The sequence below is a fragment of the Ferrimonas futtsuensis DSM 18154 genome (genome assembly GCF_000422645.1).
In the GTDB taxonomy this organism is placed as follows: Bacteria; Pseudomonadota; Gammaproteobacteria; order Enterobacterales; family Shewanellaceae; genus Ferrimonas; species Ferrimonas futtsuensis.
In genome coordinates this window covers 1-109,235 of record NZ_AUGL01000018.1, presented here as the reverse complement: position 1 = coordinate 109,235, position 109,235 = coordinate 1, and the positions used below count along the sequence as shown (strand labels likewise).

Here is a 109,235-nt window from a genome sequence, read left to right as displayed (position 1 = left end):
CGCAATGGCGGTGAGGGAGGGATTCGAACCCTCGATACCGATCAAGGTATACGCCCTTAGCAGGGGCGCGCCTTCAGCCACTCGGCCACCTCACCTAATCAACCTGTTTTCCGGCAGGTCGCCGGTCACCTGGAGAGCTCGCTCTGCCGTGGTGCGGGGCGTATATTACGTTGTCGCAGAAATATGTCAAACGCTTTTTGGCAGGCGCGATGACAACTGCACTGTTTTTATCCAGTCCAGCCAAGAATCCGGCAACAAGGCCTGAAAGTGATTGTTTTACTATCAACAGGCGTACCGGAGAGCGCCCTTCAAACGGAATTCAGGCATAAAAAAACCGACGCTGTTGCGCCGGTCTTTTTTAGAAGTTTCCACCTTGCGGAGTGCCGTCTTTCTCGGCTTGAATCCGCATGTAGATCTCCTCGCGATGCACAGAAACCTCTTTGGGAGCGTTCACACCAATACGTACCTGGTTGCCCTTTACTCCCAAAACAGTAACGGTTACTTCGTCACCAATCATTAAGGTTTCGCCTACGCGGCGAGTCAAAATCAGCATTCTTTCGCTCCTCTCTCTTCAAGTCCACCGCCTTCGACGGTGGAATCTTGCAGCGCTATTATAAAGTTAGCCTAGATTAATTCTACCCACTTTGGCAGATATTCTCAGTCTTCACCCAGCCCAAACGAACTGTGGAGGCTTCGGACGGCAAGCTCAAGATACTTCTCATCAATGGCAACGGAGATCTTTATCTCCGAGGTCGCAATCAAATGAATCTTAATCCCTTCTCGACCCAAGACTTCGAACATCCGCTTGGCCACCGAGGTATGGTGGGTCATGGAGGCCCCCACTACGGAAACTTTGCAGATGTCGTTAGTTTCTATCAATTCCCTGGCACCGAACCGCGCCATCAGGGGCTCAATCACGGATCGCGCCAGCGGAAGGTCATCCCGAGGTACGGTAAAGGTCAGGTCGACGCGGCCTTCTCCAGCGCCCGCCTGAACTATCATATCCACGGCAATTTTGGCATCAGCCAAGGGGGAGAACAGGGCGGCAGCCACGCCGGCCTCATCCGCCAGACCGGTCAGGGTCAAGCTGGCCTCTTCGCGACTGTATGCGATACCGGTAACGCAGTTGCCTGAGTGGCAACGGCCATCGTAATCGATCAGAGTTCCTTCTCCTTCCTTGAAACTGGACAGCACCCTGAGTGGCACCCGGTGCCGGCCTGCAAATTCAACAGAGCGCATTTGCAATACCTTAGCACCCAGACTGGCAAGCTCCAACATCTCCTCAAAGGTGATGTGGCTCATTTTGCGCGCCTTAGGTTCTATCCTAGGATCAGTAGTATAAACCCCTTCTACGTCGGTGAAAATCTGACATTCGTCAGCACCCACGGCGGCGGCCAGTGCCACGGCGGTGGTATCAGAGCCTCCACGGCCTAATGTGGTCACCTCGCCGTCAGGGCTCACCCCCTGAAATCCAGCCACAATCGGCACCTGTCCAGCGTCGAGACAACGCTGCAGACGCTGGCGCTCGACGGACTGAATTTCGGCGCGACCATGGTGGCCGTCAGTATGAATTCCTACCTGGAACCCCAACAGGGAGACAGCCTGCACTCCCCGCTTATGTAAAGCCATGGCCATCAGGGCGATGGAGATCTGCTCACCGGTGCTGACCAGCATATCCAGCTCTCGCTGGTCAGGCTGAGCCGACACCAGAGAAGCCAATTCCAGCAGACGGTTGGTCTCGCCAGCCATGGCTGACAACACCACTACCGTCTTGTGGCCTTCGCGTACGGTACGGGCAATACCGTCGGCGACCGCCTCGATGCGGTCAAAAGACCCCACCGAGGTGCCACCATACTTTTGTACGAACAGGGACACTGATTAGAGCCGCTGCGCCAGCCAGTCGTTTACGCTTGCCAGGGCAGCAGGCAGAGCGGCAACGTCGGTTCCACCGGCCTGAGCCATGTCAGGGCGCCCCCCTCCCTTACCGCCAACTTGCTGGGCGACCATGTTCACCAGCTCGCCGGATTTCACCTGGCCGGTGAGATCCTTGGTTACACCGGCAATCAGGCTGACCTTATCATCCTTGGCGGTAGCCAGGACCACAATGCCGCTGCCCAGCTTGTTCTTCAGCTGGTCCAGAGTGTCGCGCAGGGATTTGGGCTCAGCCCCTTCCAGGTTGGCGACAATCACCTTGGTACCGTTAATTTCTATGGCGTTATCGGCCAGAGAGGCACCGGCCTGAGCGGTCAGCTTGGCATTGAGGCGCTCGACCTCCTTCTCCAGCCAGCGGCTGCGCTCCACCAGGGTACGAACCCGCTCGCCCAGGTTGGTGGTGTCACTCTTGACCATGGTCGCCAGACCTTCCAACTGCTCGCCCAACTGGTGCATGGCATCAATGGCCACCTGACCGGTCAGTGCTTCGATTCGACGCACGCCGGCGGCGATACCACCTTCGGAGATGATCTTGAAGAAACCGATGTCACCGGTGCGGTTTACGTGAGTACCGCCACACAGTTCGGTGGAGAACTCACCCATGTTCACAACACGCACTTCGTCGTCGTACTTCTCGCCAAACAGGGCCATGGCACCGGCAGACTTGGCATCGTCGATGTTCATCAGACGGGTGGCCACATCGTTGTTGGCACGAATTTCATCGTTCACCATCTTCTCAACGGTGCGAAGAACCTTGATGTTGACCCCTTCGAAGTGGCTGAAGTCAAATCGCAGCCCTTCTGCATTCACCAGAGACCCCTTCTGAGTCACGTGTTCACCCAGCACCTTGCGCAGTGCCGCGTGCAGCAGGTGGGTGGCGGTGTGGTTCAGCTTGATCGCCTGGCGACGATGGCTGTCGATGGAAGCCGTCAGTTCTTCACCCACGTGAATTTCACCACCAGACACATAACCCACATGAACAATGGCGTTGCCTGCCTTACGGGTATCCTTGACGGTGAAGGCACCGTCGCTCATCAGCAGTTCACCTGAGTCACCCACCTGGCCGCCGCTTTCGGCATAGAAAGGCGTGGTATCCAGAATCACCTGCCCCTCTTCCCCTTCCAGCAGCTGATCTACAGACTCACCCTCTTTGTAGATGGCCACAACCTTGGCCGCCTGCTCGTTGAGGGTATAGCCACTGAACTCGGTGTCGCTGTCGATGCGAAGCACCTCGTTGTAATCCATGCCAAACTTGCTGGCCTGCTGGGCACGCTTACGCTGCTCGGCCATGGCGGCATCAAAGCCCTGCTGATCGATCGTCATGTCGCGCTCACGGGCGATGTCGGCGGTCAGGTCGGCAGGGAAGCCGTAGGTGTCATAGAGTTCAAATACCTTGGTGCCAGGGATGGTGTCCCCTTCCAGGTTCTCCAGCACATCTTCAAGCAGTGCCAGACCGCGATCCACGGTGCGCAGGAACTGCTCCTCTTCAGTTTTCAGTACCTTGGAGATGACCGGCATCTGGGTGTTGAGCTCGTCGTAGGCCGCTCCCATCAGTTCGGCCAGCTTGGGCGCCAGACGGTGGAAGAAGGGCTGTCGAGCCCCCAGCTTGTGTCCATGGCGCACGGCACGACGGATGATGCGGCGCAGCACATAGCCACGGCCTTCGTTGGAGGGCATCACACCATCGGCGATCAGGAAGGCACAGGAGCGGATGTGATCGGCGATCACCTTGAGGGAGTTGTTCTCCAGATCGTCAATGGACAGCAACTGAGCCGCCTGCTTGATCAGAGCCTGGAACAGGTCAATCTCGTAGTTGGAGTGCACGCCCTGCATGATGGCTGCGATACGCTCCAGACCCATGCCGGTATCCACAGAGGGCTTGGGCAGAGGTTCCATGGTACCGTCGGCCTGACGGTTGTACTGCATGAATACGATGTTCCAGATCTCGATGAAACGATCACCATCCTCTTCGGGTGTGCCGGGGCGGCCACCCCAGATGTGGTCGCCGTGATCGTAGAAGATCTCGGTGCAGGGGCCGCATGGGCCGGTATCGCCCATCTGCCAGAAGTTGTCAGAGGCGTACGCTGCGCCCTTGTTGTCGCCGATGCGGATGATGGACTCGGCGGGAACACCGATCTCGTTCAGCCAGATGTCGTAGGCTTCATCATCAGACTCATAGATGGTGACGCACAGCTTCTCCTTGGGCAGCTTCAGCTCTTTGGTGAGGAAGCTCCAGGCGAAGTTGATGGCATCACGCTTGAAGTAGTCACCAAAGCTGAAGTTACCCAGCATCTCGAAGAAGGTGTGGTGACGGGCGGTGTAACCCACGTTTTCCAGGTCGTTATGCTTACCACCGGCACGCACACAACGCTGGGAGGTGGTGGCGCGGGAGTAGTTGCGCTGCTCTGCGCCAAGGAATACGTCCTTGAACTGGTTCATCCCCGCATTGGTAAACAGCAGAGTGGGATCGTTGTGAGGAACCAGAGAGCTGGACTCCACCACTTCGTGGTTCTGGGTGCGGAAATATTCCAGGAAAGCTTCCCGAATTTCAGCAGTGGTCATACGCATGCGGTCATCCTGAAAAGAGTTGTATCTGGGTTGAGGCAGCGCACGGTCCATCTGCTCGGCAGCGCTGCCTGTTCAAACGGCTGATTATATCCGTAACAGGGCCGGGCAAACCAGCGATATGGGGGAATTTAGGGAAAATTACTCGCTTCGGGAAAGCTCGTCGAAGGCGTACTGTATCTGGTCGCGGTCAAAGCCACGTCCGCTGAGGAAGCGCCACGCCTTCTGACGGGCGGTGTAGTCGGCCATCTGCTGGCCGGTGAAGCGTCGTTGTGCCAGCGCCAGACAGCTCTGCCACCAATCCAACTGCTCCTGCTCCAGGGCCTTGGCAATCAGGGAGGAGCAAAGGCCACGCTGACGCAGCTCCTGGCGTACCTTGGCGGGCCCCTGACCACGGAGGGCACGGCTGCGGGCGTAGGAGAGGGCGAAGCGCTCCTCATCCAGATAACCCCACTCCTCCAACTGGAGAAACAGTGCTTCACTGCCAGAAAGATCAAAGCCGCGCTGACGCAGTTTTTGCATCAACTCGGCTTTGGCGTGATCCCGGCGGCTCAGCAGATTCAGAGCCGCCTGTTTGAGGTCGGCCTGGCTCAGGCCTCCTCACCCTCTTTAGCGGGGTCAAACTCATCGGCTTGAGGCTCAGCCTTCACCAGCAGCATGGCGCGCAGCTGGGTTTCGATCTCTTCGGAGATGGCCACGTTCTCTTTGAGGAAACGGATGCAGTTCGCCTTGCCCTGACCGATCTTCTCGCCCTTATAGCTGTACCAGGCACCGGACTTCTCCACCAGCTTGTGCTTCACACCCAGGTCGATGAGTTCGCCCTCTTTGGAGGAGCCTTCACCATAGAGGATCTGGAACTCAGCCTGTTTGAACGGAGGCGCCACCTTGTTCTTCACCACCTTAACCCGGGTTTCGTTACCCACCACTTCGTCACCATCTTTGATGGCGCCGGTACGGCGGATATCCAGGCGCACGGAGGCGTAGAACTTCAGGGCGTTACCACCTGTGGTGGTTTCAGGGTTACCGAACATCACACCAATCTTCATCCGGATCTGGTTGATGAAGATGCACAGGGTGTTGGAGCGCTTGATGTTGGCGGTCAGTTTACGCAGGGCCTGGGACATCAGGCGCGCCTGCAGGCCAACGTGGGAATCGCCCATCTCACCTTCGATCTCCGCCTTGGGCGTCAACGCGGCCACGGAGTCAACGATCACCACGTCCACGGCACCGGAGCGCACCAGCATGTCACAGATCTCCAGGGCCTGCTCACCGGTATCGGGCTGGGACACCAGCAGCTCCTGCACGTTCACACCCAGCTTCTCGGCGTAGATGGGGTCCAGGGCGTGTTCGGCATCCACGAAGGCACAGGTTTTGCCCATCTTCTGAGCTTCGGCGATCACCTGCAGAGTCAGGGTGGTCTTACCGGAAGATTCGGGACCGTAGATCTCAACAACACGGCCGGCCGGCAGACCGCCAATGCCCAGGGCGACATCCAGGCCCAGAGAGCCGGTGGAGATGGCCTCAATGTCCATGGCAGTGGCATCACCCAGGCGCATGATAGAGCCTTTACCAAACTGCTTTTCAATCTGTCCCAGGGCAGCGGCCAATGCCCGCTGTTTGTTGTTGTCCATTGCTAGCTCCACTCTAAAATTGGATGAGGCGTTATCATTCACTGGGGTCAGTATACTGTATAGTCATACAGTATCAACCCCTGTTTACTGTATGGAGGCGTTTTTCGATCCGGGGTATGATAACGGCTTTGTCGATTTTGCCCAGCAGGAAACTCGTGAGCCCCCAGTCCGACGCCCTAGCGCATCACACGCCGATGATGCAGCAGTACCTGACTCTCAAAGCCCAGCATCAGGATGTGATCCTGTTCTATCGCATGGGCGATTTCTATGAACTCTTCTATGACGATGCCAAGCGCACTGCGGCCCTGCTGGACATCACCCTGACCGCCCGTGGCAAGAGCGGCGGCGATCCCATTCCCATGGCCGGCGTGCCCTACCATGCGGTCGAGGGGTACCTGGCAAGGCTGGTGCAAATGGGTGAGTCGGTGGCCATCTGTGAACAGGTGGGCGATCCAGCTACCAGCAAGGGACCGGTGGAACGCAAAGTAGTGCGCATCGTCACCCCAGGCACCGTCACCGACGAAGCGCTGCTGACCGACCGTCGCGATAACCTGGTGGCCGCCCTGTATGAACACCAGGGCCGCTTCGGGTTTGCCACCCTGGATCTCACCTCAGGTCGATTCTTCCTCAACGAACTGAACGACGAGGAGAGCCTGGCCGCCGAGCTGCAGCGGGTGGCGCCGGTGGAACTGCTCTACTGCGAGTCGCTGATGGCGATGCATCTGGTGGAGGAGCTTAAGGGACTGCGCCGCCGACCCGAATGGGAGTTCGATCTGGCGACGGCCCGCAAACAGCTGACCGAGCAGTTTGGCACCCGGGATCTGGCCGGATTTGGGGTGGAAGAGGCCAACCTGGGTTTGTGCGCCGCAGGCTGTCTGCTCCAGTACGTCAAGGACACCCAGCGCACCGCCCTGCCCCACATTCGCAGCATTGGTCGCCACCTCAGTGATGAGGGCATCGTGCTGGATGCCGCCACCAGGCGCAACCTGGAGCTGACCCGCAACCTGGGTGGAGGCCATGACAACACCCTGGCCTCAGTTCTGGATGCCAGTGCCACCGCCATGGGTTCCCGCCAGTTGCAGCGTTGGATTCACCAACCCCTGACCTGCCGCAACACCCTGAATCAGCGCCTGGACGCGGTGGCAGAGTTGCTGGCGCTGGGACTGAGTCCGGATCTGACGGACCTGCTCAAGGAGATTGGCGACATCGAGCGGGTGCTGGCGCGGCTGGCCCTGCGCAGCGCCCGGCCCCGGGACTTCACCCGCCTGCGTCAGGCGATGAGAGTCCTGCCGGAGCTGAGAGACACCCTGGGTCAGTGCCAGTCAGGCCGGCTGAGCAATCTGACTGAACAATTGGGGGAGTTTCCCGAAGAGCTGGCCCTGCTGGAGCGGGCCATTATCGATAATCCACCGGTACTGATCCGCGACGGTGGCGTGATCGCCCCGGGCTACAACAGCGATCTGGACTACTGGCGGGACCTGTCCCGGGGGGCCACCGATTATCTGGCCGAACTGGAAGCCCGGGAGAAAGAGGTCACCGGCATCGCCACCCTCAAGGTGGGGTACAACAAGGTACACGGCTACTTCATCGAAGTCTCCAAGGCGCAGTCGACCCTGGTGCCGGCCAGCTACATCCGCCGTCAGACCCTGAAAAACGCCGAGCGCTTCATCATCCCGGAGCTCAAGGAGCATGAGGACAAGGTGCTCACCAGTCAGGGCAAAGCCCTGGCCCTGGAGAAGCAGTTGTATGAGGAACTGTTCGATCTGCTGATGCCCAAGCTGGCCGAGCTGCAGATGTTCGGTTTCGCCTGCGCCGAGCTGGACGTTCTGCAAACCTTCGCCGATCGGGCCGAGTCTCTGGGGTACTGCCGCCCCACCCTGAGCGACAGCGTGGGCATAGAGATCCGCGGTGGCCGTCACCCCGTGGTGGAGCAGGTGATGAAGGAGCCCTTTATCGCCAACCCGGTCTCCCTCAGCCCCTATCGCCGGATGCTGGTGCTGACCGGCCCCAACATGGGCGGTAAATCGACCTACATGAGGCAGACGGCCCTGATTGCCCTGATGGCGCACATCGGCTGCTTCGTGCCGGCAGACAGCGCCGAGATCGGCCGACTGGACCGGATCTTTACCCGCATCGGCGCCTCGGACGATCTGGCCTCCGGCCGCTCCACCTTCATGGTGGAGATGACGGAAACCGCCAACATTCTCAACAACGCCAGTGAGCGCAGCCTGGTGCTGATGGATGAGATCGGCCGCGGCACCTCCACCTATGATGGCCTGTCCCTGGCCTGGGCGGCGGCGGAGTTCCTGACCCGCAAGAGCCAGTCCCTGACCCTGTTCGCCACCCACTACTTCGAGCTGACCCAGCTGCCGGAACAACATCAGGAGGCGGTCAATGTTCACCTGGATGCGGTGGAGCATGGGGACACCATCGCCTTTATGCACGCGGTGCAGGAGGGCCCGGCCAGCCGCAGCTATGGTCTGCAGGTGGCCGCCCTGGCAGGGGTACCGCAAGGGGTGATCCGCCAAGCCAAACAGAAGCTGGCGCAGCTCGAGCAGTTGGGGCAGGCCCAGGCCGAACCGCAACTGTCCCTGGCGATCAGCCCAGCTGAGCCGGAGCCCCACCCTGCCCTGGAGATGCTGGAGCAGAGCGATCTGGATAACCTCAGCCCCCGCCAGGCCCAGGATCTGCTTTACCGTCTCAAGGCGATGCTGTAGCTGGCTCCAGAGACAAAAAAAACGCGGCCCGGTGGCCGCGTTTTTCGTTGCGCTAACAAATGGCAGAATCAGGGACGGAACAACGCCTCACTGGACAGCCCCTGGGCTCCCAACAGATCCTTGAGGCGACGCAGGGCTTCAACCTGAATCTGACGGACCCGCTCCCGGGTCAGACCTATCTCCCGCCCGACATCTTCCAGAGTGGAGGGCTCATAACCCAGCAGACCGAATCGGCGAGCCAGTACTTCGCGTTGCTTGGAGTTCAGCTCATCCAGCCAACGGACTACCGAGTCCTGAATGTCGTCTTCCTGCACCTTGGATTCGGGACCGGAGCTGTCGTCGTCTGCAATGATATCCAGCAGGGCCTTGTCGGAGTCACCGCCGATGGGCGTGTCCACTGAGCTGATCTTCTCATTCAGCTTCAGCATCTTGCTCACATCCTCAACCGGTTTGTCCAGCTTGGCGGCAATCTCATCTGCGGTAGGCTCGTGATCCAGGCTGTGGGCCAGCTCACGGGCGGTGCGCAGGTAGACATTGAGCTCCTTGACCACATGAATGGGCAGACGGATGGTGCGGGTCTGATTCATGATGGCACGCTCGATGGTCTGTCGAATCCACCAGGTCGCGTAGGTGGAGAACCGGAACCCCCGCTCGGGGTCGAACTTCTCCACGGCGCGGATCAATCCCAGGTTGCCCTCTTCAATCAGGTCGAGCAGGGCCAATCCCCGGTTGTTGTACCGACGGGCGATCTTCACCACCAGGCGCAGATTACTTTCAATCATCCTGTTGCGGGATTTGGCACAATCACGCTGGGCACGGCGAGCGTAATAGACCTCCTCCTCGGCGGTGAGCAAGGGTGAGAATCCGATCTCACTCAGGTACAACTGAGTGGCATCGAGATTTTTCTGCAGATCATCCTGAACCAGTTGATCTACGGCGGACTCTTTTGCTGCCTTTCGCTTACCTGACGTTGCTCGGTTGGAATCAGTCCCCAAAACTGCTTCTTCCCTGTTCAGATCCACGGCAGCACTGCTGTATTGCTTGATATTTCGACTCATTGGCCAGTCTCCCAATTTGTCCCAAACCACTGATGATTACTTCACGGTAAAGCCTCCATATACCTTGACGTCCCTTCAAGAAAGGTTACTGCTTCGGCAGATAACGCTCCGGATCCACCGACTTACCCCGGTAACGGATCTCGAAGTGCAACATCACCCGATCGCTGTCTGTACTTCCCATTTCGGCGATCTGCTGACCTGCTTTTACTGCCTGTTTCTCTTTTACGAGTATTTTTCTGTTATGGGCATAGGCACTGAGAAAATCGTCACTGTGTTTAATGATGATCAACTTGCCGTATCCCCTGAGAGCACTTCCGGCGTACACCACCCGGCCCTCGGCTGAAGCTACAACAGGCGCCCCCTCCCTGGAAGCGATGTTTAACCCCTTCTGCCCTTGAGCGGAGTCGGAGTAGCGGGCCACCACCTTTCCTGAGGCTGGCCAGCGCCACTTGGACACTTTCTTCGGCAACGAAGAGTTTAATGACCTGTTAATATTTTGTGGGCTTCTTGTTGAAGCATACTCCTGAGAATTTTTGGGATCAACAGATTTAGTGTTTTCTTTTTGTTTCGGCGATCTGACAGAGCTTGATGTGGATCGACTGGAATTCGCAGGGGTTTTCGCTGTTTTTTTGCTGCTGGAGGTGGTTGGTGCTGATTTTTTGACCGATCGCAAATCAAGCCACTGTCCCACACGGATTGTGTAGGGTGATGGCAGCTTGTTAATACGGGCCAGGTCTTTGTAGTCGTTACCGGACGCCCAGGCAATGGAGTAGAGGGTATCCCCAGGCCTCACCTGGTATCTGGACTGGCTGACACTGCCACGGGCCTTGTCCTTATAGGTTTTGCCTGTGTATAAACTTTCCACAGGCGCAGGCTTATGAGCCTGAAAACTGCACCCGGCCAGTGCGAGGATCAGTAACAAAAAGAAAGATCTGCTTACAAAACGAGCAGCATGGCGCACAGCAATCCTCCCAAAATCAACCAGCCCAGCCAGGCATGAGCCTTGGGCAGACGACCGGTCTCTTTGGCCACCCAGGCCACCAATAGATAACGACTGGCCCGACTCACCGTCGCCGCCAGCAGGAACAGAGGCCATGAAACACCACTGGCCCCAGCCGCCAACGTGGCCAGCTTATACGGCAAGGGGGTTAGCCCCGACGCCGCCAATATCCAGGCTCCCCACTGACCATAGAGTTCCAGGATCTCAGTCAGTTCCACCTCATAGTGCCAGCGCTGCACCAGGGGCATCACCAATGCCTCCATGCCATAACGCGCCGCCAGGTAGCCAAACAGACCCCCGATCACGGACCAGAAGACCGTCAGCCCGGCCAGAGAGAGCCACTGCCCGGGAGCCAAGCGGCACAGGGGCGCCAGAGCCAGTTCAGCCGGAACAGGCAGAATCAGCCCCTCCAGAAAGGCAAACGCCGCCAGGGTTCGGCGGCGTAGCCCGTGATAGTTACTCGGTGTCACCGGCCACCAAGGGCACGAAACGCACCTCCTCCAACACCTCGCTCAGGTAGCGGTCTCCCTGGCGGGTGATCAGATGCAGAACCTGAACCTGTTCCCCAATGGGGATCACCATGCGGCCCCCATCGGCCATCTGCTGCAGCAGCGCCTGAGGCAGCTCCCGGGCGGCGGCGGTCACTATGATTCCGGCAAAGGGTGCCCGAGCCGGCCACCCCTGCCATCCATCGCCGTACTTGAAGGCGACGTTGTGCAGATCCATCTTCTTCAGCCGCTGCCTGGCCTTGATCTGCAGCCCCTTGATTCGCTCCACCGAACACAGCTCCGGCACCAACTGGGCCAGAATCGCCGACTGGTAGCCCGAACCGGTCCCGATCTCCAGCACCGGTCCATCGGGCATCCCATGAAGCAACGCCTGGGTCATGCGCGCCACAATATAGGGCTGGGAAATGGTCTGCCCCTGGCCTATGGGCAATGCGGTGTTCTCCCAGGCCTTCTGTGTCAGCGCCCCCTCCACAAAGGAGGTTCTGGGGGTATTGGCGATGGCCGCCAATACCCGCTCATCGCCGATGCCCGCCTGCCGCAGCAGGTCGGCCAGCCGCTGACCATATACCTGAGCCTGACCTATCATGACAACCCGCCCATCCAGCTCTTGAGCCCATTCAGTTGATCGTGGGCAGTGAGATCCACCGTCAGTGGGGTGATGGAGATGTAACCGTTTGCCACCGCATGGAAATCGGTTCCTGGGCCGGCATCCTGCTGTTGACCCGGGGGGCCCAGCCAGTAGATGTCGCGACCCGCGGGATCCTGGGTACGAATCATCCCTTCGGCTTTATGGCGGGCACCCAGTCGGGTCACCTGCACCCCCTGGATCGCTTCTTCTGGAAGGTCTGGCACATTGATGTTGAGGATCTGGTTTGAGGGCAGCGGATTCTGTTTCAGGTGCTTGACCAGCTTCAAGGTAAACTGGGCGGCGGTCTCATAGTGGCGCAGTTCCCGGCCCACCAGGGAGACAGCGATGGTCGGCAGCCCCAGATGACGCCCCTCCATGGCCGCAGCCACGGTGCCGGAATAGAGGGTGTCATCCCCCAGATTGGCGCCCGCATTGATGCCGGACACCACCAGGTCGGGCTCTCCCTCCATCAGTTCGCGGATCGCCAGGTGGACACAGTCTGTGGGGGTGCCATTCACCGCCAGATAGCCGTTCTCTATGGATTGCACCCGCAGAGGATTGGTCAGGGTCAGAGAGTTGCTGGCCCCGGAACAGTTACGATCGGGCGCCACGGTCATCACGTCGGCCAGGGAGGACAGCGCCTCCGACAGGGCGCGGATCCCCGGGGCATGCACCCCATCATCATTGCTTACCAGAATCTTCATAGTGGGCTATTTTTATCCATTAACCGTTTGATTTTCAAGATTGTGTGCCTCGTCATACCGGAGCAGCTCACGCAATACTGCCGTGGCATAGGCACCGGCAGGCAGCTGGAAGCTGAGCACCAGGGTCTCCCCCTCCAGTTGCCAGCTCATCTGCTCGGGGCGCAGAAGCAGGGGACGACGTTCCTGATCCATCCGCGCATCCTTGAGGCCCTGAACCAGCTCGGGCCAGCGAGCCATCACCCCCTGCTCAAACTGATCAGCCTCATCGTCACCACTGTGGTAATCGCCGGCCATCGGGGCCGACAGGCGCAGTTCTCCCCGGGCCACGCGTCCCGGGATCTCGGCGTCGGCGGGCTCAGACTTAAAGAAGCTGCCTCCGGTGGGCATCATCAGAGTATCTCCGGCCAGAGGGGCCAGGCCATGCTGCTGCAAACGCTCGGACACCACGTGGTTGAACAGGAAACTGCGGGCAGCAGACAGGTAGATGCTGCGCTTGTTCCTGTCTTTGATGCGCTTGCCAGCAAACATCTCTGCGGCACGCTCCACATTACGACCGCCATGGCCGAAGCGCTGCTCACCAAAGTAATTGGGTACGCCCTGGGCCTTGATCTGCTCCAGGCGCGACTGCAGATCGGTGCCCGGCTGCAGCTGACGCAGGGTCAGGGTAAAGCGATTGCCGGTAAGAGCGCCGGTGCGCAACTTCTTGCCATGACGCAAGGCCTGCAGCACCTCGAGGTCTTCACCGTTGAGGGCACTCCAGTCCGGGGTCTCCTTACCCGGAATTCGGACACTGAACCACTGGGTGGTCACCCCATACTTGTCCTTGAGTCCCGCCCAGGAGACATCCATCCGCTTTACTCCGGCGAAACTGGCCAACTTCTGGGCCAGTTGATGGGTGGTCATCAATCGCTTGCGGATCTGCAGCAGATGGTGCTCACCCTGTCCGTCGGCCTCGAAAGGCAACTCCTCTTCGACGATGAAGTCTTCGGGCAGGGTGCGCAGGATGGCGTAGCCGTCAGGCTCGCCATGGAGATAGTGCCACTGGGGCAGGGTGTATTCAGTCACGGGTAAGTACCACTACTGCTTCTGTGGCGATCCCCTCGGCACGGCCGGTAAAACCCAGCTTCTCCGTGGTGGTCGCCTTGACGTTAACTTGATCCAGCGCCGATTCCAGATCGGCACTGATGTTGGCGCGCATCCGCTGGATGTGAGGCGCCATTTTGGGAGCCTGGGCGATGACGGTCACGTCCAGGTTGCCCAGTGTGTATCCCCGCTCCTTCACCAAAGCATAGCAATGGCGCAGCAGCACCCGGCTGTCTGCACCCTTGAACCGGGGATCGGTGTCGGGAAAATGGTGGCCGATGTCGCCCAGAGCCAGGGCGCCCAGCAGGGCGTCGCTGATGGCGTGCAGGATCACATCCCCATCGGAGTGGGCCAGCAGCCCCTGATGATAGGGCACCTTCACCCCGGCCAGGGTCACCGGGCCTTCACCGCCAAACTTATGAACATCGAAACCGTGGCCAATACGAATCATCTTTACTCCTTAATCAGCAACCTGGCGATACGGAGGTCGTCAGGATGGGTGACTTTGATGTTGGCAGGGCTGCCCTCCACCAGGGTGGGGTGCCATCCCAGGCGCTCCATGGCGGAGGCCTCATCGGTAATATTGGCGCCCTGCTCCAGCCCCTGAGCCAGGGCATCGCGCAGGGCCTTGAGTGGAAACAGCTGCGGGGTCAGGGCATGCCACAACCCACTGCGCTCCACCGTGTGGTCAATGGCACCATCGCCATTGGCCCGCTTCATGGTATCCCGTACCGGGGCCGCCAGGATGCCCCCCTGCTCTCCAGAGAGCTGGATCAACCGGTCGATGTCCTCATGACTCAAGCAGGGACGGGCCGCATCGTGCACCATCACCCAGGCGTTGTCATCGTCGATATGGTTCAGGGCACTGAGCACCGAATCGGCCCGTTCCTGCCCCCCGGGAACCCGGGTCAGTCTGGGATCGGCGGATTCCGGCAACTCATCGAAGAAGCCATCCTCACGGCCCAGTGCCACCACCACCCGGGTGATTCCGGGGTGGCTGAGCAGTCTGCCCAGGGTGTGGGACAGTATGGGACGGCCATCGAGTGGCAGATACTGCTTAGGAATGTCGGCGCCCATGCGCTTGCCAACGCCGGCCGCTGGCACCACGGCGTAGAGGGGGGATTGCTTGGATAACATTTCGGCTCCGGATGGGCGGGGTTACTGGTGGGCAGAATCGGCGGAGGGGCGTTTGATCACCCGGAAGAACTGCTCATTGGGACCCACCATGCCCAGTTCATTCCTGGCACGCTCCTCGATGGATTCCAGTCCGTCGCGCAGATCGGTGATCTCCTGACGCAGCATCTGATTGCGCTGTTCCAGCTTAAGGTTGTTGGCCTGCTGTTCGGCAATCTGCGCCTCTAGCCGCCGCACTTCGGCGTAGCCATTCTCTCCGTTCCAGAGACGGTACTGAAGCCCCATCAGGGACAACGTCAAGACAATAAGCAGCAGTCGCATCGTATCCACCCGCACGTTGATGTCAGAGATCTTGACCCAAGGCGACTGAAAAGGAAAGCCACCAGGCACAAAAAAAGCCGCCCTAAGGCGGCTTTTCAGTATGGTTTTCAACGCTTCAAGGCATTAGCCCTGGCCGTTGATCTCTTTCAGGCCACGGTAAGGTACGTTACCGCCCAGAGCCTCTTCGATGCGCAGCAGCTGGTTGTACTTGGCGACACGGTCGGAGCGGCACAGGGAGCCGGTCTTGATCTGGCCAGCGGCGGTGCCCACCGCCAGGTCGGCGATGGTGGCATCTTCGGTCTCACCGGAGCGGTGGGAGATCACCGCGGTGAAGCCCGCGTCCTTGGCCATCTTGATGGCGTCCAGAGTCTCGGACAGGGAACCGATCTGGTTGAACTTGATCAGGATGGAGTTGCCGATGCTGTTGTCGATACCACGCTTGAGGATCTTGGTGTTGGTTACGAACAGGTCGTCACCCACCAGCTGGATCTTGTCACCCAGGATCTTGGTCTGGTAAGCCCAGCCATCCCAGTCAGACTCGTCCAGGCCATCTTCGATGGAAACGATGGGGTACTGTTCGGTCAGGTTGGCCAGGTAGTCGGAGAAACCGTTGGAGTCGAAGCTCTTGTTTTCGCCACTCAGGACGTACTGACCGTCTTTGTAGAACTCGGACGCAGCGCAGTCCAGCGCCAGGGTCACGTCGGTGCCCAGCTTGTAGCCAGCCGCTTCAACCGCTTCCTTGATCACCGCCAGGGCATCGGCGTTAGACGCCAGGTTAGGGGCAAAACCACCTTCGTCACCTACGGCGGTGTTCAGACCCTTGGCCTTCAGTACCTTCTTCAGGTTGTGGAAGATCTCGGCACCCATACGCAGGGCTTCACGGAAGTTTGGCGCGCCAACAGGCTGTACCATGAACTCCTGGATGTCCACGTTGTTGTCCGCGTGCTCACCACCGTTGAGGATGTTCATCATAGGCAGTGGCATGGAGTACTGGCCAGGGGTACCGTTCAGCTCAGCGATGTGGGCGTACAGAGGCAGACCCTTGGCAGCAGCGGCGGCCTTGGCCGCAGCCAGAGAGACAGCCAGGATGGCGTTGGCGCCCAGCTTGTCTTTGTTCTCGGTGCCGTCCAGGTCGATCATCACCTTGTCCAGACCACGCTGGTCGGTGGCGTCGAAACCTGCCAGGGCAGGAGCGATAGCGTCGTTAACGTTGGCAACGGCTTTCAGCACGCCCTTACCCAGGTAGCGGGACTTGTCACCATCACGCAGTTCCAGGGCTTCGCGGGTACCGGTGGAGGCACCGGAGGGAGCACAGGCCATGCCGATAAACCCGCCTTCCAGATGCACTTCGGCTTCTACAGTGGGGTTACCGCGGGAGTCCATGACTTCGCGGCCGACAATCTTAACGATCTTTGCCATTTCAAAGTTTCCTATTACAGAGTTTCAAAGTTAAAGGACGGGCGCCACTGGGGCACCCGCCCGGGATTCTCGCTCTAGTTTAGTTCCCTTTTCTGGAACTCGTCTGCTGCCTTCACAAAACCGGCAAACAGGGGGTGACCGTCACGGGGAGTAGAGGTGAACTCTGGGTGGAACTGGCCGGCCACAAACCATGGGTGACCCGGGATCTCGATGATCTCAACCAGCTTCTTGTCGGTGGACAGACCGGTGAAGGCCAGACCCGCCTCTTCCAGGCGCTTGACGTAGTTGTTGTTCACTTCGTAACGGTGACGATGGCGCTCTACGCAGGTGGCGCCGCCGTACATCTGGGCTACTTTGGAGCCCTCTTTCAGGTGGCACAGCTGACCACCGAGGCGCATGGTGCCGCCGAGGTCGGAGCCTTCGCTGCGCTCCTCTACATTACCCTCTTCATCGACCCATTCGGTGATCAGACCGACAACAGGGTGATCGGTGGTGGAGTTGAATTCGCTGGAGTGTGCGCCTTCCAGGCCGGCTACATTGCGGGCAAACTCGATCAGCGCCACCTGCATTCCCAGGCAGATGCCCAGGTAGGGAACCTTGTTTTCACGAGCATAGCGGGCGGCCATGATCTTGCCTTCCACACCGCGCTCACCGAAGCCACCGGGAACCAGGATGCCGTCCAGCCCTTCCAGGACAGAGGTGCCTTTGGCTTCCACATCCTGAGAGTCGACGTATTTGATGGTCACGGAGACGCGGTTCTTCAGGCCGCCGTGCTTCAGGGCCTCGTTGACGGACTTGTAGGCGTCCGGCAGTTCAACGTATTTGCCCACCATGCCGATGGTCACTTCACCGGTTGGGTTGGCCTCTTCATAGATCACCCGCTCCCACTCGGACAGGTCCGCTTCAGGGCAGCTCAGGCCGAAGCGCTTGGCGCACAGCTCGTCCAGCCCCTGGGATTTCAGCAGAGCCGGGATCTTGTAGATGCTGTCCACATCCTTCAGGCTGATAACCGCCTTCTCTTCTACGTTACAGAACAGGGCAATCTTACGGCGCTCATTGGCGGGCACCACCCGATCGGAACGACAGATGAGGATGTCGGGCTGAATACCGATGGAGAGCAGCTCCTTCACGGAGTGCTGGGTCGGCTTGGTTTTCACTTCGCCGGCGGCGGACAGGTAGGGCACCAGAGTCAGGTGCATGAACATGGCACGGTCACGGCCCAGTTCTACCGCCAGCTGACGCAGGGCTTCCAGGAACGGCAGGGACTCGATGTCACCCACGGTACCGCCCACTTCGACGATGGCCACATCATGACCTTCGGCACCGGAGATCACCCGCTCTTTGATGGCGTTGGTGATGTGGGGGATCACCTGAATGGTGGCCCCCAGGTAGTCACCACGACGCTCTTTGCGCAGAACGTCGGCGTAGATGCGACCGGAGGTGAAGTTGTTGCGCTTGCTCATCTTGGTACGGATGAAGCGCTCATAGTGGCCCAGGTCCAGGTCGGTTTCGGCACCGTCGTCGGTCACGAACACCTCACCGTGCTGGGTGGGGCTCATGGTGCCGGGATCCACGTTGATGTAGGGATCCAGTTTCATGATGGTAACGTTAAGACCGCGAGCTTCCAGAATGGCGGCAAGAGACGCTGCTGCAATGCCTTTACCCAACGAGGAAACCACCCCGCCCGTCACGAAGATATAATTTGTAGTCATGCTGAACCTGAGATAAGAATGATACGACTTAGTGGGAGTTCACTATAGGACGGGATGACAGTATACCAGAGGCCCTTGAGCAGGACAATCTGAGATGCGTTGAATCCTTGTCAAAAATACAAACCTTTAGTGGTTAATTTTACACCGCCCAAGAGGACAACAGGGGCGCTATTCCCGCCCCTTGACCTGCTGCCAGTAGCCCTCCAGCTCGTCCAGGCTGTGGGCATCGAGATCTCGGCCTGATTCGCCAGCCAGACTCTCCACCCCGCGAAACCGTCGCTCGAACTTGTCGTTGGCCCGGCGCAGGGCCTGTTCCGGATTCACCTTGAGATGACGGGCCAGGTTGGTCACCGCAAACAGCAGGTCCCCCACCTCTTCGGTGAGTTTCTCCTGATCCACCACCACCTGGTGGGCTTCCTCCAGCACCTCTTCCACCTCTTCGTGGACCTTCTCCACCACGGGTCCCAGGCTGTCCCAATCGAAACCGACGGTGGCCACCCGCTTCTGGATCTTCACCGAGCGGGTCAGGGCAGGCATCCCCCTGGGGATGTCATCCAGCAGGGAGTGCTCCCCTTTGTCCGCCCGCTCGGCGGACTTGGTGGCTTCCCAGTTGGCCTTGAGATCTGCCTCGAGGATCCGGGCATCGGTGAATACATGGGGGTGACGCCGCTCCAGTTTGTCGCTGATGCGGCGGGCCACCTCCTCGAAATCAAACCACTGCTTCTCCTTGCCCATCTGGGCATAGAACACCACCTGGAACAGCAGATCGCCCAGCTCTCCGGGCAGCCCCTCCCAGTCGCCGCGCTCGATGGCGTCGGCCACCTCGTAGGCCTCCTCCAGGGTGTGGGGCACGATACTGGCAAAATCCTGTTTGAGATCCCAAGGGCAGCCACCTTTGGGATCACGGAGCCTGGCCATGATGGCCAGCAGTCTGTCTATCTGGCTCACAGTCGGCCTACCTCCACCACGCCGGGGATCTGGCTCAGGCGCGACACCAATCGACTCAACGACTCCATGTTATACAGTTCCAGCTTGAGCTCGATGATGGCGGTGTGTTTCATGTTGTCCGAGCGGCTGCGCATCTCGGTGACATTGGATTTCTCGTTGGTGAGCAGAGTCGTCACATCCCGCAGCAGGCCGTTTCGGTCATTGGCCACCACCCGGATGCTGACGCTGTAGCCCCCTGATGCGCTTTCGCCCCAGACCACGTCCACACCCCGCTCCGGACTGCGCTCCAGCATATCCTTGAGCTGCTCACACTCCTCCCGGTGCACGGAGACACCGCGCCCCTGGGTGATGTAGCCGTAGATGGGATCCCCGGGCAGGGGCTGGCAGCACTTGGCCATGTGAGTCATCAGGTTACCCACGCCATTGACCTCGATCTGACCGCTGCGACGGCTGGGACGGGAGGGTGCACGGTTGACCAGCTCGGCCACCGCGTCCTCCTCGTTTTCCATGGCCCGCTTGTGACGGCTCTGGATGTGGTTGATCACCTGGTTGAGACGGATGTCGCCGCCGCCGATGGCGGCCAGCAGATCGTCCAGGCTGTGCATGTTGAAGCGCTCGACGGCGGAACCGGCCTCCTCCAGCTTGAGGCCGTGACGGCCCAGCTCGGTCTCCAGGATCTCCCGGCCCGCCAGGGTGTTCTTCTCCTTGTCTTCCTGCTTGAAGAAGTGGGCAATCTTAGCCCGGGCCCGGCTGGTCTTGATGTACCCCAGGTTGGGGTTGAGCCAGTCACGCTTGGGGTTAGGCTGCTTGGCGGTGATGATCTCCACCCGCTGGCCGGTCTCCACCTCAGTGGTGAAGGGCACGATGCGGCCGTCGATCTTGGCGCCGATGCAGCGATGTCCCACCACGGAGTGGATGTAGTAGGCAAAATCCAGCACGGTGCTGCCGGCGGGCATGTCCACCACATCCCCCCTTGGGGTAAAGACGTAGACCCGGTCCTCGAACACCTGACTGCGCACCTCATCGATGAGGTTGCCGCTCTCCACCACGTCCTCCTGCCACTGGAGGATCTTCCTCAGCCAGTTGATCTTCTCCTCGAAGCCGGTGGATTTGCCGGACTGGGGGCCCTCTTTGTATTTCCAGTGGGCGGCCACACCCAGCTCGGCATCCTGATGCATCTGCTCGGTGCGAATTTGAATCTCCACACTCTTGCCCGCCGGCCCCAGCACCACGGTGTGAATCGACTGGTAGCCATTGGGCTTGGGGGTCGCCACATAGTCATCAAATTCGTTGGGCAGGTGGCGCCACTTGGTGTGCACCACGCCCAGGGCGGCGTAACAGTCCTGCAGCCGCTCGGCGATGATGCGCACGGCGCGCACATCGAACAATTCGGAAAACGCCAGATTCTTCTTCTGCATCTTCTTCCAGATGCTGAAGATATGCTTGGGGCGACCATAGACTTCGGCGCGAATGTCGTCTCTGTCCAGATTCTGCTGCAGGTCGGAGACGAACTCCTGGATGTAGCTTTCCCGGTCGATGCGCTTCTCGTCCAGCAGTTTGGCAATGTCCTTGTAGGTGTCCGGATGCAGGTAGCGGAAGGAGAGATCCTCCAGCTCCCATTTGAGCTGGCCGATACCCAGACGATTGGCCAGGGGCGCATAGATGTCGCGCACCTCGCGGGCCAGCACCACCCGAGTCTCCTCGTCGGCATTTTTCACCTCGCGGAGCATGACCACTCCCTCCGCCAGCTTGATCACCACGGCACGGACATCCTCCACCATGGCCAACAACATGCGACGCAGGTTGTCGATCTGGCCCTCTGAGGCGTGCACGCCACTGCCGGTCTGCAGGGTGCGGATGGCGTCCATCACCTGGACACTCTTGATCAAGGGCAGCAACTTAGCGTCGTACTTCTCCTCGATCTGCTCCAGAGTCAGCAGCCCCTCGTCCAGGCAGGTGAACAGGAGACTGGCCTCAAGGGTGGCGATGTCCATATTCAGCGGCAGCAGGATCTCCACCATCTCTCTGGCACGGATCAGGCATGCCTCCAGCACCGGGCGCTCCTCCACGGTCAGCTCCTGACAATATCGGAAACAGGCCTCCAGCCTCTGGCGCGATTCCGCGCTGAGCTCGAGCTGCATCAGCCACTGGCTAAGATCGACCTGCTGTTCCCCGAAATGGATCTGACGAACCGATACCATGGTGTTGTGTCATCCTATGTTGAGCGTGATTCCTTCGCCGCGCGCCTGCAGCATCCTATTGTTCAGAGCCCACTTTTTTCGAAAAGTGCCATGGACTCCAGATGTTGAGTATGGGGGAACATATCCACCAGTCCAACCCTCTTTAGGCGATATCCTTTCTCAGTGAGCAATTTTGCGTCACGGGCCAAACTGGCGGGATTGCAGGAGACATAGAGCACCCGCCTGGGCGACCAGGTGTCCAGGTGGGTCAGAGCCCCCCCAGCCCCGGCACGAGCGGGATCCAGCAACAGCAGGTCCACCGGTTTGAGCCAGCGAGGATCGCCTTCACCGTCGTTCAGATCCGCCTGACAGAATTTGAGGTTACCCAGCTGAAGTTCCCGGGCGCGTTCATTGCCCCGAGCCACCATGGCATCCACCCCCTCCACCGCCAGCACCGACTGGCAACGGCGAGCCAAGGGGAAGCTGAAGTTGCCAATGCCGGCAAACAGTTCCAGCACGGTGTCGTCCGCATCCGGGGCCAGCCAATCGAGCGCCTGGGCCACCATCGCCCGGTTCACCTGGTCATTGACCTGAATGAAGTCACCGGGCAGATAGGCCAGGGGGGCGCTGATGTCACCCAACTCAATGGCGAAGGGTGCAAGAGGCTTGCCATCCAGGCGCCTTACCCGCTCCCCTTCATCCAGCAGAACCACCAGATCATGCTCAGCGGCAAAGCCACTCAAGGCGGCACAATCCCCCTGATTAAGGGGCTTGAGCACCCTCAGACAGAACAGGTTACCACTGGCTGTGCGGGTCAGCTCCAGATGGCCCAACTGACGCTTTCCCTTGAGGGCGTTCAGCAAACCGTGGATCTGGGGCAGCAGTTCGGCGAAAGGCTGCACCAGTATGGGGCAGCGGCGCACCGACTCGATCTCATTGCTGCCCTCCCGGCGAAACCCCATCTGCAAGTCGCCCTTCTCCACCTTCAGCGCCAAGCGGGCGCGGCGGCGGTAGTGCCAGCCCGGCCCCAGCAGGGGCTCGGCCACCTGGTCAGGCTCACAGCCCCCCAGGCGGGACAACATGTCCAGCAGTGCCTGCTGCTTATAGGCGCGCTGCTGCTGTTGGGACAGGTGCTGAACCTGACAGCCGCCACAACGACCGAAGTGCTCACACTGCGGCTGGATGCGCAGCGGGCTCTCTCCCATGCGCTTGAGCAGCCTGGCCTGGGCAAAACGCTTCTTCTGCTCAGTCAGCTGCACCTCTCCGCGCTCACCGGGCAACAGGCCGGGAATGAACACCACCTTGCCCTCATGATCGGCCACCCCCTGGCCCTTATGATCCAGGCGCAGGACATCCAGGATGATTTTTTTCGACAACTTCTTTAATTTATTGGACTTAGGGGTAAAAAACTGTGCCATGAAAAGGTCCGTTGATTACAATAGGGGGATCCACCTAGGCGTGGTTACGGCCGGGATCGCTTGCAGCGCCCGGTTTACCAGGGCGCAGAGCAGATCACCTGAGCCAAAACAGATAAGGGGAGCATTGTCCCACAGATGAATGGGGTCACCAAATACAGTCTCAGAGCCTGGGTACTGGTGCTGGCGTTGGCGTTGGCGCCAACCATACTGATCGGCATTCTGCTGGGCAGCTTCTTTACCCTGACCCGCTTTTCTGAGCTGGACCAGTCGCTGATCAACCGGGGAGAGAACATTGTCAGTCCCCTGGCGATGGCGGCCAGCTATGGCCTGAGTACCAGCAACCGGGACTACAGCCAGCGCCTCATCGACATGATTCACAAGCAGAACTCCCTGTTCATCCAGCTGATCGCCATCTTTGACAACGAAAACCAGGTGTTTGCCACCAGCCAGTACCGGCAGAATTTCGACCTGATCAAGCTGCCCCTGAACCGGGATCTGAAACAGGGTATGGACGTGGAGCACATCGGCGACCACGTGATCATGCGCGCCCCCATCTTCACCCTGCCCACCCCCAACATCGACACCAACTTTACCCCGCGGACCCAGCTGGGTTACGTGGTGCTGCAGATCAACAAGCATGAAGCCCTGGTGAGCCAGTACCGCGGGGCGGGCTGGGCCTTCATCATCGTACTCATCGGCGTCCAGCTGAATCTGCTGTTTACCTTCCGGCTGATGAAAAACGTCACCCGCCCCATCACCGACATGGTGGCGGCGGTGGCCAAAATTCGCGAGGGCAAGCTGGATACCCGGCTCCAGGGAGAGCTGATCGGCGAATTGGACCAGCTCAAGCGGGGCATCAATGCCATGGCCTCCTCGCTGGCGGAGTACCACAATGAGATGCAGCAGAACATCGACCAGGCCACCTCGGACCTGAGGGAGACCCTGGAGCAGATTGAGATTCAGAACGTCGAACTGGACATCGCCAAGAAGCGGGCCCTGGAGGCCAGCCGGGTGAAGTCGGAGTTTATGGCCAACATGAGCCACGAACTGCGTACCCCGCTCAACGGGGTGATCGGGTTTACCCGGCAGCTGCTGAAAACCCCGCTCCACGACAACCAGCGCGATTACCTGAAAACCATTGAGCGCAGCGCCAGCAACCTGCTCTCCATCATCAACGACATCCTCGACTTCTCCAAGCTGGAGGCGGGTCGCATGGTGCTGGAGAAGATGCCCTTTGCCCTGAGGGACGCCGTGGATGAGACCATGCAGCTGCTCTCCACCGCCGCCGCGGAAAAGGGGCTGGAACTGGTCATTGAGATCGATGACCACCTGCCCGACAGCCTCAATGGTGACGTGATGCGCCTGCAGCAGATCCTCACCAACCTGGTCAACAACGCAGTGAAGTTCACCGACAAGGGCAGCGTGCGCCTGCAACTGGATGCCGCCAAGGAGACCGCCGAACGGGTGCTGATCCGCGGCGAGGTCTCCGACACCGGCATCGGCATCTCCAAGGAGCAGCAATCGCTGCTGTTCCAGGCCTTCGGCCAGGCGGACAGTTCCATCAGTCGCCGCTTCGGCGGAACCGGCCTGGGGCTGGTGATCACCAAACGCCTGGTCAACCATATGGACGGACAGATTGGCTTTACCAGCAGCGAGGGTCAGGGCTCCACCTTCTGGTTCACCCTGAGCATTGAGAAGAGCCCCTTCACCATCTCCGACCCCCTCAACCTGGATCAGGTCCGTGGACAGAGTGCCCTGGTGTTCGAACCCCGACTGCTCACCCGCAACAACCTGGTGCAACAGCTGGAAAACTGGCAGATGGACACCACCGCCTGTGGCTCCAGCGCCCCGCTGCAGAACTACCTCGAGGGGCGTCACTTCAGCCATGCCCTGATTGCCTGGCGCAAGCTTCAGCCCAGCGAGTCGATGATGGCGACCCTGGGCACCATACGCCAGCACTGTGACAACCTGGTGCTGCTGCTGGACAGCGACAGCAGCGAAGTGGTTCATCAGGTCGAAGAGCTGGGCATCGACCATTGCCTGACCCTGCCCATGAGCGAGCGGCGACTGTTTGCCAGCCTCACCAATGGCGAGCCTCAGCATCTGCCCGCCGCCGAACCGCCTCAATTGCCTCCAAGAGAGAAGCGCCAGCTGAAAACCCTGGCGGTGGATGACAACCGGGCCAACCTCAAGCTGATCGATACCCTGCTGCAGGAGTTGGTTACCCGGGTCGACACCCTCTCCTCCGGCACCGAGGCGATTCGCCGGGCCGCCGAGGAGGAGTACGACCTTATCTTTATGGACATCCAGATGCCGGACATCGACGGCATCCAGGCCACCCGGGAGATCCGCCGCGCTTCCTTGAACACCCGTACCCCCATTATCGCGGTGACCGCTCACCTGCTGGGTGAAGAGCGGGAAGAGGTGCTGGCCAGTGGCATGGACGACATTCTCACCAAGCCCATCGACGAGAGCGGCCTGGAGGAGATGATCATTCGCTGGACCGCGCCGGTCACCGCCGAGGCCAGTCAGGTCGTGGACTGGGAGCTGGCTCTGACCCAGTCCGGCGGCAACGATGACCTGGCGCGGGAGATGTTGATGATGCTGGCCCAGAGCATTCCGGAAACCCGGGAGCAGATCGAGCACGCTCTGCACCTGGGGGACCGTCACACCCTGCAGCAGACGGTACACAAACTGCACGGGGCCACCTGCTATTCTGGAGTACCGGCGCTGCAATCCCTGTGCGCCAATTTGGAAGGGCAACTCAAACAGGGACAGGGCACTCTGGACCTGGAACCGGAAATTCTCGAGTTACTCGACGAGCTAAACAAGGTAGAATCCGCTGCCGAGACCATACTGGCAGCCTAAACGGAATCGATAGATGAGCAAGACACCCGGCTTCTTCAGCCGCATCAAAGCGCTGAGCGCAGATCAAAAACGCCTGTTTGCCACCGCCCTGGCGGAACGTATGCTGCCCAATTTTCAGCTGTTCTGTGCCGCCACCGAGAGCGAGGGGGCCGATCAGCTTCAGGTCTCCCTGGACCTGCTGTGGGAGAGCTGCTTCACCCAGAGGCTGAAGCTGGCCATGGAACAACAGATCGAGAAACTGGAAGCGATCACCCCGGACCCGGAGCAGCACGACATGTATGGGGTCTACCCCGCCATGGACGCCGTGGTCGCCGTATCCACCATCTTCATTGCCATGCAGCAGAAGGTGGAAGAGGATCTGATCAACGTCTCCAAGCTCTCCAGCTCGACGGTCACCAACTACATCGAGGTGACCGAAATGCCTGAACTGGAAGGGCGTGCCCTGGATGATTTCATCTTCAATCACGAGATGATGCAGGAAGAAAAGTCGATTCAGGGCCAGCTGCTGGACTGGGTGGAGTCCGAGCCTGCCTCAGAGGAGATCAAGGAGATGCGCAAAGAGATTCGCTCCAGCGCCACCTCCAACATCGGCATCAGCCTGTAAGCTTTGTCCGGGGGCCCTGTCAGGCCCCCTGCTCCAGGGCCGCCTCCGTCCGCTCAATCAGGTCATCCACCTCAAACTTCGCCAGCTCCTCATTCACACGCTGACAAATCGTCAGCACCCGGTCGCGATCCAGCCGCTCCAGAGACTCAGACCAGTTGAGTTGCGCCAGAATAGGCAGCATGGAGTCCAGCACCCGCTCCATCGGCATCTGCATCATCTCATCCCGGAAGCTGTAGTTGTTGGAAAAGAGGGAAAATCCCCGCTCCAGACAGGTCACCAGATTCAGGCAGTGATGAATCGCCTCATCATTCGCTCGCAACTCACCCCGCTCCCTGGCGCAGACCAGAAAATCGCAATTGAGCTGATACCAGCTGTCCAGCAAGCGGCGGGTGGTGGCAATTCTCTGATGGGACGCATGTTTCCAGACGCACGGCATGGCCGCCAAAAACTGGATGCCTCCCGGGTCCATGGAGAGCCGGGCCCGATAGACCCAGATAAGCTGCATCGCCACAAAGCGCTCGGCAAAGCTGCCCGGCTCCAGGGCGATCTCCTGGGAGGCCTTCACCCCCCATTTGCCAATAATGCGGTTGAACAGAGCGACCGCAATATCTTCACGGCTGGAGAAGTAGTTATACAGGGTATTGACCGGACAGTTCGCCTGGCGGGCCAGTTCCAGCAGACTGAGGGAAAACAGTCCGTGATCCACAATGGCCTGTTCGGCGGAATTAAGAATGGTATTAATCCTTTTACGTTTTAATTCAGCGCGGTTCATTTTGGCTCCGGATCACAAAAAGTCTGGGGAAAGTATTCATAAAAAGTCGGGTTGTTTCTGTTAACCAAAGCACAGCAAAATGAGCAATGAAGGGTTCTGAGATTCCAGTCACGAAGAAAAACAAGTTTATGAAATAATTCCCCAGAACCAGAGCCACAGCCATCACAGAAGCCGAGTGTGTCGCCCCCTATTCTGTTCTCCAACGACGGCATTGCCGCCCACACCACCCAATGGAGAACTTATGAAACGCTTACTGTCCCTGGCCGCCCTGTCCCTGTTCGCCCTCAGCGCCAATGCCGCTGACTACAGCGAAGGCAAGCATTATATCGACCTGAAAGACAACGGTTTTTCTGCAAATAATCAGGTGGTAAAGGTCTATTCCACCAACTGTCCCTTCTGCTACAAATATGAGAAGGCGGTGATGCCGAAATATATTGAAAATTTGCCAGAAGGGGTCAGCTACGATGCCTACCACATCTCCACCAAACCTCCGTTTGGCAAAGAGAAAGCCACAGTAGTTGCCGTGGCAAAAACCCTGGGAGAAAAACAGTACAAAAAGGTCAAGATGGCTTATTACCAGCATCTTCACGATGACAAAGTAAAATTTAAATCCTCCGAAGAAGCGATTCAGTTCGGATTAACCGCTGGCAACATCGACCAAGCCACATTCGACCAAGCAAAGAACTCCACCAAAGTCACGGAGCTGATGACCAAGTGGGACCAGGGGATCAAGGTCGCCAAGGTGAAGGGGATTCCCGCCATTGTGGTCAATGGCCGCTACCTGATCAACACCCAGTCGATCACCAGCATGACGATGCTGGATGAGCTGACCGCCGAACTGCTGACCAAGTAGGGGAAAGGCTCATGTCTGTATCACAACTGCAGCAAGGCTGGTGCAGCCTTAAATCGGCCCCGATGAACACCCTGGAGCAGTGGCAGCAGCAACGCTGGATCTGGCTGCTGATGAGCGGCGCCGCCCTGTTTCTCATCCTCTCCGCCATGGGCTACTTCCAGTGGTTCCTGGAGATGGACCCCTGCGAAATCTGCGTCTACATCCGCTTCAGCCAGATGTGCATCCTGCTTGCCGGGCTGATCATGGCGATAAAGCCGGACAGCACCCCACTGAAGCTGGTGGGGATGGCCCTGGCCTGGTATGCGGTGCTGCAGGGGATGGCCTGGTCCATTGACCTGGCCAGCCTGCATGACTCCTCCCACGCCCTGGACTCTGTAATGGCCGAGGGCGGCGACCTGTTTGCCGCCGGCGGCGGTGGCGGTGCCTGCTCCACCGAACCCAAGTTCCCTTTGGGGCTGCCCATGCATATCTGGTTCCCCTATGAGTTCCAGCCCTCAGGCATCTGCGGTGAAGATGACTGGAGCCTGCTGGGACTGAATATGGCCCAGTACTGCATCATCGCCTACTCCCTGTTTATTGCCGCCCTGGCCCCTTTAACCGGCGCCTGGCTCAAGACCCTCACCAAACGCTAACCAACCCCGGCTCCAAGGAGCCTCCTGGAGATAAAAACTATGAAGACACGCGTAAGCGCGCTGGCCTTGGCCCTGCTCACCTCAATTCCGGCCCAGGCCGCCATGCTGGCAGTCGAAACCGGTGTGATGGACTGGGGCAGCAAGGCGGAAAATCACTTCGGTGACGGCAAGAGCGAGAACGAATTCATCACCCTCAAGGGCGCCACCGGCAACGCCTTCGGTGATGTCTACGGCCACGTCAAACTGGAGGATTTCACCGACTCGGAGATGATCGGCTCGGAGATCAACCTGGTGGGCCAGATAAACATCGGTGACAGCGACTGGAACTGGTATGGACAGGTGTTCAACAAACAAAAGCCCGTCTGGTCCGAAACCAACACCACCCTGGGCCTCAGCCATGACAAAACCTGGGACAACGGCCTCTACACCCAGGTGGCCCTGGCCGGACATATTGTTACCTCCGACTACGCCCACTTCAGAAAGGCCAACGGCGAACCCTTCGACGCCAACGGCTTCAACGGCGGCTACCTGTGGCTGTGTGCCACTCAGGATCTGGAATTGGCTGGCCACCACTTCAGCCTGGGCTGGTGGCAGGAGCACTTCTTCGGCCGCGGCGACGACTACCTGATGGTCTCCGGCGACGGCGAAGACCATGGCTTCAACGGTCAGCTGACCCTGAGGTACCACATTGGCGCCGGCCTGTCCGCCTCTCTGCAGTACCGCTACGCCGAAAACAACCTGGGCAAGAAGGGCTACCACGATGGTCTGTTCTACGCCCTGCAATACAACTTCTGATAAAAACCATACTGGAGATACGATGATGAAAAAGACTCTGCTTGCCACCTCCCTGACCTTGGGCCTGCTGGGCCTGAGCCACTCCGCCCTGGCCGGCGGCGACGACTGGGCTGATAAGTACCTGACCTCGGTGGCCACCCAGGGCCAGATAGGCATCGTCAAGGTGAACCCCTATGATTTCGCCCCCCTGACCGCGGTGATCGATCTGAACGGGTTCCACATCAGTGACGTCAAGGTGCGCATCGAACCCAAGAAGGGCGGCAGCGTGATTGAGTACCCGGTCTCCGACACCGCGGTGACCACTCACAACGGCATCCCGGTGTTTGGCCTCTACCCTGACTACAACAACACGGTTTCGGTGGAGTACAACAAAGACGGCAAAAAGATCAAGGAGCAGTACAAGATCAAGACTGCCCCGGTCAAACAGCTGCTGTTTGACGGTCAGGTCCGCTCCTTCCCTGAAGTGGATGTGGTCAAGGTGGATAAGAAGTTCAACGACCGCCTCTACCTGGTGAACCACCTGGGCGCCGATGAGAACACCCAGGGCTGGGACAACTACCCCATCGTCTTTGTGACCGATACCTCAGGAGAGGTGCGCTGGTTCATGGACTGGGACAAGGTGTATGACCAGGACACCACCAAGGGGATCGCCATGGGCTTCCACCTGTCGGACAACGGTGAACTCTACTGGGGTCAGGACCACTACTACGCCCGTTATGACATGCTGGGCCGCAAGGTCTTCAAGCGGGAGATGCCCCGCGGCTTCACCGGCTTCTCCCACGCCATGCTGGAGATGCCCAACGGCCACTACCTGTTGCGGGTCGCCAAGGACAACTATCTTCGCGAGGATGGCAAACGGGTGAAGACGGTGCGTGACCACGTCATCGAGGTGGACCAGACCGGCAATGTGGTGCAGGTCTGGGATTTCAACAAGATCTTCGACAACATGCGTGACGACCTGCTTATCGGCCTGGACTCCGGCGCCGTCTGCCTGAACGTGGATGAGAGCCACGCCGGCGAAACCATGGACATTGAGCCCGACGCCCCCTTCGGCGACCTGCCCGGTGTGGCCGCAGGGCGCAACTGGGCTCACATCAACTCCGTCGATTACGACCCCAGTGATGACTCCATCATCGTCTCCATGCGTCACCAGGGCACCGCCAAAGTGAGCCGCGACGGCGACGTAAAGTGGATCCTGGCCGCCAACAAGGGCTGGGGCACGCTGTCCGACAAGGTGCTGACTCCGGTGGATGCCAAGGGCAAACCCCTGGACTGCAACATGAACACCGGCACCTGTGAAGGCACGGACTTCGACTGGCCCTGGACCCAGCACACCTCCTGGCTCACCAGCCGCGGTACCCTGGTCTCCTTCGACAATGGCGACGGCCGCCACTTCGAACAGCCCGCCATGCCCACCATGAAGTACAGCCGCGGCGTGGAGTACAAGATTGACGAAGCCAAGATGACGGTGCAGCAAACCTTCGAGTACGGCAAAGAGCGCGGCTACGAGTGGTACTCCCCCATCACCTCCAACATCGAGTGGCGCGACGACAAGGAGAGCTTCTTCATGTACTCCGCCTCCGCTGGCCTGTTCACCGGCCAACCGGGCAAACACTTCATCAACGAGGTAACCGAAAACGGCAAGGTGAAGGTGGAGCTGACGGTGAACTCGATGGCCAAGACCGAACCCAGCTACCGCGCTTTGATCGTCGACCCCAAGCAGCTGTTCTAACCTCTCCTGACCACAAATCCAAGCCCCGCCATGCGGGGCTTTTTCAGTTTGGTCCTGAACCTCAATAATTCACACACTTTTTATGTGGTTAAATTTTGACCGGCGTCATATCAATGTCAGCCATAAAAGTATCAACATAGCCAGGAGCATAGGTGATATACGGCCCAGCTCATGCGCTATTACGTATATTGCAATACAAGGATGACATCATGATCAAGAAAGACGGGTTCAGCGCCGCCAGAAGGACGCTGCTCAAAGGCTCTCTGGTAGGCACCGCTGCCACCGGGATTTCCGGTGGCTTTGCCCTCTCTCCACTGCTCGACCTCATGGCAAGCGAACTGCCCAAGGTAGACCTGCGCACCAACACAGGCACCTGGGTCCCCACCACCTGCCAGGGCTGCACCTCCTGGTGTGCCAAGCAGGTCTACATCATGGACGGCCGCGCCATCAAGGTGCGCGGTAACCCCTACTCCAAGATCCACGATACCGCCGGTTGTCCCCGTCAGCACCTGGGCCTGCAGATGATCTATGACCCGGATCGCCTCAAGACCCCGATGATGCGTACCAACCCCAACAAGGGCCGTCATGAGGATCCCAAGTTTGTCCCCATCAGCTGGGATAAGGCGATGGAGATGCTGGCCGATCGCATCCTGGCCTTGCGTGCTCGGGACGAGAGCCACAAATACGCGCTGCTGCGCGGTCGCTACTCCCTGGCCCGTGATCTGCTGTATGACAAAATGACCAAGATCATCGGCTCGCCCAACAACATCTCCCACAGTGCCCTCTGTGCCGAGGCCCACAAGGCGGGGCCCTTCTTCCTGGATGGCAACTGGGGCTACAACCAGTACGACGTGAAGAACACCAAATACATCCTCTCCTTCGGCGCCGACCCCATCGCCTCCAACCGCCAGGTCAGCTTCTACTCCAGCGAATGGGGCAACACCCTGGATCGCGCCAAGGTGGTGGTGGTTGACCCACGCCTGTCCGCCTCCGCCGCCAAGGCCCACAAATGGATCCCCATCGAAACCGGTCAAGATTCCGCCCTGGCCCTGGCCATCGCCCACGAAGCCCTGGTGACCGGCGTCTGGCATAAGCCGTTTGTGGGTGACTTCAACGATGGCAAAAACCACTTCGTTGCCGGCAAGGAGGTGGAGGAGTCCCTGTTTGAGGAGAAACACAGTCATGGTCTGGTGAAGTGGTGGAACCTGGCGCTGAAGGAGTACAGCGCCGAGTGGGGCGAGAAGGTCACCGGCGTGAAAGCGGACGACATCCGCACCATGGCCAGAGAGATGGGCGCCGCCGCGCCTGCGGTACAGGTCTGGACCGCCCGGGGCTCAGTGATGCAGACCCGGGGCACCTATACCTCCATGGCCTGTCATGCCCTCAATGGCCTGTTCGGTGCCATCGACAACGAAGGTGGCGTACTCCCCTACAACAAGGCCCCAATGAACAAGGCCTTCCCCGACGCGGCAGACTACCTGGACGCCGTCGCCAAGAAGGGTAAGAAGCACGAGAAGATCGATCAACGTGGCCGCCTGGAGTTCCCGGCGCTGAAGAAAGGCAAATCCGGCAAAGGCGTCGTCACCAACAACGCCGCCGACGGCATCCTCAACGCCGACCCCTATGAGATCGAGGTGATGCTGGCTTACTTCAACAACTTCACCTTCGCCGCCCCCGAAACCGAGCGCTGGGAGAAGGCCCTGAGCCGCCTGCCCTACCTGGCTCACGTGACCACCAACATCTCCGAGTTCAGCTGGTTTGCCGACCTGCTGCTGCCTGCCAGCCACCACATGTTCGAGAAGTGGGGGGTGCTGAAAGCGGCCGGCAACGGCGTCAGCCACGTCTCTTTGCAGGTGCCCAGCATCAAGCGGATGTACGACACCCGCCAGGATGAGACCGAGGTGCCCTACCTGCTGGCCAAGAAACTGGCGGACAAGGGCTTCGACAATCCCTGGCGCTACATCAATGAACAGATCGTGGACCCGGAAACCGGCAAGCCGGCCAAGGACGCCGAGGAGTTTGCCGAGATCGCCGTTAAGCATGTGACCGCACCGCTGTGGCACAAAGACGCCTCCAAGTATGGTGAGAAACTCTCCGGCTGGGATGAGTTTGTGAAGCGCGGTGTGTGGAACTCCCACCCCTATGAGTACCGCAAACGCTGGGGCAAGTTTAAGACCGACACCCACAAGTTCGAGTTCTACAGCGTCACCCTGGAGCATGCCCTGGCCGAACACGCCAAGCGTCACCATGTCTCCATCGACGATGTGGTCAAGGCCTGCGAGTACACCGGCTTCGGCGAGAAAGCCTTCGTGCCTCACTACCAGGAACCGGTTCGCGACGGCGACGCCAAAGCGTTCCCCCTGCTGCTGGTGGACCACAAGTCCCGCCTCAGCCACGAGGGCCGCTCCCAGAATGCCCCCTGGTTCTACGAGTTTGGTGATCTGACTCCGGGGGATGAAGCCCATAAGGACGTGGCCAAAATCAACCCCGTGGACGCCAACGCCCTGGGCATCAAAGACGGTGACGAGATTCGCATCATCAGCACCGTCGGCGAGCTGACCTGCACCGCCAAGCTGTGGGAGGGGGTTCGTCCCGGCAGTGTTGCCAAGGCGTTCGGTCAAGGCCACTGGGCCTACGGCCGGTATGCCGCCAAGGAGTTCGGCAAGACCCCACGCGGTGGCAGCAACAACGCCATCATTCCGGCCCGCTACGACAGATTCAGCGGCGCCTCGGCCTTCTATGGCCACACCCGTATCCGTATTGAGAAAGCGTGAGGTAACGACAGATGAAATTTGGAATGGTTATCGACCTGCAGAAATGCGTGGGTTGCGGCGGCTGTGACCTCGCCTGCAAGACGGAAAACAACACCCCTGAAGGCATTCGATGGTCCCACCACATCAGTAAAACCGAGGGGAAATTCCCCGACGTGACCTACAGCTACACCCCCACTCTGTGCAACCACTGTGAAAATGCTGCCTGTGTCGAGGTGTGCCCGGAAGACGCGATGTACAAGGCGGACAATGGCCTCACTCTGCATAATGTCGACAAATGCATCGGCTGCCGCCGCTGTGAACGCGCCTGTCCCTATGGCGTCATCGGCTTCAATAAGGAGACGCCCCATCGAAGCTGGCAAGATGATCATCCGCTGGTGGCCGGCGGCACCGTCTCTCCCAAGGAGGTGCTGGTCGCCGTCGGCGCCAAGCGTTCTCCCCACGAGAACCCGGAGCGCGGCGACACCTACCCGGTGACCCGCCCGGTGAAAACAGTGGAGAAGTGCACCGGCTGTGATCACCGCCTGGCGCAGGGACTGAACCCCGCCTGCGTGGACGCCTGTCCGGCCGGTGCCAGGGTGGTGGGCGATCTGAGCGATCCCTACAGCGAGGTCTCCCGCCTGCTGAAGATGCATAAATCGATGCAGCTGCAGCCGGAAGCCGGCACCAAGCCCAGGGTGTACTACATCCGCAGCTTCGGCGTGCGTCAGATCTAGATAGGCGACAGGGCGGCGGGGCAACCCGCCGCTCCTTTTGCATCGCCCCCTGGCCAAGAGTCAGCCACTGTGACTCGCTTTCGGACTAACTCTCCGCCAATCCCATCAAGGTAAATGCAGCCAGAGGATTCCCGGGGATTTGACCCGAGGCCCCAACCAAACCACTGCAACTCCTCCTCGGAGAGAATGGCGACCACGGCGGTCACCTCCCAGCGGAGTGAGTGTGTGCCGTTCCCCGGCCAGAACCCCTACAGTCCAGGGGCTGAATACAACATCGGCTTGACCCCGGACAGGGTCAGGTTAAGGGAAGAAAGCTCATCATTACGCCCCTTGGGAAAGAGAGTCCGGTTTGTCTTTGGGCAACCAGAGTGAGATCAGGGTGGTCAGGGCCAGGAAGGCCGAGGAGACCCACAGACAGGCCGCCAGCCCCGCCAGCTGGAACACCAGGCCAGAGAGTAGGGTGCCCACCAGCCGGCCCATGGCGTTGGCCATGTAGTAGAAGCCTACATCCATGGAAACCCCATCCTCACCGGCGTAATGGACAATAAGGAAGGAGTGCAGGCTGGAGTTCACCGCGAACACCGACCCGAACACCATCAGCCCCGCCACTATGGTGAACTGGGGCAGAATCTGCAGCTGCACCCCCAGGGCCACCACCAGGGTCACACCAGTGAGAAGCGCCGCCCACTTCAGGGCGCCCGCACCGTCAGGTACCGATCCGTGGCGACGGTCACTGCCGGTGATTCTGGGGGCGATCCCCTGAACCAGGCCGTAGCCGATCACCCACAGCGCCAGGAAACCGCCGACGGCGGTGTGACTCCAGCCGAAGGTGCTGCCCAGGTAGACCGGCAGGGCGACGACAAACCAGACATCCCGGGCCCCGAACAGAAACAGCCGCGCCGCAGACAGGATGTTGATGCTGGGGCTCTTGGAAAACAGCTGAGAGAACTTGGGCTTGCTCTTGGCCCGCCCCATCTCCTGCCGCAGCCCGTTCAAGCTGGTCAGCCACACCAACAGCAGCACGCCCGCCATCACCACCATGGCCCCCTGAAAGCCCAGCTGCACCAACAGCAGGCCACCGAGGAAGAACCCCGCTCCCTTGAGGGCATTCTTGGAGCCGGTCAGCACCGCCACCCAGTGATAGAGGGCGCCTGACTCCCCCTTGGGCACCAGGGTCTTGATGGCACTCTTGGCGCTCATCTTGTTGAGATCCTTGGCGATGCCTGACAGGGCCTGGGCCACCATCACATAGGGTACCGACAACCAGGCCGAGGGCACCGCCAGCATCAGCAGCGCCATCACCTGCATCCCCAGTCCCAGGTTCATGGTGCGGTTGAGTCCGATGCGGGCCCCCAGGTAGCCACCCACCAGGTTGGTGACCACCCCGAAGATTTCGTAGAAGAGGAACAGCGAGGCGATGGCCAGGGGACTGTAACCCAGCTGATGGAAGTGGAGCACCACCAGCATCCTCAGGGCGCCGTCGGTGAGGGTGAAGTTCCAGTAGTTGAAGGTCACCAGCAGGTACTGGCGAAGGCCCGGGCTCAGGTTGCGTATCTTGGCAATCATAAAATCAATATAAACACACCGACATAGAAAAGGCCGGTCCTGGGACCGGCCTGAGATCAGAGGCCCTGCTCCACCAGGTAGCGGGCCAGCTCCATGGTGCGGTTGACGTAGCCCCACTCATTGTCATACCACAGGTAGAGCTTGAGCTGGGTGCCGTTCACCACCATGGTGGAGGGCGCGTCCACCACGCTGGAGTGGGGATTGGTGCGATAGTCGATGGAGACCAGGGGGCGCTCCTCGAAGCCCAAAATCCCTGACAATTCACCTGCGGCGGCCTCCTTGAGCAGGGCATTCACCTCCTCCACTGTAGTGGCCCGCTCCAGCTCGAACACACAGTCGGTGATGGAGGCGTTGCACAGGGGCACCCGCACCGCATGGCCGTTGAGACGCCCCTTGAGCTCGGGGAAGATGTGGGTGATGGCGGTGGCTGAGCCGGTGGTGGTGGGGATCAGGCTCTGGCCACAGGCCCGGGCCCGGCGCAGATCCGGATGAGGCGCATCCAGGATGGTCTGGGTGTTGGTGATGGAGTGGATGGTGGTCATGGAACCGTGCTTGATCCCCAGCTTCTCCTGGATCACCTTCACCGCCGGCGCCAGACAGTTAGTGGTGCAGGAGGCGGCGGTCACAATGCGGTGCACCTCCCTGTCATACCAGTGGTGGTTCACACCATAGACCGCATCCAGCACCCCCTCCTGCTTCACAGGCGCGGTCACCACCACACGCTTAACCCCCTGGTCCAGGAAGGGCTGCAACGTATCTTTGCTCTTAAACTTGCCAGACGCCTCGATGACGATGTCACACCCGGACCAGTCGCCCTCTGCCGGGCTGTTGTGGCCGGTCACTTCGATGCGCTTGCCATCGATGACCATCGCGTCACCTTCACTGTGGATATCCGCATCCCAGCGGCCATGGACACTGTCAAACGCCAACAGGTGACTCAAGCTGGCGGCGTTGCCTGCCGGGTCGTTCACCTGTACAAATTCAAAATCCGGCCACTGCCAGGCGGCGCGCAGGGCCAGGCGCCCCATGCGCCCGAATCCGTTGATGCCTACTTTTACCGTCATCTTTCTCTCTCTCAATCGGTGGGTTACGCGGACTGTTGCGCCGCGTTGGTATGGGGCTCGCTGTCGGCCTTGGGGAACCAGTGACGGGTGCGGTTGGCAACCGCCACCAGGGAGAGCATCACCGGCACCTCCACCAAAACGCCCACCACGGTGGCCAGCGCCGCACCGGAGTGCAAACCGAACAGGGCAATGGCCACCGCCACTGCCAACTCAAAGAAGTTGGAGGTGCCGATCATCGCCGCCGGTGCCGCCACATTATGGGGCAGTTTGAGCAGCTTAGCACCGCCGTAGGCGATAACGAAGATGCCATAGGTCTGGATCATCAAAGGAATGGCAATCAGGCCAATCACCAGGGGGCTGGCCAGCAGAGTGGGCGCCTGGATGCCGAACAGGATCACTACGGTGGCCAACAGGCCGGTCATGGACGCCGGCTTGAGGCGGTCACAGAAGCGGGCCAGGGCGGCTTCACCCCGTCGCAGCAGCAACTGACGAACCACAATGCCCACGGCCAGGGGCAACACCACGTACAGCAGGGTCGACAGCGCCAGGGTCTCCCAGGGCACGGCGATCTCAGACACCCCCAGCAGCAGGGCGGCGATGGGGGCGAAGGCCACCACCATGATGAGGTCGTTCACCGACACCTGAACCAGAGTGTAGGCGGGGTTACCCCGGGTCAGTTGCGACCAGACAAACACCATGGCGGTACAGGGCGCCACACCCAGCAGGATCATGCCGGCTATGTACTGCTCCGCATCGGCGGCGGGCACCAGGTCGGCAAACAGGCCGCGGAAGAACAGCCAGGCGATGGCGGCCATGGTGAAGGGTTTGATCAGCCAGTTGATCACCAGGGTCAGCCACAACCCCTTGGGCTGGCGGCTCACCTGACGCACCGAGCGGAACTCCACCTGCACCATCATCGGGAAAATCATCACCCAGATTAGGACGGCGATCACCAGGTTGATCTGCGCCAGCTGCCAGTTGGCCAAGGCGGCAAAAGCGTCGGGCCACAGCTGGCCCAACAGGACACCGGCACCGATGGCCAGGGCCACCCACAGGCTGAGATAACGTTCAAACAGTCCCACGGTTCCCCCTCAGTCGCAACACAGCGCTTTGCGATCGGGCCGGTCGCCCATGGCCGCCAGTCGTTTGATGTCGGCGTCGATGACGTCCGGCCTTTGTTGATTGAGCCCATCCAGAGTATCCAGGGTCCAGTCCGGCAACTCGGTCAAACGGTAGAACACCCACTGCCCCTTACGTACATCCCGCAGCAGACCTTCACTTCGAAGGCGGGCCAGGTGACGGGAAATCTTGGGCTGGCTCTCATCCAGGGCGCCGGAGAGCTCGCAAACGCACAGCTCTCCTTCACGGCTGATCAGCAGCATGATTTTCAGCCGGGTGGTGTCAGCCAACCCCTTGAGCAGGGATACGGGATCTCTCATGGTGACTCACATATGGGAAAACGAATATACACCAATTATATTCGCCAATTCGCATATGTAAAGCGCGGAGGGTGACAGTTTGATGACAAAAGGCCCGCAGAGTGCGGGCCTTTGGGGGAGCATCACAGATTGGGGAACAGGCGGGCCAGGGCTTGCAGCCACACCAAGGCAAAGATGCCGGCGAGGATGTCGTCCATCATGATCCCCAGGCCCCCCTCCATCTGCTTGTCGAAGAAACGGATGGGCCAGGGCTTCCAGATATCAAACAGACGGAACAGGGCAAAGCCGATCACCAGCCAGATCCATCCCGCCGGTGCGGCGATCAGGGTGATCAGCATCCCCACCACTTCATCCCAGACGATGGCGGGATGATCGTGCTCCCCCATATCCTCGGCAGTCTTACCACAGAGGTAGATCCCCACGGCGGAAAACAGGATGAGGGTCATCAGGTAGGGGAACAGGGACCAATCCTGCATCACCCAATAGAAGGGGAAGGCCGCCAGGGTACCAAAGGTGCCCGGGGCCTTGGGCGCCAGGCCAAGCCCCCCCCCCAGAGCCAGAAAGTGCACCGGGTTGCTCAGGCGCACACCAGCAAAACGTGTCATCACTTATCCCTCAGAAATGGCGGAAGCTCTGGGGCGCCTCAGCCAGGGGCTCACCATCGCAATAGTAATGGATGCCGCTGCCGGCACGAACCTGACCGATGCAGGCGTGGCTGACCCCCGCCTCACCCAGGGCGGTCATCAAGGCCCCCTTCTGGGCCTCAGGTACGGTAAACAGCAGCTCATAATCTTCGCCGCCGCGAATGGCCAGCTGACGGGCATCGTCCTCTCCCAGGGTCTCCAGCAGCGCCCTGGACAGGGGCAGCTTGTCGATGTCCACATGGGCCGAGACCTCTGACGCCTTGACTATATGCTCCAGATCCCCGGCCAGGCCATCAGAGAGATCCAGGCAGGCGCTGGCGATGCCACGCAGAGAGCGCCCCGCCAGAATCCGCGGCGTTGGCCTCAGGTGACGGGTCACCAGAAACTCATTGTGATCGTCGCTGGCCTGCAGCTCACCTTTAAGCAGCTTCAGGCCGGCGGCGCTGTCGCCGAGGTGACCGGTCACATAGATCCAGTCGCCGGGTTTGGCGCCACTGCGGGTCAGTGACTGATCCGCAGGCACATGTCCCAAAGCGGTCAGGGTGATGGTCAGCGGCCCCCGGGTGGTGTCCCCCCCCACCAGGGCGATGCCGTAGTACTCACAGATCTGGTTCAGACCGGCGGCAAAGCGGGCCAGCCAGGCTTCATCGCTATTGGGCAGGGTCAGAGCCAGGGTCAGCCAGGCGGGATCCGCGCCCATGGCGGCCAGATCCGACAGGTTCACCGCCACCGACTTATACGCCAGCACCTGAGGGTCGATGGAGGGCAGGAAATGGATCCCCTCCACCAGGGTGTCCGTGGTGGCCACCAACTGATTGTTGTCCGGCATCCGCAGGACGGCGGCATCGTCGCCGATCCCCATCAAGACGTCCTTGCGCTGGTTGCCTCGCTGACACCCCTGACGGAAGAACCGCTCGATCAATTCAAATTCGCTAATAGGCATACATAAAAAGGGCCACATAGTTATGTGGCCGCTCCATTAATCGATCAACGCGAAAGCTTAACGCTTCTGGGCATTGGCCAGCTTGTCCAACACCCCGTTGACGAACTTGTGACTGTCGTCGGAGGCGAAGACCTTGGCCAGTTCAATGGCTTCGTTGATAGCCACCTTGAAGGGCACGTCGTCGCGATAGAGCAACTCGTACGCGCCCAGACGCAAAACCGCCAGTTCGATGGGGTCCACTTCCTCGATGAGACGAGCCAGGTAAGGCTTGCACTTTTCATCCAACTGCTTGGCGTGGGTAGAAACCCCAACCAGCAGTTCACGGAAGTAAGCCACATCCACGCCGTCGGTTTCCTGCTCTGTGAGGAAATGGTGCTCTACATTAGCCACATCATTTCTACTCAATTGCCATGAATAGATGGCTTGCACCGCCAGTCGGCGGGCTTTGCGACGCTCTGAAGGCTTCACTTGGTTCTCCTGAATTATAGACGTCTCTTAAATCTGCTTAAGGACGTTGACCATCTCCAGGGCGCTCATTGCGGCCTCATGGCCCTTGTTGCCAGCCTTGGTGCCGGCACGCTCAATGGCCTGCTCGATGGTATCGGTAGTTAGGACGCCGAAGGAGACGGGAGTATCAAACTCCAGCATCACCTGTGCCAGTCCCTTGTTGCACTCTCCGGCAACGAAATCGAAGTGGGGAGTGCCACCACGGATCACCGCACCCAGTGCGATGATGGCGTCAAACTCACCCTTGGCGGCCAGTTTGCGAGCTGCCAGAGGCAGTTCGAAGGCGCCAGGTACGCGAACGATGGAGATATCATCGTCATTGACGTTACCCAGACGCTTCAGGGTATCGATGGCGCCCTCTACCAGGCTCTCTACGACAAAGCTGTTAAAACGGCCGACCACCAGGGCGATCTTAGCGCCTTTGGCTTCAATGTTTCCTTCGATGACAATCATGATTTATATCCAAAAAACAGATTGGTATACGCCCCTGCATGAGGCCGGGGCGAAAAGTGGCGTAATGATAGCACAGCCAGCATTAAAAACTTAACGCCAGCTGGCCAGTTTTATTCACCGATGTACTCGGTCACTTCCAGTCCGAAACCGGACAGGGCGTGGTAACGTTTCTGCCCGGACAGCAGGCGCATCCGGGTCACACCCAGCTCCGCCAGGATCTGGGAACCCACACCCACGGTGCGGGAGGTGCCGAACGGCTTGTGTTTGGGGCTTGCGGCCCCCTTGTCCTCGTCGGCGTAAGCTCTGATCTGCTCCAGCAGCTCTTCACTGGTTTGGTGACGACCCAGCAGTATCAGCACACCGTTCTCCTCCTGGGCGATGCGGCCAAGGGCGCTCTCCAGGCCCCATGGACTGGCACCGCCGCGCTCAGAGAACAGCAGGTCATTGAAACCGTCGTGCAGATGAACCCGAACCAGAGGATTCTCGGCCAGGTCACCCTTCACCAGGGCGAAGTGGGCTTCACCGTCGATGGTGTCGCGGAAGCTCACCAGCTCAAACTCACCGAAGCGGGTCGGCCAACGACAGCTGGCTTCACGGACAATGGTGGTTTCATTGAGGTTACGGTACTCAATCAGGTCGGCGATGGTGCCCACCTTGAGACCATGCTCCGCGGCAAACTCCTCCAGCTGAGGGCGACGCGCCATGGTGCCATCCTCATTGAGGATCTCCACGATAACGGCCGCAGACTCATACCCGCCCAAACGGGCCAGATCCACCGAGGCCTCGGTGTGGCCGGCACGGGTCAGCACCCCACCCTCACGGGCACGCAAGGGGAAGATGTGACCTGGCTGGACCAGATCCGTCGGCTTGGCGTCCTTGGCCACGGCGGTCTGAATGGTGACCGCACGGTCGGCGGCGGAGATGCCGGTGGTCACCCCTTGAGCCGCCTCGATGGAGACGGTGAAGGCGGTGCCATACTGTTCGGTGTGACGGGACACCATCTGGTGCAAGCCCAGACGGTCGCAACGCTCACCGCTCATGGGCATGCAGATCAACCCGCGACCAAACTTGGCCATAAAATTGATCGCTTCCGGGGTCACCGCTTCCGCGGCCATGATCAGATCGCCCTCGTTCTCACGATCTTCGTCGTCCATCAGGATCACCATCTTGCCCAGACGGATATCCTCGATGATCTCTTCAATGCTGTTCAGCGCCATCTTGATGACCTTGTTATTTTAAGAATCCAGTTTTTGCCAACATCGCCATGGTGATGCCACCGGCCTCAGGCTCATCATCCAGAGGTTGCATCAGTCGCTCCAGGTAACGGGCGATCAGATCCACCTCCAGGTTCACCGTAGAACCGGGCTTGAGCTCACCTATGGTGGTCTCCTGGACGGTATGGGGTACCAGGGTAAGTCGGAAACGGTGACCGTCCACCTCGTTGGCGGTCAGGCTGATGCCATCAATGGTCACCGACCCCTTCTCGGGAATGTAACGGCCCAGGCCCGACGGGGCCCGCAGCCAGTACTCTATGGCGCGCCCGCGGGGGCTGACGCTCTCTACTGTGGCCAGGCCATCGATGTGGCCGCTGACCAGGTGCCCGCCCAGACGGGTGTCCGGGGTCACCGCCCGCTCCAGATTGACCTTCTGACCAAGCTGATAGTGAGCAAAATTGGTTCGTGCCAGGGTTTCACCGGATACGTCGGCCACATAGCCGTCCGCCAGCTTCTCCACCACGGTGAGACAGACGCCATTGGTGGCGATGCTGTCTCCCAGTTGCACGTCTTCCAGAGGCAGCTTGCCGCTGGCCACGGTGACCTTGAGGTCGTCACCGCGTCGCTCCAGCTGTCGCAGGGTGCCTACCGCTTCGATAATGCCTGTAAACATCTATGACTCCGCGCGCACCAGGGTCAGCCGCAGATCGGCCCCAACCCGGCGTACGTCTCTAAATTGAAACTCTGGCACCTGGGCCATCTCGGCCAGCTCGGGCAGATTCACTACCCCGCGGCCATCGCTACCCATCATCTTAGGTGCCTGATAAAGAATTAGTTCATCCCAGAGGCCAGCACTGAGAAATGCGCCGGCCAACGAGGCGCCCGCCTCCACCATAACGGTGTTGATCTGGCGCTCGGCCAACTCGGCGATCAGGGCCTGCAGATCCAGCTTCTCCCCCTTGGACGGACCTTGCCAACACTCTACCGATGGCGGCCACTCACAACGGTAGGCCCGAGTGGATGCCAGCAACATAGGCGAGTCTAGCTCGGTCATCCTGAGCGGAGGCGCAAGCCGGGCCCGGCCATCCACCACCACCCGCAAGGGCTGAGACCAGGAGTGGGGCAACACCACCGACGCCGGCAACTGCTCGGGACGCACGTTCATGGACGGGTCATCCACCAGTACCGAATCGGCCCCGGTAATGATAGCGCCGTGGGCCAGGCGCATCGCCTGAACATCGGCTCTGGCCTGAGGACCGGTGATCCATTTGGACTGGCCGTTGGCCAGGGCGGTGCGGCCATCGATGGAGGCCGCCAGCTTAATGCGGATGTAGGGGCGCCCCGTAGACATCCGCTTGATAAAGCCTGGGTTGATCGCCCTGGCATCCCCCTCCAGCAACCCGGAGGCCACCTCGATGCCAGCCTCACGCAGCATCGACAGGCCGCGGCCTGCCACCTGGGGATTGGGATCCACCATGGCGGCCACCACCCGGCCGACGCCGGCCTTGATCAGGGCTTCGGCACAGGGGGGGGTCCGACCGTAGTGGGAGCAGGGCTCCAGGGTCACGTAGGCGGTCGCACCCCGGGCCTGTGCACCGGCGGCGCGCAGGGCAAACACTTCGGCGTGGGGCTCACCCGCCTTGGGGTGAAACCCCTCGCCCACCACCTGACCATCCTTGACGATGACGCAGCCCACCGCAGGGTTGGGACGGGTGGAGAAACGGCCGCGCCGGGCCAGTTCGATGGCCCGGCGCATATAGTGAAAGTCGTCTTCTGACCAGTTCATTACTTTTCCAGCTTGGCGATCGCTTCGCCAAATTGAGACAGGTCCTCGAAGGCCCGGTACACAGAAGCGAAGCGGATGTAGGCCACCTTATCCAGGGCCATCAGTTGCTCCATCACCAGGTTGCCCACCATGTCTGAGCCCACCTCCCGCTCGCCAGTGGCCCGCAGGGCAGACTTAATCTTGCTCAGGGACTGCTCAATGGCTTCCTGAGACACCGGACGCTTCTCCACCGCGCGCTGAATGCCGCGACGCAGTTTCTCCTCGTCGAAGGGCTCTCGGGTACCGTTCTGCTTAATCACCCTGGGCATCACCAGTTCAGCAGTCTCGAAGGTGGTGAAGCGCTCATGACAGGTGAGGCACTCACGGCGACGTCGCACCTGGTGCCCTTCGGCCACCAGACGGGAGTCGATCACCTTGGTGTCGTTGGTTGAACAAAATGGACAGTGCATGTTGCCTCCGGCGGGGTCCCTTTTACCAGGACAGCTTAACTGACTGCATAGAATAGCGGATTTACGTCCTCAGGTTAACGGTTTGCGGGGGTTTGGGGCTCGCCCTTTGATCTGGCTCTCCGTCTGGACGTGACTCCATAACCCTTTGCTAACAAAGGAGCGTCTCAAAAAGAGAATCCGGGTCATAGTGGGCAGGAAAACAACAGGGCCCATCGAGTGATGGGCCCTGTACAGACGGGTTGGTCACCGCACTGAATTCAGATTAGCGGTAAACCGGACGGCGGGCACACAGCTCCTTCACCTGGGACTTCACCCGCTCCACCACGGCTTCGTTGCCGAAGTCGTCGAGGATGTCGCAGATCCAGCCGGTCATCTCACGGCATTCCGCCTCATCGATGCCACGGCGGGTCAGGGCGGGGGTGCCGATACGCAGACCTGAGGTCACAAAGGGGCTGCGGGGATCGTTGGGCACAGAGTTCTTGTTGACCGTGATGTTGGCGCGCCCCAGGGCGGCGTCCGCATCCTTACCGGTAATGTCCTTGTCGATGAGGTCCAACAGGAACAGGTGGTTCTGAGTACCACCTGAGACCACCTTGTAGCCGCGGGCCATGAACACTTCGGCCATCGCCTGGGCGTTGGTCACCACCTGCTGCTGATAGGTTTTGAACTCAGGCTGCAACGCTTCCTTGAAGGCCACCGCCTTGGCGGCGATCACGTGACACAGAGGGCCGCCCTGGCCACCGGGGAAGACCGCGGAGTTGAGCTTCTTGTAGACGGTCTCGTCGCCACAGGCGGAGAGAATCAGGCCGCCACGGGGACCGGCCAGGGTCTTGTGGGTGGTGGTGGTCACCACATGGGCGTGCGGCACAGGATTGGGGTAGACACCGGCGGCGATCAGACCCGCCACGTGGGCCATATCCACAAACAGGTAGGCACCCACCTGGTCGGCGATCTCGCGGAACTTGGCCCAGTCGATGACGCCGGAGTAGGCGGAGAAGCCGGCAATGATCATCTTGGGCTGGTGCTCCTTGGCCAGGGCCAGCACTTCGTCGTAATCGATCTCGCCGGTTTCCGGGGAGATGCCGTACTGAACGGCGTTGTACATTTTGCCGGAGAAGGAGACGCTGGCGCCGTGGGTCAGGTGACCACCGTGGGCCAGGCTCATGCCCAGCACGGTGTCGCCGGGCTGCAACAGGGCCATGTAGACCGCGGCATTGGCCTGGGAGCCGGAGTGGGGCTGAACGTTGGCGTAGTCGGAACCGAACAGTTCGTTGGCTCGGTTGATGGCCAGCTCTTCAGACTTATCAACGTACTCACAACCGCCGTAGTAGCGCTTATGGGGGTAGCCCTCGGCGTACTTGTTGGTCAGCTGAGAACCTTGGGCCTCCAGCACTCGGGGGCTGGTGTAGTTTTCGGAGGCGATCAGTTCGATATGCTCTTCCTGACGGACACGCTCCGCTTCCATCGCTTCCCAGAGTTCGGGGTCAAAATCGGCGATGTTCATAGTTTTTTCCAGCATCCATGTCTCCTGCGTAGGGGGTTGTTTTTTAGGCGGCCACTAGTTTACTCCTGTGTGACCCCGATCCCAAGTCCCATGAACCCGGATGCTGTTTCCTCATAAATGAACGCGATAGTTGGCGCATCCCTGCGCATCAAAATCCTCCTTGCCAATCCCCGGGAGATCGGCGAGGCACCCCGTTAACCGGCCGCCTGCACCGGCACGCCCTGTCCGACGCCCTTCACTCGATTGCCCTCGGCCAAGTAGACCAGGCTGGGCTTGTGTCCCTGCGCCTGATGCTGAGCCATCTGCACATAGGCGCAGATGATCAGCCGATCACCGGGGGAAGCCTTATGAGCCGCAGCCCCATTGACGGAGATCACCCGACTGCCCGCCTCGGCGGCGATGGCATAGGTGGCAAAGCGCTCGCCATTGTCGACGTTGTAGAGCTCAATCTTCTCGTACTCCAGAATGCCGGCCAGGGCCAGAAACTCGCTGTCGATGGCGCAGGAACCTTCGTATTCCAGCTCGGCGTGGGTCACTCGGGCCTGGTGCAGTTTGCCCTTCAGCATGGTTGTGATCATAAGTGGTCTCTTCTATTGAATGCGAAATTGACTGACGGCGCCGTGCAACTGGGAGGCCAGTTGCCCCAGCTCAACACTGGCTCTGGCGGTCTGGGCTGAGCCGGCGGCCACTTCCCGGGAGGCCTGACTGACCCCCTCCAGATTCTGGCCCAGCTCGGTGGCCACAGACTGCTGCTGCGAACAGGCTCCGGCAATCTGGGTGTTCATGGAGGCGATGGCATCGATGCTGGCCACCACCTGACTCATGGAATGACTGGCCTTGTCGGCCTGAACGACGCACCCCTTGATCAGCTCACAACTGGCCTGAGTCGCCTCACCCGCCTGCCGGGAGCTGGCCTGGAGCTGTTCGATGATGGCGTTGATGCGGCTGGTGGACTCCTGGGTACGACCGGCCAGGGTACGCACCTCGTCGGCCACAACGGCAAACCCCCTGCCCTGCTCCCCCGCCCGGGCGGCTTCGATGGCGGCGTTGAGGGCAAGCAGGTTGGTCTGATCGGCAATCTCACGGATCACATCCACCACCACGGTGATGTTGTTGGTCTCCCGCTCCAACTCTGCCGCCAGCTCCCCCGCCTGCTGTATGACGCTCTCGGCCTCACCGATGCCGCGGATGCTGTTCTGCACCTCTCTCATGCCTGATCCCGCGTCGTCATTGGCCTGATCCGCCGAGCCCGATGCGGACTGGGTATTGCGGGCCACCTCATCCACCGTGGTCTGCATCTGGGTCATGGCGGCGGCGATGGAACCGATGCGGGCCTGCTGCTGCACCATCCCCTGAGACACCTGTTCCGATACGGACCCGACCTCATCGATGGCGCCTCCAAGCTGCTGAGCGGCCCCGGCGATCTCTGTCACCAGAGACGCCAGCCGCTCTCCCATCCGCTTGCTGTCGGCAGCGAGGTGCCCCAACTCATCCTGGGAGAAACGGGCCTCATCCAGCTGGCAGGTAAGATCCCCTTGAGCGACAGAGGCAATGAAAGCGCGGATGCTGGCGAGGGGGCGGCAGATCTGGCGCACCAAAACCAGGGCGGTAACCAGCATAAAGGCGAACAGCAGCAGAGCACCGATGCCCAGCACCCAGTAGCTGCGCAGCGAAGCCTGCTGGCTGGCGACGGTGTCCGCTTCCACCACCTGCTGATTGAAGGCCACCAACGCCTCGGTCGCCTCCATCAGTTTCAAATAGGCGGGATAACTGGCCATGATGGCGCCGTTGGCGTCCTGGTATCGGTCTTCGCTGACCAGGTCCAGAAACGGCGCATTGGCGCTCAGGTAGGAGCTCCAGGCTTGCTGCAGATGCGCCAGAGTCTGCCGCTCCTGCTCGGAGTCCACGCCGGCCTCATACGCCTGCAGGTGGCCCTCCATGGTCAGGGGCATCTTGCGGCCGTCGGCGACCCACAGGCCCATGTCCGGATCCCCGGCATTGGACACCAGGGAGAAGTCGTATTTTCGATAGTCGATGATGAAGGCGCGCATGTCCTCCACCAGCATCAGCCTGGGCAGGGTCTGCTGGCTGAACTCAGCCATGGTCCTGTCCATCTCCATGGTCTGACGGGTCACCAAGCCAATCAACAGGGAAAACGCCAGGGCAATGCCCAGATACCCCAGGGCGATCTTGTTTCTCACACTCAGGTTGTTCAGTACCACCTGATACTCCTTACTTCATGATTGATGCTGGCCCTAGCGAACCGATACCGCTGAGAACAGATAGATAACCAGGGTTCCGGCCAGGATCAGGCCACATCCCAGCAGCGCTGGCCCATCCAGCTTCTGCCCCTGAATAAGCCAGGCGATGACGGCAACCAGCACCATGCCGATGCCACACCACAGGGCGTAGGCGATGCCGACGGGCATCTGGGTTACCACCCGGGCCAGCAGGGCGAAGGCCAGCAGATACCCCCCCAGACACAGCAGGGTCGGCAGCACCCGGGTAAACCCCCGGGTCTGAGCCAACAAACTGGTGGCCGCCACCTCCGCCACTATGGCCAGCAGCAGCCACAGATAGGTCATCGGTTGCCGCTCTAGCCCAGCAGAGGGCGAACGTCCCGGGCGACCGTCTCGAGGAAGTGATCCGCCTGATCGCAGCTGCCCAACATCTTGATAAAACCGTGAATGACACCGTCAAACACCCGGTACTGCACCGGGACGCCTGCGCGAGCCAGCTTGTCTGAGTAGAGGGCGCCGTCATCACACAGGGGGTCGTACTGGGCACAGTAGATCAGGGTCGGAGGCAGTTGACTGTGGTCACTGGCCCCAAGCGGCGCACAATAGGGGTGCAGGGCATCTGTGGGGGAGCGCATGTAATGCCCCCAGTAATACTCCATGCTGGCCCGCTCGAGCAGGTAGCCTGCGCCGTGGTCAACCATGGAGCGGGTTTCCAGACCGTACTGGACGGCGGGATACACCAGCACCTGACACGCCAGACTGGGCCCCTGTTCATCCCGGCAGCGCAGCGCCACCGCGGCTGCCAGGTTGCCGCCGGCACTGTCGCCAAACAGACCGATTCGCCGGGGATCCAGCCCCAGCTTGACCGCATGCTCAAACACCCAGCGGGTGGCGGCGAAGCAGTCCTCCATGGGGATGGGGAATTTGTGCTCTGGGGCCTTCTGATAATTGACCGCCACCACCACGGCACCGGTGCGATTGGCCAGCGCCCGGGCGAAGGGGTCATTGGTACCGACGTTGGAGACCATCCAGCCACTGCCGTGGAAGAAGATCAGCGCCGGCATCCCCAGATCAGGGGAAGTGACGCCGGCGGGGCGATAGAGGCGCACCGGCAGATCCGCCGTGGGGCCGGGGATGAACAGGTGCTCCACCGCGGCCACGGGCTCCGGGGCCCGGGCAGGCTCGCCGCCAGAGAGCTCCAGGGCTCTGGCCTCCTGAGGGGTCATCGCTTCGTAGGGCTTGGCTCCGGATTGGCGAACCTCTTCCAGGTAAGCCGCCACTTGAGGATCCAGTGACATCAACGTCTCCTTGATTATCAGTGAGGCGGCATGCCGCCCCGGGGTTAGGGTGTCGCCCACCAGGATTGCCCGCAGGGGATCCAAGGATGAGAGAGGTGGATTACTCCGGCAGATGGCAGCGTGTGCTCCTCCGGGCAGGCGACAAAGTCTGTGTCAGGCTGAGGCCTTCACGTCGGTGACCCCTTTGAGTCGGGGGCGGTTCGCCTCAGCTCGGGTCAGGGGCTCAACCGGCTCCATGGAGGCAGCACTGCGCCGGACCAGGGCCTGATACTCCAGAGTGTTGAGGCGCTTCCACTCCAGATCCTGCTCACTGAGGCTGCGCTTCACCTGAGCAGGAGTGCCCGCCAGCAGCTGTCTGGGTTCTCCCTGAAAGCCCACTTTGACGAAACTCATGGCCGCCACCAGGCTTTCGGGGCCGATCACCGCCCCATCCATCACCACCGAGTTCATCCCCACCAGAGAGTCCCGACCGATGATGCAGCCGTGCAGTACCGCGCCATGACCTATGTGGCCGTTGGCTTCCACCCGCGTATCCTGATCGCAATAGCCGTGCATGATGCAGCCATCCTGAAGATTGGCGCCGGATTCCAGGATCAGCCGACCGAAATCCCCGCGCAGCACCGCATTGGGCCCCACATAGACTCCGGGCCCAATGATCACATCGCCGATCAGCACCGCCGTCGGGTGCACATAAGCACTGGAGTCCACCACGGGAGTCAGGCCTTCAAACTGGTAACAGGGCATCACCACTCCAAATAAAAAAACAGCGTGATATAAAAAACACGAGATAAAAGTAAAAAAAGGGCGAGACTCTACTAACGGCACACCCGCCAGAATTCCTCGTGTAGAGCTCGCCAAGCGATAACGCTAACGCTCGATAGGTACAGGTTGAAAAAACACTTATCCCTCCGGATTGTCAGAAACAAACCAGATAAATACATTTGAATTCTATTAACCCAGGGGTTAAGTGAATATGACGTTTATTTTAGCCTTCTCATTCAAAAGGCAAAATAAACCGTCGGACGATAATGATTACTTGCCTTTCCAGACTGGATCGCGTTTTTCAGCGAACGCCGCCGGGCCCTCCAGAGCATCCTCTGAGTGCAGCACTGCAGGGTAGTGTTTCAGTGCGCCGCTGCGGGTAAAACGGTAACCCTCTTCCACGGTCATCTCGGCAGTAGTGCGGCACACCTCTTTCAGTGCTGCCACGGCCAGAGGGGCACTCTGTGCAATCTGGGCCGCCAGTTCGCGGGCGCTGTCCATCAGTTGGTCCACGGGCACCACACGATTGACCACACCCCAACGCAGAGCCTCTTCGGCGTCCATGCGACGACCGGTCATCATCATCTCGGTGACGATGGCCTGAGGCATCACTTTGGGCAGGCGCAGCATGCCGCCACTGTCTGGTACGATGCCCAGCTTAGCTTCGGGCAGGGCAAAGCTGGCATTCTCAGCACAGACAATCATATCCGCCGCCAGGGCCAGTTCGAAACCACCACCGAAGGCGTAGCCGTTCACCGCCGCAATCACCGGCTTATCCAGGTCAAACAGCTCGGTCAGACCGGCAAAGCCGCCAGGACCGAAATCGGCATCGGGGGCTTCACCCTCGGCGGCCGCCTTGAGATCCCAGCCGGCAGAGAAGAAGCGCTCGCCAGCACCCGTGATGATGGCCACCCTCAGTTCCGGATCATCGCGGAACATCATGAAAACTTCGCCCATGGCGTAGCTGGTCTTGGCGTCAATGGCATTGGCCTTGGGACGATCCAGAACAATCTCCAGAACGTGGCCATTTCGGGTAACGTGCAATGATTCGCTCATACTTTTTCTCCAATAAGAGCCAATTAATGACTCCATCCATTAAAAAATTGTCTTAATTAACATCACACAGCAAATGTTTTTGAACCTTACCCGTGCAAGTTTTGGGCAGGGCTCCCCTAAGCTCGATAAAGGAGGGGACTTTGAATTTCGCCATGTTTTTAACGCAGTATTCCAAAATCTCTTCTTCGCCAATCTCGGCATCGTCATTAATAACGACAAAGGCCTTAATGGCTTCATCACGAATAGAGTCTTTCACGCCAATGACCGCCGCCTCCACCACCTCGGGAATCTCGGAGATGATGTTTTCAATCTCCAGGCAGGAGACGTTCTCACCACAGCGCTTGATCATGTTGCTGGCCCGGTCGACAAAGAAGAAGAACCCCTCCTCATCCTGGTAGGCCGAATCGCCGGTTTTCAACCAACCGTCGTCGGTGAACGCCCGGGCGGTGATCTCAGGCGCCTGGTAATACTCCTTGAACAGGGTCTTACCCCGTTCACCCCGCACCTGGATCTCGCCAATCTCACCCGGGGCCAAGGTTTCCCCGTCGGCATCGGCGATCCTGGCCTCATAGCAAAGGCCGGTGCGACCGATGGAGGGCCAGCGACGTTTATCTCCGGGACGATCGCCGATGATGCCGACGATGGTCTCGGTCATCCCCCAGGAGGTGAAGATGCGCACCCCAAAGCGGTCGATAAAGGCGTCCTTCTCCTGGTCTGACATACTCAGGTAGAACAGCACCTCTCGCAGACGGTGATTGCGCTCCCAAGGCTGACGGGGCTGCATCATCATGGTGCGCATCATCAGCGGGATGCATTCGGTCACCGTGGCCTGGTATTTCACCACCTGGCCCCAGAATGCCCGGGCACTGAACTTCTCCAGCAACACAAAGGTGGCACCGGAGGAGAAGGCGGCCATGGCCGCAGTACACTGACAGTCAATGTGATAAGCCGGCGTCGCCGTCAGGTAGACATCGTCACTACGCAGGGCGATCTGCCAGGCGGTGTAGTAACCGGCAAACCTCAGGTTGTAGTGGGTGATCACCACCCCCTTGGGTCTGGAGGTGGTCCCGGAGGTAAACATGATCTCCGCCACATCGTCGGCAGTGACGCTCTCCTGGCTCTTCAACTCGGTACACTGCTGGGCCAGCAGGCGGTCAAAGTTGGCGGTCCCCTTGAGGGCACCGCTGCCGCCAGTGATCAGCAGCTCGGTCAACGTGGGCTGACCCTGCTGTATCTCCAGATAGATGGGCAGAAATTCAGGGCGGGTCACCACCGCCTTGACCTGGCACTGGCTGACGATGTAGGCGCACTCCTCCTGAAGCAGGTGGGTGTTGATGGGCACCATCACCGCACCGATCTTGGCCAGACCAAACCAGCACTGGATAAACTCGATGCTGTTGTTCAGGTGCAGCGCCACCCGGTCGCCTTTTTTGATGCCACGGGCGGTGAACAGATTGGCGGTGCGGTTGATCTCATCGTTGAGCTGGGCGTAGCTGTACTGCCTGGTATGGCCCGCCACATCCTCAAAGATCAGCGCCGTTTTGTCGCCATGGAGTTGCGCCAGGTCATCCCAGGCTTCTCGCAAACTCTGTCCGTTAATAATGTCCATCTGCTACCTTACACATCAAACCAAGTTCAGGATGGGAAAACCCTAATTTCCGGAGTGGAGGTTGTCACGCCCGTCACTCCGGACTCGTGATCTCCAAGACTATTTGTCGGAGACCTTGGCCAGTCCCTTCTCCGCCAGCTGCTCAATCGCCTCATCGCTGTAGCCGATTTCGCTCAAAATGGCGGCGGTATCCATGCCGTGACCCGGCATGCCGCGCCAGATCTGGCAGGGGTTGTTCTTGAACTTGGGCATCACGTTGGGGCCCTTGCAAGTGTCACCCTTCATGGTCTGCCACTCGGTAATCGACTCCCGAGCCACGTACTGGGGGTTATCCTCCAGATCTTCGGCGCTGAGCACCTTGGCACAGGCGATCTTCAGTTCGGCAAACCGCGCACGTACCTCATCCACGGAGCGGGTATTGATGTAGCGGTCCAGGGCATCCTCAATCTCCTGCCCGTGAGGGCATTCGATGCGGTGAATCAGTTGGGTGCCTTCCGGAACCGCTTCGGTGCCGAGCAGGTGGGCCAGGCCGATGTCCTTGAACAGCTCCTCAATCTGGTTAACGCCCACCATCTCCATCACGATGTAGCCATCTTCGCACTTATACAGGCCACAACCGGCGTAGTAGGGATCCCGTCCCTTGTACTGTCGGGGTGCCATCTTGCCGCCGTTGAAATAGTCCATCATGAAGTACTGGCCCATGCGCAGCATCACCTCATACATGGCGACGTCGATGCTCTCACCCTTGCCGGTCTCCTTGGCCTTGTGGAAAGCCGCCAGGGCGGCACTGGTCACGGTCAGGCCGGAGAAATAGTCGGCGGCATAGGGGAAGGCGGAAGCAGGCTGGTCGATGTCACCGTTCTGCATCAGGTAGCCGCTGAAGCCCTGGGCGATGGTGTTGTAGGCCGCCAGGTTGGTGTACTCGTCGGTGCCATACTGGCCGAAACCGGACAGGTGACCGATCACCAGCTTGGGGTTGCGCTCCCACAGCAGCTCATCGGTGATGCCACGACGGGCAAAGGCAGGCCCTTTGCTGGCCTCGATGAAGATGTCGGTGGTCTCCATCAGCTTGAGGAAAGCCTCGCGCCCCTCATCCTTGAAGATGTTCAGGGAGAGCGCGTGCAGGTTGCGGCGAGACAGCTCTGGGTAGTTGGGCTGCACCCGGATGGTGTCGGTGTAAGCCACGTTCTCAATCCAGATCACCTCGGCGCCCCACTCGGCCATCATCTGGGCAGAGAAGGGACCAGCAATTTCGATGCCGGAGAATACAACCCGAACGCCGGCCAGGGGACCAAACTCGGGAGTGAAAAGCTTTTGGGACATGATGGTCGTCCTTTTCAAAATCAGTCTGTGTTGGAGCGCCGCCGGTGGCGGCTGCCCGGGGGAGGTCCTCCCCCGGGCTCCTTGCTTAGCGGTACTCTTTCAGTACTGCACGACCCAGGGTCAGGATCTGCATCTCATCGGAGCCACCGGAGACACGGTCAACCCGCAGATCACGCCAGAAGCGGCTGATGCGGTGCTCGCCGGCGATGGCGTAACCACCCAGAACCTGCATGGCGGAGTCCACCACCTCGAAGGCCGCGTTGGCGCAGTAGAACTTACACATGGCGGCATCACCGGAGGTCATCATGCCGTTGTCCGCCTTCCAGGCCACGTGGTAGATCATGTTCTTCATGTTGCTCAGGCGGATGGCCATGTGAGCAAACTTCTCCTGGATCAGCTGGGTACGGCCGATGGCCTGGCCAAACTGAACCCGCTGGTTGGCGTACTTGGCTGCGTCTTCGAAGGCGCAGTAAGCGGTACCGTAGTTGGTGCAGGCCACCAGGAAGCGCTCCATGTCGAACTCCTCCTTCACCCGGTTAAAGCCATTGCCTTCGGTGCCGAAGAAGTCCTTCTCCTCCAGCTCCACGTCGGTGAAGGTCACCTCGCAGCAGCTGTCCATCTTCAGGCCCAGCTTGGGCAGTTTGCTCAGCTTGATGCCGGCTTTGGTCATGTCCACGAAGAACTCGGAGAACACCGGAGTGTCGGAGGAGGCATCGCGAGCCATCACCACCAGGTAAGGAGTACCCGCGGCGGAGGTGATGAAGCACTTGCTGCCGTTGAGGTAGATCTTGCCATCTTTACGCAGGTAGTTGGTGGTCAGGCTGCCCACATCGGAGCCGGCGCCAGGCTCGGTGATGGCGGAGTTCCACATCTGCTTACCGGTGCCGCGCAGAGCCATGATCTTGTCGATCTGCTCATCGGTGCCTTCACGCAGCACTGTGGTGAAGCCAGCCAGCTGGTACAGCACGTAGGTGGGCGCACCCAGGCGGCCCAGCTCTTCCCAGATCACCGCCAGGGTGGTCAGGCCGGCGTCAAAGCCATCGTGCTCTTCCGGCAGCAGCAGGCTGTCGATGCCCATCTCCGCCAGCTCCTTCACGAAACGCTCGGGGTAGGTGCTGGTCTCGTCGCACTCGGCGAAGTAGGCCTCCCAGTTCTCGCGCTCCATCAGGTCACGTACGCCTTTGACAAACAGTTCCTGCTCGTCGGTCAATCTGTAGTCCATATTTCAATACCTTCTATTTACTTGCTTTCAGGGGACGTAGCTCGTCACCAAATGGAATCTAATCTGCCCACTTGTTGCGCTTGGCGTCCTTGAGGAAGGACATGATCACCAGGATGTTGACGATCACCAGGGGCGCGCCGCCGGCAATGATGGCGGTCTGCAGAGGCTTAAGGCCACCCAGGGAGAGCAGCACGATGCCGATGATTCCCACCAGCACGGACCAGCCCACGCGAATCCACACTGGTGGCTCGTTGTCGGCGTCCACACCCTTACAGGTGGACATGGCCAGGGTGTAGGAACAGGCGTTGATCAGGGTCACTGTGGCCAGGAAGCAGAGGATGAAGAAGCCCCACATGGTGATGGTGCTCATGGGCAGGGCCGCCCAGGTCTCGATGATGGCTCTTGGCGCACCATGCTCCTGGATCAGCGCACCCATGTTGATGATCCCCTCGTGCATCAGGTTCACGGTGTTGGAACCCAGGATGGTCCACAGGAACCAGGTGGAAGCGGTCAGGCCACCCACCATGGTCAGACACAGCTGACGTACGGTGCGGCCACGGGAGATCTTCGCCAGGAAGATGCACATCTGGATGCCGTAAACCACCCACCATGCCCAGTAGAACACGGTCCAGTCCTGGGGCCAGCTGCCTTCACTGATGGAGCTGGTGTAGAACAGCATGCGAGGCAGGTAGTCGATCATCACGCCCACAGACTCGGTGAAGTAGTTCACGGTGAAGCTGGTGGCGCCGATGAGGAATACCCAAACCAGCATGATGATGCTCAGGTAGCTGCGCAGGTCACTGGCGATCTTGATGCCTTTGGTCAGGCCGAAAGCCACACACACGGCGTTGAAGATGATCCACACGGAGATAACGAAAGTATCCACTTCGATGGTGCGTGGAATGCCAAACAGCCACTGGATGCACTCAGTCACCAGAGGCGTGGCCAGGCCCAGGCTGGTGCCCATGGCCAGAATCAGCGCAACCACGTAGATGTTGTCGATGATGGAACCGGCGATGCCCTTATGGTGCTTACCCAGTACAGGCTCCAGGGTGCCACTGGGGCGAACCACGTCCATCTTCTTCACAAACAGGAAGTAACCCAGGGCCACAGTAAAGAAGCCATAACCCATCCAGGGCAGTGGGCCCCAGTGGAACAGGCTGTAAGCCACGCCCAGCTCTTTCGCCTGAACCGACATGGATTCCAGCTCAAAAGGTGGGTAGGTCAGGTAGTAATAGGCCTCCAGGGAGCCCCAGTAAAGTACCGCCGCCGACGTACAGGAGGCGAACATCAGGAAGATCCAGCTTCCGGTACTGAACTCAGGCTCCTCCTGGCCCAGGCGATTGTTGGCGTAGGGTCCCCACACCAGCCAGGCCCAGCCGACGGCCAGAGCGATCATGTACCACTCGAAGGCCCAACCCCAGCTGTGAGTCAGGTAAGAAAATACTGCGCTGATCGCCTGGTTGGCCGCGTCCAGATCCCTAACGGTCAGGTAGGACAGCAGGATCACCACCAGCAGTGAGGGAAAGAATACGGTTTTCTCGATCCCCACTTTTTTCGGGAGTGCGCCTTTTAACGCTTGTACACCGTTCATCCTAAAATCTCCATATCTGCCGATTAGATATAATAAATAACCGGCAAGTTGTGATTTGTATTTATTCCCACTCTAAATTCAGGCAAAGCCATGCCCGGGCTGATATTTGCACATATCGCCTTAAAGAGTAGTTTGATTTTTGCTAGCCCCTAACGAGGCAATATTAAGCTGTTTCTAATTTAGCAAAACGCTTATCAGAAATAGTACTGCATATTAATGTTGAATCGACCATTCCAGTCACCTGAAGCCTGTTCCAGACCCAGGCTGTTTCCGCCCAGCCACAGAACATTCTTGGCGTTGTAGTAATCGACATAAACAAAGAACTGCTTATAGGAAACAGAGAAACCCGTGGAGTTCAGAATAGAATCATCGAAACCGGCCTCATCGGGCTGAAGTACACTGTAGTCGTTATACAGGGTGATGGTTCCCCAGCTCATTGGGAATTTCTTGGAGAGGTTGGCGGTAAGAATCTTACCTTCACTGGCCACTTCATAGAAACCGGTTACCGCACCAATACCAATCTTATTGGTGTCCACTTCGCCATCATCATATTGGTCGAAGCTGTAATCCAGATATTGCAGCTGCAGACCCCACTCACCCATGGACAGATCACCGTGAGCGGCCCAGGTGAAGGTATCACCGGACTCGTTTTCAACGCCATTGTACAGCTGACCATACTCCAGAGAGGCCCCCAGCAGCAGCTGGTAGTTTTCACCTTCCAGACGGTAGGACTGGCGCAGGTCGAAGGTGTTGCGCTCTTCGTTGTTGTAGGTGTTATCACCAATGGTTCCGGAGCTTACGGTACCGGCATAGTGACGGTAATCGCTGGCGCCATAGGTGGCCCCTTGATGGAAAGAAAACTCTGTTTCCCAAGGACCTTTTTTATAGGCCAGGTTGGCACCCACGCCCCAGTCATCCTCGAAACCCAGGTAGTAGTTCAGGCTGTACCACCAGTTGTGAGACGCAAAGTTCTTGTTGCCGAATGCCTTCTCGACCACGCCCAGTTTAAAGGTCAGATCGTCGCTGGCATTCCAGTACGCGTAGGCATACTTGAGGTAGTCATAGGAATCGGTGAAGCGGTACTCCGCTGCCACACCATAGTCTTCCCAGTCCTCAGACAGCTTGATGGCAAACATATTGAAATCAAGATCGCCCGAAGTGGCCTTAGAGGAATCACTGAAATCCTTCCAGGCGTAGTTGATACGGACATTTCCACCCACTTCAACGGCACTTGCAGTATTGCTCACAAGAAAAAGAGCCAGTGGTAAAGCTAATATTTTTTTATTCATTTACATCGACCTCCATTTTAGGTTGTTCGCATTATGCATATTGAATTCCGGGAAAAAACTGCCCCTCGTCACAATTCCCCCTCCAAGATCAGGAGCAAACGGGCGTTTATTTGAGAGTGATCACACTTTTCTCGGGCGAAACTTTGTTTTGCGCTTTTTTTGGCCACCACAAAAAGTGCGAATCGCATTTTTTTGTGACAAAGGTAACATTTAGGTCGCCACAAGAGCGGTTTCAATTGCCCTGAGAATATTTCGAGTTGTATTAATAAAAGCCAGAAAACAAACCAAGGAAATGAAATTGCCCGGCGCGAATCTTTTTACTGAAAAATGATTCCTTTCTTGAAGATAAGCAACAATAACAATTGACATACCCCTGGATTTAAAAAGGGTGTGAACAATATTTGTTATCCAGTTGAAGCTGAGCAATAAAATTGGTTTGTATGTTATCAACCCCACAGTTTGCACGGCAGTAAGTGAAAAAGTGTTCCCCTTCCTGGCTCACTTACTCCGGCAACGCAACAGCAACACTGGAGAGACGATGAAAATTCTTGCGTGTTACAAACTGGTTCCCGAGGAACAGGACATCAATGTGCAGGCGGACGGTGCCATAGACACCGCCAAAGCCGCGATGAAGATCAGCCAATTTGATCTTAGTGCCGTCGAGGCAGCTGTCCAGCTCAAGGCTCAACTGGGCGAAGGCCACATCACCGCACTGAGCATGGGCGGCAAGGCGCTGGAAGCGCCCAAGGCCAAGAAAGACATCCTGTCTCGCGGCCCGGATGCGCTGACACTGGCCGTAGACGACAGCTTCGAACAAGCTCTGCCCCACCAGACCGCCCGGGTGCTGGCCACCGCCGCTCAGAAGAGCGAGTTTGACCTCATCATCTGCGGTGACGGTTCCGGCGACCTCTATGCCCAACAGGTTGGTCTGTTGCTGGGCGAGCAGCTGCAACTGCCCAACATCAACGGCGTCAGCAAGATCATCGGCGCCGAAGCCGGCGTACTGACCGTTGAGCGCGAGCTGGATGATGAAGTCGAAGTTCTGGCCATTCCCCTGCCTGCGGTGATCTCCGTATCCGCCGACATCAACGAGCCTCAGATCCCCTCCATGAAGGCGATCCTGGGCGCGGCGAAGAAGCCCAGCACCATTCTCCGTCAGGCGGATCTCGGTCCCATCGAAGTACCGGCCCTGGCTGAACTGCTGACGGTGAAAGCCCCGGAACAGCAGGAGCGCAAACGCATCCTGATAGAGGGTGATGGTGATGACCAGATCGCCGAATTCGCTGACCACCTGCGTAAAGCCGCTAACTGATTTCGGAGAATAGAAGAATGAGCAAACTGCAAAATGTATGGGTTTTCAGCGATAGCCCTGCCCGTCTGCCTGAGCTGATTGCCGGTGCCGCCCAACTGGGTGAACAGGTCAGCGCCCTGGTGCTGGGTACCCAACAGCACCTTGACCAGGCTCTGGCTCTCGGTGCCCACAAGGTCTATCACCTGGGCGAGAAGCCGGCCGAGCGTATCGTCGAAGACTACGCCGATACCCTGGTGGGAATCCTAAACGAAACCAGCGAACACAGCCTGGTTCTGCTGGCCGCGACTCGTCGCTGCAAGGCGCTGGCCGCCAAACTGGGTAACCGCCTCGGCGGCGCCGTATTCAACGACGCCAGTGAGATCCGTTGCGAAGCCGATGCCATTATTGCCAAGCACATGGTCTACGGTGGCCTGGCCCTGGGAGAGGAAAAGCTCACCTCCAAGATCGCCGTGGTGACCCTGGCATCCGGTACCTTTGAGCCCGCAACCGAAGGCGCTGCTCAGGGTGAGGTGCTGACCCTGCCCTTCGTGGAGCCCAAGACTGCCATCAAGTGCGTCGAGCGTCGTGCTAAAGAGGGCGAAGGTGTGGACCTGTCCCGAGCCAAGCGCGTTATCGGTGTCGGCAGCGGCATTGTTTCTCTGGACAACCTCAAGCAGGCCGAGGCCCTGGCAAGCCTGCTGGGCGCCGAGATGGGTTGCAGCCGCCCCATCGCGGAAACCGAGAAGTGGATGGAGCGTGAGCGCTACATCGGCGTGTCCGGAGTGATGCTCAAGCCGGAACTCTACCTGGCCGTGGGGATCTCCGGTCAGATCCAGCACATGGTAGGCGTCAATGGTGCCCAGACCATCATCGCCATCAACAAGGATAAGAACGCCCCCATCTTCCAGTACGCCGATTACGGCCTGGTGGGTGACACCACCAAGGTGATCCCCGCACTGGTAGAGGCTCTCAAGGGCTGATAGCTCTCCGCCAGCGGTCCCGCTTCAGGAGGAAGCGGGGCCCGGCACCCAGCGACAGAGAAACAAGACTATGTCAGAAGAAGCATTTGACACCATTATCGTCGGCGCAGGCCTGGCAGGCAGCGTCGCCGCCTATGTCCTGGCACAGGGCGGCGCCGACGTACTCGTGATTGAGCGCGGCAACTATCCGGGCAGCAAGAACATGACCGGAGGCCGACTCTACGGCCACAGTCTGGAGCGGGTAATTCCCGGCTTCGCTCAGGAAGCGCCCATCGAGCGCCGGGTCACTAAGGAGAAGGTCTCCTTTATGACCGACGACAGCGCCGTCACCCTGGATTACCACAATGGCCAAGGCCAGCAGGCGGTTGAAGAGTCCTACACCGTACTTCGTGGTGAGTTTGACCAGTGGTTGGCCGGCAAGGCAGAAGAGGTCGGTGCCCAGTTTATTACCGGCATCCGGGTCGATAAGGTGTTGACCCGTGACGGCAAGGTGGTGGGGGTCGAGGCCGACGGCGACGAGCTCCTGGCCAAGTGCGTCATCCTGGCAGAGGGAGTCAACCCTGTGCTGGGTGAACAGCTGGGCATGGTCCAGCCCAAGGTTCAGGCCAGCGCCATGGCGGTCGGCGCCAAGGAGCTGATTGAGCTGTCCGAAGAGCAGATCCGTGATCGCTTTAACCTCAGCGGCGACGAGGGAGCCGCCTGGCTGTTTGCCGGCTCGCCTTCCAATGGCCTGATGGGGGGCGGTTTCCTCTACACCAACAAGAGCACGGTTTCCCTGGGGATCGTTGCGGGCCTACACCACATCGGCGAGACGGACAAAACCGTCCCACAGATGCTGGAAGACTTTAAAAACCATCCCGCGGTCAAGCCCCTGATTGAGGGTGGCAAGATGATCGAGTATTCCGGTCACGTGGTCCCCGAAGCGGGCATTCACATGGTCCCCAAACTGGTGGATGACGGCGTGCTGATCACCGGCGATGCCGCCGGCCTGTGCCTCAACGTGGGTTACACCGTCCGCGGCATGGACCTGGCCATCGCCTCCGGTGAAGCCGCCGCCCGGGCCGTGCTGACCGCCAGGGAGAGCAACGACTTCTCTGCCAACGGTCTCGCCAGCTACCAGAGGATGCTGGAGGAGAGCTTTGTGATGAAGGATCTGAAGCTGTACCAGAAGCTGCCGGCCTTTATGGAGAATCCGCGCATCTTCAACCAGTACCCCAAGATGGTGGCCGACCTGATGCAGGAGATGTTCACCGTCGACGGCACTCCGTCCCAACCCATCCGCAAGACCCTGATGAAGCACTGCAAAGAGGTGGGTTACCTCAACCTGCTGAAGGATGGCATTAAAGGAGTCACCGCACTATGAGCAACAGCGTAAACGTCGACGTCAAACTCGGGGTCAACAAGTTCCATGTGGATGAGGGGCATCCCCACATCGTCCTCAAGGAGAACCCGGACCTGGCGGAGGTCAAGAAACTGGTCAACGCCTGCCCCGCCGGACTCTACAAACTGATGGAGGATGGCAGCGTCAAGTTTGACTCAGCCGGATGCCTGGAGTGCGGCACCTGCAAGTTCCTCTGTGGCGACACCATATTGGAAAAGTGGGAGTACCCCAGAGGCACCTTCGGTATCGAGTATCGCTACGGTTAGCGGTGATAAAAAGAGGCAATAAGTATATTGCCTCTTTGTCGTTGCAGTTGGGCCGCCGCCAGCAAAACAGCATAACAAATAGGCTCAACCAGCTGATATTGAATGAATTTAAATCAAACGCTCTAAAAACACTCACGACTTTAAAAATAACGAAGACATAGAGAGATACTTTGGTGCCGGCCGCTGTTAGCCACGACACACAACTCGGGGCTGAGAACTGATACACTCGCCGGCCAAATCTGGGCAGGGACAGGCCCACCCGCAGGAGCGTGGTCACTCCTCGGGGGTGAAAACACACACAGCAACATCAAGGGATATTTCACAGCGCGATCTTTCTATGCAGAAAAACAGAGGCTAATGATGAAAGCTGAGACAAGTTTCGACGATATGGAGTTCTCTCCACTGCACAAGAAGATCATGCTCTGGGGCAGCGGTGGTCCCTTCCTCGATGGTTACGTACTGGTGATCATCGGCATCGCCCTGGAACAGTTGATCCCCAGCATGCAGCTGGACTCCAACTGGGTCGGTCTGGTGGGCGCCTCCACCCTGGTGGGCCTGTTTGTCGGCACCGCCCTGTTCGGCTACATTGCCGATCTCTTCGGCCGCCGACTGATGTTTCTGATTGATATCATCGCCATCGCCGTGCTTTCCGTGGGTACCATGTTTGTCTCCTCCCCCATGGAGCTGGTGATCATGCGCTTTTTGATCGGTGTCGTCATCGGCGCCGATTACCCCATCGCCACCTCGATGGTGGCCGAGTTCTCCCCGACCAAGCAGCGCGCTCTGACCATGGGGTTCATTGCCCTGATGTGGTACGTCGGTGCCACCGCCGCCAACGCCGTGGGCTACCTGCTCTATGATATGGAAGACGGTTGGCGCTGGATGCTGGGCAGCGGCGTCATCCCCTGCCTGGTGATTCTGCTGGGCCGCTTCCACTTGCCCGAATCCCCCCGCTGGCTGCTGAAAAAAGGCCGGGTGGAGGAGTGCCGCCAAGTGATGGAAACCTATTTCGGCAAGGGGGTCACCCTGGAGCAGGAAGCCCCCAAGAAAACCAGCTATGGCGACCTGTTCCGCAAACGCAACCTGAAGATGGTGATCTTTACCGGCACCATCTGGAGCTGTCAGATCATCCCCATGTTCGCCATCTACACCTTCGGTCCGCAGATCATCGGCATGCTTGGCCTGCATGAGGGCAAGGATGCGGCCCTGGGCAACATCCTCATCAGCGGCTTCTTTATCGCAGGCTGCATCCCCGCCATGTACTGGCTCAACTCCATCGGCCGCCGCCCCCTGCTGATCGGCAGCTTTGCCGCCATGACCCTGGCCCTGGCAGTGCTTGGGGTGATTCCCAACCCGAGCATCGCCCTAGTGGTCAGCGCCTTTGGTCTGTACGCCTTCTTTTCCGGTGGCCCTGGCATCTTGCAGTGGCTTTACCCCAATGAGCTGTTTCCCACAGAGATCCGCGCCTCTGCGGTCGGCGCAGTGATGGCATTCAGTCGCATCGGCACCATCGTCTCCACCTACGCCCTGCCTCTGTTTATGGCCAGCTACGGGATCTCCGCCACCATGATGATGGGTGCACTCATCTCCCTGTTGGGCCTGATGATCTCCGTCGCCATGGCCCCGGAGACCCGGGGGATGGCCCTGGCCGAAGCCAGCTCGGCCAAGTTTGGCTGATCTTATGTACCAGGCCCCGCCAGCGGCGGGGCCCAGTCGCCCAATATGAATGGATGAAACTCCTGTGAGCGCTACCTCAAGTCATGAGCTGAAGCTGCCCCCCTCGGCCACGCTTCCCCTGTTTGCCAATATCGATGGCCTGAAGTTCTTCGGCACCTTCTTGCTGGTGCTGCTGGGCACCCTGCCCATGCTGCTCCATCCCGACGCAGCCAAAGAGCAGATCTTCGTGCTGTTTCGCTTTATCACCGAGGAGCTGGGCTGGCTCTACATTCTCGCCGGCATCGGTTCCTTTCTCTGGTGTCTGTGGCTGGCCTTTGGTCGTTACGGCAATCGCACCCTGGGTGACACCACCGAATACTCCGACTACAGCTGGATTGCCATGCTGGTGTGTGCCGGGGTCGGCTCCGGCATCATGTACGGCAGCATGCTGGACTGGGCCCACCTCTGCACCCTGGGGATCAACGGCACCCAGCCGGTCACCACCGCCGCCAATGAATGGGCCGCCGCCTACGCCATGTTCCACTGGGGTCCCATCGCCTGGGCCATGTACGCCACCCTGGCAGTGCCCATCGCCTACCACTTTCACGTCAAACGCACCCCGGTGCTGAACATCTCCCAATGTTGCCGGCCGATACTGGGCGACGGCGTCAACGGCCTGGCGGGCAAAACCATCGACATCCTGTTTATGATTGGCCTGATCGGCGGAGCCGCCACCTCTTTGGGTCTGGGTGCGCCGGTGATCGCCGCCGCCGTCAGCGATCTGCTGGGGATCGCCAACAACACCCGGCTGGAAATTGCCGTACTCTTCTTTGTCACCTCGGTATTTGGCTGCAGTGCCTTCTTTGGCATCAAAAAGGGGCTGAGAACCATGTCGGACATCAACGTGGTGCTCTCCATCCTGTTGCTGGCCTTCGTGCTGCTGGCCGGCCCATCGGTGTTCACCCTGGAGATGGGGATCAGCACCCTGGGACGGGTACTGACCAACTTCGTCGCCATGTCCACCAACATGGATCCCATCGGTGACAGTGGGGTAACCACCGGCTGGACGGTGTTTTACTGGGCCTGGTGGGCCTCATTCGCCCCCTTCATGTCGATGTTCATCGCCAAGATCTCCCGGGGACGCACCGTGAAGGCCACCATTTTGGTGACTCTGCTGGCCGCCTCCTGTGGTTGCGCCGCCTTCTACATCATCTTCGGCAATTTTACCCTGCACCTTCAGGTGACCGGTCAATTGGATGTGGCCAGCCTGGTTCAGCAGTACAAGGGGGGAGATGTGATCATGATGGTGGCCAAATATCTGCCTGCACATCAGCTATTTGAAGCGGTGTTTGCCTTCGTCTGCTGCATCTTCCTGGCCACCACCTACGATGCGGTCAGCTATGCCCTGTCGGCCACCACCACCGCCGAGCTGACGCCGGAGCAGGAGCCGGCCCGCTGGAACCGACTGTTCTGGGCCTGCGTCCTGAGCCTGCTGCCTCTCGGAATCATGGTGCTCGACGGTCCTCTGGAGGTGCTGCAGACCGCCACCATAGTTTCGGGCCTGCCGGTGCTGGGAGTGATCACCCTGGGAGTTCTCTCCTTTATCCGCGAGTTACGCAGCTGTGGCTGGCAAAGGCGCAGACCGCCCAAACCCGCGCCTTAACCTCAGTTTCCCCTCTCTGTGGCGCTTATGACTGGATTCCCGCGGCCCAGCCAGTATCATAGGCGCCATCCCAATACTGCCGGCCATCTCTATCCGACCCTGGGGCCATTGATGAGACGACCAGGGCTCCGGCTGGCAAAGCTTGAATCGATACAGGAAACCTCATGGCACAGTTTATCTACTCCATGCTCAGGGTTGGCAAGGTGGTACCACCTAAGCGCCACATCCTGAAAGATATCTCCCTCTCGTTCTTCCCCGGCGCCAAGATCGGTGTTCTGGGTCTGAACGGTGCCGGTAAATCCACCCTGCTGCGGATCATGGCCGGTGTGGACACCGAGTTCGAAGGCGAAGCCCGCCCCATGCCCGGCATCAATGTGGGTTACCTGCCCCAGGAACCACAGATGGACATGGACAAGACGGTCCGTGAAGTGGTTGAAGAAGCGGTGGCCGACGTTAAAGGCGCCCTGACCCGTCTGGATGAGGTGTACGCCGCCTACGCCGATGAGAACGCCGATTTCGACGCCCTGGCCAAGGAGCAAGGGGAGCTCGAGTCGATCATCGCCGCCAAAGATGGACACGCCCTGGACAACGCCCTAGAGCGGGCCGCCGACGCCATGCGTCTGCCTGAATGGGATGCCAAGGTGAAGGTCCTCTCCGGTGGTGAACGCCGCCGTGTGGCCCTGGCCCGCCTGCTGCTGGAAAAGCCGGACATGCTGCTGCTGGACGAGCCCACCAACCACCTGGACGCCGAATCCGTCGCCTGGCTGGAGCGCTTCCTAGAAGAGTACCCCGGCACCGTGGTGGCCATCACCCACGACCGTTACTTCCTGGACAACGCCGCCGGCTGGATCCTGGAACTGGACCGCGGCGAGGGCATCCCCTGGGAGGGCAACTACTCCTCCTGGCTGGAGCAGAAGGAAGCCCGTCTGGAGCAGGAAGCGGCCCAGGAGAAGGCCCGCATGAAGTCGATCCAGAAGGAACTCGAATGGGTTCGTCAAAACCCCAAAGGCCGCCAGGCCAAGAGCAAGGCCCGTATGGCCCGCTTCGAGGAGCTGAGCAGCACCGACTACCAGCGTCGCAACGAGACCAACGAGCTGTTCATCCCACCCGGCGAGCGTCTGGGGGACAAGGTGCTGGAGGTGAGCAACCTGACCAAGTCCTACGACGGCCGGGTGCTGATCAACGACCTCTCCTTCTCCGTGCCCAAGGGGGCCATCGTCGGCATCATCGGTGCCAACGGTGCCGGTAAGTCCACCCTGTTCCGCATGCTCTCGGGCAAGGAGCAGCCAGACAGCGGCACCATCGACCTGGGCGACACCGTGAAGCTGGCGTCCGTGGATCAGTTCCGTGACGACATGGACGGCAGCAAGACCGTATTCCAGGAAGTCTCCGGTGGTCAGGATATCCTGAAGATTGGCAACTTCGAGATCCCCTCCCGTGCCTACGTCTCCCGCTTCAACTTCAAGGGCACCGACCAACAGAAGCGTGTGGGCGAACTGTCCGGTGGTGAGCGCGGCCGTCTGCACCTGGCCAAGCTGCTGCAGGCCGGCGGCAACATGCTGCTGCTGGATGAGCCCACCAACGACCTGGACGTAGAGACCCTGCGTGCCCTGGAGAACGCCCTGCTGGAGTTCCCCGGCTGTGCCATGGTGATCTCTCACGATCGTTGGTTCCTGGACCGCATCGCCACCCACATTCTGGACTACCGCGACGAAGGCGAGGTGAACTTCTTCGAAGGCAACTACAGCGAATACCGCGACTGGATGAAGAAGACCCACGGCGCCGATGCCCTGGAGCCTCACCGCATCAAATACAAACGCATCGACTGATGCCTTTGTGGCGCCCGGATCCCGGGCGCCCCTTTCCCCCCTCAACCTTGAACTCTCTCAACTTTTCATCATCCTGCCAGTGTTAAGCTTGCCGCTTCAGGCGAGACCGGGCGCTTTACTCAAAGAAACCAGGCCATACCCATTTCACGGCCCCTTGGGTAAGATGAGCACAATCCCGTCTCCCGGAAACGGATGCAAGATACGATTTTGGTGAAGGATCTATGAACTACCGATTGACCCACGAGCAGGAACAATTTGTCCGCAGCGTACGCGCCCTGATGGAGCGGGAGGACTGGGAAAGCTATTTCGCCCAGTGCGACAATGACTGCGTCTACCCGGAACGCTTCGTCCACGAACTGGCCCGCATGGGCATTGACAGCCTGCTGCTGCCGGAAGAGTACGACGGCTTCGACGCCGGAATGCTGACCCTGACGGTGATCTGGGAAGAGTTGGGCCGCCTGGGCGCCCCCACCTATGTACTCTACCAACTGGCAGGCTATGGCACCCTGCTGAAAGAGGGCAGCGAGGAACAGATCAACAAGATCCTGGCCCTGCGCGGCACCGGCCAGCAGATGTGGAACTCCGCCATTACCGAGCCCGGCGCCGGCTCGGATGTGCGCAGCCTGCAGTCCACCTACAAGCGTAAGAAGGGCAAGAAGGGCAAGGTCTACCTCAACGGCACCAAGTGCTACATCACCTCCGCCTCCGGCTGTCCCTATCTGGTGGTGATGGCCCGAGATGCGGACGCGGCGGTGCCGATCTTCTCCGAATTTTTCGTGGACATGTCCAAGCCGGGCATCGAAGTGAGTGAATTGCCCAAACTGGGACTGAAGATGGACAGCTGCTGCCAGGTCACCTTCTCCGATGTGGAGCTGGATGAAAGCGATCTGTTCGGCACCGAAGGCAACGGCTTCGAGCGGGTCAAGGAGGAGTTCAATCTGGAGCGCTTCCTGATTGCCTGCACCAACTACGGCAGTGCCTACTGCGCCTTCGAGGATGCCGCCCGCTACGCCAACTCCCGGGTCCAGTTTGGTCAGCCCATCGCCCGCACCCAGCTGATTCAGGACAAGTTCGCTCAGATGGCGATCAACCTGAACAACATGAAGAACATGCTCTACCAGGCCGCCTGGAAGGCAGACAACGGCCTGATGACCTCAGGTGATGCCGCCATGTGCAAACTCTACTGCGCCAAGGCAGCCTTCGAGGTGGTGGATGAAGCGATGCAGGTGTTCGGCGGCTCCGCCATCACCGGCGAGCATCGCATCGCCCGATTCTGGCGAGACCTGCGGGTCGACCGGGTCTCAGGCGGCTCCGAGGAGATGCAGCGTCTGACCCTGGGGCGGGCGGTACTGGCGGAATACGCCGAGGAGTAGCCCGGCTCCCGACAATGCCACCCGGGTCACTGTCGGTGACTGACGTTCGGCACTATACTGAAATCAAACAGGTTTGGAGCAGTAACGGATGGAAGAACGCAGACACTTTACCCGGGTGCAGTTTATGGGGCCGGCCCTGCTCTGGCAGGGTGAGCGCCAGTGTTCCACCAAGGTGCTGGACCTCAGCCTGCACGGCATCCTGCTGGCCAGGCCCGAAGGGATGACGAGCGCCCCAGGGGAGACCCTGACCGTGCATATCCCCCTGGGCGAACAGGCGAGCATCGAGATGAGCGCCGAGGTGATGCGGGTCAACCAACTCTCTCTGGGACTGGTGTGGCACAACATCGAGGTGGAGAGCCTGATCCACCTCAGACGCCTGGTGGAACTGCACAGCCCCACCAGCATCGACAAGGAGCTGGAAGAGCTGTGGCAGGAGCTGTAGCTAGATAGCCTCCAGAGCCTGAGCCAGCTTGGTGACGCCGATCACCTCCATCCCCTCCACCGGCTGACGGGGCACATTGCCCTTGGGCACAATGGCGCGGGTAAAGCCGTGTTTGGCCGCCTCGTTGAGCCGTTCACCGCCATTGGGCACAGGCCGAATCTCCCCGGACAATCCGACCTCGCCAAACACCACCAGATCCCTGGGCAGCGCCTGATCCCGGAAGCTGGACACCATCGCCAGCAACAGGCTGAGATCGGCGCCGGTCTCGGTCACCTTGACCCCGCCCACCACGTTGGCAAACACATCCTGATCCGACATCTGCAGGCCACCATGGCGGTGCAACACCGCCAGCAGCATCGCCAGCCGGTTCTGCTCCAGGCCCACGGCGATGCGCCTGGGGTTCCCCAACTGGCTGTGATCCACCAGAGCTTGCAGTTCCACCAGCAGCGGGCGGGTGCCCTCCCAGATCACCAGCACCACAGAGCCTGGGGATTGCTCTTCGGCGCGGGAGAGGAAGATGGCGGAGGGGTTGGCCACCTCTTTGAGTCCCTGCCCGGTCATGGCAAACACCCCGAGCTCATTCACCGCACCAAAGCGGTTCTTGTGGCTTCTCAGGGTACGAAAACGGGAGTCGCCGTCGCCATCCAGCAGCACGGAACAGTCGATGCAGTGCTCCAGAACCTTGGGGCCGGCCAGTGAGCCGTCCTTGGTCACGTGCCCCACCAGAAACATGGCCACGTTATTCTGCTTGGCGAAGCGGGTCAGGTAGGCGGCGCTTTCCCTCACCTGGGCCACACTGCCTGGGGCGGACTGCACATCCGCCATATGCATCACCTGGATGGAGTCGATCACCATGATGGAGGGCTTCTCCTTATCGGCGATGTGGCAGATCTGCTCCACCGAAGTCTCCGACAGCATCTTCAGCTTGTCCGTGGGCAATCCCAATCTGTTGGCGCGCATCGCCACCTGCTGCAGAGACTCCTCACCGGTGACGTACAGGGTGTTCATGGACTGGGAGAGGCGGCACATGGTCTGCAGCAGCAGCGTCGACTTACCGGCCCCGGGGTTCCCGCCAATGAGAATGGCGGAACCTGGCACGACACCGCCACCCAAAACCCGGTCCAGTTCGCTGAAGCCACTGGAGAATCTGGGCAACTCCTGCAGGTCAATCTCGTTGAGCAGCTGGACACCGCTGTTGGTGGCGTCCCCGGCATAACCGCTGAAACGATCACTTCGCCCCTTGGGAGCGGCCCCAAGGCGCACTTCGGTCAGGGTGTTCCAGGCGCCACAGGCGTTGCACTGCCCCTGCCACCTGGGGTGGTCAGCCCCACAATCGTTACACACATACGCTGACTTGGATTTGGCCATACTTTTCGCCCATGCTCATCGGAGGAGCCTCAAAAAATGAGACTCCAATCATTCACTTGAGCCTGGGATTATATACGTCATCCCCGCCACGGGTTACACTCTTGGGGATAAAAGATTGAACAGCGTTCCCATGGAAGAGCACCACGACCTCATAAATCAGCTGATCCCCCTGTTGCAGGACAGCAGTTTCGACAACCTGCTGGATCAGGCCACCACCCACCTGAGCAACTCGGATCGATTCCTGATCCGCATGGAGCTCAGACGCCTGAATCAGGACTGCCTGCGTCGCATCGACCTCAGTGGCTCCGAGGCGGTGACAGAGTGCGCCATTGCCGGCCTGACCCACAGGCTGACCGAGGAAGCCAAGCAGTTTCTCGAACAGCAGTTGGAACTCTACGAGGGGCGCTATACCGTCGGTGCCTATGAAGCGCTGATGACCTATCTCAAGGGTGAACCCGAACAGGAGCAGGAGGAGAGCGACCAGCCCAGAGAGCCGGCGCCTTTCCGCATGGACCTGCTGCCCATGGGGCACTACATCCGTCGCCGGGAAACCCGCCATACCTTCTCCTCCGCCATCACCCTGTGGCAACCGGAGGGGGCACCGGTATCGGGCCGGACCCAGGATCTCTCCATTCGCGGTGCCCGGGTCAAGACGGAGCGAAAATGGCACCTGAACCCGGATCTGCCCATCTTTGTCAGTTTCACCGAGCTGGCGTCAGAGTTTGTCGCACCGGAGCTGAAACACGGCGTCAGCTACCGACTGGTGGAGGCCTTGCCCGGGGATGATCATCAGAGCCTGAGACTGGTCCGCAACGACAGTGACTCGGTTCTGGACCAGACCCTGGAACGAATTCTCAGTGTCAGCCGCCTGCGTACCCGTCCCGAGCTCAACCACCTGCTGCGCACGGCCAAGAGCCGGGGCTACGAACGTCAGTACCTGCCCCAGCTCAGCTCGGTACCTCTGGCCATGTCCATCAAACAGGGCAAGCTGCGCCCCTCCCTGGTGCTTCAGACCAAGGCCAACCTGGCCCACCTGGATTACTGGATGGATGAGCGTGGGCACAGTCAGATCGGCTCGGCCCTTACCGAAGAGCGCCTGGCCCGGGTGCTGAAACATCCCGGCGACGTGGCGCACCAACTGCTGTTCAGCTTCGTCCATCTGCACGAAGGTCATAGGCTGTTCTTCTCTGCCACCCTGTGGGAGCTGAACAAACTGGAGATGACCGCTTGCTTCTTCAAGCACGGCAGCCAAAAACAAGGCTTTAAGCGGCACCGAATCAGGCTCCATGCCATCAGTGAGCGAGACAAGGAGTGGGCCTGCCACTCGCCGGTCAATGGCCGTGCCGCCGACTCTCTGGTGCAACAGCAGCTGCGTGCCCTCTCTCTTTTGATCAATCTGGAGAGCAGCGACCTGGGTCAGCAAAGCGGCTTTAGCGGTTACGAGTCAGGGTGCCACATCAACCAGTTGCGCCGTTTCGGTCAGAAGCGGGTCGCCGATCTGGATCCCAGCCCGCTGGCCTGCGATCATCAGGAGCTGCGCCGCGAGCCCAGATTCTCACTGCACACCAAGGTGGTGATCAGTCACGGCCGCCGTGACCTGATTGCCCAATCTGTGGATGTCTCCCCCCGGGGTCTGCGACTGATGCTCACCGAAACCACTGAGCTGGAATCCAGACAGATGGTCAAGGTAGAGTTCCCCGAACTGCAGCCCATGGCGGGCAAACTCAAGCTCAAGGGGCTGCCCTACGAGCTGGTACGCTGCCAGCAGGACAAACGCACCCTGCACCTGAAGGCCGCCGAGGATGAGCCTCATGCCGGCGTGGTGTTCCTGTCCCACCTGCTGAGCCAGAACCGCAGCAAGATAGCCCAGGTGGGCTCCAAGCTGCAGCATCGTCAGTTGCTGGAGGGGATGAAGAACCTGATACTGAAACGGCTTTACTCCCTGCCCTTCTTCGTCCACAAGAGAAAAACCCACCTGGAAGCGAACCTGGCCGGCAGCAGCCTGCTGCCCAGCGCCACCTTCCAGGCCCTGACCGATCCACAAGGACTGAGCCTGGAGGCGATTCTGGACAATGCCGTGGTCAAGGAGCATCTGGCGGGGATCGGCAAGGGGCAGGAGCAGCACAAGGAGTGGCATACTACCCTGCTGCTTCACTGGCCACCGGAGCGGGATCTGCGCAAAAGCTGGACCCTGTCCGAGATCGGTGACAGCCACAATATCCACAGCAAGCTGATGGAACTGGGGGCCAAGAAGCACCTCAAGGTGGTGAGTCTCAAGCTCAGCCGGGCTCAGAAGCCGGACCTGGACTATCTGCAGGGGGAGCTGGCCGCCATCAGCACCCACGCCCTGCATCGGGCCAAGGAGCTGGAGGAGATGTTGTGGCAGGTGGTGGTGGTCGGCGAGCTGAAGGAGATCACCCCTGAGACCCTGCTGGAGTATCAGCTAGCCACTGGGGAGACTGCAGCCAGCTAAGCACGTCCGGGTACAGCTCCTTGGCTGCATCCCGGTGAGTCAGAATGCCCGCATGGTCGTAATCACGACGCCAGCCCTGGCGTCGCCCCAGAACCTGATAGCGGGCCATTCCATCCAGGCCGCACTCCTGCATCAGGTCTTTCACATCCCTGGGGTTGCCCAATGCCTTGTCACCGGCCCCCGCCAGAAACCAGGTGGCGGGCCATCGCCCCTGGGCCACCAGCTCGCGGGCCGACTCGCCATAGTCAAAACCATCCATCTCATCCAGCCAGTGGGCATCGGAGATCCAGGGCAGAGAGTCCATCAGGAAACGGGTCGACTGGTCATCCATCCCCACCCGCCAGCGCTGCAGGGGCAGATAACCCAACTTCTGACCCAGCCAGGGGAACAGTCGCTTCCAGGCGAGCTCGATCTTCAGCAGCCGCTCAGAGCTCCAGCTACGCACCGTGCGCTTGGACGCGAACAGGGTCAGGGTGGGAATCTGTTGCAGAAGTGAGGGGTAGCGGGCCAGGGCCGCGATCATCAGTACACCGCCCCAGGAGTGACCCACCCAATGAATAGGCTGGCTGTGGCGCTCCAGCAGCAGTCGCTGCACCAGGGGCAGCTGCTCATGGATCACTTCGTACTGGCCATGCTCCTCACGATGAGACAGGGGAGGATGGGACTGCCCATGACCGTAGCAATCGAGCACGTAGACCTGATAACCCTGGTCCGCCAGATAGCACCCCAGGCCACGGCCTCCGCCACTGTAGAACACCCGACCATTGCTCATGGCGCCGTGCACCATCAGCACCACGCCCTTTGGCGTCTCTTCGGGGGTCAGCACCCGCAGATGCAGCTGGCCGCTGCGATAATCGATAAACTCCGATCCCTGGCTGTGTGTCATGAACGTTGCAACCCTCCTACTCCCTGGAGGAACGATTAGACCCTGATTCGTGACCTAGATCAATAGCACTAATGTGGCGTCCAGGCCCAGAGCGGCCAGGTGAGCATCCGCCTGTGCCGCCACCGCAGGCTTGGCCCTGAAGCCCACCCCCAGCGCCGCACGATTCATCATCGGCAGGTCATTGGCCCCATCCCCCATCGCCACCCACTGGCTCTGAGGAATGCCATATTTCTCTCCGAGTTGCGCCAGTATTGCCGCTTTTACCTCGGCACCGACAATTTCACCACTGACCCGGCCGGTCAGCACCCCATCCGCCTCTTCGAGATCGTTGGCCTGGAAGTGATCCAGCCCAAGATGGGCGGCCAATACTGACGCGATGCGGTTGAATCCCCCCGAGGCCAGGGCCACCTTCCAGCCCGCCTGTTTCAGCCCCTCCACCAGGGCTTCCAGTCCAGGATTCAGCGGCAGGTTGGCTGCGATCTCGTCCAGCACCGAGGCGGAGATGCCGTCCAACTTGGCCACCCGCTGACGCAGGCTCTCCTCGAACCCCAGTTCGCCGCGCATGGCCGCTTCGGTCACCTGGCTTACTTCGTCATACACGCCCCCTGCCCGGGCGATCTCATCGATGCATTCGATGCCGATGGCGGTAGAGTCCATATCCATCAACAGCAGACCCGGCGTATCCAGGCGCGGACGCTCAGCACTCAGGCTGAAGCGCTCGGCACCCGCGGGAAGAGGCAGGGAGGCCTCCCCCAGCCAACTGACCCAGTGGTGGACGCCCCTCTGGCCGGTTGAGACCACCAGCCCCTGTTGTCTGGCATCACCGGCCAGACGCTCGGCAGCGGCAGCGTCGGTGAGGACAATCCGGGTCTCCTCAGCGGAAACAGGCTGTGAACTCATGGCTTACTCCTTGAAAAACGACAGGTTGTCTGTTCATTGCGCAGATTAGTCGCTAGGATCACAAAAGGATGAAGAGGCTGCAAGGACAACGGCTTGACCCATAACGGCGAGACAACCAACCATAACTACGGACGACTGACCCTGAGACTGATGCAGGTGATTGCCGCCGTCGCCCTGCTCAGTGCCATCTTGCTGATGTGGCAGCATCAGGTGAGCCAACGCAGCGAACTGCTCTACGGCAAGGCCGATGGTCAGGCGGAACAGATCGTTCAGTTTGCCGCCATCGCCGCCGCGCCGGCCCTGGCCGACGAACGGGACGATCAACTGCAATGGCTGGTAGACAGCCTGGTGGAAGACAGCCGAATCCTCTCCGCCACCCTGTTCAGCGCCGATGGCCAGAAACTGTTCCAAGCCCAGAGCCTGTTTCCCCTGTCACAACTGCCGGAGGAGTCGGTCATTGAGGCCGCCCTGGACCGGTTCGACCCCTTTGTGGCCGAAGTGGTTCTGGAAGAACAATCCCTGGGTTACCTGCGCATTCGCGCCAACACCCACCTGTTCTTCATCGAGCAGCGCCGCCTGGAACGCAGCCTGATCCGCCAGCAACCGCTGATGATGCTGATGGCCGGTCTGGTGGGCGCCCTGCTGACCCTGGCGCTCTCCACCCGGCGTCTGGACATCAACCGCCGCCGGGATCAGCTCAAAGCCGCCAAATCCGCCGAGCCCCCACAGCCTGAAGAGGCGGAAGAACCAGAAGAGGCGGAAGAACCTGAAGAGGCGGAAGAACCTGAAGAGGCGGAAGACAGCAAACCGCCCCCACCGAAACCGAAAGCTTAGCCACAAATACACAAAAGGCGGGCCATTAGGCCCGCCTTTGTCATCTGAAACTTCGGCTTACAGCAGAGAATCCAGAGTCATCACTATCATGTCGTTGAAGGTGGTCTGACGCTCTTCAGAGGTGGTCGCTTCACCGGTACGGATGTGATCGGATACGGTCACTACGCACAGGGCGTTGGCGCCGTACTCGGCAGCCACACCGTACAGACCGGCGGCTTCCATCTCTACACCCAGAACGTTCATCTTCTCCATGATGTCGAACATCTCTGGATCCGGGGTGTAGAACAGGTCGGCAGAGTAGATGTTACCGATCTTAACGGCGATGTTGGACGCTTCGGCAGACTTCACTACGTTGGACAGCAGACCGTAGTCGGCGATGGCGGCGAAATCGTAACCCTTGAAGCGAGTGCGGTTTACGCCGGAATCGGTGCAGGCACCCATGCCGATGATCACGTCGCGTACTTTAACGTCGGTGCTTACGGCACCACAGCTGCCCACGCGGATGATGTTCTTCACACCGTACTCGGTGATCAGCTCTTTGGCGTAGATGGAGCAGGATGGGATACCCATGCCGGAACCCATTACGGACACTTTCTTGCCCTTGTAGGTACCGGTGAAGCCCAGCATGTTACGTACGTCGGTAACCTGTTCAACGTCTTCCAGGAAGGTTTCCGCAATGTACTTGGCGCGCAGAGGGTCGCCAGGGAACAGAACGGTTTCGGCGAAAGCGCCAGCAGGTGCATTAATGTGTGGAGTTGCCATTATTATTGACCCCTATTTCATTTCATCAGTTAATTCAGGAAGGACTTGCCGTAGTCCATAGCGTCCAGCTTAAAGTAGCTGGCAATGGACTGACCGATATCGGCAAAGGACTCGCGGTGCCCCAGGGAGCCCGCGGCCACAGGTTTGCCATAGGCCAGTACGGGAACATATTCACGGGTGTGGTCGGTACCTGACCAGGTAGGATCACAGCCGTGATCAGCAGTCACCAGCACGACGTCACCGTCGTCCAGCTTCTCGAGAAGCTCTGGCAGCCGCTTATCAAAGTATTCCAATGCATTAGCATAGCCGTTTACGTCACGACGGTGGCCATAAGAGGAATCAAAATCTACGAAGTTTGTGAACACGATGGTGTTATCACCGGCTTCATCGACCTGCTCCAGGGTGCGATCCCACAACGCCTCCAGGCCACTGCCCTTCACCTTTTTGGTGATGCCGCAGTTGGCGTAGATGTCGGCGATCTTACCCACGGACACCACTTCACCACCGGCCGCTTTGAGCTTATCCAGCACTGTGGGTGCTGGCGGCTCTACCGCATAGTCGGCACGGTTACCGGTACGGGCAAAATCAGCCGCGCCGCTGCCAACGAAAGGACGGGCAATGACACGACCAATGTTGTAGGGCTCAAGTTCCTCACGAGCAATCTTACACAGCTCGTACAGGCGCTCCAGGCCGAAGCTCTCTTCGTGACAGGCGATCTGGAAGACGCTGTCAGCAGAGGTGTAGAAGATGGGCTGACCGGAGCGCATGTGCTCCTCGCCCAGCTGCTCAAGGATGGCGGTACCGGATGCATGACAGTTACCCAGGAACCCGTCCAGACCCGCACGCTCGAGTATGCGGTCGGTCAGCTCTTTCGGGAAACTGTTTTGCTTGTCAGTGAAGTAGCCCCAGTCATACAGGACAGGCACACCGGCCATCTCCCAGTGACCGCTGGGGGTATCCTTGCCGGAAGAGAGTTCGGAAGCAAAGCCATAAGCGCCAGTCACTTCAATGTCGGCATCCATACCCGCGGGCACCTGGCCAGTGCTTTCCTGGGCAGCCTTGACCAAACCAAACTTGGCGAGGTTAGGCAGCTTCAGGGGGCCACTGCGGCCCACTTCGGCGCGGCCTTCGGCACACTCTTTGGCGATGTGGCCAAAGGTGTCGGAGCCGACGTCACCGAACTTGTCAGCGTCGCCTGCGGCACCGATGCCGAAGGAATCCATCATCAGGATAAATACGCGTTTCATTCAATTACTCCTTAGCGACCACGGATGGTCTCGTACACATCCGGAGTGGCTTCATAGGCATCCCCCAGGCTGATCGCCTGACGCAGAGCTGCTTCAGCCTCCTGGAACTGCCCCTCGTTACGGGCGTGAACCATGGCAATCGGCGTAGCACTGTCGACAGTCTCGCCCAGAGAGATAATGTTGGTCATGCCCACAGCGTAGTCGATGCCATCGGTAGGCAGACGGCGGCCGCCGCCCAGGCCAACCACCGCCATGCCCATGGCGCGAGTGTCCATGGCAGTAACGATGCCGCTATCTTCAGCATATACGGGACGGATGATCTCCGCCTGTGGCATGTAGACATCCATCTTGGAGAGGAAGTCTGTTGGGCCGCCCAGGCCGGACACCATCTTGGCAAAGACCTCGGCGGCCTTACCACTGTCCAGAGCATGTTGCAGTTTGGCACGCGCTTCAGTGGTATCTGCAGCCAGCTTGCCCAGAACCAGCAGTTCGGCGGACAGAGACATGGTCACTTCGTGCAGACGAGGGTTACGGTATTCGCCGGTCAGGTAACGAACCGCCTCACGCACTTCCACGGCATTACCGGCGCTGGACGCCAGAGTCTGGTTCATATCGGTCAGCAGCGCGGAGGTGCGTACACCGGCGCCGTTGGCCACATCCACGATGCTCTGGGCCAGGTCTTTGGACGCGTCGTAGGTGGGCATAAAGGCGCCGCTGCCTACTTTCACGTCCATCACCAGGGCTTCCAGGCCGCACGCCAGTTTCTTGGACAGAATGGATGCGGTAATGGCGGCAATGGACTCAACGGTGGCGGTCACATCGCGGATGGAGTAGAAACGCTTGTCAGCAGGTGCCAGATCACCGGTCTGGCCAATGATGGCCACGCCCGCGTCCTTTACCACTTTGCCGAACACTTCGTTGGTCGGGGTAATGTTATAGCCGGGAATCGCTTCCAGCTTATCCAGAGTCCCCCCGGTGTGGCCCAGGCCACGGCCGGAGATCATGGGCACATAGCCGCCACAGGCAGCAATCATGGGGCCCATCATCAGGGATACAACGTCACCCACACCACCGGTGGAGTGCTTGTCGATAACAGGACCGTCAAAGTTATGGGCATCCCAATTCAGCACCATGCCGGAATCGCGCATCGCCTTGGTCAGGGAGATACGCTCGTCCATGGGCATATCATTGAAGTAGATAGCCATGGCGAAAGCCGCAATCTGACCTTCACTGACGTTGCCGTTGGTAATGCCTTCAACGAAGAACCGGATCTCCTGCTCGGACAGGGGCTCTCCATTACGCTTCTTGCGGATTATCTCTTGCGGTAGAAACATCCTATGCCTCCGATATGGGTTGCTCCTGCAATGGGAGCAACACCTTATAATCTTGAAACGGACTCGGAACTATTGTGTCGTAAATTTACTAGCGCTGAGCCAATTTTAGTCAAGGTCAGCGCCAGTTCCGGCGATCCGGATCACAAATATCAATCTGGGTGTAGATTAATAACCTTTGCTTTCTGCTGGGGCGTCAGCCAGTTCCAGAGTATGCAGCAGGCTGTTCAGCAGACTGGAAGCACCGAAGCGGAAGGTGCGAGGAGAAACCCAGTCTTTGCCCAGAAGTTCGGCGGCCAGGTCCAGGTATTCACCGGCCTGCTCGGCGTTGCGAACACCGCCAGCTGGCTTGAAGCCGATGGCATGGTTCTTCTCGGCGATCACGCTCATCATGATGCGAGCCGCTTCCAGAGTAGCGTTTACCGGAACCTTACCGGTGGAGGTTTTGATGAAATCGGCACCGGCGTCGATGGAGATTTCAGACGCCTTGCGAATCAGGGCCTCGTCCTTCAGTTCACCGGACTCGATGATCACTTTCAGCAGTACATCGCCACACGCAGCCTTACAGGCTTTAACCAGGTCGAAACCAACCTGCTCGTTGCCGGCCATCAGGGCACGGTAAGGGAATACTACGTCTACTTCGTCCGCACCATAGGCAACCGCAGCCTTGGTTTCAGCAACGGCGATGTCGATGTCGTCGTTACCATGGGGGAAGTTGGTTACAGTGGCGATCTGTACCTGCTCGGCACCGATCTCACGCAGAGTTTTGCGGGCAATAGGAATAAAGCGAGGGTAGATGCAGATGGCCGCAGTGTTGCCAGCGCCAGTCTTGGCATTGTGGCACAGGTCGATAACCTTCTGATCGGTGTCGTCGTCATTCAGGGTGGTCAAATCCATCAATTGAATGGCGCGCTGTGCAATCGCTTTGATATCACTCATGGTGAGTCTCCAGTCTAAATTTAAACTAAAAGCAGTATAGAAAAAGAATGGTCACTCGCACGTGGCACGAATTGAATAAAACCTATTAACGGCAGGCACTGAACCCGGACGGGTTCAAGGCTGGAGGTCACCTACGCTCACATGCGTGACGCGAGATTGATTCCTTGGAGAGTTCCCGAAGTACCTCATTGGCACCCCAGTGCAAACACTCAGTTTTGTACAATGAACAAACTATGCAGCATCATGGCAGTAGAAACGCGAGATTACAACCGCTCAGAGCCGATTTTGTTGAATTATTACTGACAAAATTCTGGCCAGGATTCGTTACAGGGTGTGTGGTTTTCACAAACGGCCAGAAGCAGGAAAAACAAAGCCCCGGGGCCTGAGCGCCGGGGCTTTTCTTCAGCAAGTTAACTTAGAACTTGTAAGTCACTGCGAAGTAGTGGGAGACACCAGTGGACTCCAGACCTACGATACCGCCTTCGTCTTCCAGCAGGTATACGTCTTTGTAACCCTTCAGACCGTAGCCAGCCGCGAAGCGGTCAGAGTGCCAGTACAGGCCGAAGAAGGCCGCACCACCGTTGGTGGTCATAGGTACGAACTCGTTACCCATGTCTTCGTCACCAGCGAACTGATAATCAACGTAGCCCTGGAAGGACAGGAAGGAGCCGTTCTCGAAGAACTTGAAGGGCTTGAACCAGTTCATGGAGAACTGATAGCCGTTCCACTCTTTGGCGTTCAGGTCGTAGTGAGCGTACAGGTTCATGCCGGTTTTGCCCAGCCAAGGAACCATTACGTCAGCACCCACACCCCAGAAGGTAGTGTTAACGCCGCTGTCAATCTGGCCATTCCAGTTGAACAGGGTGGAGAAGTACACTTCCTGAACGGGACCGAAGGACAGGTCTTTACCGGTCAGCGCGTCCAGAGAAACGCGAGGAGCGAACTTCATGAACATCTTGCTTTCGCCAGGACCCTTGTCGGAATCGCTGGAATCGTTGTTGGTCAGGTTGAAAATATCAACGTAACCGTACAGATCGAAGATTCCGGAACGACCACCGAACTCCATCTCCAGGTAATCGTGCTGATCACCAGTAGCTGGGTTATTAGGCTTCTCGCCGATGGAGTACATCAGGTTAAACTGCATCCACTTGTAGTCATTCTTGTGGATGTCGCCGTCAGAGTAGTCAGCAGCGAAAGCGTTCATTGAGAGAGCAGCAAGAGCTGCACCAGCCAACATCTTTTTCATCATCAACCCCTGTATATATACAGATTATTAAAATTTGGTTTTCCAACATCCTTGGAACAGGGCGCATTTTATCTAACGCACTCACAGGAACAATCGGTTGTTCCCCGTTTCCTATAAAAAGAAAGTGAAAATGCGCAGGATCGTGATCCAGCTAACATTTTGACCCGCTTTTGATAGACTTTTTGTCATACTGGCGCAACAGAACCACCTTCGTCACATAATTTCCCCATATGTAGCTTTCTTTCACAAGGTGGCACATATAGAGCAAATGTTAACCTATTTATGATCTGCTAACACTATTACCCCGATCATTCTGAAAGATGACTACAAACGAAGAGCGTTCACCCGAAATTCGAGGAGGATTCAATCACGCATGGTCCACTGAAAATTTAATACCAAAGAGCAGCCAAATTTTGACCACTCCCGACCTGCCCCCACCCACCGATCCAAGCTCACCCTCCGGCTTGTGAAAAAATAATCACCCTCACAGCGATAATTCCTGCGTGACCTGAATCACAGTCACCCCTTGCCGAACCCGCTTTCGGCCAGAGTGAAAACGACGCCGCAATGCCGCCAATGAGATCTGGATCACCTTGCTGAGCTGGACCAACCAGAGTCATCAACCAACGGTTCTGATTGATGAATTACGCCAGCCCCTTACCCACCACAATCCAGACCAACAAGCAAGCCCTAACGACATTTGTAGTGCAAAGATCTGTCAACTCTGTTTGCGGTCACTGAAGACAATGGAAAGAGCAGGAAATATCACAACAAAGCCTGCAACAATGCGGCTTACAGTTAACCTGCACACTATCACCAGCGACTTTGAAAGGCGTGTTTCCATTTCCAGTTAAATAGAGCGCTGGCGAGAAGATAACGGGTGTGACCTCCCCCTTCGGAAAAGGCCAGTAACACTTCGCAAAAGAGTCGCGGCGACACCAGAGCGTCTTAGGCAGCATCTGAGCGCGTGATGAACAACAGCGGAGAATTGAGGGCAGACCATCGCTCTTTGACAGTGCAGGCCTCTAACCACCTGCCGCCCTGCGTTGTTGCGGCGATTGGGGGTCCTGCTCAGGTCGACAGAGCCGGGTTAGGCAGCACGCCGACACTGTCGGGGCTTAACCGCAGTCGGTCTCCTCTGTCTCTACCGAGGAGTAGGAATCTTGGGAGCCATCGAGCCAAACGACAGCAAATGTATCAGGAAGGGAGAAACAAAAAAGGCCGAACCCTAAGGTTCGGCCTCTTCACACTCTACAGTGCAGTGCGATTACAGAGCCAGGAACAGGCCTGCCAGGGTCGCACTCATCAGGTTGGACAGGGAGCCAGCCAGTACCGCACGTACACCCAGACGAGCCAGGTCGTGACGACGGTTAGGAGCCATGGCGCCCAGACCACCCAGCAGAATGGCGATAGAGGACAGGTTGGCGAAGCCACACAGAGCGAAGGACAGGATAGCCTGAGTACGGTCAGTCATAACTGCACCGTTGATCAGAGCTTCACCGCTCAGGTAGGGAGCCAGGTTGATGTAGGCAACGAACTCGTTAACAACAATCTTCTGACCAATGAAGGAACCGGCAACCAGAGCTTCTTCCCATGGAACACCAATCAGGAAGGCCAGGGGAGAGAACAGGTAGCCCAGCAGCAGCTCCAGGGTTACGCCTTCGTAACCAAACCAGCCAGCAACGCCGCCGATGATGCCGTTGATCATGGCGATCAGGCCGATGAAGGCCAGCAGCATGGCGCCAACGTTCAGAGCCAGTTGCATACCGGAAGATGCGCCAGCCGCAGCGGCATCCAGTACGTTGGCAGGCTTGTCTTCGGCTTCGCCGATTTCATCCATGTCCTGCTTGGCTGCTTCAGTCTCAGGCACAATCAGTTTGGCCATCAGCAGGCCACCTGGGGCTGCCATGAAGGAAGCGGCAATCAGGTACTCCAGCTTAACACCCAGACCGGCGTAACCAGCCAGTACGGAACCGGCTACAGACGCCAGACCACCGGTCATGATGGCGAACAGCTCGGACTGAGTCATGGTCGCGATGAAAGGACGAACCACCAGAGGCGCTTCGGTCTGACCCACGAAGATGTTGGCGGTAGCAGACATGGACTCAGGACGAGAGGTGCCCAGAGCCTTCTGCAGCGCGCCACCCAGGATGCGGATGATCCACTGCATGATGCCGAGGTAGTACAGAACCGCAATCAGGGAGGAGAAGAATACGATGATTGGCAGAACGTTGATGGCGAAGATAAAACCAACTTTGAACTTGGCCAGATCGCCGAACAGGAAGCCGATCCCGTCGTTGGCGTAACTAATTACGCTGGAAACACCGCTGGAAATGGCGCCCAGTACGTCCTTACCGAAAGGAACATACAGAACGAACGCACCCAGAGCGGCCTGGATAGCCAACGCACCACCAACGGTACGCAGATTGATCGCTTTGCGATTGGTCGAGAACGCGACAGCGATCGCGATTAGGGTTACCACCCCTACTAAGCTCATCAGAATACCCATGAACCCATCATCCTCTTGTTAAATTTTATAAATAGTGTCGTAAATCAACTTATCATCCGCACGGGATTATACTGTGACTCACAACAAAAATCGCCGATCAGATCGCATTTTTTGAGCGGAAATCAGCCTGTCGCCATATTTATCTTACAAATCAGTAATTCGCATACAAAATTTGTTGCTCAAATTACAGTCAAACCCAACTCAAATGCTGAAAAGTCAAGTGTAGCAGCCATCAAGAGGTTGGTTTGATGTTGAAATTACGACAACCGCTTAAACAGTCGGATGTGATTTTGAGACAAAACCTGAGCAATCGACGAATAGGGTAAGTCTAGAAGCTGACTCAGCTCCTGCAATACAAGTGCGGCTTGTTGAGGTTCATTGCGCTGCCCCTGATGGCCATTGAGGGGCATATCAGGAGAATCCGTTTCCAGCAGCAGTCGTTCCAGTGGCGCACTGGAAACCGCTGTACGGGTTTTTGATGCTCTGGGATAGGTGATGACGCCTCCAACGCCGAGGTAGAGACCCCGACGCAGATATTCTGAGGCAACCTGGGTGCTGCCGCTAAAGCCATGCACCACCCCACCGGCCTTCAGTGGTTCCCTGTCCAGCAGGGCCAGCAGATGGTGATGTGCCTTCCTTATATGAAAGAGCACAGGCAGATTGAAGCGGTTGGCCAACTGCATCTGCTCCAGACACAGCTGAATCTGCTCAGGCATGAGCAATGGCGAGTTAACCCCATCCAGACCGCACTCTCCCACCGCCACCAGTTTAGAGGGCAAGCCGCCCAGTAAAGCCTCCAGCTTCTCAAGCTGGGCGAAACTCTCTTTTGTGGCAAAACAGGGGTGAATCCCCAGGGCAAACCAAAGCTGATGATGTGCCTGACAGAGTTGCATTACTCGCCGCCAGTTTTCTGGCCCGATGGCGGGAACAATGGCCCCCTGAATGCCCGACATCCGGGCGCGATGGAGCACCTGCTCCCTATCCTGGTCAAACTCGGGGAAATCCAAATGACAATGGCTGTCAATCAGCATCGGGGCGCGGGCTCTTTTCCGGGGAGTGTTCCTTGGACCGAGGCACACAGGAGCGTTTATGCTCTGGGCTGAGCCCATTGGCATCACACCAGGCGCAATAGGCCCGCCACCAGCGCTTAATCCATCCCATGGCACTCTCCTTAAAAAGACGACCCATTAAAAAGGGCAGCGATTGCTGCCCTTCATTATACGTAGCTTAATCTCTACGACCCAGCTTAATGCTCACGGGTCTTATGGAACACGATGTCCGGGTAACGTTCCATGGTCAGGTTCAGGTTCACCATGGTAGGCGCGATGTAGGTGAGGTTGTCCCCCCCATCCAGCGCCAAGTTGGTGGAAGCCTTACGGCGGAACTCATCCAGCTTACGGGGATCCTCACAGTTGACCCAGCGAGCAGTCGCAACACTGACCGCCTCATACAGGGCGTCCACCTTGTACTCTGACTTGAGGCGGGCCACCACCACGTCAAACTGCAGCACACCGACGGCGCCCACGATCAGATCGTTGTTGTCCAGGGGACGGAACACCTGCACCGCACCCTCTTCGGAGAGCTGCACCAGGCCCTTGAGCAGCTGCTTCTGCTTCAGCGGATCCTTCAGGCGGATACGACGGAACATCTCAGGAGCAAAGTTGGGAATGCCGGTAAACTTCATCTCCTCACCCTGGGTAAAGGTATCGCCAATCTGGATGGTGCCGTGATTGTGCAGACCAATGATGTCACCTGGGTAGGCCTCATCGGCGTGACTGCGGTCTCCTGCCAGGAAGGTCACGGCGTCAGAGATGGATACGTCCTTGCCGATGCGTACGTGGCGCATCTTCATCCCCTTGCTGTACTTACCGGAGCAGATACGCATAAAGGCGATGCGGTCCCTGTGCTTGGGATCCATGTTGGCCTGAATCTTAAACACGAAGCCGGAGAACTTCTCCTCAACGGCGGTCACGTCGCGCACATCGGTGGCTCGGGGCTGAGGAGTCGGAGCCCACTCAGTCAGGCCATCGAGCATGTGATCCACACCGAAGTTACCCAGAGCGGTACCGAAGTAGACCGGCGTCAGCTCCCCGGTGAGGAACATCTCATGGTCAAACTCGTTGGAGGCACCCAGTACCAGCTCCAGCTCCTCACGCAGCACCTCTGCCAATTCTGCACCAATCTTGTCATCCAGTTCCGGGTTATCCAGCCCTTTGACAATATCCACATCCTGAATGGTATGCCCCTGACCGCTCTGGTAGAGGATCGCCTCGTTACGATGGATGTGGTACACCCCTTTGAACTCTTTACCGCAGCCGATGGGCCAGGTGATAGGCGCACACATGATGTTCAGCTCGGTTTCCACCTCATCCATCAGCTCCATGGGGTCACGGATGTCGCGGTCCAGCTTGTTCATAAAGGTAACGATGGGAGTGTCACGCAGTCGGGTCACCTCCATCAGCTTGCGGGTCCGGTCCTCTACACCCTTGGCGGCGTCGATCACCATCAGGCAGGAGTCCACGGCGGTCAGGGTACGGTAGGTGTCTTCAGAGAAGTCTTCGTGTCCCGGGGTATCCAGAAGGTTGACCAGGCAATCGCCATAGGGAAACTGCATCACAGAGGTGGTCACCGAGATGCCACGCTCCTTCTCCATCTCCATCCAGTCAGACTTGGCGTGCTGGCCGGAGCCGCGCCCCTTTACGGTACCCGCCTTCTGGATCAGGTTTCCGTACAGCATCACTTTCTCGGTGATGGTGGTCTTACCCGCATCGGGGTGGGAGATGATTGCGAAGGTGCGCCTTTTGGCCACTTCCTGCTGGTGCGTAGACATAACAACCCATGGATGAACAAACAAAGGCCGGCATTATATCAATCCCGCCTGGCCTTGGCGACGACCTCATCCTCTTTGACCTCACCGGCGAATTGCGGTGCATATAAAGGAGGGGATAGCCAGGGTTCCGACGTGAAGCGGCACTGTTCAGTTTTTTCCCTGATCGAGGTGGTTCGACAGATTGTACTTATCCAGCATCCGGTAAAGGGTTACTCGAGAGATCCCCAACTCTTTCGAGGTCTTCATGATGTTATTGCCGTTGCTCTTAAGGGCCGCAACCAGGACTCTCAAGTCAGCCTCCGCCCGGGCATCCGCCAGGGTTTCAACCTCTCTCTGACTCGAAATGAATTGTAAATTAAGATCTTTAGGCCCGAGAGTTCGCTGTTCGCACATCACCAGCGCCCGCTGCACCCGGTTCTTCAACTCTCTGATGTTGCCTGGCCACTCATAGGCGAGCATCTGCTGCATCGCCGTGGGCGCGAACCCCTGCACCTTGGCGCTGGCCAGGTTGCGATACTTACGAAAATAGTAGTGGGCCAACAATTCGATGTCCTCCTGCCGCTCACGCAGAGGAGGCAATTTCAGGTTGAGGATGCACAGCCGGTAATAGAGATCCTCGCGAAAGCGTCCCGCCTTCACCTCGGCCGCCAAGTCCTTATGAGTTGCGGCAATCACCCTGACGTCGATGGGTATCTGCTTCACTCCCCCAACCCGAACGATGGTCTTCTCCTGCAGGAATCTCAGCAGATTCACCTGCACCTCCAACTGAAGGTCGCCAATCTCGTCCAGGAATATGGTGCCCCCGCAAGCCGTTTCAATATGGCCACGATGGCGGGAGTGCGCACCGGTAAAGGAGCCACGCTCATGTCCGAAAAGTTCTGACTGGATCAAATTGATGGGTATGGCGCCACAGTTAACCGCCACAAAGGGACCGTCACAACGCAGTGATCCACGATGGATGGCCTGAGCCACCAGCTCCTTGCCGGTCCCGCTCTCTCCCTCCAGAAGGACGGTGGCATCCACTTTGGCTACCTTGCGAATCTGACGATAGACACCGCGCATGGCACTGCTCTCTCCCACCAAGGAGACGCCTTCCGGATGGGCGTTCTCCTCACCGGCGCTGTCCCGGCGCAGCTTCGCCATGCCATCGGCGTGACCGAGAGACACGATCAGTCGTTGGGGGTCGACTGGCAGCGTATGGTAATCGCAACAGTAGCGGGCAATCAGCCTTCGGGTATTCTCATTCTGAGTCCAGCCTTCGGACACCAACCCAATCCACTCCACCATACCTGCGGTATCCTGAAGCAGCACCTCAAGGGCCTGATTGAGGCCATTGACCCAACGGTTGTCCAGCAGAATTATGCCCAAAGCCGGTTTTTCTGCATTGATGATCGCTCGGGCCTTATCTATGGAGTCCAGATAGATCGGAGACCAGCCTGGCTGAGCCACTTCATCAGGCAGAGTCCATTGTTTGGGGTCTTGCAGACAGATGAGCTTCCGAGATGCCATGAACCAGTATCCAATTTGCGTCCTTAAATGAACCAGGCAATCCCTTAATACTGCATTAGGTTTAGTCCACGAACGCCACTCAAGCCACAGAAACGATCAGTTAATTGACACTAATCAGGGCTCTTGGCTGTGTACCATTGGTGCAGCAGTCGAACATGGGTATCCGGCGGATTCCCTGTTCAAGCCATATTTTCCCACTTGAAATAAACCAGTTATGGTGCAAAAGGCCCCGTTCGGGATGCGCTTAACCCTGCCGGGCAGGGCACCTCCTGACCGGGTGTCTCTCCGGCTCCATGGCCATTAGTGTTAACTAACCGACTTCAGCATCACTTAATTACCCTCAAAAAAATCAGCTAATTGTCTCTGGCCCAGCAAAACCACTGTTTCATTCATGGTACAGATGACAAATCCAGATGTTCACCACCAAGGCAAACTTCTGATTTTATTTGCTTTATTTTCATGGCGCAAAGATTGCTTGATGTCAGACAGTGGTTCAGCAGAACCGATGGTCAGGCTCCAAGACGCTGACGTGCGACTGGACGCCGGTTACAGAAACCCTAACACCTCAATCGAACTGGCAGCCTGTTCCTGGGCTTAAACAACCAGGGCCGTGGCTATTGCCACTACCACTGTGTCATAGAAAACAATGGGGATATGACATGATGAGATTCAAAGGATATACGCGAACAACGGCATTGGCGGTCGCCATTGGTATGGCGGCTACCTCTGCAGTCGCCGTCCACGATGACGGCACCTTCGAGTTAGAGGGTAATGCGGTACAGGATGCGGGCACCCCGCCGCCAGATGACTGGCAAACCCTGTATCAGGGCGGGGGCAGTCCTACGGTATTCTCCGGTATCATCAAGGATAAAAACGGTCAGGATGACATCTTCACCGGAGGGGGCTCCAAGACACCCAACTTCATCGCAGACTGGCGACGCAAATTCTCTCCCCCACCACCGGATAAGAACAACATCACCAACGCCTATGCCGCAAACTATGTGGTCAATGGAGAACAGGTGATCTACTTCGGTGCCGACCTGTTTGCAGACAACGGTGACGCCGAGCTGGCGTTCTGGTTCTTCCAGGACGACGTTGCTCCTGCGGGCACCGGCTTTACCGGTGAGCATGTGGACGGTGACGTCTATGTGGCGGTGAAGTTCAGCAATGGCGGTACCCAGTCTAACATTGCCGTGTATGAGTGGTGGGAGGCCTGTGATAAGCAGGACGTTCCCGGTGGTGGCGGGCCCTTGTCTGCCGGTGACTGTGCCGCCGATAACATTCGTGTGGTGGTAGCAGAAGGCCCGGCAACCTGTAACGGTGCCCACGCGGCGGATCAGCCTGCTTGCGCCATTACCAACATCAACGAAGAAAATTCGCCCTGGCCTTACACACCCAAGTCAGGAACTGACGGGAAATTCCCACCCACCACCTTCTTCGAGGGCGGCATCAATATCTTCGACGCCTTCGGCGAAAACAAGTGCTTCTCCAGCTTCATGGCGAGCACAGGTGCGTCTACCTCCTTTACCGCCACAGCGAAAGATTTCGCCCTGGGCGACTTCGATGTGTGCTCCGTAGATGTCAGCAAGACCTGTGTCAACGACACTGAAGACGACGACGCCCCCACCGCCATCGTTTACAACGTGCGCGGTTGTGGCTACAACGACGGTGGCGGTGCCATCAACCTGACCACCTTCCAAAACTCCATCAACGGTGGCGCCAACTATGTGCCCGCCGATCTGGCCTGGTACCAGCCTGGTCCGGTGGACGATGGAGCCGGTGGAACCCGGGACTTCAACCCTGCCACCGATTGTGATGACCCGCTCAAACTGGCGGATGCCATTGCCGACGGCAGTGTAGTGGGCTCCCCCAGCACCTTCGACCTGGGCAGCGGCGATGCACTGATCTATGAGTTCAGCGAAACCACCGCATCCAATGGCCCGTCCGATACCGTCACCCTGGGGGCCCAGGGCACCGATGGTTCCCCCATCGATGCGGCATCCGATTCCGCCACCTGTCCGCTGCGGACCTTCGCTGCCTCCTTCAATGTGGTCAAGCGTTGTGCTGCCGATCTGGAGGATATTGGCGATAATCTGGCGGTACTCATCAACGTACAGGGAACCGTCTGCAACACAGGTGAAGTGGCGCTGACCAACCTGACACTGGTGGACGACCCCATGATGCCAACCGGCGTAGCCGTTACCCTGACGCCTCTGAGCACCACCCTGCAACCCGCAGGAGATACCGGTGACTGTACCACTTACAGCGGCTCCTACTCGCCAGACACCATCCCTGCCGGAGACATCTGCCCATTCTCCGATCAGGTGAAGGCCACAGCCATTGCTCCGGTGAACTCCGCCGGTGCCGGCTGTACCCTGTTGGGTGATGGCACCAGCGAGTGTGAAGCCATCTCCAACACCGCCACCTGTAACCTGAGGGCGGTCAATGGCGACAACAACTGTGCCACAGGTCCCCTGAGTCCCCTTCCCTCTAACTAGGAGGCATTAAAAGGAAACGGGGCGATGGTTAACACCATCGCCCCGTCTTGATTAAACAGGCTGCAACAGGCCTTTACTTGCCGCCCTTACCTCCTTTACCGCCACCGCCGTTGCCACCGCCGCCACCACTCTTCTGCAGGGTGATGCTGACCTGACCGGTGACAGTATCGGTGCCATCAGTCAGCTGATAACTGAAGCTGTCGCTGTTCTTGAATTTGTTTGCCGGAGTATAAAGGAGGGAGTTATCCCCCTGCAGGGTCACTCTTCCTTTGGCCCCCTGCGTGGTTCCCACTACCTGCAGGGCGTCACCATCCGGATCCCAGTCGTTACCAATAACATCGATAACCACTGACTCCACCTGGGTCAGCACCACGCTGTCTTCCACGGCTACCGGCGCCTGATTGCTGCCCCCGGAGCTGTCACTGACGATGTAGGTGACCACACTACTGCTCTGATAAGCAGCATCGTTACCGTGAACCGCGTTGACGGTCAGGTCGTAATAGCCATCGGTTGCAGAGGTGGAAGAGGTTACCGTCAACTCAGTGGTTGCCGTCGCACCTGGGGCCAGCCTTAGGGAGGAGTCGGCAAAGGCGGCACTCCAACCCTGTGGCACATTGGCTGCCAGATCGATGGGGCTATCACCACACCCATCTGCATCGGTGTTGGTGACACTGACGGAGTAGGTCACCGGCGTGCCGGGGGCTACCCACTGGCTTTCACCCGGCGTTACCGCCAGATGAGGCGCTGCAAAAGAGCAGCTGGCCTGATCAAAACTGATGCTTACCGTCGCGCCATCGCTGCCGATGCTGGTCAGGGTAAAGCTGACCCCGGCGGTAGCGTCGGTGTAGGTTTGCCCCAATGGCAAGGCCAGGTCATTCCAGTCGTAATACTGACTGCCCGGGGTCATGTCCAGCAAATAGCCACTGCCTGCGTACTGATCCGTCCCCAGTCTCACCACCAGACCCTGTTGAACACTGTCGCCGTATGGGGAGGCGTTCAGAAACTCATCGAATCCTTGTGCCTGGTGAGTTTCCAGATAGTACCAACGCTGCTGGCCGGTCACCGGGTCCAGGTCTCGCGGTACCCGAATCGCCTTGGTGCCACTGCTTTGCTGGGAGGCAGGCTCCAGTTGATATTCACCGGAAACACGGGCCGTCTCGACCGGGGGAGTGCCGGCATAATTGAGCCAGCCCAGGCGCTCCTTCTGGAAGGCGCTGAAATGACCCGCAGTGTGTTGCCCCATACGGTCCAGAACATCACCATACTCCACCGAGATGCAGCCATCACTTAAAGGGGGCTTACCAGCACAAGCCAGGGCATGGGAGTGCATCAGTCCCAGGTTGTGCCCCAGTTCGTGAGACACCACTCCGGCTGAGTCCAGGGTGCCATCAAACCATGCGTGAGAGGGAGATCCGCCAACGGTGGCCTCACCGGACCAGGAACAGCCGATGTTGGGGAAGGCGTACACCAGACGGTCATAACCCGACAGATCTGCACCGCTGTCGATGGCTGCGCTCCTGGCCGCCTGGGCAATGTCCATGGTTGGGCAACCGGTAGGATCGACTGCCAGGGTGAACCAACCAAGCACCTCACCACTCAACCAGGTCTTACCAAAAGAGTTTTCCCGGATAAAGTCATCGACCTCGCCAAACACCAGATCATGGGCTTGTTGCGCCGTCCAGGGTTCTTGAGTGTTATTGGTGAAGTTCACCAGGAGTACTGCGGTACGTTGCTCACCCAGCGCATCGGTCAGCGCCGGCTCACCACTGCTGCTGTTTGTGCCATCGGCCGCCAGGACCAGGATGTCGCTGTCCGAGGTCAGTGCCATAGCCTCGCCTACGCGCAGGCCGTTGGCGCGCACCTTGGTGCCACTGGCCAGGCCTCTCGCCTGACTGCCAAGATGCAGAGTGATGCGCCTGCCATCGGCCATCTTCAACTGATGACGCAACTTATGAGTGCCATCCTCATAATCTTCGTAAAACACTTCCAGCTCGCCATCAACACTGCCTTTATACTCCAGCATCGCCTGAACCTCGGCTGGCATTCCCTGGCGGCTGTTCGCAGGCAGGGCTGCTTTCAGGGCGGCGGCCGGATTGTGCTCGGCGAGCTGCATCAACTCAGCCTGACGCACACGTACCGTGCTGACCAATTGATCGAGCAGCGCCGCTTTCTGTGCGTCGTCGGCATGACGGTACTGCATCATTAGATCGGCGAGGGCCATGGACTGGCTGCTAAAAGAGTGCTGGCTGTGTGAAGCGCTCTGGGCCGGGGCCGCGTTGGCATGGTTCACCGCCATCGGCAGAGACAGGCCGAAGGTAACAAGGGCAGCGAACAACGAGGAGCGAGCGGATAGGTTGGCCACGGCGAGATCGCGCGAAGCCACGGAGAAGTTTATTGTTCTCAATTGGGAACCCTCAAAGTTTACAAAAACTCGAAAGCTCCCAAAATCGGGCAGAGGCAGCGCGACTCCTTCGGTAGTCCAGCCCTCTTTGGTTAAACCAAAGAGCTGTGACTTTGCGTACCACCGGTTGCCCGGAGGCTTGCCTTTTCGGGAGTGCTTTCGATTATTTTACCGACCAAATGGTTTTTATCTGGCCAATTTATTGATAATCCAGCAAGAACATCAAATGTGAGCACCCACTTCGCCCACAAACCCCGCATTCATTGACGCGAAGTAAAGGCATGCTAACAACCACCGCAAAGGGAGACAACGTAAACCTGTCGGTTTTTTGATCGATATTTCCGAATTTACTTTGCCTGATGAAATGACGCTAAAGATGTGCCTGGACACCCTGTGGCTAATCTAACCATGAAGACAACTTGGCTGTTTAATTTAAAATCAAAAAAGCCAACTAATAATAAATCAGAAAGTTGAAACTGATATTTAAGGTATATCGGATGCAGTTATCACTGTTTCGATGAAAGTCCAAAAAACAACCAATCAATACCAGTGAATCCAGTTAAAACAAAAGGTTTCATGCCTCGGCGTTCAATAAAGCAGGCAAAGGCCAGCGATATCCGGCTGCTGCATCACCTGTCAATAAGCTAGCCTAAGGGTAGCGCCATTTGTCAAAGATCAGGAACAGACCGGACCGGACCGGACCCCGGCCTCGGTCACCTCCAACCGGAGTTATCATGAACGACACCACACACCGAACACTCAGTATCACCGTCGCACTGCTGGGAGGCATCTGGCTCCTCTCACTCTGGAGCTCCTGGGCCTGGTCCGAGGAAGCCCCAAAGCAGCAGGAGCACGCCGCTCTGGTGGAGCAGATCACCCGGGAAGTGATTCGGGAACTGAAAGAGAGTGGTCAGTTGAAGGAGGAGGTAGATCAGGGCATTCAGGAGTACTTCGACCAGCAGCGTCAAGCCAGAGCAGAAGCTCGCGAACAGAGAGCAAAGCTGGCTCAGGAGCGGGCGAAACTGGTGCGCCCCCCCACGCCGGGACGGGACCACTTTTACGGTAATCCGGATGCGCCCATCTCCCTGATCGAGTACTCTGACTTTGAGTGTCCCTTCTGCAAACGGTTTCACGCAACCGCCAGGCAGTTGGTGGACCAGTCCAATGGACAGATAAACTGGGTCTATCGCCATTGCCCTCTGGGATCCCACAACCCCGGAGCTCAGAAACAAGCAGAGGCTTCAGAGTGCGCCTTTGAACTGGGGGGAGACTCCGCCTTCTGGCGCTTTACCGACGCGATCTACCTTCGTACCAAATCCGGAGGCCAGGGGTTTGCCCTTGAGGGTCTCACTCCCCTGGCCGAAGAGATCGGCCTGAACAAAGTGCGATTTCAAGAGTGCCTGGACAGTGGCAGACACGCCCACCGGGTCCTTGAGGATTTCAACGAGGTCGCAAAAATTGGCATCACAGGTACTCCCGGAAACATCCTTCGCCACAACGCCAGCGGGGAGGTGATCCAGGTGTCAGGGGCCAAGCCTCTTGGAGAACTGAAACAGCATGTCCAGGTCCTGGTGGGACAGACGCAGCTACTGAGTCAGCAAGGCGCAGCGGCGCCAAACTCTCCTGAAGCCCGAAAGCAGGAGTGAGTCTCTAAGAGACTCCAGATAAAGCCAGAATCAGGCCAGCGACCAAAAAGAGGTGGCTTGATGGCTTCAAAAAAGGAGGGCAATGCCCTCCTTCTTACCCTCTATCGTTCCCGCAGCGCGTTGGCCCGGGCACGATTGATGGGCTTCAGCAGATAATCGAGCACCGACTTTTTACCGGTAAGGATGTCCACCGAGGTCATCATCCCGGTGATGATCGGCAGTGGGTTGGCCTCCGGCCCCAGGTAGGCCCTATCGGTTTCCACCCGCACCAGATAGAAGCTGCGGCCCTCTTCATCGATGACCGTATCCGGGCTGACGTGCACCACCTTGCCGTGCAGGCCGCCATAGATGGCAAAGTCATAGGCAGTGAGTTTGACCACCGCATCCAGGCCGGTACGGATAAAGGCGATATCTTCCGGCTTGATGCGCGCCTCCACCAGCAGGTTGCCCTCGAGCGGCACGATCTCCACCAGGTTCATCCCCGGCTGTACCACCCCGCCCAGGGTACTGACGTTGATGGTCTGAATGATGCCGTGCATGGGCGAGACCACCAGGGTGCGGTTGAGCTTGTCCTCCAATCCGACCCGGCTCTCCTCCATCTGATTCAGCTCCGACTCACTGGTGCTCAGCTCACTCAGGGCATCGGAGCGGGCCTTGGCCACCATTTCATACTGCTTCTGAATCAGCTCGGCGGTCTCTTTCTCCACCATGGGGATAGACAGTCGAATCGCTTCCCGCTCGCCGTTGAGATCGTTGAGGCTGCGCTGGTCCTGAAGAAACTCAATCTGGGACACCACCCCTTCAATCACCAGTGGCCGCTTGAGCTCGATCTCCTCTTCCGCCAGTTCGTAGGAGATCTTCAGGCTGGCGCCCTTGTTCTTGAGGGCAATCAACTCATCCCGCTTCTGATCAATCTGACCAGAGAACACATCCAGTCCGGCTTCCAGATTGTTGATCTTGCCCTCAAGCACCTCCCGCTCCCGGGCCACCAGCAGGTTCAGCTCCTTGGGCAAGCCATTGAGGTAGGCGGAACTGACCTGCAGGTCGGGGGCTCGGAACTGGTGAGACTCGTGCATCAGCCTGAGAATGGAGGCTTCATCCTTCAAACGGGCAACAATCACCCGCAAGTTGTCATAAGCCTGCTCATTCTCCCTGAAGGTCGCCTTGAACTGGGTATCGTCCAGCCTGAGCAGGGGCTGACCGGCTTCCACCTGATCCCCCTCCTTCACCAGGATCGCCTCGACGATGCCCCCTTCCAGGTTCTGCACCACCTGAAGTTGCTTGGAGGGGATCACCTTCCCCATGCCCACCGCCACTTCATCGAGCTCGGCAAAATTGGCCCAAACCAGGGCGACCACCACAAACAGGGCGATGCCCCACAGCAGCAGCCGCGCCCCCTTGGGCGAGGATTCGAGCACCACCGCCATTCTGTCGGAGGTGAACTGCAGGTCCGATTCCGGGACATTACTGCCCCGGGCCGGGTTGGCTGGCTCAGTGGCAGCCCGATGACTGGGCTGCTGTTGTGACTCTGAAGAGTGCGTGTCTTGATGTTCCATAGCTGCTCCTGCCACTCTTACCGGTCAACGTGGAGACGGCCGGAGCGAAGCGCTTCCTGAACCACCTCTTTGGGGCCGTCGGCCACAATCTTGCCTTTGTCCAGAATGATCAATCTGTCCACCAGCTCCAACATGGAGGCCTTGTGGGTGATCAGCACCAGGGTGCGATCCTTGAGGCTCTCCTTCATCTTATTCAGGAACCTGGCCTCCGAGGTGTTATCCATGGAGGAGGTGGGTTCATCCAGCATCAGAATCCTGGGCTCCAACAGCAGGGCGCGGGCCAGGGCGACACTCTGTCGCTGACCGCCGGAGAGATTGCTGCCCCGCTCGGCGATGGGCATGTCCAGGCCATCGGGATGCTGACGGACAAACTCCATCACCCCGGCCATCTCCGCCGCGTGGACCACGGCATCATCGTCGATCCAGGGAACCCCAAGCTTCAGGTTGTCCCTCAGGGTGCCGTAGAACAAGGTAATGTCCTGAGGGACGATGCCAATCAGGTGGCGCACATGGGTCGGCGAGAGCTGGCGAATGTCCACATCGTCCAGCAACACTTCCCCCTCGGTCGGCTCATAGAAGGCGGTCATCAAGCGTCCCAGGGTGGACTTCCCCGAACCGATGCGGCCAATGATGCCCACCCGCTCCTTGGGCCTGATGCGGAAGCTGACCCCATTGAGTGCCAGGGTGCGCTGCTCGGGGTAGGCAAAATTCACCTGATTGAAGCGGATGTGCCCCTCGAGCTGCTCCTTATGCAGGAAGCGCTTCTCCTCCGGTCGCTCTACTGGCAGCTCCATGATGTCGCCCAGCAGCTTCAATGCGGACTTGGCCTGATTGTAACGGGTGGCCAGCGACGCGATCTGTGCCATGGGAGCCAGAGCCCGGGAGGAGAGCATCACACAGGCAATCAGGCCGCCCATGGATAGTTCGCCCTCCTGAATCAGGTAGACGCCCAGGATGATGATGCCCACTGTGGTCATCTGGATGCAGAAGCTGGCCACGGAGCTGGCTGAGGACGCCAGCCGGCGGGTCTTCACATTCCATTCGGCAATGTGACCCACGGCCTGCTCCCAGCGTTTTTGCAATTGACCTTCGGCGCCGGCCAGCTTGATGCTCTCCAGGCCGGTGAGTGATTCCACCAGGGTGGCGTTCTTGACGCTGGCCATCCGGCTGGACTCTTCCACGCTCTCCCTCAGGGGACGCTGTACCCAGATGCTGAACCCGATGACGATCACCATGGCGGTCAGCGGAATCACCGATACCCAGCCACCCAGTGCAATGATGATGAAGATAAACAGCAGGCCAAAAGGCAGGTCCAGCAGGGCGGTCACTGTTGCCGAGGTAATGAAGTCCCGGACAGAATCAAACTCCTGCATATGTTTGGAAAAGGCCCCCACTGAGGAGGGGCGGGCGGCCATCTTGATGGACATCACCTTCTCAAAGATCTGAGACGACAACAGTACATCAGACTTCTTCCCCGCCAGATCGATGAAGTAGGCACGAAGCTGTTTCAGCAGGAAATCGAAAAGAAAGACAATGCTGATGCCGATGGCGAGCACCCAGAGGGTGTCCACCGCATTGTTGGGCACCACCCTGTCGTACACATTCATCACGAACAGTGGACTGGCTATGGCAAACAGGCTGATCAACAGCGACGCCAGAAACACGTCGCGGTAGATTTTCCAGGATTGCTGAAGTGTGCCCCAGAACCAGTGGCGTCGGTTCACCTTGAGGGAACTGGGCGCCCGCTTATCGTAACGAAACTGCTTCTTAAGGTAGAAAACGTATCCCAGGTACTCCTGCTCGAACTCCTCTCTGGAGAGGCGAATCTCACCCTCGCCCGCTTCCGGGCGCACCATCAGAGCCGACTCGGCATTGAGCTCAGTCAGTACCGCCACCTTACCATCCTGCAGGAAGACGATGGCCGGCAGCAGCAGGTTGTCGATCTGCTCGGGTTGCCGGCGCAGCAACCTGGCGGACAATCCACCCCGTTTGGCCGCCCTGGGAAGCAGGTCCGGGGTCAGCCGATTCTCTTCCAGTGGCAGCCCTGCCCGCAGTTCGTCTGCTGAGCTGGGCACCCCATACATTTTACAGGCGATAAGCAATGCATCGAGCAGAGGATCGAAGAAGGTATCTTCCTGAGCGGAGAAGTGCCATTTTTGCTCAGGTTCTTTCAAGGTTTGGTCTGGCATATAAGGATATGAGCCGCTTGTTTTTGCCGAAATTTACATATACTTTTTGCTGATGCTAACACTTTTTAAAACAGGACAGTCCATGTTTTATGTGACACGCAATCCGCAGGGTGACATTCAGTCTCTCTCCGACACCGCCCTCTTTGCGGATCAGGAGCAATTGCCCTCCGACCACCCTGATGTTTACGCCTTTCTTCAGCGTAACCATGAAGAGGGTAAAGAGTATTCCGCGCTCTCACAAAGTGACATGGCCTTTATCCGGGTTCTGGAGGATCTTATCGATCTGCTGACCAATAAGGACCTGATCCAGTTTACTGAACTGCCCCCGGCTGCCCAGCAAAAACTGCTTGAACGGCGCTCCATGCGACAAGCCCTCTCCACATTGAGCACCAGTTCCACACTGATTGCCGACTCAGACAAGGATGAGATCCTCATCTGAGCCGCTGCGCTTATCTGAACACTAGCCTTTATTGATGTAGCCTTGGAACCCATCGATGCCAGTCTGCTGCAGCTTCTCCAGCTGAGCCTGGTTCTCCACCACGGTGGCATACACAGGCACCGCCAGGTTGTGCACCGTATTACAGATTCCGGTAACCAACATCAGGCTCTCTTCGTCAGCCCCCCGACACAGTCCAGGTGCCACCTTCAGATAGGCAGGCTTTAAGCCGGTCACATAGTCCAGACCGATTCCTGTGGCCCCGACATTATCGAAGCCGAACTTGATGGAAAGGGAGTTGAGGATCTGAATAAAGCTCTCCACCAACTCCCTGTCTCTCTTAAGCTGCTGCTCAGACACCTCGATCACCACCCGCCCCAGCTCCTCCTTGTTGAGAGAGGAGAGACGACCAACAAAGCGGGTGTCCCCCATGGAGGAGAGCGAGATATTCAGCGCCTGCGGCGCCCCTTGCGGAGCGGACAACACCTTCTTTAGTACCGACATATCCAGGGCCACACCCAGATCAAACTGCTCGATGACCGGCATAAAGGCCCCGGCAGGCATTCTGGCGCCGGACTCATCCAGCAGCCGCACATAGACCTCATGATGGATCGCCTCTCCCCCCAGTTCGGAGAACACCCCCTGGGTTTCCAGATGGAGCTTGCCAGTGTCGATGCGCTCACGGAGCAGGGCCACCCACTCCTGGCCGGTTCTCAGCGATCCGGCCGGCATATCATCGGCCCATTTGGCCAGGTTGACCCCTGTGGCCGCCAGTTCAGAAAGCAGGTTGTCACTGCGGGTCAATACACTGGCCTTGGTGTCATCGGCCAATATGGTGGTCCCGGCCAACAAGAAGATGGCGTCCTGTGGGGCAATGCCCCCCTGCCTCAGGGAAGAGAGTCTCTCCCTGAGCGCCTGTAGCTCGGCGGACAGATCGGCCCTGGGCACCGTGGGGATCAACAGGGCCAGTTCAGCCTCAGACATGCGACCTACCACCACATCCCCTGAGCCAAAGGCCCCTTGCAACGACTCTATGGACTGTTCGAGGAGCTTGCTCCAGGTGCCGTAACCAAAGCTCTTGCGAATCTTCTCGGCTTCCAGCAGACGCAGCATCACCAGGGCACCGTGCTTGTCGGGATCGGCAATGTTAGCCTCCAGCTCATTCACCAGGTGCTGGCGGGTGGCAATGCCGGTTTCCCCATCCTGCTGCAGCTTCACCCTCATGGTCTCCAACTGCCGTGCATGGCTGGCAAAACGCTCCTGCAGGATCTTCATCAAATTGTTCATCACCAGCACCACCCGCTTCAGCTCCCGGGTCTTGGGCAGGGGAATGCGGTGATCAAAGTCTCTGGCTTCGATGGCTTTCGCCTGGGCCTCTATCTGATTAAGGGGGCGAATCAGCAGTCGAATGCCCCAGGAGCCGAACAGGGCTGCCGCCAGGAACAGGGAACCGTAGACCAGCAGCAGTTGGAAGGTGATCTGCCACAGCTGCTGCTGAATAAAACCAGGGTGTCCCTCGATGGTGACCAGGGCCGACTCGGTCCAGCCTGTGGTAATGGGCGCTTCAGCCACCACAGGGGGGAAGGGAAACAGGGCGATAAACCAGGAGGGAACCCCCTGCGGATTGGCGCGGTTCTCCCTTTCGAACACCCGGTCCACGGCGTACAGTTCAATTCTCATCTTCCTGTAAAAGGCGCCATCGAATGCCGCATTCAGGGTGCCTTCCACCAGGGTTTCATCAACCGGGTCCAAATAGGGCGATACACTCATCCCCAATGAGGTGAGCGCATTTTCCGTGTTGGTGTGTAATTGAGCCTGCAGGGACTCTGAACTGGCCCGGAAATTCACTGCCACCACCGCCACCAATGAGATAAGCAGTGTCGTCCAGAGCAAAATAAGAAGTTGTCGATAAAGCGTCATTGTTGTTTATCCTGTTGCGCCGAACCCTCGGGTACCAGATATTCCGATTGCCTGGTTAAAATATCCTGCCATAGGCTGAGGCGCTCCGAGCCCCCCACCATCTTACCGCCCCCCCTGGCCTTCGCCAGCCAGAGATAATCGGCGTTGAAACTGTAGATAGGAATAAGGTCTTTTCGCTGACCTGCGGGCTTGATCTTCGGGTCAATGTTATCCAGCACCAGAGGCTCGGCCCCCTTTTTCGGGTAGTAGGTCAGTACCATATGGTGTTGGTTAAACTCCACGGCCTTAACATACATCAGCCTCAGCTTGTCCGCCGGAAACCCCATCTCCACCAGGGAGAAATACTTAGCCAGGGTATAGTCTTCGCAATCGCCGGCCCCGCGGCCAATAAACTCCACCGGCGTGGCCCAGTAATCCTCCTGCTCCCAGACATAGAGATCATCGGCAAAAGTGAGCTGGTTAAAAAAATCGTTGACCGCCTCTAATTGCGATTGCTTGGGCTGGGTTTGATATTTATCCAGCAGCTGTTGCCACTGCAGGCCTCGTTCGTAGGCTTCGGTGCCGTAATTGGATTTAAGAAAGGCGCCGATTTTTGAGAAGTCCAGCCCCTGGCCGGCTTGTAACAAGCCGACCCAGAGTATCAGGAGAATAAGGCAGGTGTATCTGGACCAATGCATAGATGACGACCCAAAATGCGCCATCTACGCATTCCAGTTTACTTTCGAATTCCGACTTTTTCGTTTACCGACAATACTGCCATAATCCGGCGATTGGCGGCATGGATTTTTTCGCTGCTGCCCTTAAGCAGAAGGTTGGATTCACCGAAACCCTTGGCGGAAACCCGGGCAGCGTCGATGCCATAGTCACGAATCAGGATCTCAGACACCGAATTGGCGCGGCGCTCTGACAGCTGCTGATTATAGGCTTGGGCCCCAACGGAGGAGGTATGCCCTTCAATCACCACATTCAGTTGAGGGTACTTCTCCATGAATTCGGCCAGCTCCTGGATATCCTCTCTGGACTCGGAGGGCACCTGGGCGCTGTCATTGCCAAAATTAACCATCAGCCGCTTGGAGACCGTCTCCTCGCGGTACAGGGTGCAACCGGACTGATCGACGGCGTAATCCATCGGAGTGGCGGGGCACTCGTCCAGGGAGTCCACTACGCCGTCACCGTCGGTATCGACGACGGCCACCGGCGCAAGCTGCGCCACCGGCGCCGGCTTGGACTCTGGCTTGTGACCACCAAAGTAGTAGCGGATGCCGAGGCCGGCGGTGAAGTCCGAGTAGCCCTCATCGAACCCCTGATGCACCATGGCCTCGCCAGTCAGCACCCAGGAGGGGGTCATGTTGTAGCGGATGCCGAAACCCAGGTGGGCAGCTTTGGTCGCCTCGCTGTCCAGGTCGATGTAGTCCGCCCCCAGGATGAAGTAGTTGCGCTTGTCGTTGATGTGGTACAGCAGATCCGCCCCGTACCACATGCCAGATTCATCTTCACCGGCGCCGTCGGAGTTCAGATCCGCATTGGCGGCGGTGAGTCTCCAGGCGAACTTTTCTGACAAATCAAAGCCCAGCTCCAGCCCGGCCAGGGTGCCGCGGCGAATCTCATTGCCATTGGCGTCTTTGCGATCGCCATCAAACTCGGCGTGTTTCAGTTGGGCGCCCACAAACCAGCCCTGGCTGGGTTGCATCACTCCCTCTTCGGCCCAGGCGGAGGCGCTCATCGCCACGGCGGTCAGCGCCGCCACGGCAGTCAGTTTGGTTTTATTGTTCATGATCAGCGCACTCCCAGCGTTTCGTTCAGTTGTCCCATCGCGTTGAGGATCCTCACTTTGGAGGCTTCATAGTCGTAATCGGCCTGGATGTAGCTCTGACCGGCAGTAAACACCTCGTTCTCAGAGTCCAGCATGTCCAGCAAGGTGCGCTTACCCAGGTTGAACTCCTTTCGGTAGGCATTGCGGGTGGCGATGGTGGTTTTCTTGTAACCAGAGAGGAAATTGCGCTGACGTCCAAGTACGTCATAGGCCACCCAGGCCAGTCTCAGCCCCTGCTCCGCCTGACGAGTCGCGTCATCGGAGATGGCGAACGCCTGGTCCAGCTGCTTGGCAGCCTGGCGGGTCGATGCCTTGTCCCTGCCACCGTTAAACAGGTTCCAGCGCATCTCGACCACGGCACGATAGTCGTTGTTCAGGCCGCGAATGCCGCTGAGGTTGTCGCCGTAGTTGCCTTTGAGGACCAGGTCGAACTCAGGATAGTTGGATGCCTTGGTGCCCTTAAGCTGGAAGCGGGTCTCCTCGATGTCTGAGCGGGCCGCCGCCAGGGTGGGGTTGTTCTCCAGCATGATCTTCAGCCCCTGATCCAGACTGGTAGGCAGCACAGTGGAACTGATGCCGAACTCTTCCATCTTCTGAGGAGCTAACTCGCCCACCTGGCGCTGGTACAGGGTCTCTGCATCGATCAGGTTGTTTTGGGCAGACAACACATTGGCATGGGCGTTGTTCAGCCGGCTCTCGATCTGAGACAGGTCGGAAGAGGTCCCCACGCCACGATCGACCCGGCTCTTGATCTGCTCATAGATGGTCTGGTGATTACTGAGGATCTGCTCGGCCAGCGCCAGCAGCTGTCGCTGTTTCTGAACCTCCAGGTAAACCTGACTGACCGAGAGAGCCAGGTTTTCCAGGGTCGCGTCCAGTTCATGGCGGCGAGCCTGGGTAAAGGAGCTGGTGCGATCCACATTATTCTCTGTGCTGAAGCCATCGAACAACATCTGACGGACCTCAAACCCCACCTGATTGCGTCGCCAGGTGTCGTGTTCCTCGCCGCGGCTGCGGGTGGAGTTGTTGTCCACCACCTCAAAGCCCCAGTCACCGGTCACTTCCACCGTCGGCAGATAGCCGCCCTTGGCGCCCTCAGTTTGCCACTCCCCCTCTTCGACACGAGCCTGGCCCTGCCTCACATCGGGATGGTGTTGCAGTGCCTTGAAAACGGCCTCTGGCAGAGTGACAGCCTGAGCTTGAAGCGCCATTCCACAAGAGAGGAACAGCGGTATTGAAATGAGTCGGAGTTTCATAGTTCCCTACAAATTTTTCTGTTATTAGCCTGATGGCAGAGCTCCCCTCTGCCCCAGTAAAAAGCTGCGGACAGCCCTGCTGCCCAGCCCCCTGAATCCTTGCCTGAGCGAGCCTCTCAGATGCAGCCAGAGAGGCTCCTCAGGGTACTCAGATGATGTCCGGATCGTTGGTGTTACTGTGTTCCAGCAAACGATTCAGCTCATCGGCCGCCGAGGTGGTGCCAGAGGCGCCGTCCGCGGTGATGTTGTTGTCACCGGCATAGTCCTTCAGACTCACAGTGAGTCCCGTGGGACCGCCGACCACCGGATCAATCTCAATCAACAGGTCACGGCCATCTTCGGAGACCGTGGCATTGAGGTAATCGCTGATCTCATCCTGCTCCTCCAGGCCGGTCAGCACCTCGGAGATGTCCAGCACATCCCCCTCTGACGGATTGAAGTCGGTGATGGTGTCGGTGGAGCCATCGGCATCGCCCGGCCGCCACTTGAAGGTATCGGCCCCTGAGCCACCGGTTAAGATGTCGTCTCCTTCACCACCGATCAGAAGATCGTCTCCAGCCTCTCCGATCAGGGTATCGTCCAGCCGATCTCCGATGATGGTCACCGATGTCTCATCGTTGCTTTCCTTGGTCTCGACAACCACGGTAGGCTCAAAGTTGTTCTCAAGTGGCTGCTCGGTGACCAGGTAGATGCCGTCAACGAAACTTCCCTCCTCATAATTGTTCCCGAGAAGGGAGGGATCCAATACGAAGGCATCGCCATCGATGTAGTTGGAATAACTCGCCTCGATGGTCGCCTCTGTGCCGTCCTGATAGACAATTCTGAGTACGGAGTTCTCCGGGAATCCGCCCAGGAGCAGCGCCGACAGGGTCTCGCTGCCATCCAGATCGGAGAGGGTCGCATCCACATCAATCTGATAGGTGTGGGAGGCACTCTGCTCACCGATGCCAAACTCAATATCTTGAATCTGATAGCCGTTGAAGCTAGATGCGGCCGCCGAGAAAGAGAGGTTGCCAATGGGTTCGCTGACCTCCATAGACAGCCTCTGATTGGCGCCATTGCCCCAAGAGGAACCGTCGAGTCTCCAGGTCAGCTCAGTGGAGGTGATGGTGTCGAACTGGCCGGAGAGATCCAGGTCAAACTGCCAGGAACCATCCGCCGCGATGCGGACCGTTTGAGAGATAGACTGAGTTTGTCCATCACTGGTGAGGCCCGTCACTTCCAGCACAACGCTGCCAGCGGGAGACACGTCTTTATGACCGTTTTGTCCGTCAATCTGACCGGAGATGGCCACATTGGACGGGTCACTGGTATCCAGTTTGACGTCGTCAGAGCTCAGCAGCAGGGTGTCACCTTTGGTGTTCTTGATGCCCACATCCACACTGTGCATGGCCACTGGCAGGGTTAAGGTCACCACCTCACCGACATCGATGCGGTTTCGATCCTCCCCATTACCGCCAAGCGAGCGAACCCCCAGGCCCAGTCCATTGCTGAAGTGCAGTTCGCCGGATTCTGTGGTTATCCTGATGCCGGAGTCACTGATGGCCGAGTCGCCACCATTCGATGCGCCTTGCAGGTTAAACTCAACGGCATCACTTATTTGCACCCGCACAGAAGCTTCATCGACGGGATCGGCCACAGGATCCACAGTAACTGCCACCGTGGCGTTATCCACCCCGCCATGCCCATTGCTGATGGAGTAGGAAATGGTGTCAGAACCACTGAAGTCCTCATCCGGCGTGTACAACAACCTGCCATCTTCGGTGATGGTGACGCTGCCATGAGAGGCGGTCGCACTGGTCACAGTCAGAGTGGCTGCGTTTCCGCCCAGATCATTGCCCAACACATCAACCACAATGGCGGTGTCTTCCTGGGTCGTCACTGCATCGTCGATGGCTACGACACTTTCCGACTGGGTCTTGGTGTTGATGATCACTGTGCTTGACTGACCTTGACCATCGACAATGTCGCCACCGACCAGGGTAACGTTGCCATTACCGTCGGTTTCCACGGGCAGATAATCAAAGCTGTCGTTGTAATCCACGCCAACGGACAGGTTGCGAACCTCGAAGCTGCCAGTGCCGGCATGGCCCACTTCCACTGAGCCAATCTGAATAGTGGGGTCGGTCACGATGATGCGGATCTGTTCAGTCAGATCTCCGCTGCTCGCCTCTTCGCTGTTGGACACGTGATAGGAGTTGGAGGCCGCATCCCACACCACGTCCTGAGTGCCGTTTGCGTCGTCAGTGGTGGTCACCAGCAGCTTGCTTGAATCGATGGGATTACCATCGGTGTCCAGCACCGTGATGGTGGCTCGACCGGCCATGGCGTGTCCAGGCACGAAGTAGCCTCCCAGACCGGTCAGGGTGATGTTCACCTCATTGACCGGGACCCCTCGCTCGCTGTCAGAACCAGATGCAGGCTCGTAGAAGGAGAAGTTAATGGCTTCGTTATTGCTGTTAAGCTCACCACCACGACCCACGCCTAATCCGCCGCCCTGATGGTTGGCCAACCTGCCACCGATGAGTTCAAGCTCTCCGCCAACGGGAGTGATCCTGATAGCAACATCGGAGTTATCCAAGGTAAAGAGGCGACTGCTGGAACCGCCTATCGCTTCGCCCCAGTGATCCAGGGAGCTGGCAGTACCTTCAGACGGCTCGCCGAGCATCACCTGGCCAGGCAGGCCAGGGGCCATCTCGTAGCGAAGCTCATCCATGGCATAGACTTTACCCACCTCGGCTTCGGTGCGACTGCCATCGTCGCTGATGACAAACAGGGTGCCTGAAGTGGGCAGAGAGCTCAGCTGAATATGAGTGGGGTTGCCCTCCACATCGGACACTTCACCACCATCAATGGCGCTGTCGCCCAGGTTGTCGACGCCAAAGTTAATGAGGATGCTGTTCACCTCGGGGTCGGTGAAATCTGCCTCGATGGTAAAGTCCTCAGACACGGGCGCATCGTTCACCGCAGCAACGGTCAACTGCAGTGTGGAGGTGTCAACGTCACTGGCATCGTTGTCGTCCACCACGGTGTAGCTCACCGTCGGGACCGGACCATGATAGTTGGCCACAGGGGTGAAACGGTAGTCGCCATTGCTGTCGATGGTCAGGGTGCCAATGCCTGTAATGGTGGCTTCCTGGCCTGCGGTGTAGATATGGCCATCCACTTCAAACTGGCTCACCGAGTGCTCGCTGCTGTCAGAGTCAGTCACGTTCAGCAGATTGCCAGACCTCGGGGTATCTTCGGTCACCGCAATCTGCTCATCGCCATCACTCAGCTGATCGGTCACCGGTTTGACGGTGATCTCCAGAGTCGAGCTATCGGTGTCACTGGCATCGTTGTTGTCCACGACGGTGTAGGTCACCTCGGGAACATTGCCGTGATAGTTGGTCGCCGGAGTGAAACGGTAACCGCCATCGCTGTCGATGGTCAGCGTGCCGACACCGGCAATGTTGGCAGTCTCTCCCGCAGTGTAGGTATCACCATTCACCTCAAACTGAGTGACCGAATGATCGCTGCTGTCGGCATCGGTTACATTCAGCACATTTCCAATCTGGCTGGTGTCTTCGTTGCCGCTCACCTTCTCACTGGCGTCGGTCAGCGGGTCGATGACCGGATTGACGGTGATCTCCAGGGTGGAGGTGTCAATGTCTGTGGCGTCGTTGTTGTCCACCACGGTGTAGGTCACCTTGGGCACATCACCGTGATAGTGCTGTTCAGGCTCAAAGCTGTATGCGCCATTGCTGGTGATCAGCAGGGTGCCCACACCTGCGATGGTAGCAACCTGGCCGGCGGTGTAGTTGTGGCCATTCACCTGGAAGCTCACCACCGAGTGGCTGTTGCTGTCCACATCGTTCACATCCAGCAGGTTACCGGACTGTGTGAGATCCTCGTTGCCGCTGATTTGCTCATCACCGTCACTAAGCGCATCGGTAACCGGTGTCACGGTGCCGCGCACCGTGCCGGTGTCTTCCCCGCCCTGGCCGTCGGCCACCACGTAATCGAAGCTGATTGGCCCGTGGTAGTTGTCTGCAGGCTCGAAGCTCAGAGAGCCATCGGCGGCGACACGAACCGTGCCATTGGTGACGGCGATATCCTGAGCCGTGCCCGGTGTCAGCTCAACGCCATTGATGGACTTGAGGCTCAGGGCATCATTGTCGACGTCAGTATCATTGCCAATCAGGTTGAGGCCAATACTGCCATCTTCGGCCACGGTGAAGCGGTCGTCATCGGCAACAGGAGCGTCGTTGTCCGGATGGACAATCACGGTGGCTATGGCGGTGTCGGTAGCGCCGTGCTCATCCTCAATGGTGTAGCGGAAGGTGGCGGTGCCGTTAAAGTTCTCCGCCGGGATGAACAGAATATTGCCATCGTCATCGAGGGTTACCGTGCCATGAGTGTCATCGGTTGCTTCAACCGAAATGATCGTGATGGCATCGCCTTCCGGGTCACTGTCATTAGAGAGCAGCTCAGCCGCATTGATGACAACGCTGGTGTCTTCCTGGGTCTCCAGAGAAGGATTCTGGAGGCCGATGACTGAGATGTCGTCCAGCAAAGCACCATAGGAATCTGAACGGCCAGTTCCGGCAAAAGCGATATCAACGCTGTCGCCATCCACATCAAACTCACCGGAAACACGATACCAGCCGTCGGTATCAGGCCCCTCAATGGTCACGCCCTGATCCGCAGGAACCACTTCACCGTTGGCAGTGACGGTATAGGTGGCGTCACCCACGGTGAAGCTCATGTTGGACGAAGAGTTGCCGTCCCAGCGGGGGTTATAACTGAACTCAACCCGCACTGCATCCTGGCCTGCAGTATTGATGCTGGTGCTGATGGCTGTGTTGACGTTGGGGTCCAGCTCCACATAGTAGTTGCCATCTGGCGCCTCGGTCAGCAAGCCATCCCGCTGGATCTCCAGGCCATGGGTAAAGTCCCAAGTACCACTTTCATCGCTTCGCACTATGGTCCAGGAGTTGGTATTGGCCAAGTTCTCAAAAGACTCATGGAACAGCTGAGTTTCCTGGTAGGAGTCGTCTTCGGCGATGGGCTTTTCGTTAGCACCGTTGATGGTCACCTGCACCTGATGGGTGGTGCCGTCGGCGGTGGTCACCTCGATGGTGCGGATCACCGGATCGCTG

87 protein-coding genes, 1 tRNA gene and 1 riboswitch are annotated in these 109,235 nt (G+C 58.7%); of the genes, 23 read left to right on the top strand and 65 right to left on the bottom strand.

All coding sequences use genetic code 11. The features are described 5' to 3' along the window. Window positions 1–5 precede the first annotated feature (5 nt). The 6 genes from G505_RS0112825 to recA form a co-directional block, all read right to left on the bottom strand. Window positions 6–95 (bottom strand) — tRNA-Ser (locus tag G505_RS0112825). A gap of 263 nt (window positions 96–358) precedes the next feature. Continuing rightward, complete coding sequence (csrA, locus tag G505_RS0112820) at window positions 359–553, bottom strand: carbon storage regulator CsrA (protein WP_028109924.1); 195 nt, start codon at window positions 551–553, stop codon at window positions 359–361. A 104-nt stretch (window positions 554–657) separates the two neighbouring features. Beyond that, complete coding sequence (locus G505_RS0112815; protein WP_028109923.1) at window positions 658–1,875, bottom strand: aspartate kinase; 1,218 nt, start codon at window positions 1,873–1,875, stop codon at window positions 658–660. Between the two features lie 3 nt (window positions 1,876–1,878). Beyond that, a complete protein-coding gene (gene alaS, locus G505_RS0112810; RefSeq protein ID WP_028109922.1) occupies window positions 1,879–4,500 on the bottom strand; it encodes an alanine--tRNA ligase in 2,622 nt (873 codons plus the stop codon). A 138-nt stretch (window positions 4,501–4,638) separates the two neighbouring features. Then, on the bottom strand, window positions 4,639–5,061 hold the full coding sequence (locus G505_RS0112805; protein WP_425402186.1) for a regulatory protein RecX: 423 nt from the start codon (window positions 5,059–5,061) through the stop codon (window positions 4,639–4,641). 26 nt (window positions 5,062–5,087) lie between these two features. Continuing rightward, a complete protein-coding gene (gene recA / locus G505_RS0112800) occupies window positions 5,088–6,128 on the bottom strand; it encodes a recombinase RecA (RefSeq protein WP_028109920.1) in 1,041 nt (346 codons plus the stop codon). Window positions 6,129–6,244: 116 nt separating this feature from the next. Between recA and mutS the strand changes: the two genes are divergently transcribed. Next, window positions 6,245–8,845 carry a DNA mismatch repair protein MutS gene (gene mutS, locus G505_RS0112795; protein ID WP_084643985.1) on the top strand — a complete coding sequence of 867 codons (2,601 nt, stop codon included), beginning with the start codon at window positions 6,245–6,247 and terminating at the stop codon, window positions 8,843–8,845. Between the two features lie 68 nt (window positions 8,846–8,913). Here the strand turns inward: mutS and rpoS are convergent, their stop codons facing one another. The 14 genes from rpoS to rlmD form a co-directional block, all read right to left on the bottom strand. Beyond that, window positions 8,914–9,903: an RNA polymerase sigma factor RpoS gene (gene rpoS / locus G505_RS0112790; protein WP_028109918.1), complete on the bottom strand. Its 990-nt coding sequence runs from the start codon at window positions 9,901–9,903 to the stop codon at window positions 8,914–8,916. An 85-nt stretch (window positions 9,904–9,988) separates the two neighbouring features. Continuing rightward, on the bottom strand, window positions 9,989–10,864 hold the full coding sequence (locus G505_RS22765; RefSeq protein ID WP_245568373.1) for a peptidoglycan DD-metalloendopeptidase family protein: 876 nt from the start codon (window positions 10,862–10,864) through the stop codon (window positions 9,989–9,991). Continuing rightward, entirely contained in the window at window positions 10,840–11,373 is a 534-nt protein-coding gene (locus tag G505_RS23360) for a YqaA family protein (RefSeq protein ID WP_035385378.1), read from the bottom strand. The genes G505_RS22765 and G505_RS23360 overlap by 25 nt, the downstream gene beginning before the upstream one ends. Then, window positions 11,360–11,998: a protein-L-isoaspartate(D-aspartate) O-methyltransferase gene (locus G505_RS0112775; RefSeq protein WP_035385377.1), complete on the bottom strand. Its 639-nt coding sequence runs from the start codon at window positions 11,996–11,998 to the stop codon at window positions 11,360–11,362. Before G505_RS0112775 ends, G505_RS23360 begins: the two co-directional genes overlap by 14 nt. After that, window positions 11,995–12,744 (bottom strand): 5'/3'-nucleotidase SurE, encoded by a 750-nt coding sequence (surE, locus tag G505_RS0112770; RefSeq protein WP_028109915.1) that lies wholly within the window; start codon window positions 12,742–12,744, stop codon window positions 11,995–11,997. The genes G505_RS0112775 and surE overlap by 4 nt, the downstream gene beginning before the upstream one ends. A 12-nt stretch (window positions 12,745–12,756) precedes the next feature. Beyond that, entirely contained in the window at window positions 12,757–13,809 is a 1,053-nt protein-coding gene (gene truD / locus G505_RS0112765; protein WP_028109914.1) for a tRNA pseudouridine(13) synthase TruD, read from the bottom strand. Next, entirely contained in the window at window positions 13,802–14,278 is a 477-nt protein-coding gene (ispF, locus tag G505_RS0112760) for a 2-C-methyl-D-erythritol 2,4-cyclodiphosphate synthase (RefSeq protein WP_035385376.1), read from the bottom strand. The genes truD and ispF overlap by 8 nt, the downstream gene beginning before the upstream one ends. 2 nt (window positions 14,279–14,280) lie before the next feature. Continuing rightward, window positions 14,281–14,964: a 2-C-methyl-D-erythritol 4-phosphate cytidylyltransferase gene (ispD, locus tag G505_RS0112755; protein ID WP_028109912.1), complete on the bottom strand. Its 684-nt coding sequence runs from the start codon at window positions 14,962–14,964 to the stop codon at window positions 14,281–14,283. A gap of 21 nt (window positions 14,965–14,985) precedes the next feature. After that, window positions 14,986–15,282 carry a cell division protein FtsB gene (gene ftsB / locus G505_RS0112750; RefSeq protein WP_028109911.1) on the bottom strand — a complete coding sequence of 99 codons (297 nt, stop codon included), beginning with the start codon at window positions 15,280–15,282 and terminating at the stop codon, window positions 14,986–14,988. Between the two features lie 123 nt (window positions 15,283–15,405). After that, a complete protein-coding gene (eno, locus tag G505_RS0112745) occupies window positions 15,406–16,701 on the bottom strand; it encodes a phosphopyruvate hydratase (RefSeq protein WP_028109910.1) in 1,296 nt (431 codons plus the stop codon). Between the two features lie 74 nt (window positions 16,702–16,775). Further along, window positions 16,776–18,413, bottom strand: coding sequence for a CTP synthase (locus G505_RS0112740; RefSeq protein WP_028109909.1), 1,638 nt, complete (start codon window positions 18,411–18,413; stop codon window positions 16,776–16,778). A gap of 168 nt (window positions 18,414–18,581) precedes the next feature. Beyond that, on the bottom strand, window positions 18,582–19,412 hold the full coding sequence (gene mazG / locus G505_RS0112735) for a nucleoside triphosphate pyrophosphohydrolase (protein WP_281169893.1): 831 nt from the start codon (window positions 19,410–19,412) through the stop codon (window positions 18,582–18,584). Next, the gene (relA, locus tag G505_RS0112730) at window positions 19,358–21,562 is read right to left on the bottom strand and encodes a GTP diphosphokinase (RefSeq protein ID WP_028109907.1); all 2,205 of its coding nucleotides are present in this window, start codon (window positions 21,560–21,562) and stop codon (window positions 19,358–19,360) included. Before relA ends, mazG begins: the two co-directional genes overlap by 55 nt. Before the next feature lie 62 nt (window positions 21,563–21,624). After that, complete coding sequence (gene rlmD / locus G505_RS0112725) at window positions 21,625–22,959, bottom strand: 23S rRNA (uracil(1939)-C(5))-methyltransferase RlmD (protein WP_028109906.1); 1,335 nt, start codon at window positions 22,957–22,959, stop codon at window positions 21,625–21,627. A gap of 135 nt (window positions 22,960–23,094) precedes the next feature. Here rlmD and barA point away from each other — a divergent pair, with 135 nt between their 5' ends. Next, window positions 23,095–25,827: a two-component sensor histidine kinase BarA gene (gene barA, locus G505_RS0112720; RefSeq protein ID WP_028109905.1), complete on the top strand. Its 2,733-nt coding sequence runs from the start codon at window positions 23,095–23,097 to the stop codon at window positions 25,825–25,827. 13 nt (window positions 25,828–25,840) lie between these two features. After that, window positions 25,841–26,431, top strand: a complete 591-nt coding sequence (locus G505_RS0112715; RefSeq protein ID WP_028109904.1) for a YjaG family protein — start codon at window positions 25,841–25,843, stop codon at window positions 26,429–26,431. Window positions 26,432–26,450: 19 nt separating this feature from the next. Here the strand turns inward: G505_RS0112715 and G505_RS0112710 are convergent, their stop codons facing one another. Further along, window positions 26,451–27,203 (bottom strand): TetR/AcrR family transcriptional regulator, encoded by a 753-nt coding sequence (locus G505_RS0112710; RefSeq protein ID WP_028109903.1) that lies wholly within the window; start codon window positions 27,201–27,203, stop codon window positions 26,451–26,453. A gap of 241 nt (window positions 27,204–27,444) precedes the next feature. On the opposite strand from G505_RS0112710, the gene G505_RS0112705 reads away from it, so the two are divergent. The 6 genes from G505_RS0112705 (at window position 27,445) to arrB (ending at window position 34,702) form a co-directional block, all read left to right on the top strand. Then, window positions 27,445–28,056, top strand: a complete 612-nt coding sequence (locus G505_RS0112705) for a thiol:disulfide interchange protein DsbA/DsbL (protein WP_028109902.1) — start codon at window positions 27,445–27,447, stop codon at window positions 28,054–28,056. 11 nt (window positions 28,057–28,067) lie between these two features. Beyond that, window positions 28,068–28,688, top strand: a complete 621-nt coding sequence (locus G505_RS0112700; RefSeq protein WP_028109901.1) for a disulfide bond formation protein B — start codon at window positions 28,068–28,070, stop codon at window positions 28,686–28,688. A 39-nt stretch (window positions 28,689–28,727) separates the two neighbouring features. Beyond that, a complete protein-coding gene (locus G505_RS0112695) occupies window positions 28,728–29,483 on the top strand; it encodes an outer membrane protein OmpK (RefSeq protein ID WP_028109900.1) in 756 nt (251 codons plus the stop codon). Between the two features lie 22 nt (window positions 29,484–29,505). After that, the gene (locus G505_RS0112690; RefSeq protein ID WP_035385375.1) at window positions 29,506–31,215 is read left to right on the top strand and encodes an aryl-sulfate sulfotransferase; all 1,710 of its coding nucleotides are present in this window, start codon (window positions 29,506–29,508) and stop codon (window positions 31,213–31,215) included. Between the two features lie 209 nt (window positions 31,216–31,424). Further along, a complete protein-coding gene (gene arrA / locus G505_RS0112685) occupies window positions 31,425–33,989 on the top strand; it encodes an arsenate respiratory reductase molybdopterin-containing subunit ArrA (RefSeq protein ID WP_028109898.1) in 2,565 nt (854 codons plus the stop codon). Between the two features lie 11 nt (window positions 33,990–34,000). Continuing rightward, window positions 34,001–34,702, top strand: coding sequence for an arsenate respiratory reductase iron-sulfur subunit ArrB (arrB, locus tag G505_RS0112680; RefSeq protein ID WP_028109897.1), 702 nt, complete (start codon window positions 34,001–34,003; stop codon window positions 34,700–34,702). 321 nt (window positions 34,703–35,023) lie between these two features. On the opposite strand, the gene arsJ is transcribed toward arrB, so the two are convergent. The 24 genes from arsJ to G505_RS0112555 all read right to left on the bottom strand — a co-directional run bounded on the left by arsJ (window position 35,024) and on the right by G505_RS0112555 (window position 58,622). After that, window positions 35,024–36,268 carry an organoarsenical effux MFS transporter ArsJ gene (gene arsJ / locus G505_RS0112675; RefSeq protein ID WP_028109896.1) on the bottom strand — a complete coding sequence of 415 codons (1,245 nt, stop codon included), beginning with the start codon at window positions 36,266–36,268 and terminating at the stop codon, window positions 35,024–35,026. Between the two features lie 56 nt (window positions 36,269–36,324). Further along, window positions 36,325–37,332 (bottom strand): ArsJ-associated glyceraldehyde-3-phosphate dehydrogenase, encoded by a 1,008-nt coding sequence (locus tag G505_RS0112670; RefSeq protein WP_028109895.1) that lies wholly within the window; start codon window positions 37,330–37,332, stop codon window positions 36,325–36,327. Window positions 37,333–37,355: 23 nt separating this feature from the next. Then, on the bottom strand, window positions 37,356–38,414 hold the full coding sequence (arsB, locus tag G505_RS0112665; protein WP_028109894.1) for an ACR3 family arsenite efflux transporter: 1,059 nt from the start codon (window positions 38,412–38,414) through the stop codon (window positions 37,356–37,358). Window positions 38,415–38,423: 9 nt separating this feature from the next. Next, entirely contained in the window at window positions 38,424–38,771 is a 348-nt protein-coding gene (locus G505_RS0112660) for a metalloregulator ArsR/SmtB family transcription factor (protein WP_028109893.1), read from the bottom strand. A 122-nt stretch (window positions 38,772–38,893) separates the two neighbouring features. Next, window positions 38,894–39,376, bottom strand: a complete 483-nt coding sequence (locus tag G505_RS0112655; protein WP_028109892.1) for a phosphatidylglycerophosphatase A family protein — start codon at window positions 39,374–39,376, stop codon at window positions 38,894–38,896. A 10-nt stretch (window positions 39,377–39,386) separates the two neighbouring features. Further along, complete coding sequence (thiL, locus tag G505_RS0112650; protein ID WP_211219972.1) at window positions 39,387–40,352, bottom strand: thiamine-phosphate kinase; 966 nt, start codon at window positions 40,350–40,352, stop codon at window positions 39,387–39,389. Between the two features lie 63 nt (window positions 40,353–40,415). Next, window positions 40,416–40,826 carry a transcription antitermination factor NusB gene (nusB, locus tag G505_RS0112645; RefSeq protein ID WP_028109890.1) on the bottom strand — a complete coding sequence of 137 codons (411 nt, stop codon included), beginning with the start codon at window positions 40,824–40,826 and terminating at the stop codon, window positions 40,416–40,418. A gap of 27 nt (window positions 40,827–40,853) precedes the next feature. After that, the gene (gene ribH / locus G505_RS0112640) at window positions 40,854–41,318 is read right to left on the bottom strand and encodes a 6,7-dimethyl-8-ribityllumazine synthase (protein ID WP_028109889.1); all 465 of its coding nucleotides are present in this window, start codon (window positions 41,316–41,318) and stop codon (window positions 40,854–40,856) included. A gap of 110 nt (window positions 41,319–41,428) precedes the next feature. Next, window positions 41,429–42,535, bottom strand: a complete 1,107-nt coding sequence (ribBA, locus tag G505_RS0112635; RefSeq protein ID WP_028109888.1) for a bifunctional 3,4-dihydroxy-2-butanone-4-phosphate synthase/GTP cyclohydrolase II — start codon at window positions 42,533–42,535, stop codon at window positions 41,429–41,431. Between the two features lie 13 nt (window positions 42,536–42,548). Continuing rightward, entirely contained in the window at window positions 42,549–43,205 is a 657-nt protein-coding gene (locus tag G505_RS0112630; RefSeq protein WP_028109887.1) for a riboflavin synthase, read from the bottom strand. Further along, the gene (gene ribD, locus G505_RS0112625; RefSeq protein ID WP_028109886.1) at window positions 43,206–44,318 is read right to left on the bottom strand and encodes a bifunctional diaminohydroxyphosphoribosylaminopyrimidine deaminase/5-amino-6-(5-phosphoribosylamino)uracil reductase RibD; all 1,113 of its coding nucleotides are present in this window, start codon (window positions 44,316–44,318) and stop codon (window positions 43,206–43,208) included. Then, window positions 44,318–44,767, bottom strand: a complete 450-nt coding sequence (gene nrdR, locus G505_RS0112620) for a transcriptional regulator NrdR (RefSeq protein ID WP_028109885.1) — start codon at window positions 44,765–44,767, stop codon at window positions 44,318–44,320. The genes ribD and nrdR overlap by 1 nt, the downstream gene beginning before the upstream one ends. A gap of 262 nt (window positions 44,768–45,029) precedes the next feature. Continuing rightward, window positions 45,030–46,286 (bottom strand): serine hydroxymethyltransferase, encoded by a 1,257-nt coding sequence (gene glyA / locus G505_RS0112615; RefSeq protein ID WP_028109884.1) that lies wholly within the window; start codon window positions 46,284–46,286, stop codon window positions 45,030–45,032. A gap of 179 nt (window positions 46,287–46,465) precedes the next feature. Then, window positions 46,466–46,849 carry an aspartate 1-decarboxylase gene (gene panD / locus G505_RS0112605; RefSeq protein ID WP_028109883.1) on the bottom strand — a complete coding sequence of 128 codons (384 nt, stop codon included), beginning with the start codon at window positions 46,847–46,849 and terminating at the stop codon, window positions 46,466–46,468. A 12-nt stretch (window positions 46,850–46,861) separates the two neighbouring features. Beyond that, window positions 46,862–48,493 (bottom strand): methyl-accepting chemotaxis protein, encoded by a 1,632-nt coding sequence (locus G505_RS0112600; RefSeq protein WP_028109882.1) that lies wholly within the window; start codon window positions 48,491–48,493, stop codon window positions 46,862–46,864. Between the two features lie 33 nt (window positions 48,494–48,526). Beyond that, on the bottom strand, window positions 48,527–48,856 hold the full coding sequence (locus G505_RS0112595) for an SMR family transporter (protein WP_028109881.1): 330 nt from the start codon (window positions 48,854–48,856) through the stop codon (window positions 48,527–48,529). An 11-nt stretch (window positions 48,857–48,867) separates the two neighbouring features. Further along, window positions 48,868–49,809, bottom strand: a complete 942-nt coding sequence (locus tag G505_RS0112590; protein ID WP_028109880.1) for an alpha/beta hydrolase — start codon at window positions 49,807–49,809, stop codon at window positions 48,868–48,870. A gap of 153 nt (window positions 49,810–49,962) precedes the next feature. Then, entirely contained in the window at window positions 49,963–50,553 is a 591-nt protein-coding gene (caiE, locus tag G505_RS0112585; protein WP_028109879.1) for a carnitine operon protein CaiE, read from the bottom strand. Between the two features lie 288 nt (window positions 50,554–50,841). Next, window positions 50,842–51,627, bottom strand: a complete 786-nt coding sequence (gene caiD / locus G505_RS0112580) for a crotonobetainyl-CoA hydratase (protein WP_028109878.1) — start codon at window positions 51,625–51,627, stop codon at window positions 50,842–50,844. A 52-nt stretch (window positions 51,628–51,679) separates the two neighbouring features. Beyond that, entirely contained in the window at window positions 51,680–53,236 is a 1,557-nt protein-coding gene (caiC, locus tag G505_RS0112575) for a crotonobetaine/carnitine-CoA ligase (protein ID WP_028109877.1), read from the bottom strand. Between the two features lie 99 nt (window positions 53,237–53,335). Continuing rightward, window positions 53,336–54,559 (bottom strand): L-carnitine CoA-transferase, encoded by a 1,224-nt coding sequence (gene caiB / locus G505_RS0112570; protein WP_028109876.1) that lies wholly within the window; start codon window positions 54,557–54,559, stop codon window positions 53,336–53,338. Window positions 54,560–54,644: 85 nt separating this feature from the next. Continuing rightward, window positions 54,645–55,781, bottom strand: coding sequence for a crotonobetainyl-CoA dehydrogenase (gene caiA / locus G505_RS0112565; protein ID WP_028109875.1), 1,137 nt, complete (start codon window positions 55,779–55,781; stop codon window positions 54,645–54,647). 58 nt (window positions 55,782–55,839) lie between these two features. Next, window positions 55,840–57,375: an L-carnitine/gamma-butyrobetaine antiporter gene (gene caiT / locus G505_RS0112560; protein WP_051216168.1), complete on the bottom strand. Its 1,536-nt coding sequence runs from the start codon at window positions 57,373–57,375 to the stop codon at window positions 55,840–55,842. Window positions 57,376–57,569: 194 nt separating this feature from the next. Continuing rightward, on the bottom strand, window positions 57,570–58,622 hold the full coding sequence (locus G505_RS0112555) for a hypothetical protein (RefSeq protein ID WP_035385374.1): 1,053 nt from the start codon (window positions 58,620–58,622) through the stop codon (window positions 57,570–57,572). Between the two features lie 580 nt (window positions 58,623–59,202). Between G505_RS0112555 and fixA the strand changes: the two genes are divergently transcribed. The 9 genes from fixA (at window position 59,203) to G505_RS0112510 (ending at window position 69,545) form a co-directional block, all read left to right on the top strand. Continuing rightward, window positions 59,203–59,976 (top strand): putative electron transfer flavoprotein FixA, encoded by a 774-nt coding sequence (gene fixA / locus G505_RS0112550; RefSeq protein WP_028109872.1) that lies wholly within the window; start codon window positions 59,203–59,205, stop codon window positions 59,974–59,976. A 17-nt stretch (window positions 59,977–59,993) separates the two neighbouring features. Further along, window positions 59,994–60,935 (top strand): FAD-binding protein, encoded by a 942-nt coding sequence (locus G505_RS0112545; protein WP_028109871.1) that lies wholly within the window; start codon window positions 59,994–59,996, stop codon window positions 60,933–60,935. 70 nt (window positions 60,936–61,005) lie between these two features. Further along, window positions 61,006–62,298, top strand: coding sequence for an FAD-dependent oxidoreductase (locus G505_RS0112540; RefSeq protein ID WP_028109870.1), 1,293 nt, complete (start codon window positions 61,006–61,008; stop codon window positions 62,296–62,298). After that, window positions 62,295–62,582, top strand: a complete 288-nt coding sequence (locus tag G505_RS0112535) for a ferredoxin family protein (RefSeq protein WP_028109869.1) — start codon at window positions 62,295–62,297, stop codon at window positions 62,580–62,582. Before G505_RS0112540 ends, G505_RS0112535 begins: the two co-directional genes overlap by 4 nt. A gap of 360 nt (window positions 62,583–62,942) precedes the next feature. After that, entirely contained in the window at window positions 62,943–64,259 is a 1,317-nt protein-coding gene (locus G505_RS0112530) for an MFS transporter (RefSeq protein ID WP_028109868.1), read from the top strand. Between the two features lie 64 nt (window positions 64,260–64,323). Further along, window positions 64,324–65,901, top strand: a complete 1,578-nt coding sequence (locus G505_RS0112525; RefSeq protein WP_051216164.1) for a BCCT family transporter — start codon at window positions 64,324–64,326, stop codon at window positions 65,899–65,901. Window positions 65,902–66,065: 164 nt separating this feature from the next. After that, window positions 66,066–67,730: an energy-dependent translational throttle protein EttA gene (ettA, locus tag G505_RS0112520; protein WP_028109866.1), complete on the top strand. Its 1,665-nt coding sequence runs from the start codon at window positions 66,066–66,068 to the stop codon at window positions 67,728–67,730. A 221-nt stretch (window positions 67,731–67,951) separates the two neighbouring features. Further along, a complete protein-coding gene (caiA, locus tag G505_RS0112515; RefSeq protein ID WP_028109865.1) occupies window positions 67,952–69,103 on the top strand; it encodes a crotonobetainyl-CoA dehydrogenase in 1,152 nt (383 codons plus the stop codon). Between the two features lie 88 nt (window positions 69,104–69,191). Further along, window positions 69,192–69,545 (top strand): PilZ domain-containing protein, encoded by a 354-nt coding sequence (locus tag G505_RS0112510; protein ID WP_028109864.1) that lies wholly within the window; start codon window positions 69,192–69,194, stop codon window positions 69,543–69,545. Here the strand turns inward: G505_RS0112510 and radA are convergent, their stop codons facing one another. Continuing rightward, window positions 69,546–70,913, bottom strand: coding sequence for a DNA repair protein RadA (radA, locus tag G505_RS0112505; protein ID WP_028109863.1), 1,368 nt, complete (start codon window positions 70,911–70,913; stop codon window positions 69,546–69,548). Window positions 70,914–71,028: 115 nt separating this feature from the next. On the opposite strand from radA, the gene G505_RS0112500 reads away from it, so the two are divergent. After that, window positions 71,029–73,386, top strand: coding sequence for a PilZ domain-containing protein (locus G505_RS0112500; RefSeq protein ID WP_157509191.1), 2,358 nt, complete (start codon window positions 71,029–71,031; stop codon window positions 73,384–73,386). Here G505_RS0112500 and G505_RS0112495 read toward each other — a convergent pair. Further along, window positions 73,328–74,272: an alpha/beta fold hydrolase gene (locus tag G505_RS0112495; protein WP_028109861.1), complete on the bottom strand. Its 945-nt coding sequence runs from the start codon at window positions 74,270–74,272 to the stop codon at window positions 73,328–73,330. The genes G505_RS0112500 and G505_RS0112495 overlap by 59 nt on opposite strands. 54 nt (window positions 74,273–74,326) lie before the next feature. Then, window positions 74,327–75,172 (bottom strand): phosphoserine phosphatase SerB, encoded by an 846-nt coding sequence (gene serB / locus G505_RS21485; RefSeq protein WP_051216163.1) that lies wholly within the window; start codon window positions 75,170–75,172, stop codon window positions 74,327–74,329. A gap of 93 nt (window positions 75,173–75,265) precedes the next feature. Here serB and G505_RS0112485 point away from each other — a divergent pair, with 93 nt between their 5' ends. Beyond that, window positions 75,266–76,006, top strand: coding sequence for an AhpA/YtjB family protein (locus G505_RS0112485; RefSeq protein WP_028109860.1), 741 nt, complete (start codon window positions 75,266–75,268; stop codon window positions 76,004–76,006). A gap of 57 nt (window positions 76,007–76,063) precedes the next feature. On the opposite strand, the gene deoD is transcribed toward G505_RS0112485, so the two are convergent. The 9 genes from deoD to G505_RS0112440 form a co-directional block, all read right to left on the bottom strand. After that, a complete protein-coding gene (deoD, locus tag G505_RS0112480; RefSeq protein WP_028109859.1) occupies window positions 76,064–76,768 on the bottom strand; it encodes a purine-nucleoside phosphorylase in 705 nt (234 codons plus the stop codon). Between the two features lie 29 nt (window positions 76,769–76,797). Beyond that, window positions 76,798–78,015: a phosphopentomutase gene (locus G505_RS0112475; protein ID WP_028109858.1), complete on the bottom strand. Its 1,218-nt coding sequence runs from the start codon at window positions 78,013–78,015 to the stop codon at window positions 76,798–76,800. Between the two features lie 11 nt (window positions 78,016–78,026). Then, a complete protein-coding gene (gene deoA, locus G505_RS0112470) occupies window positions 78,027–79,349 on the bottom strand; it encodes a thymidine phosphorylase (RefSeq protein WP_028109857.1) in 1,323 nt (440 codons plus the stop codon). A 165-nt stretch (window positions 79,350–79,514) separates the two neighbouring features. Then, entirely contained in the window at window positions 79,515–80,285 is a 771-nt protein-coding gene (gene deoC / locus G505_RS0112465) for a deoxyribose-phosphate aldolase (protein WP_028109856.1), read from the bottom strand. A gap of 415 nt (window positions 80,286–80,700) precedes the next feature. Then, on the bottom strand, window positions 80,701–81,534 hold the full coding sequence (locus G505_RS0112460; protein ID WP_425402184.1) for a nucleoside-specific channel-forming Tsx family protein: 834 nt from the start codon (window positions 81,532–81,534) through the stop codon (window positions 80,701–80,703). 1,264 nt (window positions 81,535–82,798) lie between these two features. Further along, on the bottom strand, window positions 82,799–84,040 hold the full coding sequence (locus tag G505_RS0112455; protein WP_028109854.1) for a NupC/NupG family nucleoside CNT transporter: 1,242 nt from the start codon (window positions 84,038–84,040) through the stop codon (window positions 82,799–82,801). Window positions 84,041–84,297: 257 nt separating this feature from the next. After that, the gene (locus tag G505_RS0112450; protein WP_028109853.1) at window positions 84,298–85,071 is read right to left on the bottom strand and encodes a TatD family hydrolase; all 774 of its coding nucleotides are present in this window, start codon (window positions 85,069–85,071) and stop codon (window positions 84,298–84,300) included. A 215-nt stretch (window positions 85,072–85,286) separates the two neighbouring features. Then, on the bottom strand, window positions 85,287–86,870 hold the full coding sequence (gene prfC, locus G505_RS0112445) for a peptide chain release factor 3 (RefSeq protein WP_028109852.1): 1,584 nt from the start codon (window positions 86,868–86,870) through the stop codon (window positions 85,287–85,289). A gap of 147 nt (window positions 86,871–87,017) precedes the next feature. Then, complete coding sequence (locus G505_RS0112440) at window positions 87,018–88,379, bottom strand: sigma-54 dependent transcriptional regulator (RefSeq protein WP_028109851.1); 1,362 nt, start codon at window positions 88,377–88,379, stop codon at window positions 87,018–87,020. A gap of 662 nt (window positions 88,380–89,041) precedes the next feature. Here G505_RS0112440 and G505_RS22480 point away from each other — a divergent pair. Next, window positions 89,042–90,877: a hypothetical protein gene (locus G505_RS22480; protein ID WP_157509189.1), complete on the top strand. Its 1,836-nt coding sequence runs from the start codon at window positions 89,042–89,044 to the stop codon at window positions 90,875–90,877. 73 nt (window positions 90,878–90,950) lie between these two features. Here G505_RS22480 and G505_RS21475 read toward each other — a convergent pair whose 3' ends face one another. Further along, window positions 90,951–93,281: an Ig-like domain-containing protein gene (locus G505_RS21475; RefSeq protein WP_157509187.1), complete on the bottom strand. Its 2,331-nt coding sequence runs from the start codon at window positions 93,279–93,281 to the stop codon at window positions 90,951–90,953. 66 nt (window positions 93,282–93,347) lie between these two features. Continuing rightward, a riboswitch (cyclic di-GMP riboswitch) is annotated at window positions 93,348–93,432 on the bottom strand. Between the two features lie 580 nt (window positions 93,433–94,012). Here G505_RS21475 and G505_RS21470 point away from each other — a divergent pair. Beyond that, entirely contained in the window at window positions 94,013–94,924 is a 912-nt protein-coding gene (locus G505_RS21470) for a DsbA family protein (RefSeq protein WP_084643981.1), read from the top strand. Window positions 94,925–95,025: 101 nt separating this feature from the next. On the opposite strand, the gene G505_RS0112420 is transcribed toward G505_RS21470, so the two are convergent. Continuing rightward, entirely contained in the window at window positions 95,026–96,480 is a 1,455-nt protein-coding gene (locus G505_RS0112420) for an HlyD family type I secretion periplasmic adaptor subunit (protein WP_084643980.1), read from the bottom strand. Between the two features lie 17 nt (window positions 96,481–96,497). Then, window positions 96,498–98,654 carry a type I secretion system permease/ATPase gene (locus tag G505_RS0112415; protein WP_245568372.1) on the bottom strand — a complete coding sequence of 719 codons (2,157 nt, stop codon included), beginning with the start codon at window positions 98,652–98,654 and terminating at the stop codon, window positions 96,498–96,500. 97 nt (window positions 98,655–98,751) lie between these two features. Between G505_RS0112415 and G505_RS0112410 the strand changes: the two genes are divergently transcribed. Beyond that, window positions 98,752–99,108: a hypothetical protein gene (locus tag G505_RS0112410; protein ID WP_028109848.1), complete on the top strand. Its 357-nt coding sequence runs from the start codon at window positions 98,752–98,754 to the stop codon at window positions 99,106–99,108. Window positions 99,109–99,129: 21 nt separating this feature from the next. On the opposite strand, the gene G505_RS0112405 is transcribed toward G505_RS0112410, so the two are convergent. The 5 genes from G505_RS0112405 to G505_RS21460 form a co-directional block, all read right to left on the bottom strand. Continuing rightward, on the bottom strand, window positions 99,130–101,025 hold the full coding sequence (locus G505_RS0112405) for a bifunctional diguanylate cyclase/phosphodiesterase (RefSeq protein ID WP_084643979.1): 1,896 nt from the start codon (window positions 101,023–101,025) through the stop codon (window positions 99,130–99,132). Beyond that, complete coding sequence (locus tag G505_RS21465) at window positions 101,022–101,702, bottom strand: transglutaminase-like cysteine peptidase (protein WP_035385373.1); 681 nt, start codon at window positions 101,700–101,702, stop codon at window positions 101,022–101,024. The genes G505_RS0112405 and G505_RS21465 overlap by 4 nt, the downstream gene beginning before the upstream one ends. Window positions 101,703–101,740: 38 nt before the next feature. Next, on the bottom strand, window positions 101,741–102,799 hold the full coding sequence (locus G505_RS0112395) for an OmpA family protein (protein ID WP_035385372.1): 1,059 nt from the start codon (window positions 102,797–102,799) through the stop codon (window positions 101,741–101,743). Window positions 102,800–102,801: 2 nt separating this feature from the next. Continuing rightward, window positions 102,802–104,094 (bottom strand): TolC family outer membrane protein, encoded by a 1,293-nt coding sequence (locus tag G505_RS0112390; protein ID WP_028109845.1) that lies wholly within the window; start codon window positions 104,092–104,094, stop codon window positions 102,802–102,804. Window positions 104,095–104,242: 148 nt separating this feature from the next. Beyond that, the coding region (locus G505_RS21460; protein WP_035385371.1) for a tandem-95 repeat protein at window positions 104,243–109,235 on the bottom strand (4,993 nt) is incomplete at its 5' end.

Excerpts from the sequence above, each read along its gene's own strand:
- G505_RS0112530 (WP_028109868.1), top strand. The coding sequence starts at position 62,943 with ATGAAAGCTGAGACAAGTTTCGACGATATGGAGTTCTCTCCACTGCAC.
- ispD (WP_028109912.1), bottom strand. The coding sequence starts at position 14,964 with ATGTTATCCAAGCAATCCCCCCTCTACGCCGTGGTGCCAGCGGCCGGC.
- deoC (WP_028109856.1), bottom strand. The coding sequence starts at position 80,285 with ATGAGTGATATCAAAGCGATTGCACAGCGCGCCATTCAATTGATGGAT.
- radA (WP_028109863.1), bottom strand. The coding sequence starts at position 70,913 with ATGGCCAAATCCAAGTCAGCGTATGTGTGTAACGATTGTGGGGCTGAC.
- G505_RS0112495 (WP_028109861.1), bottom strand. The coding sequence starts at position 74,272 with ATGACACACAGCCAGGGATCGGAGTTTATCGATTATCGCAGCGGCCAG.
- G505_RS0112410 (WP_028109848.1), top strand. The coding sequence starts at position 98,752 with ATGTTTTATGTGACACGCAATCCGCAGGGTGACATTCAGTCTCTCTCC.
- G505_RS0112440 (WP_028109851.1), bottom strand. The coding sequence starts at position 88,379 with ATGGCATCTCGGAAGCTCATCTGTCTGCAAGACCCCAAACAATGGACT.
- nrdR (WP_028109885.1), bottom strand. The coding sequence starts at position 44,767 with ATGCACTGTCCATTTTGTTCAACCAACGACACCAAGGTGATCGACTCC.
- ribD (WP_028109886.1), bottom strand. The coding sequence starts at position 44,318 with ATGAACTGGTCAGAAGACGACTTTCACTATATGCGCCGGGCCATCGAA.
- mutS (WP_084643985.1), top strand. The coding sequence starts at position 6,245 with ATGATAACGGCTTTGTCGATTTTGCCCAGCAGGAAACTCGTGAGCCCC.
- deoA (WP_028109857.1), bottom strand. The coding sequence starts at position 79,349 with ATGTTTCTACCGCAAGAGATAATCCGCAAGAAGCGTAATGGAGAGCCC.
- G505_RS0112630 (WP_028109887.1), bottom strand. The coding sequence starts at position 43,205 with ATGTTTACAGGCATTATCGAAGCGGTAGGCACCCTGCGACAGCTGGAG.
- G505_RS0112595 (WP_028109881.1), bottom strand. The coding sequence starts at position 48,856 with ATGACCTATCTGTGGCTGCTGCTGGCCATAGTGGCGGAGGTGGCGGCC.
- panD (WP_028109883.1), bottom strand. The coding sequence starts at position 46,849 with ATGATCACAACCATGCTGAAGGGCAAACTGCACCAGGCCCGAGTGACC.
- caiA (WP_028109875.1), bottom strand. The coding sequence starts at position 55,781 with ATGGACTACAGATTGACCGACGAGCAGGAACTGTTTGTCAAAGGCGTA.
- G505_RS0112405 (WP_084643979.1), bottom strand. The coding sequence starts at position 101,025 with ATGACGCTTTATCGACAACTTCTTATTTTGCTCTGGACGACACTGCTT.
- G505_RS0112450 (WP_028109853.1), bottom strand. The coding sequence starts at position 85,071 with ATGCTGATTGACAGCCATTGTCATTTGGATTTCCCCGAGTTTGACCAG.
- caiC (WP_028109877.1), bottom strand. The coding sequence starts at position 53,236 with ATGGACATTATTAACGGACAGAGTTTGCGAGAAGCCTGGGATGACCTG.
- caiD (WP_028109878.1), bottom strand. The coding sequence starts at position 51,627 with ATGAGCGAATCATTGCACGTTACCCGAAATGGCCACGTTCTGGAGATT.
- G505_RS0112690 (WP_035385375.1), top strand. The coding sequence starts at position 29,506 with ATGATGAAAAAGACTCTGCTTGCCACCTCCCTGACCTTGGGCCTGCTG.
- G505_RS0112420 (WP_084643980.1), bottom strand. The coding sequence starts at position 96,480 with ATGGAACATCAAGACACGCACTCTTCAGAGTCACAACAGCAGCCCAGT.
- G505_RS0112670 (WP_028109895.1), bottom strand. The coding sequence starts at position 37,332 with ATGACGGTAAAAGTAGGCATCAACGGATTCGGGCGCATGGGGCGCCTG.
- G505_RS0112775 (WP_035385377.1), bottom strand. The coding sequence starts at position 11,998 with ATGATAGGTCAGGCTCAGGTATATGGTCAGCGGCTGGCCGACCTGCTG.
- G505_RS0112455 (WP_028109854.1), bottom strand. The coding sequence starts at position 84,040 with ATGGGTATTCTGATGAGCTTAGTAGGGGTGGTAACCCTAATCGCGATC.
- deoD (WP_028109859.1), bottom strand. The coding sequence starts at position 76,768 with ATGGCAACTCCACACATTAATGCACCTGCTGGCGCTTTCGCCGAAACC.
- G505_RS0112535 (WP_028109869.1), top strand. The coding sequence starts at position 62,295 with ATGAGCAACAGCGTAAACGTCGACGTCAAACTCGGGGTCAACAAGTTC.
- G505_RS0112395 (WP_035385372.1), bottom strand. The coding sequence starts at position 102,799 with ATGAACAATAAAACCAAACTGACTGCCGTGGCGGCGCTGACCGCCGTG.
- rlmD (WP_028109906.1), bottom strand. The coding sequence starts at position 22,959 with ATGGCACAGTTTTTTACCCCTAAGTCCAATAAATTAAAGAAGTTGTCG.
- G505_RS0112700 (WP_028109901.1), top strand. The coding sequence starts at position 28,068 with ATGTCTGTATCACAACTGCAGCAAGGCTGGTGCAGCCTTAAATCGGCC.
- G505_RS0112545 (WP_028109871.1), top strand. The coding sequence starts at position 59,994 with ATGAGCAAACTGCAAAATGTATGGGTTTTCAGCGATAGCCCTGCCCGT.
- G505_RS0112660 (WP_028109893.1), bottom strand. The coding sequence starts at position 38,771 with ATGAGAGATCCCGTATCCCTGCTCAAGGGGTTGGCTGACACCACCCGG.
- ftsB (WP_028109911.1), bottom strand. The coding sequence starts at position 15,282 with ATGCGACTGCTGCTTATTGTCTTGACGTTGTCCCTGATGGGGCTTCAG.
- ribBA (WP_028109888.1), bottom strand. The coding sequence starts at position 42,535 with ATGGCGCTGAACAGCATTGAAGAGATCATCGAGGATATCCGTCTGGGC.
- prfC (WP_028109852.1), bottom strand. The coding sequence starts at position 86,870 with ATGTCTACGCACCAGCAGGAAGTGGCCAAAAGGCGCACCTTCGCAATC.
- eno (WP_028109910.1), bottom strand. The coding sequence starts at position 16,701 with ATGGCAAAGATCGTTAAGATTGTCGGCCGCGAAGTCATGGACTCCCGC.
- ettA (WP_028109866.1), top strand. The coding sequence starts at position 66,066 with ATGGCACAGTTTATCTACTCCATGCTCAGGGTTGGCAAGGTGGTACCA.
- barA (WP_028109905.1), top strand. The coding sequence starts at position 23,095 with ATGAATGGGGTCACCAAATACAGTCTCAGAGCCTGGGTACTGGTGCTG.
- G505_RS0112710 (WP_028109903.1), bottom strand. The coding sequence starts at position 27,203 with ATGAACCGCGCTGAATTAAAACGTAAAAGGATTAATACCATTCTTAAT.
- caiE (WP_028109879.1), bottom strand. The coding sequence starts at position 50,553 with ATGCCCTGTTACCAGTTTGAAGGCCTGACTCCCGTGGTGGACTCCAGT.
- G505_RS0112695 (WP_028109900.1), top strand. The coding sequence starts at position 28,728 with ATGAAGACACGCGTAAGCGCGCTGGCCTTGGCCCTGCTCACCTCAATT.
- rpoS (WP_028109918.1), bottom strand. The coding sequence starts at position 9,903 with ATGAGTCGAAATATCAAGCAATACAGCAGTGCTGCCGTGGATCTGAAC.
- G505_RS0112705 (WP_028109902.1), top strand. The coding sequence starts at position 27,445 with ATGAAACGCTTACTGTCCCTGGCCGCCCTGTCCCTGTTCGCCCTCAGC.
- G505_RS0112475 (WP_028109858.1), bottom strand. The coding sequence starts at position 78,015 with ATGAAACGCGTATTTATCCTGATGATGGATTCCTTCGGCATCGGTGCC.
- csrA (WP_028109924.1), bottom strand. The coding sequence starts at position 553 with ATGCTGATTTTGACTCGCCGCGTAGGCGAAACCTTAATGATTGGTGAC.
- G505_RS0112655 (WP_028109892.1), bottom strand. The coding sequence starts at position 39,376 with ATGACACGTTTTGCTGGTGTGCGCCTGAGCAACCCGGTGCACTTTCTG.
- ribH (WP_028109889.1), bottom strand. The coding sequence starts at position 41,318 with ATGATTGTCATCGAAGGAAACATTGAAGCCAAAGGCGCTAAGATCGCC.
- relA (WP_028109907.1), bottom strand. The coding sequence starts at position 21,562 with ATGGTATCGGTTCGTCAGATCCATTTCGGGGAACAGCAGGTCGATCTT.
- G505_RS0112740 (WP_028109909.1), bottom strand. The coding sequence starts at position 18,413 with ATGACTACAAATTATATCTTCGTGACGGGCGGGGTGGTTTCCTCGTTG.
- caiT (WP_051216168.1), bottom strand. The coding sequence starts at position 57,375 with ATGAACGGTGTACAAGCGTTAAAAGGCGCACTCCCGAAAAAAGTGGGG.
- G505_RS21470 (WP_084643981.1), top strand. The coding sequence starts at position 94,013 with ATGAACGACACCACACACCGAACACTCAGTATCACCGTCGCACTGCTG.
- glyA (WP_028109884.1), bottom strand. The coding sequence starts at position 46,286 with ATGCTGGAAAAAACTATGAACATCGCCGATTTTGACCCCGAACTCTGG.
- G505_RS0112460 (WP_425402184.1), bottom strand. The coding sequence starts at position 81,534 with ATGATGAAAAAGATGTTGGCTGGTGCAGCTCTTGCTGCTCTCTCAATG.
- G505_RS0112510 (WP_028109864.1), top strand. The coding sequence starts at position 69,192 with ATGGAAGAACGCAGACACTTTACCCGGGTGCAGTTTATGGGGCCGGCC.
- G505_RS22480 (WP_157509189.1), top strand. The coding sequence starts at position 89,042 with ATGAGATTCAAAGGATATACGCGAACAACGGCATTGGCGGTCGCCATT.
- ispF (WP_035385376.1), bottom strand. The coding sequence starts at position 14,278 with ATGATTCGTATTGGCCACGGTTTCGATGTTCATAAGTTTGGCGGTGAA.
- arrB (WP_028109897.1), top strand. The coding sequence starts at position 34,001 with ATGAAATTTGGAATGGTTATCGACCTGCAGAAATGCGTGGGTTGCGGC.
- caiB (WP_028109876.1), bottom strand. The coding sequence starts at position 54,559 with ATGTCCCAAAAGCTTTTCACTCCCGAGTTTGGTCCCCTGGCCGGCGTT.
- caiA (WP_028109865.1), top strand. The coding sequence starts at position 67,952 with ATGAACTACCGATTGACCCACGAGCAGGAACAATTTGTCCGCAGCGTA.
- G505_RS0112715 (WP_028109904.1), top strand. The coding sequence starts at position 25,841 with ATGAGCAAGACACCCGGCTTCTTCAGCCGCATCAAAGCGCTGAGCGCA.
- G505_RS0112540 (WP_028109870.1), top strand. The coding sequence starts at position 61,006 with ATGTCAGAAGAAGCATTTGACACCATTATCGTCGGCGCAGGCCTGGCA.
- alaS (WP_028109922.1), bottom strand. The coding sequence starts at position 4,500 with ATGCGTATGACCACTGCTGAAATTCGGGAAGCTTTCCTGGAATATTTC.
- fixA (WP_028109872.1), top strand. The coding sequence starts at position 59,203 with ATGAAAATTCTTGCGTGTTACAAACTGGTTCCCGAGGAACAGGACATC.
- serB (WP_051216163.1), bottom strand. The coding sequence starts at position 75,172 with ATGAGTTCACAGCCTGTTTCCGCTGAGGAGACCCGGATTGTCCTCACC.
- G505_RS0112590 (WP_028109880.1), bottom strand. The coding sequence starts at position 49,809 with ATGTCACTGGATCCTCAAGTGGCGGCTTACCTGGAAGAGGTTCGCCAA.
- arrA (WP_028109898.1), top strand. The coding sequence starts at position 31,425 with ATGATCAAGAAAGACGGGTTCAGCGCCGCCAGAAGGACGCTGCTCAAA.
- surE (WP_028109915.1), bottom strand. The coding sequence starts at position 12,744 with ATGAAGATTCTGGTAAGCAATGATGATGGGGTGCATGCCCCGGGGATC.
- G505_RS0112390 (WP_028109845.1), bottom strand. The coding sequence starts at position 104,094 with ATGAAACTCCGACTCATTTCAATACCGCTGTTCCTCTCTTGTGGAATG.
- recA (WP_028109920.1), bottom strand. The coding sequence starts at position 6,128 with ATGGACAACAACAAACAGCGGGCATTGGCCGCTGCCCTGGGACAGATT.
- arsJ (WP_028109896.1), bottom strand. The coding sequence starts at position 36,268 with ATGATTGCCAAGATACGCAACCTGAGCCCGGGCCTTCGCCAGTACCTG.
- G505_RS21465 (WP_035385373.1), bottom strand. The coding sequence starts at position 101,702 with ATGCATTGGTCCAGATACACCTGCCTTATTCTCCTGATACTCTGGGTC.